Raw genomic sequence first — 101,950 nt, 5'->3', positions numbered from 1 at the left:
CGGTCATGGCGCGCTCACCTGCAGGGTTAGGCGCCATTTTACACGCAAGTTGTTGATTTACAAAGAGAAATCAAGAAAAAATGTGGTTGAACTCACGGATTCAGGTATTTTTCAAGTCAAGTTCCATACGGAATGACGAAGGGCCCTTCAGTTCTGGGCGGAGGCCACGGGCGTTCTAAAGACTGCCGAAGGTGGCGGTCACGAGCCAGGGCCGGTCGGGGTCAAACTGTTCGGCGGCAAAGAGGCCTGGGACCCGTATCTGGAATCGCTGGAATCCTTGTGGCTGATTCACTGGCAACTATGCACCGAAGGGGGCCTTGCAGCATGGAACGAAGTTTTCGGTGAAGGCAAACTCATCCGGTTCGAGCGCAAGCAACTGATCGCCGCCCTGGGTCGCCGTGGCGAGGGCGCGGCCCGCCCACTGGCTGCCAGCACGCTGGAGCAGCATTCTTCGATCTTCATCCAGTCCTACTATCAGGAAGAACGTGGCGGCGACGATACGTCCTGGTCGCCGATGCAAGACCTGGGACTGCTGAGGGCAGTCAAGGGCGAAGACGGGAGAACCATCTTCAACAGTGAAGCCTTGAGAGTTCTCAAGAGCATCGCTGTGCTCGAACTTGTTTCGGCGGGCCTGGGCGTCCCGATCACGGCAGAGACTGTCGCATTTGCGCTCGGCAACGCGACCAAAGCCTCGGTATCCAAGCACTGCGATGGCCTGGTGGAGCAAGGCTTACTCGTGCGTCGGCGAAACAAGGCGGAATATGCCTTCGCGGTATCGGAGGTCGTCAACATCGAGGCCGTCTACGAGAAAGCAGCACGAAGCGGCGAAGACGAACTTGTCATCACCGGCGTTTCGCACGCCCTGGGTGAGCAGGTACATATCTGCAGGTTCAGGCAGTGCGCCGCCTCACGCGCATCGACCAGACGCTCGCGCAGAACGTCGTTCACAGTAGGGTTCGTCATGCTGCGGCCCTCCAGCACCGGTCTTGCCACGCGCACATGCGGCACTCGAAGTGCGTCGGGTCATGGAAGCCGCGCGCCAGCAACTCGCCAGCGTCGGTTGCCGAGATGACGCGCAAGCCGCGATCGGACATGCGCGCCAGCGCGATGGCTTGTACTGGATGCCGTGCGCATCCCCGGACCTCGCTTCGCCCTGATGGTTTGCTCGTCCAAGCCGGTCGGCGAACTCAAGAAACCGACACAAGCAGAAGTCGTTGTCACGCAAGGCGATGTGCGTGTGCTACGGCGAAAAAGTTGGCGGAGATTTCCAGAGAACAGAGGGCAGAAAAGGGTCGAACCAGCCACCATGGGCACCGGTTCTGACCACCCCCTGGCACACGCAGAATGCGCGTGAACCCCGCGTACGTTGCGGGGTCTGGAAGTGAAAACGCCCAACTGAGAACAGTTGGGCGTTAAATGGTGGTGGCCTGGGGCGGAATCGAACCACCGACACGCGGATTTTCAATCCCCGCTTCCGTCGATTTCACAAGGTTCGGTTTTGTTGATTTTCAATATGTAAATCAATAGCTTACGAAAACTACAGATCAATCAGCCGTTGCGCCACGTTGATCTTTGTGCCCCTTTTTTCCAGAATTCGTCTTACATCCGCCCTTACATCGGCGCCGATGTAAGACCGGGGAACCCACATGGCGAAGATTGCATTCACGGCGGGCCGAGTGTCCGCCTTCACTTGTCCTGCCGACAAGAAACAGGCATTCCTTTGGGACGCCATCACACCCGGCTTGGGGCTGCGCGCGACACCCAAGGGCAAGTCAGCCTACATTTTCCAAGGCGAGTCCAACGGGAAGACCGTGCGGATCACCATCGGCAGCCCCGCCGCTTGGACTATTGAGCAGGCCCGCACCAAGGCACGCGAGCATCAGCGGCAAATCGACGAAGGCCGTAACCCAGCCGAGGTCAAGCGCAGCACGCTCGCGGCGGAGGAAGCCGAACGCCAGCATCGCGCGGCGGAGGCGGAAGCCCTGTTGCAGCGGCAAGCCCGCGAAGCAGTCACCGTCAGCGAAGCGTGGCAGGCGTATCTTGAGGAACGCCGCCCACACTGGGGCGCACGCAACTATGCCGACCACCTGAAACTGGCGCAGGCTGGCGGCGAAAAGCGCAAGCGCATGCCCGGTGCCGTGACTACGGCGGGGCCGCTTGCCGAACTGATGGCAATGCGCCTGCTGGACTTGACACCTGCACGGGTCGAACTGTGGGCTGCGAAAGAAGCCCAGACGCGCCCCGCTCGCCTCAGGCTCGCCATGCGGCAGTTGAAGGCTTTCCTTCGCTGGTGCTCAACCCAGCCAGACTACCGCACGACCACCGATGCCGCCGCCGCCAGCAGCAAGAAGGCCCGCGAGACCGCTGGCCGTATGAAGCCCAAGAGCGATGTGCTCCAGCGCGAGCAGTTGGCGGCTTGGTTTGCCCAAGTGCAGCAACTCCAGAACCCCGTGATTTCCGCCTACCTGCAATGCCTGCTGTTGACGGGTGCTCGACGCGAGGAACTGGGTGAACTCCGGTGGGAAGACATCAACTTCCGCTGGAAGGGCATGAGCCTTGGCGACAAGATCGAGGGGACGCGACAGGTGCCGTTCACCGCCTATGTGGAAAGCCTGATTGCTGCCCTGCCACGCCGCAATGAATGGGTGTTCAGCAGCCCAGCCAGCAAGAGCGGCCGCATGGTCGAACCCAGCATTGCGCATCGGCAAGCCTGCGCCACGGCGGGGCTGGAACTGACGCTACACGGCCTGCGGCGCAGCTTTGGAACGCTGTCCGAATGGCTGGAAATCCCCGCAGGCGTGGTTGCGCAAATTCAGGGCCACAAGCCCAGCGCCACCGCCGAAAAGCACTACCGCGTCCGCCCGCTCGACCTGCTGCGTGTTCACCACCAACGCATCGAGGCATGGATGCTGGAGCAGGCCGGGATCGAGTTCAAGCCTGCCGCAGACAGCCCCAATCTGCGCGTGGTGAGCAAATAAGCGGAACCGTCCCATTGGATTACAATCAAACCCATGCAGACGGTCGCCGAGTTGCCTGAATTCATCCGCACGGCGGACAAGTTGCTCAGCCTTGAGGAACGGCAAGACCTGATCCGGCATCTGGCCTCGCACCCCAAGGCGGGCGATCTGATGGAAGGCACGGGCGGCGTCCGCAAGCTGCGCTGGCGCAGGGGCGACCACGGCAAGAGCGGCGGCGTGCGAGTCATCTACTACTTCCATGACGAACACATGCCGCTCTATCTGCTGACCCTCTTTGCAAAAGGCGATCGCGCCAATCTGAGCAAGGCAGAGTGCAATGAACTGGCCGACCTGACCGGCGCATTGGTCAGCATTTGGAAGGCGAAAGGACGGAAGAAATGAGCACGGCATTCGACAGCATCAAGCGGGGCTTGCAGGAAGCCATTGCCCATGCCGAAGGGCGTGGCCGGGGCGTTCGCGTGCATCGTCCGCGCCCCGTGGACGTGAAGGCGCTGCGCGCCAAGGTGGACATGACGCAGGAAGAGTTTGCGGCAAAGTTCGGCTTTTCCACCGCCACGCTGCGCCACTGGGAACGCGGCGACCGCAAACCGCATGGGGCATCGCTCGTGCTGCTCAACGTGATCGAGCGCAACCCGCGTGCGGTCATTGAAGCATTGGCAGCTTGAAGGCATCGCCGATGTGGGGGACAGGCCACGGAGCCAACTTCGCCGACTGGCGAGAGCGTGACGCCATCGCCATCTGGCAACTGGCGGCGCTGATGGCTGGAATCGACCCGCGCGCGCTCGGTGATGTAGTTGGCCGAGATGGCGATGCGCTTGACCTGAGCGCCGAACAGGAAGCCGTGATCGCGGGCGTCCACGCGGGAGCTATCGAATGCGGCCAGTTCGAGCAACCGCCCATCACGCCCAAAACAATCATCAAGACGGCGAGCGCCATTGAATGGCTTCGTCAGCATAACCGCGCCCCGGTCGCAGCCGCATTGGATCGGACGCTACACGCTCCTTCGCCAGATCGAATCGTCAAGAAAGACATGCTGATCGAGCGCTACGCGAGCAAGGTCTGGCCGACGATTGCAGAAGACCTCAAGCGCGCGAAGGACAACGGCCTCAACGTAGCGCAGTCCGGCGCACATGGCCTGTGGAACGAGCCGCTGGCCCTCAACTGGGCTGGTCAGCACGGCAAGCTGGCAAGTGATGCCGACTCCACCAAGGGGCTGTCTGGCTTCCCTTGGCTTGCAGCACCTCGCTCCTAAATCCGCCGATCGGCAGTTCGGAAATTACCCGCATTCGCCCGGAATTGCCCGGCAGCCAGTATCACTGCGCCTGCCATTCTGGCCCGTTGACCCGGCCAACGCAGCGCCAAGGCCCGCATTAGGCCATTTCCGCCCACTCAAAAGAATGAGAAGCCACCTCAACTTCCGTAAGGAAAAAAGATGGCTTACTCCCGTCCTACACCGCCGCCGCTGGAGCAAGAAACTCGCTCCGCACTTCCCACCACCGAAGCGGCCTTTCACCTGAACCGCGCACAGCAGACCTTGCGTGCTTGGGCCTGCCGCGAGAACGGCCCGATCCGCCCTGTCCGCATCAATGGCCGCTTGGCTTGGCCCGTGGCTTCCATCCGCGCCGCACTGGAGGGCAAGTAATGAAACGCCTCCAGTTCAATCTTGAAGACGCGCGCGCCTTTCTCGCGGCACTCGATCCCGATGGGGTCTACACGTTCCAGACCTTTCACGATCTTGAGAAGCGCGGCGGCGGTGTGGTCTTGCACGGCACACTGGCAGAGCACCAGAGCGATTTAATGCACCTGAACCAACAGGGTCAGGGCGTGTTCGTAATGGTCAACAAGGGCGACGGCCTCGTCCACGGCAATGCGAAGACGTGCCGCACGACAGCCAACGTCATCGCGGTACGCGCCTTGTTTGCCGACTTGGATGGTGCGCCGTTGGAGCCGATTCTGCCGCACCGCCCCCACATCGTTGTCGAAAGCAGCCCCAGCCGCTGGCATGCGTATTGGCTGGCACGCGACCTGCCGCTGACTGACTTCAAGCCGCTCCAGCAGCAGCTTGCCCAAAAGTTCGATGCCGACCCCAAGGTTTGCGACCTGCCCCGCGTGATGCGCCTGCCGGGCTTCTGGCATCAGAAGGGCGCGCCGTTTCAGACCCGCATCCACAAACTGCTCAGCAAGGAAAACACCCATGCGTAAGCCTACCGTCGCGTCAATCCCCCTGACACCGATGCCCTATCAGGAACTCATTGCAGCGCTGGGGCTGGAGCTGAAGCTGCCCACAACCGCACGCTCCGCAACGAACCATGCGGCGGCGAATGATTCGACCATTCCAGAATCCAGCCGCAACAACACGCTCACCAGCCTTGCGGGCGTGATGCGTCGCAAAGGCTTCGATCAGGGCGCCATCGAAGCCGCCTTGCTGAAACACAACGCCGAGCGCTGCAATCCGCCGCTGCTCGACAACGAAGTCAAGGCCATTGCTGCCAGCGTGTCGCGCTACCCGCCAACCGGCACGGTTGATCTGCTGTCGATGACGGACGTGGGTAACGCCGAAGCCTTCGCCAACGCAATCCAAGACCGCGTGCGCTACGTCCATTCGCAGGGCTGGTATCTCTGGAACGGCTTGCACTGGGTGCGTGACGAGTCGGGCCAACTCATGGAAATTGCCAAAGATGCAGTGCGCAGCATGCCCACGCATCCCGCTTTCGCGCAAGACGAGGATGCGCAGCGCAAATGGCAGGCACACGTCAAGACCAGCCTCCAACTCTCGCGCCTCAAGGCCATGCTGGAGTTGGCCCAATCCCATCCGGCCCTTTCTGTCAGCCCCGCAGCGCTCGACAGCCATTCCATGCTGCTCGGTGTCGCCAATGGTGCCATCGAACTCAAGACTGGGCGCCTGCGCCCCGCACGCAAAGAAGACCTGTTGACGACGCACAGCCCTGTTCCGTTCGACCCGAGCGCGAAATGCCCGAAGTTTCATGCCTTCCTTTCAACCATCTTTGGCGGCGACAAGAAATTGATGGCCTACGTGCAGCGCGTTGTTGGCTACGCGCTGTCAGGGAAGACGAGTGAGCAGGTGTATTTCTTCATGCATGGCGCTGGCGCCAACGGCAAGAGCACGCTGTTGAACGTGATCGCGGAACTGCTTGGTCACGGTTTGGTCAAGACGATCCAGCCCGAGTCCTTGATGGCGAATCGCTCTGGCGCCAGCAACGACCTCGCCCGCTTGCAAGGTGCGCGTGTGGTGCTCAGCAACGAAACCGAGTCCGGCACCCGGCTGAACGAAGCACTCATCAAGCAAATGACCGGCGGCGAACGCATCACCGCGCGCTTCCTCTACAAAGAGCATTTCGAGTTCGTGCCGCAATTCAAGCTGTTCGTGGCAGGCAACCACAAACCGGCCATCGTCGGCCGTGACAACGGCATCTGGCGCCGCGTGAAGACCATTCCCTTCGAGGTCAGCATCCCGCCGAACCAGCGCAACCCGAAACTTGGCGAGGAACTGCTGGCCGAATTGCCGGGCATCCTGAACTGGGCGCTCAAGGGCTATCAGGACTGGGCCAAGAACGGGCTCCGCGAGCCCCCGGTGATCTCTCAGGCCATTGCCGACTACCGCAATGAGATGGACATCATCACCCAGTGGCTGGAAGACGACTGCGTGAAAGACCCTGCGGCGGCAATCAAGGCTCGCCCAGCCTATGACCGCTTCAAACTCTGGTGTGAACAGAACGGCTACAGCAAGCCGATGACCAGCGCCAATTTCTACCGCGAGTTCAAGGCGATGTTCACGTGCGTTAAGCGCAACGATGGCAACTACTACCTCGGTGTGAAATCGCGCTACCCGTAATGCCAGTGGAGGCGGTGGAGGCTTTGTGCCAAACTTTTTTCAGTTGGCTGTTTTCCCCACGAAGGAGGAGGTGACTGACGAGGCTCCACCCCTCCACTCTGGCCCGCGCCACCACATGCCAACCTGGTTAGCAGCATCTGATATCAGATAGTCGGCCCGTAGTACCCCATCATGCGCCCCAACTCCCGCAGCCCCAAGATCATCGCCATAGGGTCTTGCTTGGCCCGCGCGAACTCGATGGCGTCCTGTAGCTGACCGATCACCGCATCACGACTGAGAGACAACCGCTCGGCATCGGCTCGCTGAATCTGCCGAAGCGCACGCTGCACGTTAGCTTTGGTTAGCAACCGGCTGGCTGTCACCTTGGCAGAACGCGGGGAATAGCCCGCCCGTACAGCCGCCGCTGCGCCGTTGCAGTCCACGGCGTATTCGCGCACAAAGCGCGATTGTTTGGCTCGCACGGCTTCACGCGGCGACATCGACCGGCTCCTTCAATTGCATGACCAGCCCGAACCGGCCGGCGTACAGGTCTTGCCACCGCTCACGAGATTCGGCCCCGCGCGGTGATACCGATTGCCGTAATTGTCGTTGCAGCCGCCCGGATCGCAATGCGTGATGACGCCCGGCGCCCGCGCACGCCGTTCCTTGGCTCGTTCGCGCGCCTCCGCACGCGCGGCCTCGGCTTCGCGGTAGCCCACCGGACCAAGACACGCCAGATCGGCCTTGCGCTGCGCCGCCGCCATGTTCGTCAATTTTTCCGACTGGGAGGCCGTCACGCTGCCCCGCGCGATATCAATATCTCTCTGCGCCTGGCGGCACTCGAACGTGCTCGCGTAATCTCGTTGCGGCGCCTGCTCATGCCGCATCGAAGTGGCCTGCTGACCTTGGGAGGTAGGAGTCGGCACGGCATATCGCTGTCGCGCGGCTTCCGCCTGCGCGCGCTCGTCTTCCAGCTCTTGCGCCGACTTTCTGGCCTGAACCTGCTTTCCGACCTCGCCCCCATCACATCCGCTGTCCGAGTAGGTCACTTTCCCAGTTCGGGAATCGGTGCACTTCACGACTTGGGCCTGCACCGCCGCACAACCGAATAACACCGGTACCAGCAACAAACGACCCCACGCGCCCATGATGCCCCTCCCTATACGGCGGTACCGCAATGTGGGCACTGCCGGGCGCCGACCTGCACCACTTCCGCACAACCGCCGCAGCGCTTGGCAACCGTGTTTCGACAGTGCTTGCAAACCAGCGCATCAGCCTTGATCGACTCGGCGCAATAGGGGCAGGCCTTGTAGCGCCCACGCAGCTCTTGCACCGCACCCGTCGCCGTCTTCGTGGCCTTTGAGGCCACCGAAGCGACCAGCGGTGCACCTTGGCGCGCAGATCGACCAAACCACCGCAAGAGGGACACGAGCGCGCGGAAGATGCCAAACAGCACGGCAAGGCCAATGACCGTCAGAACACCCTTCACGATCGCATCGGTGCTGCCCCAGTCCCCCATCTTCAGCAACATGCCGACGAGCCATGCGATGGCGGAAACCACCATCACAACGCCCAGCGCAACCCCCATCCCCTTCATGATTCGCCCGGATTCCTGAGCCACGGCACACCCACTCTATAGATTCAATATGTTGAAAACAACATTTTGAATTCTGGCCGATTTCACCCACTAGAACAACCATTTCTGTCGTTTTTGAAGTGGACAGAAATGGTCAAGAAGAAGCGCGCCGAGAAGCCGTTAGCAGAGTTGCTGGGCGCCCGGATTGCCACGCTGCGGAAATCGCGTCAGTGGACGCAGGCACAGTTGGCAGAACGGATCGAGGTCGAGCCGGAAACCATCAGCCGCTTCGAGCGCGGCGCCACCGTGCCGTCGCTGTATACCCTCGAAAAGCTGGCCCAATCCCTCAAGGTCAGCATCGGCGACCTGCTGGTCGAAAGCTCGACCGTGCCGGACGATCAGGCCATCCGCATCAGCGCGTGGTTGTCGGAGCTGAAGCCCGCTGATCGCGCCTTCGTGCTCGACCTGCTCAAACGCACCTGCGACCACCTCCGCTAGTCTCGGGCGGCCCGGAAGCGGCTGTGTAGACTGCCGTTTTTCCCGCTCCGCGCTGCCCAATGGCCATCAAGAAATCCGATCTTTACTCTTCCCTTTGGGCTTCATGCGATGAACTGCGTGGCGGCATGGACGCCAGCCAGTACAAGGACTACGTCCTGTTCATGCTGTTCATCAAGTACATCACCGACAAGTACGGCAGTTCGGACGACTTCGAGCCCCCGGTGTCCATCCCCAAGGGCGCCAGCTTCAAGGACATGATCGCCCTCAAGGGCAAGTCCGACATCGGCGAGAAGATCAACACGCAGATCATCCAGCCACTGATTGAGAGCAACCAGAAGCTGGCACGCAGCGACTTCCCGGACTTCAATGACCCCAACAAGCTGGGCGAAGGTCAGGCGATGGTCGATCGCCTGACCAACCTGATCGGCATCTTTCAGAAGCCCGAGCTGGATTTCTCCCAGAACCGTGCCGAGCACGACGACATCCTTGGCGACGCGTATGAATACCTCATGCGCCACTTCGCCACCGAAAGCGGCAAGAGCAAGGGCCAGTTCTACACCCCGGCCGAAGTCAGCCGCGTCATGGCCAAGGCCATCGGCATTTCTCCTGCCAACAGCACGGCATCCACCACCGCCTACGACCCGACCTGCGGCTCGGGTTCGCTGCTGCTCAAGGTAGCCGCCGAGGCCGGCAAGCCCATCACGCTGGAAGGGCAAGAAAAGGATGTGACCACCGCCGGCTTGGCGCGCATGAACACCATCCTGCACGACTTCCCCACCGCCAGCATCGTCAACGGCAACACCTTGGCCGCACCCAAGTTCAAGGATGGCGAGCAGTTACGCACCTACGACTATGTGGTCGCCAACCCCCCGTTCTCCGACAAGACATGGAGCACCGGCCTCACCCTCGGCGACAGCGGCAAGGGCGACCCCTACCAGCGTTTCAGCTGGGGCGTGCCCCCTGCCAAGCAGGGCGACTACGCCTACCTGCTGCACATCATCCGCAGCATGAAGGCGGCCGGCAAAGCCGCGTGCATCCTGCCGCACGGCGTGCTGTTCCGTGGCCATGCCGAGGCGGTGATCCGCCAGCAGCTGGTGCGTTCCGGCATCCTCAAGGCCATCATCGGCTTGCCGGCCAACCTCTTCTACGGCACCGGCATCCCGGCCTGCATTTTGGTGCTCGACAAGGAGAACGCCACCGCCCGCAAGGGCATCCTCATGATCGACGCCAGCAAGGGCTTCATCAAGGACGGCAACAAGAACCGCCTGCGCGAGCAGGACATCCACAAGATCGTCGACACCTTCAACCGGCAGGCCGATATCCCGCGCTACGCCCGCATGGTGCCTTATGACGAGATCGCCAGCCCCAAGAACGACTACAACCTGAACCTGCCGCGCTACATCGACAGCAGTGATCCCGAAGACCTGCAGGACATCAACGCCCACTTGAACGGCGGCATCCCCGAGCGCGATATCGACGCCTTCGCCGCCGACTGGCAGCAAATGCCCGGTCTGCGCGCCGCCTTGTTTGAATCCGCAGGCCGTCCCGGCTACGCCCGCCTCAAGTTGCCGATAAACGATGTCCGATCGACCATCCTCGGCCACCCCCAGTTCACCGCGTTCACCGGCAAGGTCTCCACGCTGTTCAGCAAGTGGCGCGAAGCCATCACACCCCAGCTCACTGGCCTCAGTCAGAACGGCCATCCCAAGGAGCTGATTGGCACCGTGTCCGAAACCCTGCTCGCCTCCATGCAGGCCGCACCGCTGATCGACGCCTATACCGTCTATCAGCACCTGATGGACTACTGGGCCGAGACCATGCAGGACGACGCCTACCTGATCGCCGCCGATGGCTGGGCCGCCAAGCCGGCGCGCATCATCGAGACCGACAAGAAGGGCAAGAAGAAGGACAAGGGCTGGGCCTGCGACCTGCTCCCCAAGCCCTACATCGTCGCCCGCTACTTCGCCGAGGAACAGGCCGCGCTGGACGCCAAGCAGGCCGAACTGGAGGCCGCCAGCGGCCAGATCACCGAACTGGAAGAAAAGCACAGCACCGAAGACGGCGCTTTCGCCGGTTTCGACAAGATCAACGCCGCGCAGGTCAAAGACCGCGTGAAGGAAATCGGCACCGACCCCGAGGCCAAGGACGAATTGGCCGTGCTCAAGCGGTGGCTCAAGCTCAGCGAGCGGGAAAGCCAGCTCAAGAAGGCCGTCAAGGAGCTGGACGCCAAGCTCGACCAACAAGCCCACGACCACTACGCCAAGTTGAGCGTGACGGACATCAAATCGTTGGTGGTCAACGACAAATGGCTCGCCCGCCTGGCGGCCGACCTGCAAGGCGAAATCGACCGCGTGGGGCAGACCCTGACCGCCCGCATCCGTGAACTGGCCGAGCGTTATGCCACGCCGTTACCCCGATTGGTAGACGACGTGGCGGCGCTGTCGGCCAAGGTCGAGGAACACCTCAAATGTATGGGGGCGGTATGGAAGTAATGGAGGGGTACAAGCAGACCGAGGTGGGGGGTATTCCAAAGGATTGGGATGTAGTGCCGCTTGATGGACTATCTGATTTCGTCACCAGTGGCTCGCGTGGTTGGGCTCAGTTCTATTCGAAACGCGGTGCACTGTTCATTCGGAGCCAGAATGTGCGCGATGGTCGGCTCAGCTTTGAGGATCTGCAATATGTCTCTCCGCCGTCTGGAGCGGAAGGCAATCGGACCAAAGTTAGGCCAAACGATTTGTTGATCACTATCACTGGCAACAGCGTAGGCAATGTCGCTTTAGTGGAAGAGGCATTTGAGGAGGCCTACATCAGCCAGCACGTCGGACTGGTTCGTCTTAAAGAGCCGGCAAGAGGCTCATACATTTGTCGTTTCCTGTCACCCAACTCGCCCGGCAACCAGCAGATTGCAGGAAGCCAGTCAGGGCAAAGCAAGCCGGGGCTGAATCTTCGAAACCTCAAAGATTTCCTTATCGCGCTGCCTCCGAGCCTACATGAACAACGCGCCATCGCCACCGCCCTGTCGGATGTTGATGCGTTGATCGACGGACTGACCCGGCTGATCGCCAAGAAGCGCGACCTCAAACAGGCCTCCATGCAGCAACTCCTTACTGGCCAAACTCGCCTGCCGGGGTTCTCTGGCGCATGGGAAACAAAGCGGCTTGGTGATGTGGCGGAAATAGTGATGGGGCAATCGCCAAGCTCGTCGAACTACAACTCAATCGGGAAAGGGCTGCCCCTCATTCAGGGAAATGCAGATATCTTGAATCGATGGGCAATCAAACGTACCTATACCACCCAAAGCACAAAACGAGGCAAGGCAGGAGATATCTTGATGTCTGTGCGCGCTCCGGTTGGCGAAATCTCGCGCACAACGTTCGATGTGTGTCTCGGCCGGGGGGTTTGCGCAATCAGATTTCCAAATGCTTTTCTCTATCACAGCCTCGTTTTCTTTGAGCCGAATTGGACTAAACACTCAAAAGGTTCGACATTCGACTCTGTTAATTCTCCGGATGTGAATGCCGTCGAAATTTATATTCCTGTCGAAGAAGCAGAGCAAGTCGCGATCGCCACAATCTTCTCCGACATGGATGCCGAACTGGCCGCCCTCGACGCCCGCCTCACCAAAACCCGCGCCCTCAAGCAAGCCATGATGCAGGAACTGTTGACCGGAAAGACCCGCCTAGTATGAAGATTTCCACCATCCTCGACCACATCGACAGCGGCCATATGGCGCTGCCGGAGTTTCAGCGCGGCTATGTCTGGAACCGCGACCAAGTGCGGGGCCTGTTCGATTCGCTATATCGACGCCACCCTGTAGGTGGACTGCTGGTCTGGGCCACTGAGTCGAAGACGGCCACGCATCGTGGCGATGGCCCGCTGGCTGCGGGGGTGGTGAAGTTGCTGCTTGATGGCCAGCAGCGGATGACCTCTCTTTACGGTGTGGTGCGCGGCAAAGCACCGAAGTTTTTTGATGGCAATGCCCAAGCATTCACCGGTCTGCGCTTTCACTTGGATAGCGAAGTATTCGAGTTCTACCAACCCGTCAAGATGAAGGACGACCCTCTGTGGGTCGATGTGACTGAGTTGATGAAGCAAGGCACTGCAGGACTCGGGGGCTTCATCGGGCGCCTGTCCGCGCAGCCCATCCATGCACCAAAGCTTGGCGACTATGTAGGCCGACTATCCAAGCTACTGGGCATCACCGAGGTGGAACTGCACATCGAGGAAGTGACCGGCACCGACAAGACACTTGATGTGGTGGTGGACATCTTCAATCGGGTCAACAGCGGCGGCACCAAACTTTCCAAGGGCGACCTCGCCCTCGCCAAGATTTGCGCCGAATGGCCCGAGGGCCGCGACGAGATGAAGTCCAAGCTCAAGGCGTGGAAGGATGCTCACTACAACTTCACTCTTGACTGGTTGCTGCGCTCGGTGAATACCGTGCTCACTGGCGAGGCCAGATTTCAGCACCTGCACGAAAAAACCGCCGATGAGGTCAGGGAAGCCCTGAAGCGCACGTCAAAGCACATTGACACTTCCCTGAACCTGATCGCTGGGCGACTTGGCCTCGATCACGACCAAGTGTTCTTTGGCCGCTTCGCCGTGCCCGTGATGACACGCTATCTGGAGTTGCGCCAAGCCCAAAAGCTGGGTGCCATGAATGAGAAAGAGCGCGACAAGCTGCTGTTCTGGTACGTGCAGGCGGCCATGTGGGGGCGCTTCTCGGGTTCGACCGAATCGTTCATCGATCAAGACCTCGCTGCGCTGGACGGGCCAGGCGGCGGCCTCGACAAGCTGCTGGAGCAACTGCGCCTCTGGCATGGCGGACTACGCGCCGAGGCCGGGCACTTCACCGGCTGGAGCTTGGGTGCTCGTTTCTACCCCGTGCTCTACCTGCTGACGCGCATGGGGGCGGCTCGCGATTGGGGCACGGGGCTGCCGCTGAAAGCCAATTTGCTGGGCAAGATGAGCCGTCTGGAAGTACACCATATCTTTCCCAAGGCACAGCTCTACAAGCACAAGCACAAGCGGCCTGAAGTCAACGCGCTGGCCAACTTCTGCTTCCTCACCAAAGACACCAACCTCAACATCACCGACCGGCTGCCGGAAGAGTACTTTGTGGAGGTTGAGAAGGCGCATCCGGGTGCGCTTGCTTCACAGTGGATTCCCACCGATCCAGAGCTTTGGAAGATCGCGCGCTTCCGCGACTTTCTTGAGGCCCGTAAAACGCTGCTCGCCAAAGAACTCAATTCGCGCATGGAAGAGCTGCTTCACGGTGACACGGCTTGGCTGGGAACGACCGCTGCACCGACTGCGCCGCTGGCAGCAGCCGGCAGCGGAATTGCCAGCGATGTCGAAGAGAAGGCGCTCACCGACCTCAATGCGTGGATCGCTCAGCGCGGGCTGCCACCCGGTGAGTTGAACTATGACTTCGCGGATGCAAGTGGTGCGCAGGCGGCGGTGTTTGATCTTGCTTGGCCGAATGGCATCCAAGAAGAATTGAGTCAGCCCGTCGCTATTCTGCTGAACGAAGAGACGGCAACGCTCACGGTTGCCAGTCAGGCGGGGTTCCGGTGCTTCACGGATATCGACTCGTTCCGGCACTACGTGGAAAAGGAGATACTCGGCGAGGCTGTCCATGTCTGAGTCGCCGCGTTCGGAGCGAAAGACGCAGAACCGCGTAGTGGCATTGCTCCAGCATGAGCTGGGATATCGCTACCTTGGTGATTGGGCCAAACGATCCAGCAACCGCTGCATCGAAGTCGCCCTGCTGCGCGACAACCTGTTGCAACGCGGCTACTCCGAGCCGCAGATCGCACAGGCTCTCCAGAAGCTCCTGACCGCCACGGACGCGACCGGCACCACGCTCTATCAAGCCAACCTGCGCACCTACCAGCTGCTGCGCTATGGGGTGCCGGTGCAGACTCAAGCCGGCGCCGCCCACGAAACCGTGCACCTGATCGACTGGGAGCGCCCCGACTGCCACGACTTTGCGGTGGCGGAAGAGGTCACGCTCAAGGGCGGACACGAGCGCCGCCCGGACATCGTGCTGTACCTCAATGGCATCGCGGTGGGCGTGATTGAACTCAAGCGCAGCTCGGTGGAGATTGCCGATGGCGTGCGGCAACTTATCACCAATCAGGAAGAGATATTCAACCTGCCGTTCTTCAGTACCGTGCAACTGCTGATGGCGGGCAATGACTCTCAAGGCCTGCGCTATGGCACCACGGGCACGCCGGAGCTGTTCTACGTCGAATGGCGGCACCACACCGCGAATGAGCCCGTGGTTGGCGCCTTGCTCGACCAGCCCATCGCTCACCTGTGCCAGAAGGAGCGCCTGCTTGACCTGATACGCAACTTCGTGATCTTCGATGCGGGGCACAAGAAGGTGCCGCGCCTCCACCAGTACGAAGGCGTCAAGGCGGCGCAGGAGCGCCTGAAGCGGCACGAGGGCGGCGTGATCTGGCACACCCAAGGCAGCGGCAAGAGCATCCTGATGGTGCTGCTCGCCAAATGGCTGCTGGAGCACGATGCCGAGGCCCGCGTACTGGTCATCACCGACCGCGACGAACTCGACAAGCAGATCGCGGGCGTGATGAGGAACTCCGGCGTGATTGGCGAAGACTCGCCCTCCCCCCGTATCACCACGCGGCGCGAGCTGGTGGACAAGCTCGGTGAAGCACTGCCCCGCCTTCTGTGTGCGCTGATCCACAAGATCGACCCATCTGACCTCAAAGGAGAGCCGCCGCCCGTCACTGGCCGCTTTCATGTGTTCGTGGACGAATGCCACCGCACGCAGGGCGGCGCGCTGAACCAGCAGATGAAGCGCTGGCTGCCGAACGCCATCTTTGTCGGCTTCACCGGCACGCCGTTGCTGCGCAAGGACAAGCAGACCACGCGCGACGTGTTCGGCACCTACATCCACACCTACAAGTTCGACCAGGCGGTGGCCGACAAGGTGGTGCTGGATTTGAAATACGAAGCCCGCGACGTGCCGCAACGCCTGACCTCGCGGCAGGCCATCGACGACTGGTTCGAACGCAAGACGCGCGGACTGAACAACTTCCAGAAGTCGGTGCTGCGCAGGCGCTGGGCCACCATGGAAGAGCTGATGAGTGCCGGCGAGCGCAAACAGCGCATCATCGCCGACATCATTCACGACTTCGGCGTCAAGCCGCGCCTGAACGGCGACCGGGGCACGGCGCTGCTGGTGGCCGCGTCCATCTATGACGCCTGCCACTACTTCCGCCTGTTCCAGAACACCAGTTTTGGCAGCTATTGCGGGCTGATCACCTCCTACGAGCCCAACCACAACGCCATTTCGCGCGAGCCGCCCAACAGCGACGAGCGCTACAAATACGACACCTACACGAGGCACGTGCTGGCCCCCGGCCAGACCACCAAGGCCTACGAGGACGAAGCCAAGCGGCGCTTCATCGAAGAACCCGCGAATCTGAAGGTGCTGATCGTGGTCAGCAAGTTGCTGACGGGCTTCGATGCGCCGAGCTGTACCTACATCTACCTCGACAACGAGCTGCAAGACCACAACCTGTTTCAGGCCATTTGCCGCACCAACCGGCTGGACGGCGACGACAAGGACTATGGCTACATCGTCGATTACAAGGAGCTGTTCAAGAAGCTGGAAACGGCGATCGCGGTCTATACCTCGGACGAGCTGGACATCGACGACAGCGGCGACGACGGCAATGTGATCGTCAAGGACGCCTTCAAGGAAGGCAAGGCCAAGCTCGACGCGGCGCACGAGGCACTGATTTATCTGTGCGCCCCGGTGGCCGAGCCCAAGGAAATCGAGAACTACCTGCGCTATTTCTGCGGCGACGCTTCAAGCGCCACGGCGCTGGGCGATACCGAGCCGCTGCGCGTGTCGTTCTACAAGGCCGTGGCGGCTTTTATTCGCGCCTACGCAGAAATGGCGACCAGCTTGGGCGACGCTGGCTACTCTGCCGCGCAGGCCCAGCGATTGGCCGATGACGCCGAGTTTTTCAGCGAAGTGCGCGCCGCCATCAAAAAGCACTCGGGCGAAGAGCTGGACATCAAGCCCTTCGAGGCGGACATGCGCCACCTCATCAACGCCTACATACAAGCCGATCCGGCCGACCGGTTGGGCAACCTCAGCGATCTTTCGTTGACCGAGCTGATCATCCACACCGGCATCCACGACGCCATCGCGCAGAAGCTCAACGAGAAGGGCAAGCTGTCGAACAACGCCGTCGCCGAGGCGATCATCAACAACGTCCGCAAGACTATCATCCGCGACCAGCTGACCGATCCGCGCTATTACGAAGAAATGTCCAAGCTGCTGGACGACCTGATCCAGCAGAAGCGGGACGACACGGAATCCTACGAGGAATTCTTGCGGCAAGCGGAGCGGCTTGCGCAGCGACTGCATTCACGACAGCCCACGGCTGGAGCCCCGTCTGTCCTGCACGGCAATCGAGAAGCCACGGTGTTGTTCAACAACCTGCCTTCGCTGCCAGCCACCATCTTTGTCTGCCCTGCCGATGACGACGCCCGCGCGGCGCTCGCCGTACAGCTGGATTTGGCCATGAGGGATCATGCCCCGGCGGGATGGAAAGGCGACCCTGCGCGCGAAGCTCAAGTCAAGAACGCCTTGTTCCCCTTGATGAACAGGGATCGTGCCGCCACCGAAGCCTTGTTTGCGATCGTCAAGCAGCAGCCGGGTTACTGATGGACGAGTTCCTGCAATTGGGTGACGTGTCGATTCGCGTCACGCGCAAGGACGTGAAGAACGTCCACCTGAGCGTGCACCCGCCCAAAGGCCACGTCACCTTGGTGGCGCCGCGAAACACGCGCTTGGAAGTCGCCCGCGCGTTCGCCATCACCAAGCTCGACTGGATACGCCGGCAACAGACCGACATGCGGGAGCAGGCCCGTGAGGCGCCACGGCGCTACGTCACGCGGGAAACCCACCTGCTGTGGGGCCGTCACCATTTGCTGGTGGTGGAAGAGACCCAAGGGCGTACCGGCGTGCAGTTGGATCACAAGCGCATCGTGCTGCGTGTTCGGCCCGGCAGCGATGAGGGCAAACGCGCGGAAATCATGCACGCATGGCACCGATCCTTGCTGCATGTGGCCATCCCGCGCCTGATCCAGAAGTGGGAGCCCAAGCTCGGTGTTTCGGTCAACGCGTACTACCTCCAGCGCATGAAAACCAAGTGGGGCAGCTGCAACCCCGCCGCTGGAAACATTCGCCTGAACACGGAGCTGGTCAAGAAGCCGCGCGACCTGCTCGAATATGTGATCGTGCACGAGATGACCCACCTGCTGGAGCCCACTCACAACGACCGGTTTGTCGGCATCCTCGATCTTCATTCACCGGGCTGGCGCGAGGCGCGCGCCGATCTGAACGGCTTGCCGCTGGCGGCGGAAATCTGGCGCGAGTGATTTCATGCGGGGCTGGGCCATCCGGCCGAGGCCTAGTGACCCCGGTGGTGGAGCAAAAGGCCCACCCCGGTTCGGTTTCGGTTTCCTGATCCCATAAAGGAGTCTCTTGGCACCCTGCCGCAAGAGACTCCTTTTTCATTTCCATCACTCCCAAGAAAGCCGCGCGCTTCGCACGCGTGCCCGTCGGGTCGTGGGTTCATTACGAACTGCCTCGGCAACTTCGTAAGGATCGCAAGGCCACCGCGCCCGACCGATCCACTCGCCCCGCGCCAGCCCATCCGGGTTGGCATTTACTTTCCACTTCGGGAGTTCTCACCATGTTCGCAACCGGCTTTGCCATCTTTCTCGGTCTCGTCTTCATCTTCATCAAACTCGGGCGGCGCACCATGCTGCGCATGCTCGGCCACGACGTGTGGCTGGACATCGGCGTCACGATGCTCACGCTCGCCATCCACTGGGGCAGCTTCTCCGGCGTCATGGCGGCCACCTTCGCCGGTCTACTGACCAGCGCCGGCACCACCATCGCCAAGCGTTGCTTCGGCTACATCAAGCGCGGCCAGTACACGCCCGGCCTGCTTCGCCTGCATGTGTGACCCCGGCGTAGTTGATTTCCCCTTTTCCTCACCCATCGGAGCCCGCCACGTGCGGGCTTCGTCGTTTCTGGAGCATCCCCATGACCGACGTGTACCAATCCATCACCGAACGCATCATCCGCGCCCTCGAATCCGGCACCCTCCCGTGGCAGTTTCCGTGGAAGCGGGAACCGGGCGGCGCCATGCCCGCCAACCTGAGCACCGGACGCCTGTATCGCGGCATCAACACCCTGTTGCTCAACATGACCGCCATGCACGAGGGCTACCGGCGCAATCGCTGGCTGACCTACCAGCAGGCGCGCATGCTGGGTGCCCACGTGCGCCGGGGTGAAACCGGCACACCCATCGTCTTCTTCAAGATGCTGGAAGTCGATGAGGCCGGGCGATCCTGCGCCGCCAACGATGCCCCGGCGGCCAAGGTCGTGCCCATGCTGCGCTCGTTCACGGTCTTCAACGCCGATCAGATTGAGGACTTGCCGCCAGCGCTGGCGCAGCCTGAACCGGTTCCCGACTGGAGCCCGGTCGAAGAAGCCGAGCGCCTGCTGGCCGCTTCGGGCGCCGTCATTCGCCATGGTGGCGATCAGGCGTTTTACCGGCCCTCCGATGACGTGATCCAGTTGCCGCTGCGCAGCGCATTCCCGCAGGCCACCGGCTACTACGGTGTGGCCCTGCACGAGTTGACGCACTGGACGGGCCATGCCTCCCGCTGCAACCGCCCCATGCAGAGCCGCCAGCACCTCACGGCCTACGCCTTCGAGGAACTGGTCGCCGAGATGGGCGCCGCGTTTCTGTGCGGTCACTGCGGCATCGATGCCGAGCTTCAGCACGCGGGCTACATCGCCCACTGGCTGGAAGCCCTGCGCCACGACAAGCGCTTGGTCTTCACGGCGGCATCCATGGCGCAGAAGGCCGCCGACTTCGTGCTGGGCACGTCGGAAGCCGCACCCTGCCCGCAGGCCATGGCGATGGCCGCCTGAGCCGCCTTCATCCACCCCTCACGCCCGTGGTTCCCGCCGGAGCGACGGGCGTATTTGTTTACCCCATGGAGATCAACATGACCGAATCCATCAACCACTTCGCCCGCCTGGCGGCAATCAACGTATCCGAGCACATCGAGCGCAAAGGCGGCTTTGCCTATCTCAGCTGGCCCTATGCGGTGTCGCAACTGCGGAATGCCGATCCCACCGCGACGTGGGAAGTGCGCCGCTTCAACAACCTGCCCTATCTGGCAACGGAGGCCGGCGTGTTCGTGGAAGTGGCCGTCACGGTGCAAGGCGTGACCCTGAGCCAGATTCACCCGGTGCTGGATGGCCGCAATCGCCCCATTCTTGCCCCCACGGCATTCGATATCAACACCAGCTTGCAGCGCTGTCTGGTCAAGGCCATTGCCCTGCATGGCTTGGGTCTCTACATCTACGCGGGCGAAGACCTGCCGCAGCCGTCCGGCGAGGCTGCCAACGATGCGGCCAAGCCCAGTGCGACCGTGGCAACGCTCAGCCGTGGCCAGCAGGCGCAGGTGCACAAGCTGGCGATGGAGGCTGGCGTGTCACTGGATCGCGTGTGTCGCTACTTCGGGGTCGATTCCTTGGCCCAGATCGCCGTGGCCGACCTGTCGCGCGTGATCCGCTCGCTGGAGAACCGGAGGACCGCAGCATGAGCCGCATCGTTCAACTAACGCAAGGCAGCCCCGAATGGCTGGAGTACCGCCGCAGCCGCCGCAACGCCTCGGAAACGGCAGCGGTGATGGGCCTGAGCCCGTGGAGCACACCCTACCAGCTGTGGCTGGAGAAGACCGGGCGCGCCAGCGCCAAGGTGACTCAGGCCATACAGCGCGGCACCGAACTGGAGCCGAGCGCGCGAGCGGCCTATGAAGAGCAGACCGGGCTGGTGATGCAGCCACTGGTGATCGAGGATGGTGCCTACAGCGCCAGTCTGGACGGCATGACCTTGGCCGGTGACTTGGTGCTGGAAATCAAGTGCCCGATGCGCGGCACACGTTCCGACCTGTGGCAGGACGTGAGCCAAGGACAGGTGCCGGAGCACTACCGCGTTCAGGTGCAGCATCAGTTGATGGTGTCGGGCGCCGAGAAGGCCCACCTGTGGGTGTTCGACGGCGCCAAGGGCATCCTGACCGAGGTAACTCGGGACGAGGCACTGATAGCCCGCATCCGGGAGGCGTGGGAGGCGTTTCAGCCGTTTCTGGATCGAGACGTACCGCCGCCGCTGTCGGAAAGCGATACGTGGCTCCGAAGCGACGCAGCATGGTCGCAGGCCGCCGAAGCCTATGCCGGTGCCAAGCAGTACGCCGATGAGGCCGCAAAACGGCTGGAATCGGCTCGTCAGGCCTTGATCGAGCTGGCCCAGCACCCGAAGGAGCAAGGCGCCGGGGTCACTGTCACGCGGTTCTGGAAACAAGGCAGCGTGGATTACAAGAAGGTGCCCGAGTTGTCCGGCGTTGATCTTGACCAATATCGCAAGCGGGCAACCGAAGAAGCGCGCGTGACGATAGCCGCCTGATTGCGGAAATCGTCTTACATCCGCCCTTACATCGAAGGGCAAAGAAAAAAGCCCGCTACGTTATCTGTAGCGGGCTTTCCTTTGTTTACTGGTGGCCTGGGACGGAATCGAACCATCGACACGCGGATTTTCAATCCGCTGCTCTACCAACTGAGCTACCGGGCCAGAATTTAACATTCTAGCAGCAAAAAGAGTGCCGAGAGAGCTTTATTGATACGCACCTGCGCATTTCGGCGAATGTGACCGCTGATTTCGGGAGCGTGACCGATCCGAGGCTGGGTGCTGGGTTGCGCGGTTGGGATTTTAGGAATGCTGGTGAACTGGCCGATTGATGGCTTCCTTGGCGGCTGTAGACAGACTGTCAAGCCCACAATCACGGACGCCAACGAGTGTCGCCGTCAGATCGCGACCAGTTGCCGCACCCCGTTGGCCTCCATGTCCGCACCCTGGCCGCGTGCGATGAATTCCCCGCGCTCCATCACCAGGTAGTCGTCGGCCAGTTCCTGCGCGAAGTCGTAGTACTGCTCGCACAGCAGGATCGCCATGTCGCCGCGGTCGGCCAGCATGCGGATCACGCGGCCGATGTCCTTGATGATGCTGGGCTGGATGCCCTCGGTGGGTTCGTCGAGGATGAGCAGCTTCGGCCCCGGCGCCAGCGCGCGGGCGATGGCCAACTGCTGCTGCTGCCCGCCCGACAGGTCGCCGCCGCGCCGGTGCAGCATCTGCTTGAGCACGGGGAACAGTTCGTACAGTTCCGCCGGAATGGGTGTGGAGCCGCTCTTGTAGGCCAGGCCCATGCGCAGGTTCTCCTCGACCGTCAGGCGGGCGAAGATCTCCCGGCCCTGCGGCACGTAGCCCATTCCCCGGCGCGCACGCTCGTAGGGCGTGGCCTTTTCGATCGGCTTGCCGTCGAATTCGATGCTGCCGCTGCGGATCGGCACCAGCCCCATGAGCGACTTGAGCAGCGTGGTCTTGCCCACGCCGTTGCGGCCCAGCAGCACGGTGACGCGGCCCAGGCGCACCTCGAAGCTCAGGTCGCGCAGGATGTGCGAGCCGCCGTAGTACTGCTGGATGTTCTTGATGGCTAGCATCGCCCGCCCCCAGGCTGCGCTTCGCTACACCAACCCCCTGCCGGGAGCAACACCAGCGGCCAGGCGGAGCCGGTTCCGCGGTGTTTCACGAAAAGATTCTTAGCGGCCAAGATATACCTCAATGACACGTTCGTCGGCCTGCACCTCGTCGAGCGTGCCCTGCGCCAGCACCGCGCCGTCGCACAGCACGGTGACGATTTCGGAGATGGTCCTGATGAAGCTCATGTCGTGTTCCACCACCATCAGCGAATGCTTGCCCTTGAGGCTCAGGAACAGCTCCGCCGTGCGCGCGGTTTCCTCGTCCGTCATGCCGGCCACGGGCTCGTCGAGCAGCAGCAGCTTCGGGCCCTGCATCAGCAGCATGCCGATCTCCAGCCACTGCTTCTGGCCGTGGCTCAGGTTGCCGGCTTGGCGGCCCACGCTGCCGGCCAAGTGGATGGTGTGCAGCACTTCGGCCAGGCGGTCGCTCTGCGCCGAATCCAGGCGGAAGAACATCGACGACTTCACGCCCTTGTCGGTCTTGAGCGCCAGCTCCAGGTTCTGGAACACGGTGAGGTGCTCAAACACCGTGGGCTTCTGGAACTTGCGGCCGATGCCCAGTTGCGCGATCTCGGCCTCCTTGTAGCGCAGCAGGTCGATGGTGCTGCCGAAGAAGACCTGGCCGCTGTCTGGCCGGGTCTTGCCGGTGATGATGTCCATCATCGTCGTCTTGCCCGCGCCGTTGGGGCCGATGATGCAGCGCAGCTCGCCGGGCGCGATGTCCAGCGACAGGTGGTTGATGGCCTTGAAGCCGTCGAAGCTCACGTTCACGTCTTCGAGGTACAGGATGCGCCCGTGCGCCACGTCCACCTCGCCGGCCTGCGCCAGCAGCCGGCCGTAGCCTGCCGCGCGCCCACCCGATGCGGTGTTGAGCCGCAGCGCCTGCGCGCGTTCCTGGATACGCTGCGTGCCTTGTTCCAGCAGGTCGGGCGTCATGCCTGGCCTCCCCGGCGCAGCTTCTTGAGCAGCCCGGCCACGCCATCGGGCAGGAACAGCGTGACGGCGATGAACAGCGCGCCCAGGAAGTACAGCCAGAACTCGGGCGCCGTGACGGTCAGCCAGCTCTTGGCGCCGTTGACGATGAAGGCCCCGGCGATCGGCCCGGCCAGCGTGGCGCGCCCGCCCACCGCCGCCCACACTGCCATCTCGATGGAATTGGCCACGCTCATTTCGCTGGGGTTGATGATGCCCACCTGCGGCACGTACAGCGCGCCGGCCACGCCGCACATGACGGCAGAGATGATCCAGACCGTGAGCTTGTAGGGCAGCGGGTTGTAGCCCGAAAACATCACGCGGCTTTCCGCGTCGCGGATGGCCTGCAGCACGCGCCCGTACTTGCTGCCCACCAGCCAGCGCGCGAACAGGAAGAAGCCCAGCAGCGTCAGACCCGTGAGCACGAACAGCGTCATGCGCATCGAGGGCGTGGCGATGGGGATGCCGAGGATGCGCTTGAAGTCGGTGAAGCCGTTGTTGCCGCCGAAGCCCGTCTCGTTGCGGAAGAACAGCAGCATGGCCGCGAAGGTCATGGCCTGCGTGATGATGGAGAAATACACGCCCTTGATGCGCGAGCGGAACGCGAAGTAGCCGAACACGAAGGCCACCAGTCCCGGCACCAGCACGATGAGCAACAGCGTGGCGATGAAGCTGTCGGACAGCGTCCAGTGCCATGGCAGCTCCTTCCAGTCGAGGAACACCATGAAGTCGGGCAGATCGCTCTTGTAGTTGCCGTCGCGCCCGATCTGGCGCATCAGGTACATGCCCATGGCGTAGCCGCCGAGGGCGAAGTACAGGCCGTGGCCCAGGCTCAGGATGCCGGTGTAGCCCCATATCAGGTCCATTGCCAGCGCCACGATGGCGTAGCACATGATCTTGCCCACCAGCGCCACGGCATAGTCGGAAAGATGCAGCGCGCTGCCCGCGGGCACCACCAGGTTGAGCACCGGCGCCAGCGCGCCCACGGCGATCAGCGCCACCAGGAAGCCGGCCCAGCCGGGGCGGCTGAGCAGCGGCGCCGGCGCGGGCAGGGAAATGCGTTCTTGCGTCATGTGGTTCTTGGGCCTTCTCTCAGGCATCGGCGGAGCGGCCCTTCACCGCGAAGATGCCCTGGGGCCGCTTCTGGATGAAGATGATGATGAAGACCAGCACGGCGATCTTGGCCAGCACGGCGCCGGTCCAGCCTTCGAGAAACTTGTTGAGGATGCCCAGGCCCAGCGCGGCATACACCGTGCCCGCGAGCTGCCCCACGCCGCCCAGCACCACCACCATGAACGAATCGACGATGTAGCCCTGGCCCAGGTCCGGCCCGACGTTGCCGACCTGCGAAAGCGCGCAGCCCGCCAGCCCGGCGATGCCCGAGCCCAGCGCGAAGGCATAGGTATCGATGCGCGCCGTGTTCACGCCCATGCACGAGGCGATGGGGCGGTTCTGCGTGACCCCGCGCACGAACAGGCCCAGCCGCGTCCTGCCGATCAGGAAGGCCATGCCCAGCAGCACCGCCGCGGCAAAGCCGATGATGACCAGGCGGTTCCATGGCAGTTGCAGGTTGGACAGCACCTGCACGCCGCCGCTCATCCACGAGGGGTTCTCCACCCCCACGTTCTGCGCGCCGAAGATGCTGCGCACCAGTTGCATCAGCATCAGGCTGATGCCCCAGGTGGCCAGCAGCGTCTCCAGCGGGCGGCCGTAGAGGAAGCGGATCACGCTGCGCTCCAGCACCGCGCCCATCAGCGCCGAGGCCGCGAACGCCACCGGCACGGCGGCCACCAGGTACCAGTCGAAGGCGCCGGGCAGGTACTTCTGGAACAGGCCCTGCACCACGTAGGTGGCGTAGGCGCCGATCATCATCAGCTCGCCATGCGCCATGTTGATGACGCCCATGAGCCCGTAGGTGATGGCCAGGCCCAGCGCCACCAGCAGCAGGATGGAGCCCAGGCTCAGGCCCGTGAACAGCACGCCCAGCCGGTTGCCCCAGGCAAGCGCGGCGTCCACGGCGCGGATGGAATCGTGGAGGGCGGCCTTGACCTTCGGGTCCTGCTCGTCGCGCAGGCGCTCCTCCAGCATGGTCTTGGTGTTGGGGTTCTTGGCCGATGCCAGCGCGCGCGCGGCGTCCAGGCGCCTGGCGGCATCCTCGCTGCCGAGCATGATGCCGGCGCGCAGGGTTTCGAGCTGGTCTTTCAGCGCCGCGCTGTGCTCGGCGGCCAGCGCCTTGTCGATCAGCGGCAGGCGGGCCTCGTCGGTCTCGCCCTGCAGCGCGGCGATGGCCGCGGCGCGGGTTTTCTCGTCGGTGGAAAAAAGCTGCAGCGCGGCCAGCGCGGCGTCGATCTCGCCGCGCATGCGGTTGTTGCTGACCACGTCTTGCGCATCGTCGGGCACAGGCACCTCGGCGCCGGTGCTGGCGTCGTAGCCCTTGCCGTCGCGCAGCACGATGACCTTGTCGCCCGCGACCTTGACCGCATCGTCGGCCAGTGCCCGCAGGAAGGCGGCGGTGTCCGCCTCGGGCGCGGCCACGGCCTTCTGCATGGCGGCGATGCGGTCGTCCGCCTCGCCGGTTGCCAGGGCTTTTGCGGCTTCCGGGCTGATGGCATGGGCGGCGCCAGCTATCGAAAGCAGAGCAAACAAGGCCAGTTGGAAAAAATGCCGCATGAACAGTCCAAACGCGGTGTGATGGATGCAGGCACAGGCTCCGCGCCCGTCCGCCCGTGTAGCGGGCACGCCTCCTGCAAGAACCATTCCAAAGAAGGCGGGAAAGAGAAGCGGCCCGCCGGGGCCGCTTCGGGGGGCGGGCTTACTTCTTCTCGGGCTCGTCCTTCTTCTTGTCGTTGCCTTCGATGTACGGGCTCCACGGCTGGGCCTTGATCGGGCCCTTGGTCTTCCACACCACGTTGAACTGGCCGTCGGCCTTGATCTCGCCAATCAGCACCGGCTTGTGCAGGTGGTGGTTCTTCTCGTCCATCTTCACCGTGAAGCCGTCGGGCGCGGCGAAGCTCTGGCCACCCATGGCCGCGATCACCTTGTCCACGTCGGTGCTCTTGGCCTTCTCGACGGCCTGCTTCCACATGTGGATGCCGATCCAGGTGGCTTCCATCGGGTCGTTGGTCAGTGGCTTGTCCATGTGGCCGGGGATCTTCTTGTCCTTGGCGTACTCGCTCCACTGCTTGATGAAGGCGGTGTTGGTCGGGTTCTTCACGCTCATGAAATAGTTCCACGCGGCCAGGTGGCCCACCAGCGGCTTGGTGTCCACGCCGCGCAGTTCTTCCTCGCCCACGGAGAAGGCCACCACGGGCACGTCCTTGGCCTTCAGGCCGGCGTTGCCGAGCTCTTTGTAAAACGGCACGTTGGAGTCGCCGTTGATGGTGGAGATCACCGCCGTCTTGCCGCCCTGGCTGAACTTCTTGATGTCGGCCACGATGGTCTGGTAGTCGCTGTGGCCGAACGGGGTGTACTTCTCGTCGATGTCGGCTTCCTTCACGCCCTTGCTCTTCAGGAACGCGCGCAGGATCTTGTTGGTGGTGCGCGGGTACACGTAGTCGGTGCCCAGCAGCACGAAGCGCTTGGCGCTGCCGCCGTCCTTGCTCATCAGGTATTCCACGGCGGGGATGGCCTGCTGGTTGGGCGCGGCGCCGGTGTAGAACACGTTCTTGGAGAGCTCTTCGCCCTCGTACTGCACGGGGTAGAACAGCAGGCCGTTCATTTCCTCCACCACCGGCAGCACCGACTTGCGGCTCACCGAGGTCCAGCAGCCGAAGATCACCGACACCTTGTCCTGGCCCAGCAGCTGCTTGGTCTTCTCGGCGAACAGCGGCCAGTTGGAGGCCGGATCGACCACCACGGGTTCGAGCTTCTTGCCCAGCACGCCGCCGTGGGCGTTGATGTCGTCAATGGCCATGAGCACCGTGTCCTTGAGCACGGTTTCCGAGATGGCCATGGTGCCCGAGAGGCTGTGCAGCACGCCGACCTTGATGGTCTCCTCGGCGTGGGCGGGAATGGCGGCAATACCTGCCAGGGCGACGGCGGCGGTAAGCGCCTTGAGGGTGAATCGACGTTGCATGTGCTACTCCGGAAGGTGGATGGAAAAGAGTGGATTTCGCTCGTCGCGCCCCGGGCCCGGCGCTGGAGCCCGCGGAAGCGATGGGGGGATGCTATGCAGCCCCCGCCCCGCCGCAAATACGCCGGGTGGCGTACGCCCGCCGTTGCGCCGCCGGCATGGAATGGGTGCGCGGCGTGCATGACCGTTGGCGCATACATCCCTGCGGGTGGCGCATAACCCCTAGGCAGGCATGCCGGGGCGGCGTAACGTTCGGCCACCGTACTTTTTTCCCATGAGGTCGTTGTCATGAGCTCCGAACTGTCCTACGTCCATCCCACCGCCAACAGCCCCTGGGGCACCTACCTGTCGCAGGTGGACCGCGTGATGCCCTACCTGGGCCCGCTGGCGCGCTGGTCGGAAACCCTCAAGCGCCCCAAGCGCGCGCTGATCGTGGACGTGCCCATCGAAATGGACAACGGCACCATCGCCCACTTCGAGGGCTTTCGCGTGCAGCACAACATGTCACGCGGGCCCGGCAAGGGCGGCGTGCGCTTCCACCCCGACGTCACGCTCGAAGAGGTGATGGCGCTGTCGGCCTGGATGACGGTGAAGTGCGCGGCGGTCAACCTGCCCTACGGCGGCGCCAAGGGCGGCATCCGCGTGGACCCGAAGAAACTCACACTCACCGAGCTGGAGAAGATCACCCGCCGCTACACCAGCGAGATCGGCGTCATCATCGGCCCGCAGCAGGACATCCCCGCGCCCGACGTGAACACCAACGCGCAGATCATGGCGTGGATGATGGACACCTACTCGATGAACACTGGCACCACCGCCACCGGCGTGGTCACGGGCAAGCCCATCCACCTGGGCGGCTCGCTGGGCCGCGTGAAGGCCACGGGCCGCGGCGTGTTCGTGACGGGCCGCGAGGCCGCACACCGCCTGGGCCTGGAGCTCGAAGGCGCACGCGTGGCGGTGCAGGGCTTCGGCAACGTGGGCGCCATCGCCGCCGAGCTGTTCGCCGAGGCCGGCGCCAAGGTGGTGGCGGTGCAAGACTTCTCCGGCACCGTCTACAGCGACCGGGGCCTCGACGTCGCGCAGCTCGTGGCGCACGCCAAGGGCGCGGGCGTGGCCGGCTTCGCGGGCGGCGAGCGCATCGCCGACGAGGACTTCTGGGGCATCGAGGTCGACATCCTGATCCCCGCCGCGCTGGAAGGCCAGATCACCGCCGAGCGCGCGCACCGCATCACGGCCCGGCTGGTGCTGGAAGGCGCCAACGGCCCCACGGTATCGCAGGCCGACGACATCCTGGCCGAGCGCGGCATCCTGGTGGTGCCCGACGTGATCTGCAATGCCGGCGGCGTGACCGTGAGCTACTTCGAGTGGGTGCAGGACTTCTCCAGCTTCTTCTGGACCGAGGACGAGATCAACCAGCGCCTGGATCGCATCATGGTCGGCGCGCTGGAGCACATCTGGGACACCGCCGACCGCCACAAGATCACCCTGCGCACCGCCACCTTCGCCGTGGCCTGCGAGCGCATCCTGACGGCGCGCCAGGAACGTGGCCTGTACCCCTGATGCCATGCCGATTGATTGATACTCCCGGGGAGTATCAATCAAAGAACGGCGGATTATCTGCGGTAGCCGATAGCAGGTAGGGGGAGTATAATGGAGCCTAGCCCTCGAACTGCGGATGCAACTGCCGTATGCGGCTCAGCGCCATGCCGGCGGCGGCGGTGCGCGTCTCCACGCCGAGCTTGGCAAAGACGCGCTCCAGGTGCTTCTTCACCGTGGCCGGGCTGGCGCCCAGGATGTCGCCGATGTCGCGGTTGATCTTGCCCTTGACCACCCAGTACAGCACCTCGGCCTCGCGCGCGGTGAGCTTGAACGACACGCTCATGGCCTCGATGATGGCGGCGTCGCTGGCCTCCTGCATGACGATGAGCCAGTCGCCGCCGTCGCTGTCGCCCACGCGCTGGTGCAGCCGAAAGATCAGGCGCCGCGGCCCCTGCTCCAGCGACAGGCGCGGCGGCTCGATGTGGGCCTCGGCCTCGGCCTGGTGGCGGCGCAGCCATTCGAGCACCGGCGCGGGCGTGGCCGGCGCCACCGTGCCGCAGTAGCGCAGCAGCAGGTCGCGCGCCAGCGGGGTCTGCCACATCAGCCGCCCGTCGCTGGCGCGCACGGTGATGCTGGCGTAGCCGAAGGCGTCGAGCGCGTTGCGCGCCTGGCCGGCCTGGCGCGCGTCGCGCCGCGCCAGGCGCGCGCCCTGCAGGTGCACCTGCATGCGCGCCAGCACCTCGCGCGGCTTGATGGGCTTGGTCACGTAGTCCACGCCGCCCGCCTCCAGCCCCGCCACCAGGTGCTCGGTCTCGGTCAGGCCGGTCATGAAGATGATGGGAATGTGCGCGGTGCGCGCGTCGGCCTTCAGGTGCCGCGCCACCTCGAAGCCGTCCATGCCGGGCATCATGGCGTCGAGCAGCACGATGTCGGGCAGCGCCTGCGCAGCGCGCGCCAGCGCCGCCTCGCCCGAGGTGGCGACCAGCACGGTGCAGCCGGCCTCGTCGAGCGCGTCGTGCAGCAGCGACAGGTTGTCGGGCACGTCGTCGACGATCAGCACCACGTCGCTGTCGGAGCGGTCGAGGTCGAACTCAATGGGAAGGCTGCTGGTGTTCATCGCGGGGCGGGGCGGCGCCGTGGTCTCTGCCGGGGTCTGGTGCTGGCGGGGCGGCGGCCCGGGCCCCGCTCTGCCATGCCGCCAGCGTCTGGCCCATGGCTTCGAACTGGAATTGTCGCGCCATCCCGCGCAAGTCTTCCACGAAGGCCGCACATTCGGGCTGCGCGGCCTCGATCTCGGTCAACTGCGCGAGGATGCCGCGGTAGAAGCCCAGCTCCACCACGCGGGCGAGCGCCGCCAGCCGCTCGGGCTCGGGCAGCACGCGCTCGGCGCGCGGCATGGGCGGCGGCGCGGCGGCGGGCGCCGCGTCCTCGCGCCAGGACAGGTGCAGGCGGCGCTCCAGCCAATCGAGCAGCTCGCTGTGACGCACGGGCTTGACGATGAAATCGTCTTGCGGCAAGTCCACGTCGTTGTCGAGCCCCTTGTCGAAGGCGTTGGCCGATACCACCGCCACCGCCACGTCGGCATGGCCGGCGCCGCGCAGGCGGCGGATGGTCTCCCAGCCGTCGATGCCGGGCATGGCCAGGTCCATGAAGATCGCATCGGGGCGGTAGCCCGTGGCCAGCAGGTCCAGGCAGTCGTGGCCGCTGGCGGCGGTGCGCAGCGCGAAGCCCAGCGGCTCCAGCAGGTGGACGAGCAGTTCGCGGTCGGGCTCCTCGTTGTCCACCACCAGGATCTTGCGGCGCGGGCCCGCGTAGCTCCCGCGCGCGCGGCGCGGCGCGCCCGGGGCCCGCAGCCCGGCCAGGCTGTCGTGGCGCACCTGCGGCAGAAAGAGCTGCACGCGAAACACCGACCCCTCGCCCGGCGTGCTGCGCGCCGACAGCACGCCGCCCATGAGGTCGGCCAGCATCTTGGCGATGGTGAGCCCCAGCCCCGCGCCCGGCACGGCCTGGCCCGCCGAGGCGCCGCGCGCGAACGGCTCGAAGATCTGCGCCAGCTCGGCGCCGGACATGCCGGGGCCGGTGTCCTCGATGTCGATGTGCGCCATCTCGCGCGCATGGCGCACGCGGAAGGTAACCTGGCCCCGCGCGGTGAACTTGATGGCGTTGCCCAGCAGGTTGATGAGGATCTGGCGCACGCGCTTCTCATCGGCGCGCACCACCTCGGGCAGCGCGCCCTCGGCCTCGAAGCAAAAGCGCAGGCCCTTGCCCGCCGCCTGGAGCTCGAACATCGCGGCGGTCTCGTGCACCGCGTCGGCGAAGCGCATGGGTGCCACGTCGAGCCGCAGCTTGCCGGCCTCGATGCGGGCGATGTCGAGCGTGCCCTCGATGAGCGAGAGCAGGTGTTCGCCGCCGCGCTTGATGATGTGCACCGCGTGCTTGCGGTGCGGCGGTATGGCGGCGTCCTCGCCCATGAGCTGCGCATAGCCCAGGATGCTGTTGAGCGGGGTGCGCAGCTCGTGGCTGATGGCGCTGATGTAGCGGCTCTTGGCCTGGTTGGCCAGGTCGGCCTGCTCGCGCGCGGCGTCCGCCACCTGCTTGGCGCTCTGCAGGGCCAGATCGGTCTGGCGGTGCAGCGCGATCTCGCGCACCAGCAGGCCGGTCTGGCGGTTGCTCTCCTCCTGCGCCACGCGCCGGCTCTGGTGCGCCAGCACCAGCCACCAGGCCACGATGCCGGCGATGACCAGCAGCGCCATGTAGGCCTTGACGAAGCCCGAGCGCAGCGAGGCGCGCGCCTCCTGCGGCGCATTGAGCGCCTGCTCGGCGGCGTCGCCGATGGCGCGCAGCTCCTGGTGGTAGAGCAGCCCGAACACCATGGCCAGCAGCGGCACCACCACCAGCATGAGCAGCAGGAAGTGGCCCAGGCCCGTGTCCAGATAAGGCCAGATGCGCTGCGGCAGCAGGTGCCGCAGCGCGGCGGACCACTGCGCGGACAAGCTGGCGTGCGGCTTGCACAGGTCGCCGCAGCGCGCGTCGAGCGTGCAGCACAGCGAACAAATCGGGCCGCGGTAGGCAGGGCAGTGGGCCATGTCGGGCCCCTCGTATTCGCGCTCGCAGATCACACAGCGCTGCAGGCGGCGGTAGCTGCCATCCCCCGCTGCCGCAGCGGCTCCGGCGGCCCCATCGGAGGGCGGCGAAGCCACGCAATGCCGCGCGTGGGGGTCCGCGTCTTCGCGTGCGATGTAGTAGCGCCCCCGGGTCCACCACGCGATCAGCGGCGAGGCCACGAATGCCGTGCCCAGCGCGATCAGCGCCGAGAACGCCTGCGCCGTGGCCCCGTAAAGCCCCAGGTGCGCGGTGACCGAGAGCAGCGAGGCCAGCGCCATCGCGCCCACGCCCACGGGGTTGATGTCATACAGGTAGGCGCGCTTGAACTCGATGCCCGGCGGCGACAGGCCCAGCGGCTTGTTGACCACCAGATCGGCCACCACCGCCATCATCCAGGCGATGGCGATGTTGCTGTAGAGGCCCAGCACGTCGCCCAGGGCCTCGAACACGTTCATCTCCATCAGCATGAAGGCGATCAGCGTGTTGAACACCACCCACACCACACGCCCAGGGTGGCTGTGGGTGACGCGCGAGAAGAAGTTGCTCCACGCCAGCGAACCGGCGTAGGCGTTGGTGACGTTGATCTTGAGCTGCGACACCACCACGAACAGCGCCGTGGCCGCCACCGCCCAGCCGTAGCGCGGAAACACGTATTCGTAGGCCGCCAGGTACATCTGGTTCGGGTCCACCGCGCGCTCCACCGGCACCATGTGGCTGATGGCCAGGTAGGCCAGTAGCGCCCCGCCGATCATCTTCACCACCCCCAGCAGCACCCAGCCCGGCCCGCCGGCCAGCACGCCGAACCACCAGCGGCACCGGTTGGCCGGCGTGCGCGCGGGCATGAAGCGCAGGTAGTCGGCCTGCTCGCCCATCTGCGTGATGAGGGCAATGCCCACGGTGAGCGCGGCGCCGAACAGATGCATGTCGAACGCCGCAGTGGCGCCGCGCGCGCCCTCGCCGGCGTACTGCAGGATGCCGGCGAACGCGCCGGGGTCGCGCACCAGCACGTAGGCGAACGGCACCACCAGCATCACCAGCCACAGCGGCTGCGTCCACACCTGCAGCCGGCTGATGGCCGACACGCCATGCGTGACCAGCGGTATGACCACCAGCGCGCAGACCAGGTAGCCCCAGCTCGGCGGAATGCCCAGTGCGAGGTCGAGCGCGTAGGCCATCACCGCCGCCTCTAGCGCGAAGAAGATGAAGGTGAACGAAGCGTAGATCAGCGAGGTGAGGGTGGAGCCGATGTAGCCAAAGCCCGCGCCGCGCGTGAGCAAGTCCATGTCGACACCGTAGCGCGCGGCGTAGATGCTGATCGGCAGCCCCGCCAGGAAGATGATGAGGCCCGTGGCGAGGATGGCCCAGAGCGCGTTGACCGCGCCGTACTGCACCAGCAGCGTGGCGCCCACGGCCTCCAGGATCAGAAACGAGGCCGCGCCGAAGGCCGTGTTGGCCACCCGCCATTCACTCCACTTGCGGAAGCGCTGCGGCGTGAAGCGCAGCGCATAGTCTTCCATGGTCTCGCTGGCGACCCAGGAGTTGTAGTCGCGCCGCACCTTCACCACCTGCTGGGGCGCGTCGTGGAGAGCGGCAAGATCGGTATCGGTGGACACGGCCCGTCGATGCAGGTTTCATGCCGGGGGACAAGACTCACGTACGACGCACTACGCCACGCCCGCTAAAATGCGCCACCTGCGCAGAGTTGGGTGAGCGGTTTAACCTAGGTTTAAACCGGCAGTCTTGAAAAACAGTTGTAGGAAGCGTGGCAGAGTGGTCGATTGCACCGGTCTTGAAAACCGGCAACGGGCAACCGTTCGTGAGTTCGAATCTCACCGCTTCCGCCAATAACTTTCATAAGTGAGGGACTTGCAGAATTCAAAATGGCAGCAGGCCGGGGTTCGCTCAGCGCTCAAATTTTGAGCAATTTTCAACCTGGAAACGGCAGTTGAATCCCAAAAATTCGAGCAAGTGCCTGTCACGCATTGGGTTTCCATGCTTTCCAGACTCACCCATTTGGAACTGCTCTGCAGTCACGTGAAGTCTTTGGAAACCCGCATGGATATTGGGTTTCTTCAGTTTTTCGGTTGGTTCAACTGCCGTTTTTAGGATGAAAGATCAGCCGGCCGGGCTCCAATAGTCAGGCGCGGCGGCTCGAAGTCGATCTCCGCCACGCCCGGCATCGCCAGCGCGTCGGCAATGTTGCGCCGCTGCCTCGTCAACCGCTGATAGTCTTCGAAGCTCAGCAGCACGTGCGCCGGCTTGCCACGATCCGTGATGAACACCGGGCCGCTCTTGGTAGCCTTCTTTGCTCGGGTCACGTGTGGGAACAGGAAACAAGGTGAATACCGCTTCTACATCCACTTTCCCCCCGGCCAGACTTCTGGTTCAACGTCTGACCGAGATCGCGCAAAGCAGTATTCCTGTGATGAAAAATGCCTCCAGCGCTCATGGATGCTGCGGCGGCAGCTACTGAAAAAGTAGCGGCATGGCGTTGCTTCCCGTGGCCGCCCGCGTCTTCGCGCTCGCATAATCGGGCCCCATGCAGATACCTTTCACCAAGATGCAGGGCGCGGGCAACGACTTCGTCGTGCTCGACGAGACGCGCCAGCGTCTCGGCCTCGTGCCTGCGCACTACCGCATGCTGGCGGATCGGCATTTCGGCGTCGGGGCGGACCAGATACTGACCGTGCGCCCGTCGCCCGCGCCGGGCGTGGATTTCGAATACGTCATCCACAACGCCGACGGCGGCGAGGTGGAGCAGTGCGGCAACGGCGCGCGCTGCTTCGCGCGCTACGTCGTGGACCATGGCCTCACGGACAAGCGCGCCGTGCGCGTGCAGACGCTGGCCGGCGTGATCGAGCCGCACATCGGCGACGACGGCCGCGTCACCGTGGACATGGGCGCGCCCGTATTCGACCTGCCCCGGGTGCCGTTCGACGCCCAGGGGATCGAGCCCGTTGCGGCGGGCACGTGGCTGCAGTGGCCGCTGGCGCTGGGCGATGGGCAATCCGTGTTGGTCGCCGTGCTTTCCATGGGCAACCCGCACGCGGTGCAGGTGGTGCCCGATGCCCAGGCCGCGTCGGTGGCGCAGCAGGGTCCGCTGGTCGAGCGGCACGGGCGCTTCCCGAACCGCGTGAACGCGGGCTTCATGGAGGTGGCGGCGCGCGGCCATATCCGCCTGCGCGTCTACGAGCGCGGTGCGGGCGAGACGCTGGCCTGCGGCACCGGCGCCTGCGCCGCCGTGGTGGCGGGCATCCGCATGGGGCTGCTCGACGCGCGGGTGGACGTGGATACCCACGGCGGGCGCCTCACCATCGCCTGGGCCGGCGCAGACGCGCATGTCATGATGACGGGGCCGGCCACCACCGTTTTCGAGGGCCGCATCGAACTACCCGACACGCCATGACGACGCAAAGCTCCTCCTCTTCCGCCATCCCGCCCATCACCGAGGACGACATCGCCAACTACCTGGCGAACACCCCCGATTTCTTCGAGCGCCATGCCGACGTGCTGACCAGCGTGCAACTGCCCAGCCCGCACGGCGGGCGGGCCGTCAGCCTGCAGGAGCGTCAGGCCGAGATGCTGCGCGACAAGATCCGCGCGCTGGAGCAGCGCACCATGGAGATGATCCGCCACAGCGGCGAGAACACGGGCATAGTGGACAAGATGCTCCTGTGGGTCGCCGACCTGCTGCGCGCCCGCGACGCTGCGGCGCTGCCGCGCCGCATCGTGGACGAGATCCAGACCCGCTTCAACGTACCGCAGGCCGCCATCCGCGTCTGGGACGTGGCCGAAGGCTACCGCGCCGAGCCTTTCGCGCAGGATGCGGGAGACAACGCCCGCGCCTTCGCCGCCTCGCTCACCGCGCCGTTTTGCGGCGCCAACCTGGGCTTCGAGCCCGCCGCCTGGCTCGGCGATGCCGCTGCCGCCAAGTCGCTGGCGCTGCTGCCGCTGCGCGACGGCCCCATCGAGGCCGCCGGTACGGCGTTCGGCATGCTGGTGCTCGGCTCGCCCGATCCGCAGCGCTTCGAGGCCGGCATGGGCACCGATTTTCTGGAGCGCATCGCGGAACTCGCCAGCGCCGCGCTGTCGCGCCTGCGCTGATCCACGGGGCCTGCGGCGAAACCTGCCATGAACGCCGCCCCGGGCCACCCTCGGCAAGCGAACGACCCATCGGGGGACAGCGCAGCGCACGAAGCAGCCAGCGCGGACGCCTTGATCGAGGGGTACCTCGAACACGTGCGCGTGGAAAAGCGGCTGGCGCCGCGCACGCTCGACCTGTACGCGCGCCACCTGGCCGAACTGGCCGGCTTTGCGTCGGCGGCGGGCGTGCCGCTGCTGCGCCTGCGCAACGCCCATGTGCGTCGCTTCGTGGTGCAGTTGCATGCGGCGGGGCGCCAGGGGCGCGGCATCGCGCTCGTGCTGTCGTGCTGGCGCGGCTTCTACCGCTGGCTGGGGCGCGAGGGCCAGGTCGCCGCCAATCCCGTGCAGGACGTGCGCGCGCCGCGCGCGGGCAAGCCGCTGCCCAAGGCCCTGGGCGTGGACGACGCGGTGCAACTGGCGGCCTACCGCGCGGGCGATGCCGACCCGTGGCTGGAAGCGCGCGACGCCGCCATGGCCGAGCTGCTCTACGGCTGCGGCCTGCGCGTGGGCGAACTGGCGGGCCTGGACCTGCTGCCCAGCGCCGATACCGAGCGCCTGGGCCGCGGCTGGCTGGACCTGGAGGCCGGCGAGGCGCACGTGTTCGGCAAGGGCGGCAAGCGCCGCAGCGTGCCGATGGGCGCCCCGGCCTGCGAGGCCGTGCGCCAGTGGCTGGCGCAGCGCGCCGCTGCTGCCGCCGCGCAGGCGCAGCCCGCGCTGTTCATGGGGCGCCACGGCACGCGGCTCACGCCGCAGTCCATCTGGCAGCGCCTGCGCCAGCGCGGGGTGCGGGCGGGTTTGGCCACGCCCGTGCATCCGCACATGCTGCGCCACTCGTTCGCCAGCCACCTGCTGCAGTCCAGCAGCGACCTGCGCGCCGTGCAGGAGCTGCTGGGCCACGCCAACATCACCACCACGCAGGTCTATACGCGGCTCGACTACCAGCACCTCGCGCGCGTGTACGACGCGGCGCATCCGCGCGCCAAGCGCAACCCCTCCGGCTCCTGACGCGGTACGCGCGGCAGGGCCGGCTGCACCTGGTTGGTGCGGAACGGTGTTCCGTGCGCGGCCTGCAAATTGCTATGTGTTGCTATTGAAACAATTTGAAAGATATTGGAGCCATGGAGCTTCTGCTCAAGTACGAAGGCCACTACCTGCCTCCCGCGTGGGAGCGGCTGGGCGCAAGCCGGGTCGGGCCCAAGGTCTGGCAGTTCGCGGACATTCCCGAAGCCTCCCTCGGCGAACTGCTGGAACGTCTGGAGCAGTCCACCGACGGCCAGACCCTGGCCGAGACCCTGGCGGTGCCGCTGTATGACGCCGCCTCCAGTTCATCCACCTTCCTGCTCGATGCGGCCATCCCGTTCAACGCGCTGATCACCCGCCTGCGCTACCCCTGGGTGCTGCAGGACATCGGCCAGCGCATCGAGATCCACTTCCAGCCCATCGTGGACATCGGCAACAACGGCATGGTGTTCGCGCACGAGGCGCTGTGCCGCCTGCGCTCGCCCGAGAAGCGGTTGCTCTCGGGCTTCGAGGCGTTCAGCCTGGCCCAGCGGCTGGGCCGCCAGGACGACCTCGATCTCGCCTGCCAGCAGCAGGCGCTGGCGCGCAAGGCGCGCGACATCACGCCGGGCATCCCGCTGTTCCTCAACGTCATGCCCACGACCCTGCTGCACGAGGACTGGCTGTCGCAACTGCTGGCCTGGATGCGCGAGCAGGGCGTGGAGCGGCGCGACCTCGTGATCGAGGTAGTGGAGAGCGAGCGCGTGGACGCCACCCGGCTCGCCGAGCGCTGCGACGCGCTGCGCGCCCAGGGCCTGCGCATCGCGCTCGACGACATGGGCGCGGGTTTCAACGGCCTGGCCACGCTGGCCATGGTGCGGGCCGACTTCATCAAGATCGACCGCGCTCTGGTGCATGAGGCGCAGGGCAGCCGCGTGCGCTCGGTGCTGCTGGAGGCCATCGTCTCCATGGCCGACCGGCTGGGCGCCACCGTCATCGCCGAGGGGCTGGAGCGGCCCGAGGACCTGGCCTTCTGCCAGGGCCTGGGCATCCGCTTCGCGCAGGGCTACCTGTTCGCGCGGCCCGCCGCGCCGCCCCAGGTGGACCCGGTGGCCCTGCCCGAGACCGACGACGCCTGGCGCATCCAGCCGCAGGACCGCTTCAAGCTCACCGACGTGATCGACCCCGGCGTGGCGGTCGAGCTGCACACGCCCATCGAGGCGGTGCGCAGGCATTTCCGCGAGTCGCCCTCGCTGCCCTGGGTGGTGGTGACCGACGCCGGCAGCCCCGTGGGCCTGGCCGCGCGCGGGCGCGTGCTGGCGCGCGCCACGCGCTCGCTGGCAGCGGTGTGCCAACCGCTGCGCCGCGCGCTGCCGCACGACATCACGCTGCCGGCGCTGGCGCGCTCGCTCTACCTCGACCGCGGCGAGGCCGACCCGTGGACCGTCATCAGCCCCGAGGGAGAGTTCATGGGCGTGGTCGAGCCCATGATGCTCGTGGCCCACATCCTGTCGCGGCAGGAGCACGGCACCAGCCTGCATCCGCTGTCGCAGCTACCCACCGGCCCGTCGCTGCGCCAGGCCATCGAGATGCGGCTGGGCCGGCGCCACGGCAGCGTCAACCTGGTCTACATCGACCTGGACCACTTCAAGTCGTTCAACGACCGCTACGGCTTCATCCGCGGCGACGCCATGATCCGCACGCTGGCCGAGATCCTGCGCCATGTGTTCGTGGGCCGGCCCGACCGGCTGCTGGGTCACATTGGCGGCGACGACTTCATCCTGCTGCTCGACCGCGAGGAGCCCACGCTGCTGGAGCAGATCCAGCGTGCCATCGGCCAGTTCCATGCGCTGGCCAGCCACCTGTACGACCCGGCGGACGTCGCGCGCGGCTACTTCACCACCGACGACGGTGCCCGCCATCCCATTGCCAGCATCTCCGTCGCCTGCGTCAACGGCTCCTCCGGGCCCCTGCGGGACAGCGTGGCCGCCGCCGAGCGCGCGGCCTACCTCAAGAAGGTGGGCAAGGCGCAGTGGGGCAGCGTGGTCGTGATCGAGGGCACGCCACCCACCATGCACGCGCACGCCGAGATGCCGGACCTCCACGGCTGGGAGTCGCACGCGCTGCGGACGCTCGAACACCTGCTCACGCAGCCGCGCAGCCGCGACCCGCACGCCATGGACCACGTGTTCAAGGCCTATCCGTTCTTCGAAATGCTGTTCGAGCTCGACGCCGAGGGCCGCCAGCGCTACCCGAACTGGATCAACCCCAACATGTACGGGCGCATCCGGGCCGGCGGCGCGGGCACCGACCGCAGCGGGCAGCCGTACTTCACCGCGCCGCACGGGAGCTGCAAGCCCTACGTGTCGGCCATCTACCTGTCCACCGCGTCCGAGGACTTCTGCCTGACCATCTCCGTGCCCATCACGGACGATCAGGGCGGTTTCGTGGGCGTGCTGGTGGGCGACCTGAACCTGGCCTCCATGGCCTCGCTGCTGGACCGCCGCGAGGATTAGCCCACCCCCGAAGCGGTTCACGCTGCCGCGTGTAACCGCCTCTCCCCTCAAGGGGGCGCCGCCAGCGGCCGGGCAAAGCCCGTTCCGCGGCGGCTGCTGGCCTGGGGTGCGGCGACAATTCCCGCCATGAAAACCATCCGTCTGCGCGAAGGCCGGGAGCGCTCGCTCCTGCGCCGCCATCCCTGGATCTTCGAATCGGCCATCGCCCGCGGCGGTGCCGACAGCGGCGAGACGGTGCGCGTGGAGGCGCACGATGGCCGCTTCCTGGCCTGGGCCGCGTACAGCCCGGCCTCGCACATCCGCGCGCGGGCCTGGAGTTTCGACGAGGCGCAGCGCATGGATGCTTCTTTTTTCATAGCTGCCATCGCCCGTTCTATAAGCGCTAGAGCCCGATTTGACATACAAAGCGACGGCCTGCGGCTGGTACACGGCGAATCCGACGGCCTGCCTGGATTGATCGTCGACCGCTATGGCGACACGCTGGTCGCGCAGTTCACGTCCGCCGGCGTGGAGCGCTGGAAGCCCGTGATCGCCGACGCGCTGCTGCAGGCCACGGGCCTGGCGCGGCTGTACGAGCGCTCGGACGCCAGTGCCCGCGGCCTCGAAGGGCTGGCGCCGGCCACGGGCTGGCTGCGGGGGGAGGGCGCGACCGAACTCGCCATCTGCGAACACGGCTGGCGCCTCACCCTCGACATCGCCGCCGGCCACAAGACCGGCTTCTACCTGGACCAGCGCGACAGCCGCAAGCGCTTTGCCGACGCCACGCGGCGCCTGGGCTTCGCGCGCGTGCTCAACTGCTACTGCTATACCGGCGGCTTCACCGTGGCTGCGCTGGCGGGCGGCGCGGGGCACGTCACCTCCATCGATTCCTCGGCCCCGGCGCTTGCGCGCGCGGCCGCGCATGTGGCGCTCAACGGCTTCGATGCGGGCCGCGCCACCTTCCTGGATGCCGACGTGAACGCCAGCCTGCGCCGCTTTGGCCAGGAGGGCGCGGTGTTCGACGCCATCGTGCTCGATCCGCCCAAGCTCGCGCCCACGGCGGCGCATCCCGAGCGCGCCGCGCGCGCCTACAAGGACATCAACCGGCTCGCCTTCAAGCTGCTGGCGCCCGGCGGCCTGCTGTTCACGTATTCGTGCTCGGGCGGCATCGGCGCCGACCTGTTCCACAAGATCGTGGCCGGCGCGGCCATCGACGCGGGCGTGGACGGCTACATCACCGAGCGCATGGGCGGCGCGCCCGACCACCCGATGACCATCACCTTTCCAGAGGGCGAGTACCTCAAGGGGCTGGCGGTGATGCGCAAGCCTTCATGACGCCGGGTGCCGCTCGACCCGCCCACGCCCCTTGCGCTTGGCCGCGTAGCAGGCGGCGTCGGCATCGCGCATGAGGTCCTCGGCGCTCGTGCTCGCGCCGTCGAAGATGCGCACACCGATGCTGGCGCCGACATGGAACACCTGGCCGGAGAAGGGGAACTCCCGCGCGGCAAGGATGCGGGTGATCTTGGCGCCGACCGCCATCGCCTGTGCCGCATCGCAGTGGTGCAGCACCACCACGAATTCGTCGCCGCCCAGGCGCGCCACCGTGTCGCCCGAGCGCACGGCCTGGCGCAGCAGCTCGGCGATCTCGCGCAGCACCTCGTCGCCGGCGGCGTGGCCGGCCACGTCGTTGACGTCCTTGAAGCCGTCGAGGTCGATGAACAGCAGGCCGTGCGTACCGGCGCGGGTCGTGAGGTCGCGCAGCTCGGCCTCCAGGCTGCGCCGGTTGCGCAGGCCGGTGAGGCCGTCGTGCAGCGCCTCCTGCCGCAGCGTCTGCATGACGCGGGCATGCGCCTTCTCGGCGGACTTGCGCTGGGTGATGTCGAGCAGGTGGCCGACCACGTGCTGGCAGCGCCCAGCCGCATCGCGCACCGGCGCGCAGAAGAACTGGCCGGCTCCGCTGCTGCCGTCCCGGCGGATGAAGGACACCTCGGTGTCGAAGAAGCGCGGCGCCTGCGCGGGGGCGTCCTGGGCGAAGGTGCCGGCCAGCGCGGCGGCGTCGGCGGACATCACGTCGGCCAGGCCCAGCCGCAGCAGGTCATCGCGCGGATAGCCCAGCAGCGCGCACAGCGCGTCGTTCACGTCGATGAGGCCGCCCTGTGGCAGCGCCACCAGCGAGGGGATGCCCGACTGCGTGAAGGTGGTGCGCAGGCGCTGTTCGCTCTCCTCGAGGCGGCGGGTCTCCAGGCGCAGCCGGTTGGCCAGCTCGCGCGCGTGCTTCTCGGCGGCGCGCAGCTCCAACTCGTGCTGTTTGCTGGCGCTGATGTCGGCGTGGATGGCATAGCTCTGGCCGCCCGCCGTGTGGTTCATGGTCACGCGCACCCAGCGCGGACCCGGCAGCGGCACTTCGAACGGCGCGCCGGCGAAGCTGGCGCCGTCGAGCAGCGCCGCAGTCAGATCCTGCTCGTACAGCGCACGCTGCTCCAGCATGCCGGTTTCGTCCCACAGCCCGTACACCAGTTCGGCGTAGGTCATGCCAATCACGGTCTCCTTGGTCGCGGCGCCGTACATCTGCACGAAGCGGTCGTTGGCGGCCAGGATGTGCTGGTCCGCGTCGAGCACCACCGCGCCCTCGCCGATGTTCTCCAGCATCGCCATCGCGTCGTGCGACTGCAGGTCGCGCAGCACCGTCTCGGGCGTGCGCGTGTCGTACTGCCAGGCTTCGGCCGTCGAGAGGCTGATCCAGATGCGCAGCCGCCCGCCGCCCGGCTCGGGCACCGACGACACCCGGAACCAGCGGCCGCGGTGCTGGAACACGAAGGGCCGGGTCTGCGTGCGGTTGCGCTGCACGCCATCGGCCACGTAGCGCTCGATGTTCACCAGCTCCTCGGGCGGCAGCCGGCTGCGGTAGAAGCGGCGCAGGTTCTCGCCGTAGGGCTCGCCCGCGTACACGTGGCCGTCGTGCTCGGGGAAGAAGCGCAGGAACGACTGGTTCCACAGCACGGAGCAGTCCTGCGCATCGAACACGCACATCGCGATGCCCAGCGTGTCCAGCAGCGTGGCGGTCAGACGGTATTCTTCCATTGCCATGGGCGGAGCGTCGTGGGGAAAAACGGGGACAAGGAGACGAGAATGGGGCCGACCGGCCCAATGCAATGTAGCGCATGCGCATGACACTGCGGGTGGGCCCGTTTCCCGTGGCCGGCAGGAGCTTGATTTCGCCGCTAGACTCCCCACCTTCCGGGGGGCTCTGCTTACCCCTTTCGCCAGAGCCCGCGTATGCGGGCCTGGCCGCACCTGCCGAGGCCTTTTTCCCCATGTCCCTCATCCCCGTCACCATCCTCACCGGCTTCCTGGGCTCGGGCAAGACCACGCTGCTCAAGCGCGTGCTCACCGAGTCGCACGGCCAGAAGATCGCCGTCATCGAAAACGAGTTCGGCGAGGAGAACATCGACAACGACATCCTGGTCACCGAGTCGAAGGAGCAGATCCTGCAGATGAGCAACGGCTGCATCTGCTGCACCATCCGCGAGGATCTGCGCGAGGCGCTGCAACTGCTCGCGGCCAAGAAGCGCCGGGGTCTGCTCGACTTCGACCGCGTGGTGATCGAGACCACCGGCCTGGCCGACCCCGGCCCCGTGGCCCAGACCTTCTTCATGGACGACGAGATCGCCGAGAGCTACCTGATCGATTCCGTCATCACCCTGGTGGACGCCAAGCACGCGCCCCAGCAACTGAACGACCGCGTGGAGGCCCAGCGCCAGGTGGGTTTCGCCGACCAGATATTCCTCTCCAAGACCGACCTGGTGGCGCCCGCGGAGACCGAGGCGCTGATCCACCGCCTGAAGCACATGAACCCGCGCGCGCCGATCAAGGCCGTGCACTTCGGCGCGGTGCCGCTGTCGGAGGTGCTGGACCTGCGCGGCTTCAACCTCAATGCCAAGCTCGACATCGACCCCGACTTCCTGGCCGAGGACGAGCATGCACACCATGACCACGCGCATGGCGAGGGCGAGCACTGCGACCACCCCTCGCACCAGCATGGCCACGAACACGGCCATCACCATCACCACGACGACGACGTGAAGAGCTTCGTGTTCAAGTCCGTGCGCCCGTTCGACCCGGCCAAGCTCGAGGACTTCCTCGGCGCCATCGTCAACATCTACGGCCCGCGCATGCTGCGCTACAAGGGCGTACTGAACATGCAGGGCACCGAGCGCAAGGTGATCTTCCAGGGCGTGCACCAGCTCATGGGCAGCGACCTGGGCCCGCAGTGGGGCGCGGACGAGCCGCGCCTGAGCAAGATGGTGTTCATCGGCATCGACCTGCCCAAGGACATCTTCCTGCAGGGTTTGGAACAATGCCTGGTCTGAGTTAGCCCGCCGGTTGCCGCGAGAAGGGAATCCGATGAATGTCTCGATTCTGCAACGCATGGGGGCGCTCTGGCCCGAACCTATACAATCGCGCGCCGATAAAGCACCCGGCCCCGGTGCCCGCATCCGCCCACGCACGGCTGCAACCCCGCCCGTGCAGGCGCCTGTTCTGCGAGGAGACAGCACGTGAAAGCACCGTCCGGCAAAGCGCCCGCCGCCCACAAGACCGCCCTCTCGGCTGCCGTGCGCAGCGCCCCCGCAGTCAAAGGAAAGAATCCCCAGCCCTCGACCCCGCCGGCTGCCGCCGCGAAACCCGCAGCCCACAAGGCCGGCGCGGCAACCAAGGCCCCTCCTGCGAGCGCATTCGCTTCACGCGGCGGGCAAATCCCCGTACCATCAACAGCACCAACGGCAGCGATTGCCGCCAAGGCCATCACCATACCCACCATGACCTCGATACTCTCCGCGCCGCCCCCCGTGGCCCCGAAGAAAGACCCCAAGCTGGCGAACAACTGGAAGACCAAGTCCGCCGATCAGCTCACCGAAGCCGAAGTCCTGGCCATGCCGGACACCGAGTACATGGGCGACAAGCAGCTCGCCTTCTTCCGCCACCGGCTGGTGCAGCTCAAGCAGGACATGCTCAACAACGCCGGCGAAACCACCGAACACCTGCGCGAGGACACCGTCGTGGTGCCCGACCCGGCAGACCGCGCCACTATCGAGGAAGAGCATGCGCTGGAGCTGCGCACGCGCGACCGCGAGCGCAAGCTGCTCAAGAAGATCGAGCAGTCCATCGCCCGCATCGACGCCGGCGACTACGGCTACTGCGACGAAACCGGCGAACCCATCGGCGTCGGCCGCCTGCTGGCGCGGCCCACGGCCACACTCTCGCTCGAAGCACAGCAGCGCCGCGAGCTGAAGCAGAAGATGTTCGGCGACTGATAGCCCGGCTTTGCCCATCCCGCTTTTTGACGCGTTTGCACCAGAGAGGACACGCCGCAGCCCATGAGCAAGGATTCCACCCCCGGCTTGTTGTCCAAGGTTGTCAAGTTCGTGCGCAACCCCACCGTCCACTGGGCCGACCTGGAACAGTCGGACATGGAGCACGACAGCAACTACAGCAAGCAGATGCTCAAGGAGATGATCGAGCGCAAGCGGCGCAACGACTTCGTGCGCCGCCGCGAGTTCGACCACCTGCGCAAGCTGCGCCGCCGCGAGGCGCTGGTGGGCCAGGGGCCCGCCGAGGGCGCCAACCAGGATCCGGGCCGCCCCTCGTTCTTCCAGAGCAGCATGGCCTCGCGTCCAGACGACCGGGCTGGCACGCTCAAGAAGATCGACGAGATCGAGGCGCAGATGTCCATGCAGTGGTGGAAGACCAAACAGGGCGCGCCTGCGGTGCTGCCCGCCGATGGGCCGCCCTCCATCGCGCCGTCTTCCAACATTCCCCTTGAAAGCGCGCCCGGCGCGCCACTCACGGCGCCACTGTCGGACCTGGGCGCCTATGCCACCACGCTGCCGGCGTCGGTATCCCCGACCCTGGATGCGCGCGCGCTCGCGCCGCTGCTGGCACCGCTGGAGCCCGATTTCACGCCGCCGCCGGCAGCCGCGGCGCCTGTCCCCGCCGCCGAGCCCGTGGTGGTAGAGGCCCCATCCTTCGTCCACGACCCCGAGCTGGAAGAGGCGGCAATCCGCTTCGCCAACGGCGACATCGCGGGCGCCGAGGCCAGCCTGCTCGAAGTGCTGGCGGCCCAGCCGGCGCCGGGCAGCGAAGAAGTGTGGATGACCTTGTTCGATCTCTACCGCGCCACCGGCCAGCATGAGCGCTTCGAGGGCAAGGCGATCGAATTCGCCCAGCATTTCGGGCGCTCGGCGCCGCTGTGGTTCTCGCTGCCCGAAATGCTGGGCGACCCGGCGTTGCTGGCGGCGGCGAACGGCGCACCTGCCGCACCGGGCGTGGCGCGCGCATTCACTTGGCGCGCGCCGTCGGCGGTCAGTATCTCCACGGTCGCGGCGCTGCAGGCGGCGCTGGCGCGCGCCGTGCCGCCGTGGACCCTGACGTGGAGCGCGCTGACCGCGATCGAGCCTCCTGCCGTCGCGCCGCTGGCCAGCCTGGCGGCGTCCTGGGCCGAGCAGCCGGTGCAACTGCGCTTCATCGGCACGGACGCGCTGTTGGGGCAACTGGAGGCGCACACGCCCTCGGGCGACGCGACCGTGTCGCAGGACTGGTGGCGGCTGCGGCTGGAGATACTGCGGCTGCTCGGGCGCGCCGACGACTTCGACCTCGTGGCGCTCGACTACTGCGTGACCTACGAGGTCTCGCCGCCCTCGTGGCAGCCGGTGCGCTGCGAATGCGTGGCGCTGGTCGAGGGCGTCGAGGGTCAGATGGCCGAGCAGTCCCTGGTGGCAGGCGGGCCCGAATCGGTGCCCGGCAGCGATGCGCCGCTCTCCTCGCTGTTCGACACGCAGGAGCCACCCGCGCTCGAACTCAGCGGGCTGGTGCTGGGCGACGCGAGCGAAACCCTGGCGCGGTTCGACGGCCAGGCCCAGCAGCGCCGCGTGCTGGTGGTGGCCTGCGACGGGCTGGCACGCGTGGACTTTTCCGCCGCAGGCTCGGTACTCAACTGGGTGGCCGCGCGCCAGGCCGAGGGCGCGCGCGTGCATTTCCGCAACATGCACCGGCTGGTGGCGATCTTCTTCAACGTGCTCGGCATCAACGAGCACGCGCTGGTCATTCCGCGCCGCAACTGACCCGCAACTGGCGGCGGGCCCTCGAGCCACCCGCGCATTCGCCCCGGCATGGCCGGCGCTTGCAATCGCGCCGACCGGCGCCACATGGAACAGCTATGGAATCTTTTCACGGTACAACCATCGTCTGCGTGCGCCGGCAGACCGCTGGCGGCGCGCAGGTGGCCATCGGCGGCGACGGCCAGGTGACACTGGGCAACATCGTCGTCAAGGGTACCGCCCGCAAGGTGCGCAAGCTGCACCACGGCCAGGTGCTGGCGGGCTTTGCCGGCGCCACCGCCGACGCCTTCACGCTGTTCGAGCGCTTCGAAGCCAAGCTGGAGAAGCACCAGGGCCAACTGGTGCGCGCGGCCATCGAGCTGACCCGCGACTGGCGCACCGACCGGGTGCTGCGCCGGCTCGAAGCCATGCTGGCCGTGGCCGACAGGGAGGCATCGCTCATCATCACCGGCAACGGCGACGTGCTGGAGCCCGAGCACGGCATCGTCGCCATCGGCTCGGGTGGCGCCTATGCCCAGGCTGCGGCCAAGGCACTGCTGGACCACACCGACATGCCCGCCTGCGAGGTCGTCGAGCGGTCGCTCGGTATCGCGGGCGAGCTGTGCATCTACACCAACATGCACCACACGATCGAGACGCTCGACTGAGCGCCGTGGTTTTCAATAAGAAAATCCGGCCTCGGCGCTTGATGTAACTGCGCTGGCAGCTATTAAAAGAATAGCTGAAACTTTCTTTCCATCCTCTCTTCGCGCCACCCCTATGTCCTTCTCCATGACCCCGCAGGAGATCGTCTCCGAACTCGACCGCCACATCGTCGGGCAGGCCGAGGCCAAGCGCGCCGTGGCCATCGCGCTGCGCAACCGCTGGCGCCGCCAGCAGGTCGACGAGAAGCTGCGCCCCGAGATCACGCCCAAGAACATCCTCATGATCGGCCCCACCGGCGTCGGCAAGACCGAGATCGCGCGGCGCCTGGCGCGGCTGGCCGACGCGCCGTTCATCAAGGTCGAGGCCACCAAGTTCACCGAGGTGGGCTACGTGGGCAAGGACGTCGATACCATCATCCGCGACCTGGCCGAAGTGGCGGTCAAGCAGGTGCGCCAGGCGGAAAGCGCCAAGGTCCGCGTGCGCGCCGAGGATGCCGCGGAGGATCGCATCCTCGACGTGCTGATCCCGCCCGCGCGCACCGGCGAGCCCGCGCCCGACGGTGCCGCGCGGCAGGCATTCCGCAAGAAACTGCGCGAGGGCCAGTTGGACGACAAGGACATCGAAATCGACCTGGCGGCGCCCGCGCCGCAGTTCGAGATCATGGGCCCCGTGGGCATGGAGGAGATGGCCGAGCAGTTGCGCGGCATGTTCGGCCAGATGGGCAGTGCCAAGCGCAAGACGCGCAAGCTGCGCATCGCCGAGGCGTTCAAGCTGCTGGTGGACGAAGAGGCAGCCAAGCTGGTCAACGAGGACGAGATCAAGACCCAGGCCATCACCGCGCTGGAGCAGAACGGCATCGTCTTCATCGACGAGATCGACAAGGTGGCCGCGCGCCAGGAAACCAGCGGCGCCGACGTCTCGCGCCAGGGCGTGCAGCGTGACCTGCTGCCGCTGGTGGAAGGCACGACGGTTTCCACCAAGTACGGCATGGTTCGCACCGACCACATCCTGTTCATCGCCTCGGGCGCGTTCCACCTGAGCAAGCCCAGCGACCTGATTCCCGAGCTGCAGGGGCGCTTCCCGATCCGCGTGGAGCTGCAGTCGCTCTCGGTGCAGGACTTCGAGGCCATCCTCACGCAGACCCATGCGTCGCTGGTCAAGCAGTACCAGGCGCTGCTGGCCACCGAGGGCGTCACGCTGGCCTTCACGCCCGAGGGCATCACCCGCCTGGCCCGCATCGCCTTCGACGTCAACGAGCGCACCGAGAACATCGGCGCGCGCCGCCTCTCGACCGTGATGGAGCGCCTGCTCGACGAGGTGAGCTTCGACGCCGTGCGCCTGGCCGGCCAGACCGTGGCGATCGACGCGGCCTACGTGAACGCGCGGCTCGAAGCGCTGAGCCAGAACGAGGACTGGTCGCGCTACATCCTCTAGTGCAGTGTTCGATGCTTGGCGGCACCAATAAAAGCGATGCGTTTTGGCGCAGGGCAAGGCGCAAACCACAGCGATAGCCGTCGCTATCGCGAGGATTTGCAACGCCGCCATGCGGCAAAAGGCGCGGTTTCATGTGCTGCTTAGCGTTGAACACTGCACTAGGGCATCCGAAAGGGGTCGCGGCTTGCGCGGCATGCCCCAGAGCGCGTACCTTGCAGAAATAGGCGCTGCCGGTGGCTCCGCATGACGATGCAGGCGATCCTGCGTGGCAGTGATCGCGCAGCGTGCAAGAGCAGGGGGGCGCGTACCCGGCCTTCGATTGCGGCTCCTGCCACGCCCTTTCCAGAGGCGTGGGCGGCGGAGGGATTCCTTCAGGAATCACTTTCACTCGATTCCCTAAGTGCTTCATGCGCATAGACTTTTGCTGGATTGCCTGTGGCAGGGCAACTTCCTAAGTCCTTGATTTCATTGCAAAAATTTGTTGCGGGCCCCCTTGCCGGATCGACTTTTCCTGCTACAGTGCAAAAAAGTGCAATTTAGTGGTGAAAAGTGCCTTGGAAATCCGCTTTCGCGGACTTCCCAGGCGATCAACAAAGGTCAATGAAGCGTGTTCCAAGGTGCGTCATCGCTCAGTCTGGATGCCAAGGGGCGGCTTTCCGTCCCCACCCGGCATCGCGACGTACTCAGCGCCACCGCAGGCGGCTCGCTGACCATCACCAAGCACCCGCACGGCTGCCTCATGGTCTTCCCGCGCCCGGAGTGGGAGAAGTTCCGCGAGCGCATCGCCCAACTCCCCATGTCGGCCCAGTGGTGGAAGCGCATCTTCCTGGGCAATGCCATGGATGTGGACATGGACGGCACGGGCCGCGTGCTGGTCTCGCCTGAGCTGCGCGAGGCCGCGGGCATCGCCCGGGACGCCATCCTGCTCGGCATGGGCAACTACTTCGAGCTGTGGGACAAGGCGGCCTACGAGGCGCAGGAAGCGCAGGCGATGCAGGGCGAGATGCCCGACGTCTTCAAGGACTTCTCTTTTTGAAAGCAGACGGTGGATAACCAGTGGCAACACACCACCGTCTTGTTGAACGAAGCGGTCGCGTCTCTTCTGGGCGCTGCGGACCTCGGCAATGCGGATGCGGCAGCGGGCACCTATGTGGATGCCACGTTCGGCCGCGGCGGCCATTCGCGCCTGCTCCTCTCGCGCCTGGCGCAGGCCGGGCGGCTGGTCGCGTTCGACAAGGACCCCGAGGCCATCGCCTGCGCGCAGGCCATCGCGGATCCGCGCTTCTCGATCCGCCACGAAGGCTTCGCCCACCTGGGCCAGATGGCGCCGGCCAGCGTGGCCGGCGTGCTGATGGACCTGGGGGTCAGCTCGCCCCAGATCGACAACCCCGGGCGCGGCTTCAGCTTCCGATTCGACGGCCCGCTGGACATGCGCATGGACACCACGCGCGGTGAAAGCGTGGCGCAGTGGTTGGCCGGTGCGGACGTGCAACAGATCGCGGAGGTGATACGTGACTACGGTGAAGAACGGTTTGCTGGCCCCATTGCAAAGGCGATTGTTGCGCGCCGACAGGAGCGGGGTGCAATTTCAAGCACCGCCGAACTGGCCGAGCTCGTGGCTGGTGCGGTCAAAACCCGCGAGCCGGGCCAGAACCCTGCAACGCGCACATTTCAGGCTTTTCGGATTTTCATCAACGCCGAGCTTGAAGAGCTGCAACAGGCGCTAGACGCGAGCCTGCGCGTGCTGCAGCCTGGAGGGCGCCTCGTGGTCATCAGCTTCCATTCGCTCGAAGACCGCATCGTCAAGACCTTCATCGCGCACAACGCGCGCGAGGCGTTCGACCGCCGCGCGCCGTTCGCGCCGCCCAAGCCCATGCGGCTGCGCGCCATCGCGCGCATCAAGCCCGGCGCAAACGAGATCGCCGCCAACCCGCGCGCGCGCAGCGCCGTGATGCGCGTGGCCGAGCGCACGGAGGCCGCATGACGAACCGGATCAGCGCCGTTTTGCTGCTGGCGCTCATCGCCAGCGCGCTGTGGCTGGTGCGCACGCAGTACGAGTGGCGCCGGCTCTACACCGAGCTGGACCGCGCGCATGTCCAGGCGCGCCAGCTCGAAGTGGACAACGAGCGCCTGCAGGTCGAGAAGCGGGCCCAGGCCACGCCGCTGCGCGTGGAAAGCCTGGCGCGCACGCAACTGCAGATGCGCAACGCCACGCCGGCCATCACGCAGTACGTGCATGCGTCGCAGGCGCAGGACGGGGGGCGGCCATGAGAAGCCGCAGCGTCCAGTACGCATCGAGCCCGCTGCTGGCCAGCAAGACGCCGGTGTGGCGCAGCAAGTTCATCGTGGCCGCGCTGGCGCTGGGCTTCTTCGGGCTGGCCGGCCGTGCCGCCTACGTGCAGGTGATCGACAACGATTTCTTCCTGCGCCAGGGCGAGGTGCGGCTCGAGCGCACGCTGGAGCTGCCGGCCAACCGGGGGCGCATTCTCGACCGCAACGGCTTCATCCTGGCCTCCAGCGTGCCGGCGGCCAGCGTCTGGGCCATTCCCGAGGACGTGGAGCGCGACGCCGCCAAGCTGGGGCAGCTCGCGCGCCTGCTCGACATGCCGCAGGCCGAGCTGGACAGGAAGCTCGCCAACGAGGACAAGACCTTCGTCTGGATCAAGCGCCAGGTCGACGAAGAGGTGTGGAAGAAGATCGCCGCGCTCGACATCAAGGGCATCTACCAGCGCAAGGAATACAAGCGCCAGTACCCCGAGGGTGAGGCGGTCGCGCACATGGTGGGCTTCACCAACGTGGAAGACAAGGGCCAGGAAGGCGTGGAACTGGCGTTCGAGCGCGACCTGGCCGGCAAGGCCGGCTCGCGCCGCGTCATCAAGGACCGACTGGGCCGCGTGGTCGAGGGCGTGGGCGAGGACGTGCCGCCCATTGATGGCCGGGACCTGCAACTCTCCATCGACAGCAAGGTGCAGTTCTTCGCCTACCAGAAGCTGCGCGACGCGGTGGTCGCCAACAAGGCTCGGGCCGGCAGCGTGGTGGTGCTCGACACCGCCACGGGCGAGGTGCTGGCGCTGGCCAACTACCCGAGCTACGACCCCAACCGCCGCCAGAACCTCAGCGGCGAGCAACTGCGCAACCGCGCGCTCACCGACACCTTCGAGCCCGGCTCGACCATGAAGCCCATCACCATCGCCACTGCGCTGGAGCTGGGCCGCGTCAAGCCTTCCACCATCATCGACACCACGCCGGGGCGCTACACCGTCACCGGCGCCACCATCACCGACACCCACAACTACGGCGTGCTCACGGTGGAAGGTGTGATTCAGAAGTCCAGCAACATCGGCGCCACCAAGATCTCGCAGCGCCTGTCGGCGCAGGAGATGTGGAACAGCTTCACCGCGCTGGGGTTCGGCCAGAAGCCGCAGCTCCAGTTCCCCGGCGCCGTGACCGGGCGCGTGCGGCCCTGGAAGAGCTGGCGGCCCATCGAGCAGGCCACCATGTCCTACGGCTACGGCCTGTCGGCCTCGCTGTTCCAGATGGCGCGTTCGTACACCGCGTTCGCGCACGAGGGCAGCGTCATCCCCGCCACCATCCTCAAGAGCGCCGGGCCGGCGATCGGCACGCCCGTGTTCACGCCCGACAACGCCGCCGAGGTGCGGCACATGCTGTGGCTGGCCGCAGGCCCCGGCGGCACGGGGCAGAGGGCCCAGACCGTGGGCTATTCCATCGGCGGCAAGTCGGGCACCGCGCGCAAGCAGGCCGGCAAGGGCTATGCCAGCGGCAAGTACCGCGCGTGGTTCACCGGCATGGCGCCGATCGACAAGCCGCGCATCATCGTCGCGGTGATGATCGACGAGCCGGGCGCCGGCGCCTACTACGGCGGCGCCGTTGCCGGTCCGGTGTTCGGCGAGGTGGTGCAGCAGACGCTGCGCATGATGGGCGTGCCGCCCGACCTCAGCGTGCAGCCGCAGATCGTCGCCAACCCGGTGGAGGAGTCGTTCTGATGCTGCAGCTCGACACTCCAGAAAAAGCCGTGGCGTGGCTGCGTGGGCGCGTCACCGGCACGCTGCAGACCGACAGCCGCAAAGTGCGGGCCGGCGACGGCTTCATTGCCTGGCCCGGCTATGCCGTGGATGGTCGCCGCTTCGTGCCCGCCGCGCTGGCGCAGGGCGCCGGCGCCTGCCTGGTCGAAGCCGAGGGCGCAGAATCATGGGGCCTGGGGGGCGATGTGGTGGCCGCCTATGCCGGGCTCAAGCAGGCCACGGGCGTGATCGCCGCGGAGTGGTTCGGCCACCCCGCGCGCCAGCTCGCGATGCTGGCCATCACCGGCACCAACGGCAAGACCTCCACGGCCTGGTGGCTGGCGCAGATGCTATCGAAACTGGAGCTGCCCGCGCAGATTCCATGCGCGGTGGTGGGCACTTTGGGCATGGGGATTGCGCCCCGCGTCACGCCCACGGGCCTGACCACCCCCGACCCGGTGGCACTGCAGCGCCAACTGGCCGACTTCGTGCGCCAGGGCGTGGCGGCCTGCGCCATCGAGGCCTCGTCCATCGGCATCGCCGAAGGACGGCTGGCCGGCACGCCGGTGCGCGTGGCGATCTTCACCAACTTCACGCAGGACCACCTGGACTACCACGGCGACATGCACGCCTACTGGGTCGCCAAGCGCGCGCTGTTCGACGACCCCGCGCTGCGCGCCGCCTGCATCAACATCGATGACCCGCGTGGCGCGGCGCTGGCCGGCGAACTGGCGGGCCGCGCGCTCGATGTGTGGACCGTCTCGTGCGAACGCGATGCCCGCTTGCGCGCCGTCGGCATCCGCTATGCCGCCCAGGGCCTGGAATTCACCGTCGCCGAGGGCGGCGAGCGCCATGCGCTGTGCACGCAGTTGATCGGCAACTACAACGTCAGCAACCTGCTCGGCGTGATCGCCGCCGCCCGCGCGCTCGGCGTGCCCCTGGCCGCCGCCGTGGCCGCCTGCGCCACGCTGCTGCCGGTGCCGGGCCGCATGGAATGCGCCGCGCCGCCGGGCCAGCCGCTGGTGGCCGTGGACTATGCCCACACGCCCGACGCGCTGGACAAGGCCCTCGGCGCCCTGCGTCCGCTGGCGCGGCAGCGCGGCGGGCGGCTGTGGTGCGTGTTCGGCTGCGGCGGCGACCGCGACGCCACCAAGCGGCCGCTGATGGCCGCCGTGGCCGAGAAGGGCGCCGACATGGTGGTCGTCACCAGCGACAACCCGCGCAGCGAGAAGCCCAAGGCCATCATCAGCCAGATCCTGCTCGGCCTGGGCCACGAAGCCTGCGTGCAGGTGCAGGCCGACCGCGCCCGCGCGATCAGCGAAACACTGGCCCAGGCCGCGCCCGCCGACGTGGTGCTGGTGGCCGGCAAGGGCCATGAGGACTACCAGGAGATCGACGGCGTGCGCCATCCGTTTTCCGACATGCGGCAGGTGCAGGCCGCTCTGCTGTCGCGCCAGACAGGGGGCGCGGCATGAGCGCAGTGATGGCCACCCTGCAGCAGGCCCAGGCCTGGATACCCGGCGCGCAACGGGTGGGTGACGGCGCCACCGCCTTCACCCGCGTGCACACCGACACGCGCAGCCTGCGGGCCGGCGACCTGTTCGTGGCGCTGCGTGGCGAGCGCTTCGATGCGCACGACTTCCTGGCCGCCGCGCGCGAGGCCGGCGCCGTGGCCGCCATTGCCGAGCGCGGCCTGGCCACAGCGGGCCTGCCGGGTCTGACCGTGCCCGACAGCCGGCTGGCGCTCGGCGCGCTGGCCGCGGCGTGGCGCGCCCGCTTCACGCTGCCGCTGATCGCCGTGACCGGCAGCAACGGCAAGACCACGGTGACGCAGATGGTCGCCTCCATCCTGCGCGCCTGGCTCGGCGACGCGGCCTTCGCCACCCAGGGCAATTTGAACAACGACGTGGGCGTGCCGCTCACGCTGCTGCGCCTGCGCGCCGGCCACCGGGCCGGCGTGGTCGAACTGGGCATGAACCACCCCGGCGAGATCGCCTACCTCGCCCCCATCGCCCGGCCCACCGTGGCGCTGGTCAACAACGCCCAGCGCGAGCACCAGGAGTTCATGGGCACGGTGGAGGCCGTGGCGCGCGAGAACGGCCAGGCCATCGCCGCGCTGCCGGCCGATGGCGTGGCCGTTTTTCCGGCGGACGACGCCTACACGGCCCCCTGGCAGGCGCTGGCCGGCGCGCGCCGCTGCATCACCTTTGCCGACGCCGCCGGCGTGCCGGCCCAGGTGCGCACCGTGGCCGCGCGCTGGCTTGGCGACGGCTGGGCGCTGGAGGCCGCCACGCCTGCCGGCCCGCTGGTGCTGCGCCTGGGAATCGCCGGGCGCCACAACGTGAAGAACGCGCTGGCCGCCACCGCCTGCGCGCTGGCCGCTGGCGCGCCGCTGGTCGCCGTCATGGCGGGGCTGGCGGCGTTCGAGCCGGTCAAGGGCCGCTCGCGCGCCTTCCAGGCCACCATCGGCGGGAGCCCCGTCACCGTGGTGGACGACACCTACAACGCCAACCCCGACTCCATGCGCGCCGCGGTGGACGTGCTGGCCGCGCTGCCCGGCCCGCAACTGCTGGTGGTGGGCGACATGGGCGAGGTGGGCAGCGACGGCCCGGCCTTCCATGCCGAGCTGGGCGCCTACGCGCGCGAGCGCGGCATCCCCGCGCTGTACGCGCTGGGTGCGCAGAGCGCCGCCACCGTGGCGGCGTTCGGCGGCGCGGGCCGGCATTTCGGCGACATGGCCGCGCTGCAGGCCGCCGTGGCGCAGGCGCTGGGGCAGCCGTCCGGCGCCGCCAGCGTGCTCGTGAAGGGCTCGCGCTTCATGCGCATGGAGCGGGTGGTCGAGGCCATCGCCGCCGCCGCAACACCACACCACGACGGGGAGAAGCCTCCATGCTGCTGAGCCTGGTGAAAAGGAGTTCGCAATGCTGTTGAGCCTCGCTCAGTGGCTGCAGGGCGTGTCGCCCGATTTCGGCTACCTGCGCGTCTTCCAGTACCTGACGCTGCGCGCCGTGCTGGCGGCCATGACGGCGCTGCTGATCGGCCTGCTGGCCGGGCCGTTCGTGATCCGCCGGCTGACGGAGCTGAAGATCGGCCAGCCCATCCGTGGCTACGCCATGCAGTCGCACCTGTCCAAGAGCGGCACGCCGACCATGGGCGGGGTGCTGATCCTGCTGGCCATCGGCGTGTCCACGCTGCTGTGGTCCGATCTGTCCAACCGCTTCGTCTGGATCGTGCTGCTGGTCACGCTGGGCTTCGGCGCCATCGGCTGGGCCGACGACTGGCGCAAGGTGGTCAACAAGGACCCGGAGGGCATGCGCTCGCGCGAGAAGTACATCTGGCAGTCGGTGATCGGCCTCACGGCGGCGCTCTACCTCGTGTTCAGCATCTCCGAGATCTCCAACGGGCGGGTGGTCGAGCTGTTCTTCAACTGGGTGCGCTCGGGCTTCGATGTGAGCCTGCCGCCCAAGGCCGGACTGCTGGTGCCCTTCTTCAAGGAGGTGAGCTACCCGCTGGGCGTGTTCGGTTTCGTGATCCTGACCTACCTCGTCATCGTCGGGTCGAGCAACGCCGTCAACCTGACCGACGGCCTGGACGGCCTGGCCATCATGCCCGTGGTGATGGTCGGCGCGTCGCTGGGCGTTTTCGCCTACGTGACGGGCAGCGCGGTGTATTCCAAATACCTGCTGTTCCCGCACATCCCGGGCTCGGGCGAACTGCTGGTGTTCTGCTCGGCGATGGCGGGCGCGGGGCTGGCCTTTTTGTGGTTCAACACGCACCCGGCGCAGGTGTTCATGGGCGACGTTGGCGCGCTCGCGCTCGGCGGCGCGCTGGGCACGGTGGCCATCATCGTGCGCCAGGAGATCGTGCTGGCCATCATGGGCGGCGTGTTCGTGGTGGAGGCACTCTCGGTCATGCTGCAGGTCGTGTACTTCAAGTACACCAGGAAGCGCTATGGCGAAGGCCGGCGCATCCTCAGGATGGCGCCGCTGCACCACCACTTCGAGAAATGCGGCTGGAAGGAAACGCAGGTCGTGGTGCGGTTCTGGATCATCACCATGCTGCTGTGCCTGGTCGGCCTGAGCACCCTGAAACTGAGATGAGCACGGCGGACGGCACCCTTCCCCCCGGCGCGACGCCAGCCCCGCCCCCCGCGGCCGGGCCGGTGGCGGCGCCCACGGTCTCGGCGGCCCAGGCCGCGGCGGAGTTCGTCGCGCGCATCTTCGCCGACGTGGCCGCCCCCGAGGCCGAGGCCGCACCTGCCGATGCCCCCATGGCCGCACCCGCCGACAGCGCGCCGCTGCCCGCCACCGCAGCGCCGGAGGCCGCCGCGCACCCAGGCGAGGGCATGGCCCCGCTGCTGCGGGGCCGGCACGTCCTCGTGTTGGGCCTGGGCGCGTCGGGCCTGGCGATGGCGCGCTGGTGCGTGCGCTGCGGCGCACGCGTCACCGTGGCCGACACGCGCGCGCAGCCGCCACAGCTCGCCGCGCTGCGGGCCGACTGCCCGCAGGCAGAGTTCGTCGCCGGGCCGTTGACGGCGGCGCTGGTCGAAGGCCGCGGACTGCACGCCGTGTACCGCTCCCCGGGTTTGAGTCCTGCCATGATTGCTCCTGTATTGATAGCTGCTACCGCAGGTGGAATAAGCGCTGGAGGCGAATTGTGCTTGTTTTCCGCGGCGCTGGCGGAGCTGCGCGCAGCGCAGGGCTACGCGCCCGCCGTGCTGGCCGTGACGGGCACCAACGGCAAGACCACGGTCACCTCGCTCACGGGCCTGCTGGTCGAATGCGCCGGCAAAACCGTGGCCGTGGCCGGCAACATCGGCCCCACGCTGCTCGACACGCTGGCCGCACGCATCGACGCTGGCACGCTGCCCGATGTCTGGGTGCTGGAGCTGTCCAGCTTCCAGCTCGACGGCGCCGAAGGCTTCGAGCCCACGGCGGCCGCCGTGCTCAACGTCACGCAGGACCATCTCGACTGGCATGGCTTGAGCGTCGCAGGGCCGCCCCAAGACGCGAGTGCCTCCTCGGGGGGAGGCGAAGCACGCGCAGCAACGAGCGTGGGGGCTGCGATGCAGGCTTATGTGGCGGCCAAGGCCCGCATCTTTGGCGCGCATGCGCTGATGGTGCTCAACCGCGACGACGAGGCCGTCATGGGCATGCTGCCGCAGCCCGTCAAGGCCAGGCTGCACAAGCCGCGGCAACGCGCCCACGTCACGTTCGGCGCCGACATGCCGCAACGGCCAGGCGACTTCGGTATCGAGGCGGTATCCGGCATGGCCTGGCTGGTGCGTGCCATGGATGCGGACGAAACACGCCGGCGAGGCCAGGACGGCGACCTGCACATCCAGCGCCTGATGCCCGCCGACGCGCTGCGCATCCGGGGCCGGCACAACGCCGTCAACGCGCTGGCCGCGCTGGCGCTGGCGCAGGCCGCGGGCTGCCCGCTCGCGCCCATGCTCTACGGCCTGCGCGAATACCGCGGCGAGCCGCACCGCGTGCAGCCCATTGGCGTCGTGAACGGCGTCGAGTTCTTCGACGACAGCAAGGGCACCAACGTGGGCGCCACCGTGGCCGCGCTGCTGGGCCTGGGCGCCGAGCGGCGCGTCGTGGTGATCCTGGGCGGCGACGGCAAGGGGCAGGATTTCGCGCCGCTCGCGGCACCCGTGGCGCGTTACGCGCGCGCGGCGGTGTTCATCGGGCGCGACGCGCCGCAGGTCAAGGCCGCGCTGGCCGATTGCGGCGTGCCGCTCGTCGATGCGCCGGACCTGCAGCAGGCCGTGCGGCTTGCCGCGCAGCGCGCCCATGCGGGCGACGCGGTGCTCATGTCGCCGGCCTGCGCGAGCCTGGATATGTTCCGCAACTACGAGCACCGCGCCGACGTGTTCCGCGCCGCGGTGCAGGCGCTGGCCGACGATGCGGGCCAGGCGCTGGAAGGCGACGCATGAGTGCCGCCGCCGCCGCCACGTTCAGGCAGCGCGTCGCCGCCTGGTTCGGCGGCTTCGCCCGCCCGCAGGCGGAAGTGCTGCCAGTGCGCATCGGCGGCACCGACTACGCCCCGCCCGGCAGCGCCGCCGCCGCGGTGCGCGGCTTCGACCAGACCCTGGTCTGGGTCGCGGTGGCGCTGCTCGCCTGGGGGCTGGTCATGGTGTATTCGGCCTCCATCGCCATGCCCGACAACCCGCGCTTCGAGCGCTATGCATCCACCCACTTTCTCACGCGCCACATGTTTTCGGTGGCGGTCGGCTTCGTGGCCGCGCTCGCGGTCAGCCAGGTTCCCTTGCGTACCTGGGAGAAAGCCGCGCCCTGGCTGTTCGTGGTGTCGCTGCTGCTGCTCGTCGCGGTGCTGATCCCGCACATCGGCAAGGGGGTGAACGGGGCGCGGCGCTGGATCGTGCTGGGCGTCATGAACTTCCAGCCCTCCGAACTCGCCAAACTGGCCGTGCTGATCTACGCCGCCGACTACATGGTGCGCAAGATGGAGGTCAAGGAGCGCTTCTTTCGCGCCGTGCTGCCCATGGCCGTGGCCGTGGCCATGGTGGGCGGCCTGCTGCTGGCCGAGCCCGACATGGGCGCCTTCATGGTCATCGCCGTGATCGCCATGGGCATCCTGTTCCTGGGAGGCGTGAACGCGCGCATGTTCTTCCTCATCGCCACCGTGATGGTGCTGGCCTTCAGCCTCATGGTCATGCTGTCGGACTGGCGGCGCGAGCGCATCTTCGCCTACCTCGACCCCTGGAGCGAGAAGCACGCGCTGGGCAAGGGCTACCAGCTTTCGCACGCGCTGATCGCCATCGGGCGCGGCGAGGTCTTCGGCGTGGGCCTGGGCGGCAGCGTGGAGAAACTGCACTGGCTGCCCGAGGCGCACACCGATTTCCTGCTGGCCGTGATCGGCGAGGAGTTCGGCCTGGCCGGCGTGGTCTGCGTGCTGGCACTGTTCTTCTGGCTCACGCGGCGCATCATGCACATCGGGCGCCAGGCCATCGTGCTCGACCGCGTTTTCGCGGGGCTGGTGGCGCAGGGCGTGGGCATCTGGATGGGCTTCCAGGCGTTCATCAACATCGGCGTCAACTTGGGCGCGCTGCCCACCAAGGGCCTGACGCTGCCGCTCATGAGCTACGGCGGCTCGGCCATCCTGATGAACATGGTGGCGCTGGCGATCGTGCTGCGGATCGACTACGAAAACAGGGTTCTCATGCGCGGAGGCCGCGTATGAGAACCCTGTTTCGTCAAAACCGGGTGCGCCGCGCAGCGGTGCGAGGCGCGAATGCGCCGCTCATGCGCGGAGGCCGCGTATGAGAACCCTGTTTCGTCAAAACCGGGTGCGCCGCGCAGCGGTGCGAGGCGCGAATGCGCCGCTCATGCGCGGAGGCCGCGTATGAGCAAGACGGCCCTTGTCATGGCAGGCGGTACTGGCGGCCACATCTTTCCGGGGCTGGCCGTGGCCGAGGCGCTGCGCGCGCGCGGCTGGCGCGTGCACTGGCTCGGCGTGCCCGGCGGCATGGAAAGCCGCATCGTGCCGCCGCAGGGCTTCGCCTTCGAGGGCGTGGATTTCGGGGGCGTGCGCGGCAAGGGGCTGAAGACGCTGGCCCTGCTGCCGCTGCGGCTGCTGCGCGCGTTCTGGCAGAGCCTGCGCGTGGTGCGGCGCGTCAAGCCCGACGTGCTCGTGGGCCTGGGCGGCTACATCACCTTCCCTGGCGCGCTGATGGGCCTGCTGTGCGGCAAGCGCCTGGTGCTGCACGAGCAGAACTCCGTGGCCGGCATGGCCAACCGGCTGCTCGCGCGCGTGGCCGACCGCGTATTCACCGCCTTCCCCGGCGCGCTGCCCCGCGCCCAGTGGGTCGGCAACCCGCTGCGCGCGGCGTTCCTGGCGCAGCCCGCGCCCGCCGAGCGCTTCGCCGGGCGCAGCGGGCCGCTGCGCCTGCTGGTCGTGGGCGGCAGCCTGGGCGCGCGCGCGCTCAACGAGATCGTGCCGCAGGCGCTGGCGCTGATCCCGCCCGCCGAACGCCCCGTCGCCACGCACCAGAGCGGCGCCAAGCAGATCGACGAGTTGCGCGCGCACTACGCGCAAGCCGGCGTGCAGGCGGCGCTGACGCCCTTCATCGACGATACGGCCAGCGCCTATGCGCAGGCCGACGTGATCGTCTGCCGCGCCGGCGCCAGCACGGTGACCGAGATCGCCGCCGTGGGTGCGGCGGCGGTCTACGTGCCGTTTCCGGCGGCGGTGGACGACCACCAGACCGCCAACGCCCGCTTCCTGGTGGATCAGGGCGCGGGCTGGCTCGTGCAGCAGCGCGACCTGACGCCCGCCCTGCTGGCCGGCATGTTGAGATGCATGACGCGCGCCGACCTGCTCGCGCGTGCCGAGAAAGCCAAGACCATGGAAAAGACCACGGCCACCCACGCGATGGTCACGGCGTGTGAAGAGTTGATCGCATGAAGCACGCCATCCGCCACATCCATTTCGTCGAGAGCGTCACGAACGCCGACGAATCCGCTTGGCACGGAGGGCAGCGATGAAACATGCCATCCACCACATCCATTTCGTCGGGTTGGGCGGCGCCGGCATGAGCGGCATCGCCGAGGTGCTGTTCAACCTGGGCTATGCCATCTCGGGCTCCGACTTGGCCGACAGCGCCACGCTGCGCCGGCTCGCGGGCCTGGGCATCCGCACCTGCGTGGGCCACGCGGCGACGCACATCGACGGGGCCGACGCGGTGGTCATCTCCACGGCGGTGCAGGCCGACAACCCGGAGGTGCTGGCCGCGCGCGAGAAGAAAATCCCCGTGGTGCCGCGCGCCCTCATGCTGGCCGAGCTGATGCGGCTGCGCCGCGGCATCGCCATCGCCGGCACCCACGGCAAGACCACCACGACCAGCCTGGTCGCCAGCGTGCTGGCCGAGGCCGGGCTGGACCCGACCTTCGTCATTGGCGGGCGCCTCAACAGCGCCGGCGCCAACGCCAAGCTCGGGCAGGGCGAGTACATCGTGGTCGAGGCCGACGAATCCGACGCCTCGTTCCTCAACCTGCTGCCCGTGATGGCCGTCGTCACCAACATCGACGCCGACCACATGGAAACCTACGGCCACGATTTCGCCCGCCTGCAGGGCGCGTTCGTCGATTTCCTGCACCGCATGCCGTTCTACGGCACGGCGGTGCTCTGCGTGGACGACCCGGCGGTGCGCGAGATCGTGACCCGCGTGACCTGCCCGGTCACGAGCTACGGTCTGGCCGAGGATGCGCAGGTGCGCGCGCTGGGCGTGCGCGCCGACGGCGGCCAAATGCGCTTCACCGTGCAGCGCCGCAACGGCGTGGTACTGCCGGACCTCGACATCGTGCTCAACCTCGCGGGCGAACACAACGTGCGCAACGCGCTCGCGGCCATCGCCGTCGCCGTGGAGCTTGGCGTGCCCGACGAGGCCGTGGTGCGCGCGCTGGCGGGCTTCAAGGGCGTGGGCCGGCGCTTCCAGCGCTACGGCGAACAGCCCGTCGGCGGCGGCACCTTCATGCTCATCGAGGACTACGGCCACCACCCGGTGGAGCTGGCCGCCACCCTGGCCGCCGCGCGCGGCGCCTACCCGGGGCGGCGCATCGTGCTGGCGTTCCAGCCGCACCGCTACACGCGCACGCGCGACTGCTTCGAGGACTTCGTGAAGGTCATCGGCAACGGCGCCGACGCGGTGCTGCTGACCGAGGTGTACGCGGCGGGCGAGGCACCCATCGTCGCCGCCGACAGCCGCTCGCTGGCGCGCGCGCTGCGCGTGGCCGGCAAGCTCGAGCCGGTGTTCGTGGACGCGGTGGCCGACATGCCGCAAGCCCTGCTGGCCAACGTGCACGCGGGCGACGTGGTGCTCTGCATGGGCGCGGGCTCGATCGGTGCCGTGCCCGGGAAAGTGATCGAATTGCTACAGAAAAGTGAGCTGCCATCGCAGGAGGTGAAAGCGCTGTGAGCCAATTTGATGTGAAATCCTTTGGCAAGGTCGCGGTCCTCATGGGCGGCACCTCGGCGGAGCGCAAGATATCGCTGATGTCCGGCGGCGGCGTGCTGGCCGCGCTGCGGTCGCGCGGCGTGGACGCCCATGCGTTCGACCCGGCGGAGCGCGACCTGGGCGACCTGAGGCGCGAGGGTTTCGCGCGCTGCTTCATCGCGCTGCACGGCCGCCACGGCGAGGACGGCACGGTGCAGGGCGCGCTGGAACTGCTGGGCATCCCCTACACGGGGCCGGGCGTGATGGCGTCCTCCATCGCCATGGACAAGGTGATGACCAAGCGCGTCTGGATCGCCGAGAACCTGCCCACGCCGCGCTTCGTGCGCCTGGCCGCGGACCAGCAGCAGCGCGAGCAGGTGCGCGCCGTACCCGACGTGCTGGGCCTGCCGCTGATCGTCAAGCCCCCGCGCGAGGGCTCGTCCATCGGCGTGACCAAGGTGCAGGGCTATTCCGACATGCAGGACGCGGTGGCGCTGTCGGTGCGCTACGACCCCGACGTGCTGTGCGAGGAGTTCATCGACGGCGACGAGGTCACCTGCCCGGTGCTCGGCGAGGGCCGGCACGCGCAGGCGCTGCCGGTGATCCGCATCCTGGCGCCCGAGGGTGCCTACGACTACCAGAACAAGTACTTCACCGACGACGTGAAATACCAGTGCCCGAGCGGCCTGCCCGAAGCGGAGGAGCGCGAGATCCAGCGCATCGTGCTGGCCGCCTACCGCACGCTGGGCTGCCGCGGCTGGGGCCGCGCCGACCTGATGATCCGCGCCAGCGACCGCAAGCCGTTCCTGCTGGAGATGAACACCTCGCCGGGCATGACCACGCATTCGCTGGTGCCCATGTCGGCGCGCGCCGTGGGCATCGCCTACGAAGACCTGTGCCTGCGCGTGCTGGCATCCGCGGCGCTCGATACTCCTGCCGCAAACGGGGCGCCATCATGATGGCCGAAGCCTTGCAGCCGCCCATCGATGTCCGCCTCATGAACATGGCGGCCACCGCCCTGTTCCTGTGCTGTGGCGCGCTGGTGCTGGCTGCGGGCGTGTGGTGGGCGCTGCGCTACCCGGGCTTCGCCATCGGGCGCATCGTGGTCGAAGGCGATCTGGCGCACACCAACGCCATCACGCTGCGCGCCAACGTGGCGCCCAAGCTCGACAGCAACTTCTTCACCGTGGATCTGGCGCGCACGCGCGACGCCTTCCAGGCCGTGCCCTGGGTGCGCCGGGCGCTGGTGCGGCGCGAGTTCCCGCGCACGCTGCGCGTGGCGCTGCAGGAGCACGAGGCCGTGGCCTACTGGGGCGACGACGACGATTCGACCCTGCTCAACCGCCAGGGCGAGGTGTTCGAGGCCAACGTGGACGAGGTCGGCGACGCCGCGCTGCCGCGCCTGCGCGGGCCCGAGGGCCAGTCCGCCGAGGTGCTGCAGATGTTCCACACCCTCGCGCCGGCGTTCGCGCCGCTCGGCCTGGACGTGGAAGATCTGTCGCTGAGCCCGCGCGGAAGCTGGCGCGCACGGCTCGACGGCGGCGCCGCCATCGAACTGGGCAGCGGCGCGCCCGCCGAGGTGCTGGCGCGCGTGCGGCGCTTCGCCGGCACGCTCACGCAGGTCGCCGCGCGCTACGGGCGCCGCCCCGACGCGCTGGAATCGGCGGACCTGCGCCACCAGGACGGCTACGCCCTGCGGCTGCAGGGCGTGACCACGGTAGTAGAGACGCACCCGAAGCCGGCGACGCAGCAGGGGCCCCGCTGACGCGGCAAGGCAAGAGAACCACACACACAACACACGCACAGGCACAGGCACGCATATGGCAAAGGAATACAAGGATCTGGTGATAGGGCTGGACATCGGCACCGCCAAGGTCATGGCCGTGGTCGCCGAGGTGCTGCCCGGCGGCGAGCTCAAGCTCGCCGGCCTGGGCGTGGCGCCGAGCACGGGTCTCAAGCGCGGCGTGGTGGTCAACATCGACGCCACGGTGCACAGCATCCAGCAGGCGCTCAAGGAAGCCGAGCTGATGGCCGACTGCAAGATCGCGCACGTCTACACCGGCATCACGGGCAGCCACATCCGCGGGCTGAACTCCAGCGGCATGGTGGCCGTGAAGGACAAGGAGGTCACCGCCGCCGATGTGGCGCGCGTGGTGGAGACAGCCAAGGCCATCAACATCTCCACCGACCAGCGGCTGCTGCTGGTGGCGCCGCAGGAGTTCGTGATCGACGGGCAGGACGTGAAGGAGCCCATCGGCATGAGCGGCATCAGGCTGGAGGCCAAGATCCACATCGTCACCGGCGCGCAGAGCGCGGCGGAGAACATCATCAAGTGCGTGCGCCGCTGCGGGCTGGAGGTGGACCAGCTCATGCTGAACCCCCTGGCGTCGAGCCAGGCGGTGCTGACCGACGACGAGCGCGAGCTGGGCGTGGCGGTGGTCGACATCGGTGCGGGCACCACCGACGTGGCCATCTTCACCGGCGGTGCGATCCGCCACACGGCGGTGATCCCGATCGCGGGCGACCTCATCACCAGCGACATCGCCATGGCGCTGCGCACGCCGACCAAGGACGCCGAGGACATCAAGGTCGACAGCGGCTTCGCCAAGCAGTTGCTGGCCGACCCCGACACGCAGGTGGAGGTGCCGGGCCTGGGCGACCGCGCTCCGCGCATGCTGAGCCGCCAGGCGCTGGCCGGCGTGATCGAGCCGCGCGTGGAGGAGATATTCGCACTGGTGCAGCAGGTGATCCGCGAGTCGGGGTTCGAGGAGGTGCTGTCCTCGGGCATCGTGCTCACCGGCGGCAGCGCCGTGATGCCCGGCATGGTGGATCTGGGCGAGGACATCTTCCTCAAGCCCGTGCGCCGCGGCATGCCCAAGTACGTGGGCGCGCTGTCGGACATGGTGGCCCAGCCGCGCGCGGCCACTGTCATGGGGCTGCTGGAGGAGGCGCGGCTGGCGCGCCTGCGCGGCTTCAAGGTGGCGCAGAAGAACGGCTCGGTGAAGACCGCGTTCGGGCGCATCAGGGACTTCATCGTGGGGAATTTTTGATGATCCCCCGGTCTTCGCGCACTGTGTGTCGCCGCGCCTTCCCTCCTTGCAGGGAGGCGACACCAGCAGCCCGGCGAAGCCGGTTCCGCGGTGTTCCTGGAATGGGTGTGCAGGGGTTTCGCGGGTCGTGGCTGTCGCGCGCGAGTCCGCAGGGGCCGCCCCGGCCACGATGGCGACGCCATCCGACACGATGAACCGAACAACATTCAATACGACCCAACTTGGCAACTGCAGGAAACTAGGAGTACGACATGGCTATCGAAATGATTGAAGTCGAGGAATTCAACCAGGGCACGCAGATCAAGGTGATCGGCGTGGGCGGCGGCGGCGGCAACGCCGTGGCGCACATGATCGAGCGCAGCGTGCAGGGCGTGGAGTTCATCTGCGCCAACACCGATGCGCAGGCCCTCACGCGCAGCGCCGCGCACAAGACCATCCAGCTCGGCCAGAGCGGCCTGGGCGCGGGCGGCAAGCCCGACAAGGGCCGCGAGGCCGCCGAGGCCGCGGCGGACGACATCCGCGCGGCCATCGACGGCGCGCACATGCTGTTCATCACCGCCGGCATGGGCGGCGGCACCGGCACCGGCGCAGCGCCGGTGATCGCCCGCGTGGCCAAGGAGATGGGCATCCTCACCGTGGGCGTGGTGACCAAGCCGTTCGAGTTCGAGGCCGCCAAGCGCATGGCCAACGCCGAGGCCGGGCTGCAGGAACTGGAGGCCAACGTCGATTCGCTGATCGTGGTGCTCAACGACAAGCTGATCGAGGTGCTGGGCGACGACATCACCCAGGACGAGGCATTCGCCCACGCCAACGACGTGCTGAAGAACGCCGTCGGCGGCATCGCCGAGATCATCAACGAATACGGCCACGTCAACGTCGACTTCGAGGACGTGCGCACCGTCATGGGCGAGCCCGGCAAGGCCATGATGGGCACGGCGGTGGCCAGTGGTCCCGACCGCGCCCGCATCGCCGCCGAACAGGCCGTGGCCTGCCCGCTGCTCGAAGGCATCGACCTCTCGGGCGCCAAGGGCGTGCTGGTGCTGGTGACGGCGGCCAAGGGCGGGCTGAAGCTCTCCGAGTCGCGCCAGGCCATGAACACCATCCGCGCCTACGCCTCGCCGGACGCGCACGTCATCTACGGCGCCGCCTACGACGACACGCTGGGCGACGACATCCGCGTCACCGTGGTGGCCACCGGCCTGTCGCGCCAGGGCACGCGCCGCACTGCGCCGCCGCTGCAGGTGCTGCGCACCGGCACCGACAACGTGGCCTTCGGCGCGCCCGGCGCCGCCATGCCCGGCGTGGCGCCCAACGCCGCGGGCGGCAACCTGCATTCCGCCGACTACGGCAACATGGCCGTGCCCAGCGTCTGGCGCACCAACCGCACCCAGGCTGCGGCGCGCGTGGATGCGCTGTCCTCGGGCGGCATGGACGACCTGGAAATCCCCGCGTTCCTGCGCAGGCAGGCCGATTGAGCAGGGAACGCCACCCTGAGGCGCTGCCCGCCTGCCCCCCTCTCCTGCGGGAGAGGGGACGCCGCCGGTGGCCTGGCAGCGCCAGTTCCACGGCGGCTGCCGGGTTGGGATGCGCCCAGTAAAATCCAGCGATGCTCCAGCAACGCACCATCAAGACCCTGACCCGTGCCGTCGGCGTGGGGCTGCACAGCGGTCAGAGGGTCGAGCTGACGCTGCGTCCGGCGGCGCCGGACACGGGCATCGTGTTTCGCCGCGTCGATCTGCCCGAGCCGGTGGACATCCCCGTGTCGGCGCAGGCCGTGACCGACACGCGCATGGCCTCCACCATCGGCAAGGACGGCGCCAAGGTGCACACGGTGGAACATCTGATGTCGGCGTGCGCGGGGCTGGGCATCGACAACCTCTACATCGACATCACGGCGCAAGAGGTGCCCATCCTCGACGGCTCCTCGGCCTCGTTCGTGTTCCTGTTGCAGAGCGCGGGCATCGCGCTGCAGGGCGCGCCGCGGCGCTTCATCGAGCTGCTGCGGCCCGTGGAGGTGCGCGAGGGCGAGGGCGCGACGCTCAAGTGGGCGCGCCTCGCGCCCTACCATGGCTTCAGGCTCAGCTTCGAGATCCATTTCGACCACCCTGCGGTCGATTCCACGGGCCAGCGCGTCGAGTTCGACCTGGGCACCGGCAGCTACACGCGCGACATCGCCCGCGCCCGCACCTTCGGCTTCACCAAGGACGTGGAGATGATGCGAGCCAACGGCCTGGCGCTGGGCGGCGGGCTCGACAACGCCATCGTCATGGACGACTACAAGGTGCTCAACAGCGACGGCCTGCGCTACGACGACGAGTTCGTCAAGCACAAGATACTCGACGCCATGGGCGACCTCTACCTCGTCGGCCACCCGCTGCTGGCCGCGTACAGCGCGTTCCGCTCGGGCCACGCGCTCAACAACAAGCTGCTGCGCGCGCTGCTGGCGCGGCAGGATGCGTGGCGCACCGTCACCTTCGACGACGAGCACCGGGCGCCGCAGGGTTTCACGCAGCCCGCGCGGGCCTGGTAGCGCCGCATGCTCGTCTTCCGCTGGCTCGTCATGCTGCTGCTGTTCGCGGCGGCGGTGTGCTTCGCGTTCTACGTGGGCACGGGGCGGGCGCGCTACCGGCGCTGGGGCTCGATGGTGCTCAAGTGGACGCTGGTGGCGGCTTTCGCCTTCTTCGCCGTGCTGATCCTCGAACGCCTGGCTTGATACGGCTTCGCATTCAAGTGCAGAAGAACAAGGCACCCCAACGCGGTTGTGCGATCGGGGGCAGGGGCAAGGCCGCATGAGTTCTCTAGTGCGGTGTTCGATGCTTGGCGGCACCAATAAACCTGGAAATGGCAGTTGACCGCTTTGTATCCCTTGCCAGGCCGCGTCAAATCGAGCGTTGCCGGCTTCGATGGGGTTCACCTCGTGGGTGAGCGCGCTATGCACCTGCCAGCACCGCGCTCGGGGCGCCATGCGGCGTTGCTCCTCCTTGCGGGCATGAGCCCGCCGCGTCGTCGCGTCTTGCCTGGCACCCCGATCACGGCACTGGCAGACGCATCCAACTGCCGTTTCCAGGATAAAAGCGATGCGTTTTGGCGCAGGGCAAGGCGCAAACCACAGCGATAGCCGTCGCTATCGCGAGGATTTGCAACGCCGCCATGCGGCAAAAGGCGCGGTTTCATGTGCTGCTGGGCGTTGAACACTGCTCTAGCTCTATACTCGCGGCTGCTCCGGGGTGCACCATGTGCTGAGATGCGGGTGGCCTGTCTTCACGACAGGTTCGCCGCGAACCCGACGAACTTGATCCGGTTCATACCGGCGTAAGAAGAGCCGACCTCGCACGCCTGCCCGCCGCCCGCGCGGCCATGGCGGCCCATCCGGGCGCAGGGGCCCTCCGGAGCGCACCACCCCCGCCACCCGGACAAGGACGCCCCGATGCATGCCCCCGAAGCCCTCGCGCACCAGAAGTTCGCCGAACTGCTTGCGCTGACCCGCCAGCCGTTTCCCGCCTCCCGCAAGGCCTACCTCGAAGGCGCGCTGCACCCCGGCCTGCGGGTGCCCGTGCGCGACATCGCGCTCACCAATGGCGAGGTGGTGAGCGTGTACGACACTTCCGGCCCCTACACCGACCCGGCGGTGGCCATCGACGTGCGGCGTGGCCTGCCGGGCCTGCGCGACGCCTGGATCGCCCAGCGCGGCGACACCGCGTTCTATGCGGGCCGCGAACACGCGGCGCCGGACGACGGCGGCGGCGCCGACGCGCGCATCGCCCAACTGCGCCTGGAGGCCGCGGCGCTGCAGCGCCAGCCGCGCCGCGCGAAACGGACGAATGGTGCCGGCGGCAATGTGACGCAGATGCACTATGCCCGCCAGGGCATCGTCACGCCCGAGATGGAATACGTGGCCATCCGCGAGAACGGGCGCCGCGCGTGGATGGCCCGGTACCAGGCCGATGCGGCGCGCGAACAGCGCCTGGCCGGCAACCCCATGGGCGCAAGCATCCCGCGCGCCATCACGCCCGAATTCGTGCGCGACGAGGTGGCGCGCGGGCGCGCCATCATCCCGGCCAACATCAACCACCCCGAGGTCGAGCCCATGGCCATCGGGCGCAACTTCCGCGTGAAGATCAACGCCAACATCGGCAACTCTGCCGTCACGTCGAGCATCGAGGAAGAGGTGGAAAAGCTGGTCTGGGCCATCCGCTGGGGCGCCGACAACGTGATGGACCTCTCCACGGGCCGCAACATCCACACCACGCGCGACTGGATCGTGCGCAACTCGCCCGTGCCCATCGGCACCGTGCCCATCTACCAGGCGCTCGAAAAAGTGGGCGGCGTGGCCGAGGACCTGACGTGGGAGATCTTCCGCGACACCCTCGTCGAGCAGGCCGAGCAGGGCGTGGACTATTTCACCATCCACGCCGGGGTGCGGCTGCCGTTCATCCCGATGACGGTGAACCGCGTCACCGGCATCGTCTCGCGCGGCGGCTCCATCATGGCCAAGTGGTGCATCGCCCACCACCGCGAAAGCTTCATCTACGAGCATTTCGAGGACATTTGCGACATCATGAAGGCATATGACGTGAGCTTCAGCCTCGGCGACGGGCTGCGCCCCGGCTCGGGCGCCGATGCCAACGACGAGGCCCAGTTCGCCGAGCTGCGCACGCTCGGCGAGCTGACGCAGGTGGCCTGGAAGCATGACGTGCAGACCATGATCGAAGGCCCCGGCCACGTGCCCATGCACATGGTCCAGGCCAACATGGACGAGCAGTTGAAGCACTGCCACGAGGCGCCGTTCTACACCCTGGGGCCGCTCACCATCGACATCGCGCCCGGCTACGACCACATCGCCAGCGCCATCGGCGCGGCCATGATCGGCTGGTTCGGCACCGCCATGCTCTGCTACGTGACGCCCAAGGAGCATCTGGGCCTGCCCGACCGCGACGACGTGAAGCAGGGCATCATCGCCTACAAGATCGCGGCGCACGCCGCCGACATTGCCAAGGGCCACCCCGGCGCCCGCGCGCGCGACGACGCCATCAGCCAGGCGCGCTTCGACTTCCGCTGGGAGGACCAGTTCAACCTCGGCCTCGACCCCGATACGGCGCGCGCCTTCCACGACGAGACGCTGCCCAAGGATGCGGCCAAGGTGGCGCATTTCTGCTCCATGTGCGGCCCGAAGTTCTGCTCGATGAAGATTACGCAGGAGGTGCGCGACTACGCCGCGCAGCAGGGGATGCCGGGCGGCGCCGAGGCGGCTTTGCAGGCGGGCATGCGGGAAAAGTCCGTGGAGTTCCGCCGCCGCGGCGGTGCGCTGTACGTGCCACTCACGCCCGAGCCGTAGGCGCCGCAATGGGGGAGCACCGAGCCCCATAAGGATTGGGAATGAGCTCTGGTAAAAGATAATCCTTGCTCGTGCAAGGGTTGCGCAGCGCTGCTGCTGGCGCAGCCCTTGCTTGAAACCGGTATCGAACTCTTACAAGGATGCGCCATGGACTTGCTCGGCCGTCTCTCCATCAAAATCCGGCTCTACTTCGGGACCATCTTTTCGCTCGTCCTGCTGGTGGTCATCGGCGCGCTGGGCTACGTGGCGCTCGACCGCACCAAGGGCACGCTCCAGGTGCTGTTCGAGCAGCGCGTGCAGACGCTGACCGACATGTCGGACCTGCGCACCATCCTCGGCGACCTGCGGCGCGGCGAGAAGGACATCCTGCTCAACTTCGTCAACAGCATCGAAGTGGCCTCGCTGCGCGAGGCGTGGACCAAGACGCTGGCCGCGCTGCGCCAGCGCCTGGGCGACGTGCGCACGGTGCAGAAGGCGGACGCGCAATTCGTCGGCGCCATCGACAAGGCGCTGGCCCAGATCAAGGAGTACGAAACCGGCATCGTGCCGGTGTTCGAGCAGATCGAGCGCGCGCAGATCGACGGCGCCGTCGGCCTGGCCTATGCCAACAAGGTCAGGGCCCACGCGGACGGCGCCGACAAGCTGCTCGTGGGCCTGGCCGCCTCGGCGCGCGGCCAGATGGACGAGGCGCGCAAGGACGTGGAGGCGCACACGGCCACGATGGCGGGCCTGATCGGCGGACTGCTGGTGCTGGCGCTGGTGGTGCTGCTGCCGCTCACGCTGTTCACCGTGCGCTCCATCACGCGCTCCCTCGGGCAGGCGCGCGACCTGGCCGAGCGCATCGCCGCGGGCGACCTGTCGCACGACGTGCATGCGCACAACCAGGACGAGGTGGGCCAGCTCGTCGCCGCCATGGGCCGCATGCAGGAAGCGCTGCGCAAGCTGGTGTACCAGGTGCAGGCCGCGGCCGAGAGCATCTCCACGGCCAGCCACGAGATCGCCTCGGGCAACCAGGACCTGAGCACGCGCACCGAGCAGACGGCGGCCAACCTCCAGGAAGCGGCGTCGTCCATGCAACTGCTCACGGGCATGGTGCAGCAGAGCGAGCAGTCGTCGCGCCAGGCCAGCCAGTTCGCCTCCACCGCCGCCGAGGTGGCGGCGCGCGGCGGCAAGGTGGTGTCCAACGTGGTGACCACCATGGACCAGATCAGCGCCAGCTCGCGCAAGATCGCCGACATCATCGGCGTCATCGACGGCATCGCGTTCCAGACCAACATCCTGGCGCTCAACGCGGCGGTGGAGGCCGCGCGCGCGGGCGAGCAGGGCCGCGGCTTCGCCGTGGTGGCCGGCGAGGTGCGCAGCCTGGCCGGGCGCAGCGCCGAGGCGGCCAAGGAGATCAAGGCGCTGATCGGCGGCTCGGTGGAGAAGGTGGAGGACGGCTCGCGGTTCGTGCGGGAGGCCGGCGGCACGATGACCGAGATCGTCTCCAGCGTGCAGCGCGTGAACGACATCATCGGCGAGATCACCGCCGCCGCCGCCGAGCAGAACGACGGCATCCAGCAGATGAGCCAGTCGGTGCAGCAGCTCGACCGCATGACGCAGCAGAACGCGGCGCTGGTGGAGCAATCCGCCGCCGCATCGCAATCGCTGCGCGACCAGGCGCAGCAGCTCACGCGGGCGGTCAGCCAGTTCAAGCTGCGCGACGGGCTGGCGCTGGGCGGCGCAATGCCCATGGTGGCCATGCCGCCGCGGGCGGCGCCGCAGGCCAGCGTGGCCAACGCGGCGTCCGCGCTGCGGATTCGCTGAAGCCGAAAGGATACTCCCCCCCCTGCCTATCTGCCGCCGCAGTATTTCCGGGCGGTAGGAATTGATACTCCCCGGGAGTATCTGTTTTCGTGGGCCGTGGCCGGGTTCAGCGTATCCCTGTCAGCTTGTGCGTCTGCAGGCTCAGGCGCCATGCGGGGCGCTGCATGCAGGCGGCGATGCACAGCGCGGTATTTGCGGCCTGCGCCGGCCCGTCCATGGGCTGGAGGAAGCGGTGGGTGAACTGCCCCTGCGTTTCCAGGACATCGAGGTCCAGCCCTTCCTGCGGCCAGACGAGCTTGAGCTCCTGCCCCGCGCGCTGCACCCAGGGCGCGCCGGCCTTGGGGCTCACGCACAGCCAGTCGATGCCGGGCGGCGCGGCCACGGTGCCGTTGGTCTCCACCGCGACACGAAAACCCTGCGCGTGCAGCGCGTCCACCAGCGGCGCGTCCACCTGCAGCAGCGGCTCGCCGCCGGTCAGTACCACCAGGCGGTGGGCACCGTCGCCCGCGGGCCACTGCGCGGCGATGCGCGCGGCCAGTTCCTGCGCCGAGGCGAACTTGCCGCCCAGCGTGCCGTCGGTGCCCACGAAGTCGGTGTCGCAGAAGCGGCAGACGGCGCTGGCGCGGTCCTGCTCGCGCCCGCTCCAGAGGTTGCAGCCCGCGAAGCGGCAGAACACCGCCGGCATGCCGGCCTGCCCGCCCTCGCCCTGCAGGGTGTAGAAGATTTCCTTGACGCTGTAGGCCATCTCAGTTGCTCCACCGCGCGCCCCATGAACCACGAGCGGCACGAGGGGCCGCGCAGCAGGCCATGCCAGCAAGCACCGCGGAGCCGCTCGGCGGAGGTGTCAGAGCTTTTCCTGCACGTAGGAGTCGCGGTCCATGTCCGCCACCTCCACGCTCAGTTGCACCAGCACGCCCGCGGGGCGCGGCGCGAGCCGGCGCAGCACGCCCGCGACGCGGCCCGCCAGGTCGCGCTTGGCCTCGGGGGAGCGGCCCGCGAGCAGGCGCAGTTGGGCGTGGATGAAGGCGCGCGGCTCCGTGGAGGTGCCGACCTGGAAGCCGGCCATGGGCACGAGGCGGGTCTTGAGGCCAGCCTCGTTGGGCACCTCGGGGCTGGACGTGACGGCGGCGTTCAGTTCCCGCAGCACCGGCGTGTCGGCCAGGGCGGCGAGGTTGGCGGAATATTCGATGGTCAGGTGGGGCATGGTGGTTGTCGCGCTTCAGGGGGTGGTTGGGATTTCCAGATTGTCGATCAGGCGCGTATTGCCCAGCCGCGCGGCGCCCAATACCACCAGCGCGTCGCCGGGCTTGGGCGGCTGCAGGTCGGCGGCGCGGCGCAGCGCCATGTAGTCGGGCTTCCAGCCGCGCGCGGTGAGCGCCTCCATGGCGCGCGTCTCGATGGCCGCCAGGTTGCGCTCGCCGCTGCGCACGGCGGCGGCCATGGCCTGCAGGGTCTGCGAGAGCTGCACGGCCTCGGCGCGCTCCTCGGTGCTCAGGTAGCCGTTGCGCGAGGACAGCGCCAGGCCGTCGCCGGCGCGCTGCGTCTCGCCGGCCACCACCTCGACGGGCAGGGCGAACTGCCGCGCCATCTGGCGCAGCACCAGCAGTTGCTGGTAGTCCTTCCTGCCGAAGATCGCCACGCGCGGCTGCACGCAGGAGAGCATCTTCATCACCACCGTGCACACGCCGGTGAAGAAGCCGGGGCGAAACTGGCCTTCGAGGATGTCGGCCAGCGCCGGGTCGGGCAGCACCTTGAAGGTCTGCGGCTCGGGGTAGAGCACCTCCTCGGCGGGCGCGAACAGCACGTTGCAGCCGGCGGCCTGGAGCCGGGCGCAGTCGGCCTCCAGCGTGCGCGGGTAGGTGGCGAAGTCCTCGTGCGGCAGGAACTGCAGGCGGTTGACGAAGATGCTGGCCACGCTCACGTCGCCCAGGGCGCGGGCCTGGCGCACCAGCGCCAGGTGGCCGTCGTGCAGGTTGCCCATGGTGGCCACGAAGGCCGGGCGCAGGTAGCCGGCCAGGGCGGCGCGCAGTTCGGGGATGGTGCGGGTGATCTGCATGGGCGGTGTGTCGGTGCGGTGTCCGGGCGAAAAGGGAAGATCGGGGGAAAGAGGGGAGAAGGAAGATCGGGGGAAGACGCGCGCGCCGGCTTACCAGGCGTGCAGCGCGTCGTCGGGGAAGCTGCCGTCCTTCACGGCGCGCACGTAGGCGGCCATGGCGGCGCTGACGCCGTCGGCGTCCTGCATGAAGTTGCGCACGAAGCGCGCCATCCGGCCCAGGTTCATGCCGAGCATGTCGTGCATCACCAGCACCTGGCCCGCGGTGCCGCGGCCCGCGCCGATGCCGATGGTGGCGCAGTGCGGCAGCTCGGCGGTGAGTGCGGCGGCGAGCTGCGCCGGCACCATCTCCAGCACCAGCAGCGCCGCGCCGGCGTCGGCCAGCGCGTGGGCGTCGGCGCGCATGCGCGTGGCGGCCTCGTCGCCGCGGCCCTGCACGCGGTAGCCGCCCAGGGCGTGCACGGTCTGCGGCGTCAGCCCCAGGTGGGCGCAGACGGGGATGCCGCGCTCCACCAGGAAGCGCACCGTATCCGTGGTCCAGCCGCCGCCTTCGAGCTTGACCATGTGCGCGCCCGCTTCCATGAGCACGGCGGCGCTGCGCAGCGCCTGCTCGCGCGACTCCTGGTAGCTGCCGAACGGCAGGTCGCTGACCACCCAGGCCGTGCCCTGCACGCGGCGCACGCCGTGGGCCACGCATTCGGTGTGGTAGCGCATGGCTTCGAGCGTCACGCCCACGGTGCTGTGGCGGCCCTGGCAGACCATGCCCAGCGAGTCGCCGATGAGGATGCAATCGACCCCCGCGCCGTCGGCCAGCGCAGCGAAGGTGGCGTCGTAGGCCGTGAGCATGGCGATCTTCTCGCCGCGCGCGCGCATCTCGCCCAGGCGCGGCAGGCTCACGGGCTTGCGCGTGGCGGGCGTGGCGGCGGGGGGCAGTGTCCCGTAGGGGGTGGCGGGGGTGGCGGTGTCGGCCATGGCGTCATGTCTCCTGCTTGAAATCCGCGCGCATTATCCTGGAACCGGCAGTTGGATGCGCCTGCCGGTGCCGTGATCGGGGTGCCATGCGGCGTTGCAAGGGATACGAAGCGGTCAACTGCCGTTTCCAGGATTATCGTTGGTCGCTCAGCCGCACGTAGGTGTCGAGCAGCGCGCTCTTGTACACCACGCCGATCAGCACCGGGTGCGCGGCGCTCTCCACCACCGGCAGGCGTTCGCCGCGGTGGTCCAGGAAGCGCTGCAGCGCGGGGCCGAGCGCCATGTCGGCGGTGAGGGGGGCGATCTCCTGCGTCAGCAGGTCGGCGGCGCGCAGGGCGGGTGCGGCGCCGCCCGCGGCCTGCGCGCCCAGCGCCTTGAGCGGCACCACGCCCAGGTAGCGCTGCGCGGCGTCGACCACGTAGAGGTACTTCACCGGGTACTGCAGGAACAGCCGGCTCATCGCCTGCACACCGGCGTCGGGGCCCACCACCGTCTCGGCGGGCTGCACCAGGTCGCGCATGTGCTGCGCGCGCAGGCGCAGGCGCTGATCCTCCTGCGCACGGCGCATCGCGGTGATGCCGAACATCGAGGGCGCGCGCATCGAGCGCGCAATGAAGTACGCCACTACGCTGGTCGCCATGAGCGGCAGCATCACCTCGTAGCTCAGCGTCATCTCGAAGATCATCAGCACCGCCATCAGCGGCGCCTGCGTGGCCGCGGCCAGGAACGCGCCCATGCCCACGATGCCGTAGGCGAACGGCGCGGACGCCGCGCCGGGCCACAGCGCCTGCGCCGCCTGGCCGAACAGCGTGCCGATGGCGCAGCCGAAGAACAGCGCGGGCGTGAACATGCCGCCCACCGCGCCCGAGCCCACGGTGGCCAGCGTGGCGGCGGCCTTGGCCGCCAGCAGCGCCACCAGCAGCAGCCAGGCCATGGGCTGGTGCAGCATGCCGTTGACCACGCTGTAGCCGTTGCCCCAGACCTCGGGCACCGCCGCCGAAATCAGCCCCACGACGAGCCCGCCGAGCGCCAGCCGCCACGGCAGCGCCAGCGGCACGCGCGCGAACGCCGCGCGCGCCGCGTGCAGGCCGCGGAAGGTGAGCGCCGCCGCCGGCCCCACGAGCAGGCCCAGCAGGGCGAACAGCAGCACCTCGGGCCCGGTCACCACGGGGAAGGCCGGCATCTCGTAGGCCGGCGCGTAGCCCGGCAGCGCCCGCATCACGATGTTGGCGACGACGGCGGCCACCATGATCGGCCCCAGGCTTTCCATGGCGATGGAGCCGAGCACGATCTCCGCGATGAAGAAGGCACCCGCGATCGGCGCGTTGTACGCCGCCGTGATGCCCGCCGCCCCGCCGCAGGCCACCAGCAGCCGCAGCCGTTCGGTGGGCAGGCGCAGCGCGCGCCCGAGCAGCGATGCGCCGAGCGCGGCGAGCTGCACCATCGGGCCCTCGCGCCCGATCGAGCCGCCGCTGGCGATGCTGGCCAGCGACGATGCGCTGCGCGCGAGCGTCTGCGCCACCGGGATGCGCCCGTCGCCCACCACGATGGCTTCCATGTAGTCGGCGCTTTCCGGCTGCCGCGCGCCGCGGTGCGCCCATGCCAGCAGCAGGCCGGCGGCCAGGCCGCCCGCCGTGGGCACGAGGATGCGCGCCCACACGGGCAGGCTGCGGGCGATCGCCACCAGGCTGCCGCCCCGGCCCAGCGCCAGCCGGTCCAGCCCGTCGAGCGCCAGCCGGAAGCCCTCGGTGGCCAGCGCCCCCAGCACGCCCGCCGCGATGGCCCAGAGGAGCGTGACCTGCCAGTCGGTGATGCGCAGCAGTTGCTGCAGCCGCAGGCGCCACGCGAGCAGCCGTTGCGCGAGCCCTGCCTGCATGGTTTCAGGCTGGCGTGAACGCCAGCCGCACATAAATGGGCGCGAACGCCTCGGCCTGGGTGATCTCGATCAGCGTTTCCTTGGCCAGCTCCAGCAGCGCGATGAAGGTGACCACCAGCACCGTGGTGCCCTTGGCCGGGTCGAACAGGTCCTCGAACCCGACGAAGCGGCGGCCCTGCAGGGCTTTCAGCACCTGGCTCATGTACTCGCGCACGCTGAGTTCCTCGCGCGTGATCTTGTGGTGCTGCACGAGCCTGGCGCGGCGCAGGATGTCGCGCCACGCCTCGCGCAGATCGGCCACGTGCACGTCGGGAAAGCGCGGCCGCAGGCTCTGCTCGATATGGACCTGCGCGCGCAGGAAGTCGCGCCCGAACTGCGGCAGCGTGCCCAGCCGCTGCGCCGCCAGCTTCATCTGCTCGTATTCGAGCAGGCGGCGCACCAGTTCGGCGCGCGGGTCTTCCGCCTCCTCGCCCTCGGCGCTCTTCTTGGGCGGCAGCAGCATGCGCGACTTGATCTCGATGAGCATCGCCGCCATCAGCAGGTACTCGGCGGCCAGCTCCAGGTTGCGGCTGCGGATCTCGTCCACGTAGCGCAGGTACTGGCGCGTGAGCGCCGCCATCGGGATGTCGAGGATGTTGAAGTTCTGCCGGCGGATCAGGTAGAGCAGCAGATCGAGCGGGCCCTCGAAGGCTTCGAGGAACACCTCCAGCGCGTCGGGCGGGATGTACAGGTCGCTCGGCAGCGCGAACAGCGGCTCGCCGTACAGGCGCGCCAGCGCCACCTGGTCCACCACCTCGGGCATGGCGAGCGCCGCGGGCGCGGCAGCATCGTCGGCGGCAAGGGCCTCGGAGGTCATGGTTGCTATATTATCAATAGCTTCCGCCGCAGGATTTTCCTGCGCTGCGGGCCGATTTCGTATGAAACCGGCGGCAATGGCGGTGGCGCCTCAGTCGTTGCCGCTGCCCGCCTCGGTCTGGTAGACGTAGGCTTTCTGCGGCACCCGCGCCTGGCGGTACTCGGCCCAGGCCGCGCGGTCCACCTTCTTGTCCCACAACAGGGCGCGGCCCGCGCGCTGCTGCGCCTCCAACTCGGGGCGGTCGGCCTTGATCTGTTCGATGAACCGGGTGGCGTCGGAGGTGTAGTGGGGGCGGTTGAAGATGGACATAGACTCTCAAGCCTTATGGAAGCACATGATTTTACCGGGCGCGGCGCGCGCCGCCGTGCCGTGGGGGCACTGGCGCTTGGCGTGCTGGCCATGCTGGCCGCGGGCTGCGACGAGCAGCGCATCCGCGAGCTGGAGGAGGGCACCTCCACCGAGGCCGACGTGCGCGCCCGCTTCGGCCAGCCCGAGAACGTGTGGGACGAGCCCGGCGGCGCCCGCACCCTGGAATACAACCGCCAGCCCGAAGGCCACCAGAACTATATGGTCACCATCGGCCCGGACGGCCGGATGAGCGCGCTGCGCCAGGTGCTGGCGCCGCACAACTTCGCCAAGGTGGTGCCCGGCATGCCGATGGAGCAGGTGCGCAGGATGCTGGGCAAGCCGGCGCGGAAGATGAGCTTCGCGCTCAAGCAGGAAACCGCGTGGGACTGGCGCTACATCGATCCGCCGAACACGCCCATGGTCTTCACGGTGACTTTCGACAGCGGCTACCACGTGCTGCGCTCGGACAGCGCGCTGGAGCTGCGCGACGGTCGGTAGTGACGGTGGCTCCGGACCATCGTGCTCGGCGTGGCCGGCCCGTTCCTGGCCAACTGCGTGGGCCAGGCCATGGGCAGGCTCTTGTTCAGGTTTTCAGCGCACCCGCATGCCGGGCTGCGCGCCGGGCCAGGGCTCCAGCACGTAGATGCCGGGCCGGGCCTTTTCGTCGCCGTGGCTGGCGGCCAGCACCATGCCTTCGCTGACGCCGAACTTCATCTTGCGCGGCGCGAGGTTCGCGACCATCACGGTGAGCTTGCCTTCGAGCTGCGCGGGCCGGTAGGCGCTGGCGATGCCGCTGAAGACGTTGCGGGGTTCTTCCTCGCCCACGTCGAGTGTCAGGCGCAGCAGCTTGGAGGAGCCTTCCACGGCCTCGCACTTCATGATCCTGGCAATGCGCAGATCCACCTTGGCGAAGTCGTCGATGGTGATGGGCCCGGCAATGGCCTCGCCCCCTGGTGCTATTGTTTCGGTAGCTGTTGGCGCTTGTTCCGCGGGCGCTGGAGGCTCGAACAATGCCTCGATCTGCTGCACGTCCACGCGCTGCATCAGGTGCTGGTAGGCGCCGATGACGTGGCCCGCGCCCAGCGGCGCCTGCGCGTGGGCGAACCGCAGCGGCACCACGTCCAGGAAAGCCTCCACGTTCGCGGCCAGCGCGGGCAGCACGGGCTTGAGGTAGATGCCCAGCACGCGGAACGCCTCGATGCAGGTGCTGCACACCTCCTGCAGGCGCGCATCCTGGCCTTCCTGCCTGGCGAGTTCCCAGGGCTTGTTGGCATCGACGTATTCGTTCACGCGGTCGGCCAGCAGCATGGCTTCGCGCACCGCGCGGGCCGTGTCGCGCCGCTCGTAGGCGTCGGCGATCACGTCGGCCTGTGCGCGCAGCGCGGCCAGCAGCGCCTGGCCCGGGCCGCCCAGGGCGCCCAGCCGCCCGCCGAAGCGCTTGCCCAGGAAGCCCGCCGCGCGGCTGGCGATGTTGACGAACTTGCCCACCAGGTCGCTGTTGACGCGGGCCATGAAGTCTTCGGGGTTGAAGTCGATGTCCTCGTTGCGCCCGTTGAGCTTGGCGGCCAGGTAGTAGCGCAGCCATTCGGGGTTCATGCCCAGGCGCAGGTACTTCAGCGGGTCCAGGCCGGTGCCGCGGCTCTTGCTCATCTTCTCGCCGTTGTTCACGGTCAGGAAGCCGTGCACGCAGATCCTGTCGGGCGTCTTGCGGCCGCTGAACTTGAGCATCGCGGGCCAGAACAGCGTGTGGAAGGTCACGATGTCCTTGCCGATGAAGTGGTACTGCTCCAGTTGCGGGTCCGCCATGTAGGCGTCGTAATCCTGGCCGCGCTTTTCCAGCAGGTTCTTCAGCGACGCAAGGTAGCCCACGGGCGCGTCGAGCCAGACGTAGAAGTACTTGCCCGGCGCGTCCGGGATCTCGATGCCGAAGTAGGGCGCGTCGCGGCTGATGTCCCAGTCGCCCAGGCCCTCGCTGGTGCTGCCGTCGGGGTTGGTGCGCACGCTGAACCATTCGCGCACCTTGTTGGCCACCTCGGGCTGCACGTGCTCGCCGTTCTGCGTCCAATCCTCCAGGAACGCCACGCAGCGCGGGTCGGAGAGCTTGAAGAAGAAGTGCTCCGAGCTTTTGAGCACCGGCTTGGCGCCCGACAGCGCCGAATAGGGGTTGATGAGGTCGGTGGGCGCGTAGACGGCGCCGCAGACCTCGCAGTTGTCGCCGTACTGGTCCCGGGCGTGGCAGCGCGGGCATTCGCCCTTGATGAAGCGGTCGGGCAGGAACATGTTCTTCTCGGGGTCGAAGAACTGCTCGATGGCGCGGGTCTCGATCAGGCCGGCGGCCTTCAGGTCGAGGTAGATGGCCTGCGCCAGCGCGGTGTTTTCCGGGCTGTCGGTGGAATGCCAGTTGTCGTGCTGGATGTGGAAGCCGTCCAGGTACTGCTTGCGCCCGGCGGCGATGTCGGCCACGAACTGCTGCGGCGTCTTGCCGGCTTTTTCCGCCGCGATCATGATCGGCGCGCCGTGCGCGTCGTCAGCGCCCACGAAGTCCACCGCATGGCCCATCATGCGCTGGAAGCGCACCCAGATGTCGGCCTGGATGTATTCCATGATGTGGCCGATGTGGAAGTTGCCGTTGGCGTACGGCAGGGCGGTGGTGGCGAAGATTTTGCGGCGGGTGGTGGTCATCGGTAGCGTCTTTGGGACTGCTGCGGGGAGTCCATGATTTTATGAGGGTGTCGGCGCTGTCTACGCATGCGTTTGCGGCTTGTTTTGCTCCAGGCTCCAGCCGAAGAAGCGGCATACCGCCTCGCGCTGGCGCATGGTGTCGGCGCGGCCCAGGGCCATCAGTTCGCGCGTGTAGCCGGGCTCGAACAGCAGGTAGCTGGCCAGCGCGGCGCCGCGCGCATCGCTGTTCTGGATGGAGACGCCCAGCACGCCGAGCAGTGCGCGCACCGTGGCGGGCAGCGCGCCCAGGTGCCGCGCTGCCAGCGCGTCGAGCCGCTGCGAGGGCGCGATCACCAGCAGTTCCACGGGCCGCAGCGCGCTGCGCGTGCGCACCTCTTCGGGAATCAGCGAGAGCGTCTGGTTGATGCGCCGCGCACGCTCCACGTCCAGCGAGAGCGTGTCGAGGAAGATGCTGGACAGCGCATGCCCCGCGATCTGCGCCAGCGTCGGGTAGCTGGCCTGGGCCTGCAGGGCCCCGGCCTCGTGCGGCTCGTGCATGCGGCCCGCGCCGATCACCAGCACGCGCTCGGCGCCCAGGTGGATGGCCGGTGCGATGGGTGCCACCTGCCGCATGGAGCCGTCGCCGAAGTACGCAGGCCGTCCCTGTAGGTCCAGCGCCACGGCGGGAAACAGGAACGGAATGGCCGACGAGGCCATCAGGTGGTCGGCTGTGATGCGGGTGTGCACCGCGTGGCGCTGCGAGCGCACCCAGGGCTCCAGCCGCTCGCCGGCCTCGAAGAAGGTCACGTGCTCGCCCGAGGTGTAGCTCGACGCCGTGACCGCCAGCGCCCGCAGGTGGCCTTGGCGGATCAGCGCGGGCAGGCGCGCCAGCGGCACCATGCGGGCCAGCAGTTGCTCCAGCGGCGCGTTGTCGAGCAGCGAGCGCGGGCGCAGCCGGCTCCAGCGTGCCAGCGCCCAGCCCAGCGACAGCAGCGTGATCCAGCGTGCGCCGCTGCGCAGCGCGCTCAGCGAGTCGGCGCGGTAGACATGCTGGACGTGGAAGTTGCGCCACACGCGTGCGATACGCCGCACCGCATGCTCGAAATCGTCGGCGCCGCAGGCCAGCGCCGCCGCGTTGATGGCGCCCGCCGATGTGCCGGCGATGATCGGAAACGGGTTGCCCGCGCCCTGCGCGGCGCATTCGCGCCGCAGCGTGCTCAGGGCTTCGAGCACGCCGACCTGGTAGGCCGCGCGGGCACCGCCGCCCGTCAGCAGCAGTCCGGTCTGGGGCGGGGCGGGCGGCGGCTGCTGGAGGCTGCCCATGCCCGGCGTCATGCCCGCAGCAGGCGCGCCAGCTCGCCCGCCTGCACGAGTGCGATGCCGTGTTCGCCGGCAAAGCTGCGCGCGTTGTCGCTCAAGGCGCCGGCGGCGGCCACGTACATCGCGCCCTGGGCATCCAGCGCGGCCTGCGCGTCGCGCAGCTCGCGCAGCGGCTCCACGCCATGGCTGGCGGCCTTCCAGCGCCTGCAGCCCACCACCGTGGCGCGGCCTGCCTTGTCCAGCAGGAAGTCGGCCTGCGGGCCCGGCAGTCGGCGCACGACGTAGCCGTCGCGGCGCAAGCCCGCTTCGAGCGCGGCGGCGAACTCGCGCCAGGCCATGCCCTGCACCGCGCGCAGCGTGGCGTCCACGCGGCGCGCGCTCGGCGCATGCCGCTGGCGCCATGCCGCCACCGCGCCCACCACCGCCATGGGCAGGGCCCCCAGCGCGCCGAAGACGGCGTAGGCGGCGGGCAGCGCCGCGAACGCCGCCAGCACGATGGCCGCCGCCAGCGCGAAGCTGATCCACCACGGCGAGCGCAGCAGGATCGCGAACAGGGAGTTGGGGGCCATCTGGAATTTCAAGCGGATACCTCTTCAACCGTGCCGGGGCAGGCCCGGGCAAAAGCCGCCATTGTCGCGGCAGAGCAGCGCGGGCCAACAAGGCTAAGGGTATGCACTGTTCTATAGACTACGAACCCTTGCGCCCGCCTGCGTTCCGCGGTGCCTGCGGGCGGTACCGGAGCAACTTTCCATGGCAGTCACTGAACAATCGGTCCTCGATGCGCTCGCCGGCGTGCAGGACCCGCTTACCCAGCGCGATTTCGTATCCACGCGTGCCGTGCGCAACCTCGGCATCGCCGGCGGCGACGTGGCTTTCGACGTGGAGCTGGGCTACCCGGCCAAGAGCCTCGTGCCCGGGCTGCGCCGCGCGCTGGTGGCTGCCGTGCGACAGGTGCCGGGCGTGGACAACGTGTCGGTCAACATCACCACCAGCGTCGTCGCCCACGCCGTGCAGCGCGGTGTGCAGTTGATGCCGCAGGTGAAGAACATCATCGCCGTGGCCTCGGGCAAGGGCGGCGTGGGCAAGAGCACCACCGCCGTCAACATCGCGCTGGCCCTGGCCGCCGAGGGTGCCGCCGTGGGCCTGCTCGATGCCGATATCTACGGCCCGAGCCAGCCCATGATGCTGGGCGTGGCGGGCAAGCCCGAAAGCACCGACGGCAAGACCATGGAGCCGCTCTCCGCCCACGGCGTGCAGGTGATGTCCATCGGCTTCCTCGTGGAGCCCGACCAGGCCATGATCTGGCGCGGCCCCATGGCCACGCAGGCGCTGGAGCAGATGCTGCGCCAGACCAACTGGAAGGGCCTGGACTACCTCATCGTCGACATGCCGCCGGGCACGGGCGACATCCAGCTCACGCTGGCGCAGCGCGTGCCGCTGACGGGCGCGGTGATCGTCACCACGCCGCAGGACATCGCCCTGCTCGACGCGAAGAAGGGCATCAAGATGTTCGAGAAGGTGGGCGTGCCCATCCTCGGCATCGTCGAGAACATGGCCGTGCACGTGTGCTCGCAGTGTGGGCACGTGGAGCACATCTTCGGCGCCGGCGGCGGCCAGCGCATGGCGGCGGAATACGGCATCGACTACCTGGGCGCGCTGCCGCTGGACATCCGCATCCGCGAGCAGGCCGACGGCGGCGCGCCCACCGTGGCGGCCGATCCCGAAGGCGAGATCGCCCGCACCTACAAAGAGGTTGCCCGCGCGGTGGCCGTGAAGGTGGCGGTGAAGGCAAAGGACTTCTCCGCGAAGTTCCCGAGCATCACCATCAGCAAGGACACCTGAGGCGCGGGCCCGCAGGGCGTGACGGTGGAAGACTCGATGAGCATGGCGCACATCTCCATGGGCATCGACCCGCCCGCGTCGAAGAAGGCCGGCTTCTTCGCCCACCCGGTGCCGCAGGACACGCCCGTGCACCAGGCCCGCGCGCGCATGCGCGACACCACCGTCTTCGCGCTGTTCACCACGCGCTCGCACGACCAGTACAACACCACCATCTACGGCATGGACGACCGCTACCGCGGCGTGTTCGGCCAGCGCCGCGTGCTGTTCATCCATGCCGAGGACATCCGCGCCATGGGCTTGAAGGATGGCGACTGGGTGGACATCAGGACCGTCTGGACCGACGGCCAGGAGCGCCGCGCCGACGGCTTCAAGCTCGTGGCCTACGACATCCCGCGCGGCAACCTCGCGGCCTACTACCCCGAGACCAACCCGCTCGTGCCGCTCGAATCGGTGGCCCTCAACCCGGGCACGCCCACGTCCAAGTCCATTCCCGTGGTGCTGGTGCCGCACGCCATGGCCACCGCAGAGCAGGCAGACGAAACCGCCGCCACGGCATGACGCCGCTCGCCCACGCCATCCTGCGGGAGCTGGCCGGCGAACCGGGCGGCGCGCTCTCGCTGCCGCGCCTGGGCAAGCGGCTGGGGCAGGGTGCGAGCGTGCTCATGCGCGCGCTCTCGGGGATGGGCACCGCCGCGATGGGCGGCGTGGCCGGTCCAGGCTGGGTGCGCGTCGAGATGGAAGAGGGTGAGGGCCGCTGGCGCGCCGTATTGACCGACGCCGGGCGCGCGTATTGCGTCGAGTTGGGCGCGCAGGACGGCGGCGCGGCATGATGGCGGGCATGCCGCCCCCCGACGACTCCGCGCCCACCGGCTTCGCCTTGCCGCCCGCGCTCGAAACCCGCCGCGTCGCCGTGCACGGCGGCGCGCACCCGGGCGCGCGCGCGGATACCGTGGCCGCGGAAACGCCCGTGGCCCTGGTATTCAACGGCATCTCGCACGCGGTGATGATGGCCACGCCGCTGGACCTGGAAGACTTCGCGCTCGGCTTCGCGCTCAGCGAGGGCATCCTCGACGGCGTGGACGACTGCCGCGGCATCGAGGTGCGCGCCAGCGCGGCCTGCGCCGATGGCCTGCAAGGCGGCCTGTCTGCTTGCGAGGTGCACCTCGACATCTCCAGCCGCAGCTTCGCGCGCCTGAAGGACCGCCGGCGCAGCCTGGCCGGGCGCACGGGCTGCGGCGTCTGCGGCATCGACAGCCTGGGCGCGCTCGACCTCGTGCCCGAGCGCGTGCGGCCCCGCGCCTGGCTCGCGCAGGTGGACCGCGCCGCAGTACTGCGCGCCTTCGCCGCGCTGCCCGCGCTGCAGCCGCTCAACGCCCGGGCCGGTGCCGTCCACGCCGCCGGCTGGGCTGCGCCGGACGGGGCGCTGTCCGAGGTGCGCGAAGACGTGGGCCGGCACAACGCGCTCGACAAACTGCTCGGGCACCTGGCGCGCGAGGGCCGGCTGGGCGAACCCGGCTTCGCCGCCATGAGCAGCCGCGCCAGCTACGAACTGGTGCGCAAGTGCGCGCGGCTCGACGTGGCCGCGCTCGCCACCATCTCCGCGCCCACGGGGCTGGCCATCCGCATCGCGGAGCAGGCCGGTATGCGCCTGTGGGGCCTGTGCCGCGACCCGCGCGCGGTGCTGTACGTGGAAGGCGCTTCGGTCCCGTAACGTAAGGGGCAATCTCGGTTGAAACTAAGCGGCCAAGTCAGTCTTTTCCAATTCAGGCATGAGCCTGGAGCGACCTGAGATCGACGACGCGAGGGGCCAATTGAGGAAAATAGCACGATGAGCACATGGCCTATCATTTCGCCGATTTCATCCATTTCACCAGGGAAGCGGGAATGACGGGAATGACGGGAATGAGAAGTTTTGCAGCGGCTGCGGCCCTCCTGTGTGCTTGTGCTCCATCGATTGCCGCTTACACCTTGCAGTTTACGCAGACGGGTGCGGATGTGGTTGCCACCGGCAGTGGGTCTTTGAACACCACTGCGTTGGCGCTCTACAACAGCGGTGGTGGCTACAACGCGATGGTTCAAGGCAATGCCGGCGTTGTGCACGCAGGTCCAGCCGGAGGCACCGCCACGGATCTCTACACCTCGATCACTGGACCATTTAGCGTAGGGCCAGGAACTTCTGTCTTCTACGCTGATTCAGGTAGCGGGGACAAAGTCGGAGTTCAGGTCTCTTACGTGCTGGTCGTACCCCAAGGCTATGCGTCAGGAGCGCCACTGTCTTCGACTTCGACCTGGAACGTAGCCACCTTTGCAAGCTTGGGCCTGACGCCGGGAGAGTATGTCTGGAGCTGGGGTTCAGGCGCCACGGCCGATTCCTTCACGCTGCGCATCGGGCTGCCCCAGGCGATCACCTTCACTTCCACTCCTCCTGCGGGCGCGATGGTGGGGGACGCCCCCTACACCGTGACTGCGACCGGCGGCGGGTCTGGCAATCCCGTGATCTTCTCCATCGACCCAGCGGCAGCGGGCGTGTGCGCCATCGCTGGCACGTCCGTGAGTTTCATCGGCGCTGGAACCTGTGTCGTCAATGCCAACCAGGAAGGTGGAAGTGGATACGCGCCAGCGCCTCTGGCGCAGCAAAATTTCAGTGTGGCGGCCCGCCCATTGCCCATAACAGCGGCGGACTCGTATGTCACGCCCTCTGGCGCGACCCTGAGCATTCCCGCTCCCGGCGTTTTGGCCAACGACAGTTCCCCACTTGCGCTTGCCCTCACGGCCTCGTTGGTCACCGCCCCAGCGAACGGCACGCTCGTCCTGAATCCAAATGGTGGATTCGTCTACACGCCCAATGGGGGTTTCAGCGGTACGGACACGTTTACCTATAGCGCCTTCGACGGAATGGGCACACCTCCACAAACAGTGACGATTGTGGTCGTCGCGGCCGAGTCTCCTGCCAGCATCCCGACGCTCGGCGAATGGGGGCTGATTTTGATGTCGTCCATGCTGGCGATGCTGGGCTTTGGCCGGCTGCGGCGCCGTGTGCCACGCTAGTGCAGTGTTCAACGCTAAGCAGCACAAAACCGCGCCTTTTGACGCATGGCGGCGTTGCAAATCCTCGCGATAGCGACGGGGCTATCGCTGTGGTTTGCGCCTTGCCCTGCGCCAAAACGCATCGCTTTTATTTGTGCCGCCAAGCATCGAACACTGCACTAGCCCGCATATTTCACGCTACCCCGCTGCATGGCCCATTGCAGGTCAATTTCGGACTGGATTCAGGCGAAGCTGGGCGGAGGTGTTGTGCCCTTGAATGCACCGACAAGGGACTCAAAGATATTGGTCTGCAGCAGGAACGGACAGGCCATCCATCGCGGGAGACCTGCAGCCAGATGCTGATGGCGCGCACCGTGCGGACATGGCACTGTAGTGCATCATCCTCGTCGCGGGCGATGAGGTGAAGCGGCTTGGGTTGAACCTGGAAACAGCAGTTGACCGCTTTGCATCCCTTGCCAGGCCGCATGAAATCGAGCGTCGACGGCTTCGATGGCGTTCACCTCATGGGTGAGAGCGCTATGCACCTGCCAGCACCGCGCTCGGGGCGCCATGCGGCGTTGCTCCTCCTTGCGGGCAGTAGCCCGCCGCGTCGTCGCGTCTTGCCTGGCACCCCGATCACGGCACCGGCAGGCGCATCCAACTGCCGTTTCCAGGTTGAACCTTCCAGCGCCGGCAAGACCCCGTGCGCGGATTCCCCATTGCGGCACCACTCCGGTCTTTGCGCTAAGGTGCCAAGCCTATGGACACCTCTTTCCTGCGCCTGGGCTGGCGCACCCTCTGGCGCGACCTGCGCGCGGGCGAGCTGCGCCTGCTGATCGTCGCCGTCACGCTGGCCGTGGCCGCGCTCACCGCCGTGAGCTTCTTCTCCGACCGGCTGCAGGGCGGCCTGCAGCGCGACGCGCGCCAACTGCTGGGCGGCGACGCGGTGGTGGTCAGCGACAACCCCGTGCCCGCCGTGTTCGCCGAACAGGCCGCGCGCCTGGGCCTGCGCGGCGTGACCACGCTCGCCTTCCCCACCATGGGCCGCGCCAGCGACGCGCAGGGCGGCGCCAGCCGGCTCGTGGCGCTGAAGGCCGTGGAGCCCGGCTACCCGCTGCGCGGCAGCCTGCGCGTGGCCGACGCGCCCGGCGCGCCGGAGCAGGCGGCGCAGGGCGTGCCCGCGCCCGGCACGGCGTGGGTCGACGCGCAACTGCTCGACGCCCTGGGTCTGAAGGTGGGCGACGCGCTGCTGCTGGGCGACGCGCAGTTGCGCATCGCGCGCACCATCGTGCTGGAGCCCGACCGCGGCAGCGGCTTCATGAACTTCGCGCCGCGCGTCATGGTCCACCGCGCCGACCTCGACGCCACCCACCTCGTGCAGCCTGCGAGCCGCATCACCTGGCGCTATGCCGTCGCGGGCGACGCGCCCGCCGCCGTGCGCCAGTTCACCCAATGGGCCATGCAGGAGGCCGACCGGCCCGGGGTGCGCGGCGTGCGCGTGGAGTCGCTCGACAGCGGCCGCCCCGAGATGCGCCAGACGCTGGAGCGCGCGCAGAAGTTCCTCAACCTCGTGGCGCTGCTGGCCGCGCTGCTCTCCGCCGTGGCCGTGGCGCTGGCCGCGCGCGGCTTCGCGGCCCGGCACCTCGACGACTGCGCCATGCTGCGCGTGCTGGGCCAGAGCCAGGGCGCCATCGCCCGGAGCTACGCCTTCGAGTTCGTGCTGGTCGGCCTGTTCGCCAGCGCGCTCGGCGTGGCCGTGGGCTACGCCGTGCACTATGGCTTCGTGCTGCTGCTCGCAGGGTTGGTGGAGGTGGCGCTGCCCGCCGCCAGCGGCTGGCCCGTGGCGTTCGGCCTGGGCCTGGGCTTTACGCTGCTGCTGGCCTTCGGCCTGCCGCCAGTGCTGCAACTGGCCCAGGTGCCGCCGCTGCGCGTGATGCGCCGCGACCTGGGCGCGCTCAAGCCCGCGTCGGCGGCGGTGCTCGGCCTGGGCGTGGCGGGCTTCGCGGCGCTGCTGCTGGCCATGAGCAGCGACCTGAAGCTCGGCGCCATCGCGGTCGGCGGCTTCGCCGGCGCGGTGCTGGTGTTCGCCGCGCTGGCCTGGCTGGCCGTGCGCGCGCTGCGCGCCGTGGTCAACGAGGCCACGGCCCCGCGCTGGCTGGTGCTGGCCACTCGGCAGATCGCCGCGCGCCCGGCCTACGCGGTGGTGCAGGTCAGCGCGCTGGCCGTGGGGCTGCTGGCGCTGGTGCTGCTGGTGCTGCTGCGCACCGACCTCATCGCTAGCTGGCGCCAGGCCACGCCGCCGGACGCGCCCAACCGCTTCGTCATCAACGTCATGCCCGAGCAGGGCGATGCGTTCCAGCAGGTACTGCGCACCGCCGGCGTGCGCCAGTACGACTGGTACCCGATGATCCGCGGCCGCCTGGTGGCCGTGAACGGCCAGCCCGTGTCGCCCGACGACTATGCCGACGACAAGGCCCGGCGCCTGGTGGACCGCGAGTTCAACCTCTCCAACGCCGCCGAGATGCCCGCGCACAATGAGATCGTCGCCGGCCGCTGGAGCGCGGGCGACCCGCGCAGTGTGAGCGTGGAAACCGGCATCGCCGAGACCCTCGGCCTGAAGCTCGGCGACACGCTGCGCTTCGACATCGGCGGCATCCAGAGCGAGGCGGTCATCACCTCGCTGCGCAAGGTCGACTGGGGCTCGATGCGCGCCAACTTCTTCGTCATGTACCCGGTGGCGCATCTCGACGGCGTGCCGACCACCTACCTCAGCGCCTTCCACGCGCCCGCCGCGCCGGGCTTCGACAACGCGCTGGTGCGCGAATTCCCCAACATCACCAGCGTGGACCTGGGCAGCACGCTGCTGCAGGTGCAGCGGGTGCTGGACCAGGTGATCGCCGCGGTGCAGTTCCTGTTCGCCTTCACGCTCGCCGCCGGGCTGGTGGTACTGTTCGCGGCGGTGACCGCCACGCGCGAGGAGCGGGCGCGCGAATACGCCATCATGCGCGCCGTGGGCGCCAGCCAGGGCCTGCTGCGCCAGGTGCAGCGCGCCGAGTTGGTGGGCGTGGGCCTGCTCGCGGGCTTCCTGGCCAGCGTGGTGGCCATGGCCGTGGGCTGGGCGCTGGCGCGCTATGCGTTCGACTTTGCCTGGACCGCCCAACCCTGGGTGCCGCTGGCCGGCGCCGCCGCGGGCGCCGTGCTGGCCTGGGCTGCGGGCTGGTGGGGCCTGCGCGAAGTGCTGCGCCGCCCGGTGATGGAGACGCTGCGCCAAGCGTCGCTATGAAATGTGTAGCTTGCTGCGCAGGCAGAGCAAGCGCTGGAGCCTGTTTTGACCATAAGGAACGGAACTGAACTGGCCGAGGCCCTGCGCCGCCGGCTGGCCGCCGACACCGGGGCACCGGTGCAGCGCATCGACACGCACATCTCGCACATCCTGCTGACCCGCGACGCGGCCTACAAGCTCAAGCGCCCGGTGCGCCTGCCCTTCGTCGATTTCACGGCGCCCGCCGCGCGGCGGCATTTCTGCGAAGAGGAGCTGCGCCTCAACCAGCGACTCGCCCCGGCGCTCTACGTCGGCGTGCTGCCCGTGTGCGGCACGGCAGGCGACCCGCGACTGGGCGGCCCTGGCGAAGAAAACCAGGCCATCGACTGGGTGCTGCACATGCGCCGCTTCCCCGCCGGCTGCGAGCTGGACGCATTGGCCCGGCAAGGTGCACTGGCGGCGGCGGACATCGACCGCTTTGCCCATCGGCTCGCGCGCTTCCATGCCGGCGCGCCGCCCGCGCCACCCGCGGGCGCCTGGGGCACGCCGCAGTGTGTGGCGCGCAGCATCGCGGGCGTGCTGGATGCGCTGGCCCCCCACGTCCCGCCCGCGCGCCTGGAGCCGCTGCGCCGCTGGTTCGCCGGCCAGCAGGCCGCGCTGCAATCCCGGTGGGCCGCGCGCCTGGGCGCGGGCTGGGTGCGCGAATGCCATGGCGACCTGCACCTGGCCAATGTGGTGCGGCTGGGTGACGACGTGACGGCCTTCGACTGCATCGAGTTCGACCCGGCGCTGCGCTGGATCGACGTGATGGCCGACATCGCCTTCTTCACCATGGATCTGAAGGCCCACGGCCTCGACGGGCTGGCGTGGCGCTTCCTGGACGGCTATCTGGCCGATACCGGCGACTACGCGGGCCTGCCGCTGCTGCCCTGCTACGAGGTGTACCGTGCCCTGGTGCGCGAACTGGCGGGCCGGCTGCGCGGCGGCGCGCCCGACCCGGCACGGCCGGACTACCTCGCCCACGCCGAGGCGCTCGCCCACCCCGCCGACAGCCGGCCCCGGCTGCTCATCACGCACGGCCTGTCGGGCGCAGGCAAGTCCACCGCGGCGGCGGCGCTGCTGCAGACCGCGGGTGCCGTGCGCCTGCGCTCGGACGTGGAGCGCAAGCGCCTGTTCGGCCTGCCCGCGCAGGCGGATTCGCGCGGGCAGGGGCAGGACATCTATACCCCCGAGGCCACCGCGCGCACCTTCGCCCAACTGCGCCAGGGCGCCCACGCCGCGCTGGCGGCCGGCTACCCGGTGATCGTCGACGCCGCCTTCCTGCGGCGCCAGGAGCGCGACGATTTCCGCGCGCTGGCGCGGGAACTGGGCGTGCCCTTTGCCATCCTGCACTGCCACGCCGACGGCGACACGCTGCGCCAGCGCATCGCACGGCGGCAGGCGGCGGGCAACGACCCGTCCGAGGCCAGCGTTGAGGTGCTGGCCGACCAGGAGCGCCACGCCGAGCCGCTGGAGCTCGACGAACTGCCATGCACGCTCGACCTGCCGACCGGCGCGCCCTGGAGCGCGCAGACCCTTGGAACGTGTTTACGCTCTGTATGGGATCCCCATGCAGAGCGTAGACACGTTCCTACGCGACGCTGGCTATTGACGGATGTCAAATCGCGCGCCGGCGATGGTGGCATCCTGGGGGCCATGAACACCACCACCCTCACCGACGCGCAGCGGCTGCAACTGCGCACCGCGCTGGAGCAGCGCAAGGCCCAGCTCCTCGTGGAACTGGGCGACGACCAGCGCGACGTGCTGCAAGCCCTGGGCGGCCTGGAAGACCAGGCCGAGCCCGCCGAACGCACCACGGTGCGCGATGCCGAGGCCACGCGCGACCACGACGAACTGGTGGCGGTGCGCGCCGCGCTGGCGCGCATGGCCGACGGCAGCTATGGCGACTGCACCGCATGCGGCGGGTTCATCGGCCTGCAGCGCCTGCTGGCGCAGCCGGCGGCGGCGCGCTGCATAGCCTGCCAGTCCAAGGCCGAGGCCGCCGTGGGGCATTGAGCACCCATGGACCACGCCAGCCGATGCAGATAGAAGACAAACCCCCGTTCGACACGCCCTTCGCCTGGATCGGCGGGGAGGGCAAGGTGCGCGCGCTGGCCGAGCGCTTCTACGACCTGATGGGCCTGGAGCCCGGCTACCGGGCGCTGCGCGCCGCGCACGGCCCCTCGCTGGAGGACGCGCGGCAAAAGCTGTTCTGGTTTCTCTGCGGCTGGCTCGGCGGCCCGCAGTACTACACCGAGCGCTTCGGCCATCCGCGCCTGCGCGCGCGCCACCTGCCGTTTTCGATCGGCATCCTGGAGCGCGACCAGTGGCTGGCCTGCATGGACCAGGCCATGGGGGAGACGGGCGTGCCCGACGATCTGCGCGCGCGGCTGCGCAACAGTTTCATGCAAACGGCGGACTGGATGCGCAACAAGGGCGGGTGAGTATGCCGCCCACCGTTAAGATGGCCCGGCCGGCAACTATCGCAGGGGGTGGGACATGACGACGACAGCATGGGTTTTCCTGGCCATGGCCGCAGCGGTGCTCGCCTGGGCCATCGCCGTCTACAACGGCCTGGTGCAGCGGCGCAACCGCATCGCCAACGCTTTCGGGCAGATCGACGTGCAGCTCAAGCGCCGCTACGACCTGGTGCCCAACCTGGTGGAAGTGGCGCGCGGCTACCTCGCCCACGAGGCGGCCACGCTCGAAGCCGTGATCCGTGCGCGCGGCGATGCCGTGGGTGCCGCCGCGCAGGCGCGCGCGCACCCGGCCAGCGCGGGCGCCATCGGCGCGCTGGCGGTGGCCGAGCAGGCGCTGGGCGGCAGCCTCGGGCGGCTGCTGGCGGTGGCCGAGTCGTACCCTGAACTCAAGGCCGACGCCACCATGCGCGCGCTGGGCGAGGAGCTGACCAGCACCGAGAACCGCATCGGCTTCGCGCGCCAGGCCTATAACGACGAGGTGCTCGCCTTCAACGACGCGGCCACGCAGTTCCCGGCGCTGGTCGTGGCGCGGCTGCTGGGCTTCGCGCCCGCGGGCATGCTGCAGTCCACCCAGAACGCCGGGGAGCGCGCGGCGCCGCGCGTGGCGTTCTGAGCGCCAAGTTCTGAGCCGGGCGCGCATGCGCTTCTTCGAGCACCAGGACACCGCGCGCGGCGAGACGCGGCGGCTGCTTTTCTTCTTCGCGCTCGCGGTGGCCGCCACCGTGCTGGGCGTGCATGCCGCGCTGGCCGCCGCGTGGGTGGCGCTGGCATGGCTGCTGCCGGGGCGCCTGCCGTTTCCGGCGGCCTTCTTCGCCGTGAACGTGGGCGTCACGCTGCTGCTGGTGCTGGGCGGCTGGTGGATCGAGACCTCCAACCTGCGCATGCCCGGCGGCATCGAGCGGCTGGCGCGGCGCATGGGCGCGCGCGAGGCGCGGCCCGGCACGTCCTATGCCGAGCAGCGCCTGTGCAACGTGGTGGACGAGGTCTGCATCGCCGCCCACATGCCGCGCCCGCAGGCCATGGTGGCACCGCGCGCCGAGGCGATCAACGCCTTCGCCATGGGCTGGAGCGAGGACGACGCCATCGTCGCCGTGACCGAGGGCGCGCTCGACTGGCTCACGCGCGAGGAGCTGCAGGGCATGGTGGCGCACGAATGCAGCCACATCCACGAGGGCGACACGCACCTGCACATGCAGCTCGCGGGCATGGTGCTGGGGCTGGAGCTGGTGCACCACTTCGGCCAGACCGTGCGCGAGCGCGGCGGCCTGGGCTGGGTGTTCGGCATGGCCATCACGGTGATGGGCCTGTTCGGCTGGCTGGCCGGGCGGGCGCTGCAGGCGGCGGTGTCGCGCCAGCGCGAGTACCTGGCCGACGCGCGCGCCGTGCAGTGGACGCGCAGCCGCGACGGCATCGGCGGCGTGCTGCGCAAGGCCTGGGCCCAGCAGCGGGCGGCGCGCGAGCAGGGCGCGCCGCACCGCTCGCCCTGGCACCCGGCGCTGCACCACATGCTGCTGGTAGACGGCGGGGCGCGCGGCGGCGCCTGGCTCGACGCGCATCCGCCGATCGCCGAGCGCGTACGCCGCATCCATGGCCGCGCCATGGGCCCGCTGCCGCTGCATCCCGTGGCCCACACGCCGCAAAGGGAGGGTGCGCGGGTGTCCGAGGCCACCGCACCGGCGGTGGAAGGGCCTTTCACGCCGGCGTAGATGGCGCTCCTTTTTTAATAGCTTCTACCGCAGGTAAATCAAGCGCCATGGGCCGATTTCCCTTATAAAAATCCGCTACCGCAGCCCCGGCCTGAGCAGCACCACCAGCGCCCCCGCGCCGCCTTCTGCCGGGCGGGCCTGCACGAAGGCCAGCACCTCGTTCTTCTGCACCAGCCAGCGCTGCACGCGGGTCTTGAGCACGGGCGTGCGGCCGGGCGAGCCCAGGCCCTTGCCGTGCACCACGCGCACGCAGCGCAGGCCGGTGCGGCGCGCGTCGCGCAAGAAGGCGCCGAGCGCCTCGCGCGCCTCGTCGGTGCGCAGGCCGTGCAGGTCCAACTGGCGCTGGATGCTCCAGTGCCCGGCGCGCAGCTTGCGCGTCACGTCCGGGCCCACGCCGGGGCGGCGGAAGCTCAACGTGTCGTCGGTGTCGAGCAGGGTGCTGACGTCGAACTCGTCGCTCATCGACTCCTGCAGCGCGCGCTGCTCGTCGCGCTGCTGCTGCACCGGGATGGGCGCGGGCAGGCTGGGCTGCTGGCGCGCGGGGTTGCGCGGCGCCAGCGGCGTGACGGGGCCGACGGCCTGCGCGAACAGGTGGCGCTCGGCCTGCACGCGCGCGACGGCTTCGCGGCGGGCCCGTTCCTCGGCCTGGGCCTGCGCGCGCCGTTCGGTCAGGCGCCGCGCGATCGGGCCCAGGTCCTGCAGGCTGCGCACGCTGCCGCACTGCTCGTCGCTCATACCAACCCTTCCTCGGCCATGGAGAAGGCCATGCCGGGCGCGACGATCACGTGGTCGAGCACGCGCACGTCGATCAGCCCGAGCGCGGCCTTCAGGGTTTGCGTGATGGCCTCGTCGGCGCGGCTGGGCTGCACGCTGCCGCTCGGGTGGTTGTGCGCCAGCACCACGGCGGCGGCCTGGTGGTGCAGGGCGCGCAGCACCACTTCGCGCGGGTAGACGCTGGTCTGCGCGAGGGTGCCGTGGAACAGCTCCTCCAGCGCCAGCAGCCGGTGCCGGATGTCGAGGAACAGCACGGCGAACACCTCGTGCCCGCGCGCGGCCAGGTGCAACTGCAGGTAGTGGCGCAGGGCGGCGGGCGTGTCGAGCGCCTCGCGCTCGCGCAACTGCTCGGCCAGCACGCGGCGCGCCAGCTCCAGCACGGCGATGATCTCGGCGCGCTTGGCGGTTCCGCCCAGGCCCTTGATGCGCTTCAGATCCTCGGCCCGCGCGTGCAGCAGGCCCGACAGGCCGCCGAAATGGTCGAGCAGCTCCTGCGCCAGCGCCAGCACGCCCTTGCCGGCCAGGCCGGTGCGCAGCAGCAGGGCGAGCAGTTCGGCGTCCGACAGCGCGCCGGCGCCGCGTGCGAGCAGCTTCTCGCGCGGGCGAGCGTCAGGGGGCAGGTGGTGCAATGCCATGGAGCGTGCAAGGATGCCCGGGAAAATGCCCAGTTTCCTACAATGGCGGCCAGTTTATCGGGACTTCCATGCCTTCTTCCGCAAGCACTGCGCCGGTCGTCGAGCCGGGCTCTTTCCTCACGCTGCACTACCGCCTGGGTGGCCCGGCGGGCGATGTCATCAACACCTTCGGCGGCAAGCCCGCCACGCTGTCGCTGGGCACGGGCGAGCTGTCGCCCGCGGTGGAGCAGCGCCTGCTGGGCCTGGCCGAAGGCGCCCGCGCCACGTTCGGGATTCCTGCGGGCGAGGCGTTCGGCGAGCGCAACCCCGAGATGCAGCAATGGGTGGCGCGCACGCTGCTGGCCGAACTGGGCGACCCCGACGAGGACTACCGCGTGGGCGACGTGGTGCAGTTCCCCACGCCCGACGGCGGCGGCCAGTACGCGGGCGCCGTGATCGACCTGGGCGAGCGCGCCGTGCGGTTCGACTTCAACCACCCGCTCGCGGGTCAGCCCGTGACCTTCGAGGTGCACGTGATCGGAATACTGTGAACCACACCCGAAGCGCCTGCGGCGCCGTGGAGCATTGACGTGCCGCCCGGGGAAATCGACATCGTCCTGGCCGAGCCGCGCGGCTTCTGCGCCGGCGTGGACCGCGCCATCGAGATCGTCGAGCGTGCGTTGCAAAAATTTGGCCGACCTATCTACGTGCGCCATGAAATCGTGCACAACACCTATGTGGTCAACGACCTCAAGGCCAAGGGCGCGATTTTTATCGAAGAGTTGTCCGACGTGCCGCCCGGCGCCACGCTGGTGTTCAGCGCCCACGGCGTGAGCCGCGCGGTGCAGCAGGAGGCCCAGGCGCGCGGCTTCAGCATCTTCGACGCCACCTGCCCGCTGGTGACCAAGGTGCATGTCGAGGTGGCCAAGCTCGCCAAAGAGGGCTACGAGTTCATCATGATCGGCCACAAGGGCCACCCCGAGGTGGAGGGCACCATGGGCCAGCTCGACCACGGCATCCACCTGGTGGAAGACGTGGCCGACGTGGCCCGCGTGCGGCCCGCGCAGACCGCGCGGCTGGCCGTGGTGACGCAGACCACGCTGTCGGTGGACGACGCCGCGGCCATCACCGCCGCCGTGCGCGCGCGCTTCCCCCAGGTGCGCGAGCCCAAGCAGCAGGACATCTGCTACGCCACGCAGAACCGGCAGGACGCGGTGAAGCTGCTCTCCCCGCAGGTGGACGTGGTGATCGTCGTGGGCAGCCCCACCAGCAGCAACAGCAACCGCCTGCGCGAACTGGCGGCCCGGCTGGGCGCGGAGGCCTACATGGTGGACAACGCCGACGAACTGCACCCCGAGTGGCTGGCCGGCAAGTCGCGCGTGGGCATCACGGCGGGCGCTTCCGCGCCCGAGGTGCTGGTGCGCGCGGTGATCGACCGCGTGAAGGCGCTGGGGGCGGTGTCGGTGCGCACGCTAGACGGCATCCGCGAGACCACCAAGTTCCCGCTGCCCAAGGGGCTCAGGATCGACGCGGCCACGGGGCTGGAGCTTACCGAGCGCGTGCCCGAGACGGGGTCGCGCGGCGCGCATTGAGGATGCTCATTTTTTGATAGCTTTCTGCGCAGGTAAATAGGGCGCTGAAGGCACTTTTCTTATGGAAAATCAGCCCCACAGATCGAGCGGCGGATCGGCCACCACGGCGCGCAGGATGTCGGCGCGCGCGATGAAGCCCGCGAGGCTGCCGTGGTCGTCCGTCACCGGCAGGCCGGGCAGTTGCAGGTCGAGCAGCACACGCGCCACGTGGCGCAGGTCGGTATCGGCGGCCACGGCAGGCACGGGGCTCAGCATCAGCGCCGAGACGCGGCGCGCGGCCAGCGTGGCGGCATCGGCGGCGGCCTGCGCGCCCGGCGCAGGCAGCAGTTCCGCGGGCATCAGGTCGGCGCGCGTGAGCAGCCCCACCAGGCGCCGCCGCGCGTCCAGCACCGGCGCCTGGCTCACGCGCTGGGCGGCCAGCAATTGCCAGGCCTCGGCGGCGGTGGCGTCCTCGTTGACGGACACCACGTCGAGCGTCATCACATCGGCCACGCGCGTGAGCGGCTGGCGCTCCGCAGGGCCTTGGCTGGCCTGCTGGTAGGCGTTCAGCGCCTCGTGCACGACCTGCTTGAGCACGCTGCCGGGCGCGTCCGCGGCGGGCGGCTCCACGGCCACGGGGCCCAGCGCCTGCACGCGCGGGCTGCGGCGCACGCGCGCCACCCGCGGCAGATCCTCCATGCCGCCACGGTACATCTGCCCCGCGGGGCCGTAGACGAAGAACATGAGGGCTCCTGCTCCGGTGTGGGGTGGAAGAGGCTGTCGCCGGCCATTATCCGGGCAACGCGGCGCGCGGGCGTAGACTCTGGCGCCTTGCCCGCAGCCCCATCCCCATGACGATCGACCGCGCCGCCATCGAAGCCGCCAGCCAGCGCCTGGCCCCGCACGCATTCCTGCGCCGCACGCCGCTCTGGCGCGTGCCGGGCGCGGCCCTGGGCATCGCCTGCGCCGAACTGTGGTTCAAACTCGAACACCTGCAGGCCGGCGGCAGCTTCAAGGCGCGCGGCATGCTCAACCGGCTGCTCGCGCAGCCCATTCCTGCCAGCGGCGTGGTGGTGGCATCGGGCGGCAACGCGGGCATCGCCACGGCGGTGGCGGCGCGCGCGCTGGGCGTGCGCTGCGAGGTGTTCGTGCCCTCCGTCTCGCCCGATGCCAAGCGCGCGCGCCTGCGCGCCCTGGGCGCCGACGTGGTGGTGGGCGGCGCGGCCTATGCCGACGCGCTGGCCGCCTGCCTGGAGCGCCAGCGCGAAACCGGCGCCTTGCTCACGCATGCCTACGACCAGCCCGAAGTGGTGGCTGGCGCCGGCACGCTGGCGCGCGAGATCGAGGAGCAGGGCGGCGGCCTGCCCGACAGCCTGCTGGTCAGCGTGGGCGGCGGCGGGCTGATGGGCGGCGTGGCCGCATGGTGCGAAGGCCGCGCGCAGGTGGTGGCGCTGGAGCCCGGGCTGGCGCCCACGCTGTACCGCGCCCGCGAGGCCGGCCGCCCGGTGGACGTGGAAGTGGGCGGCGTGGCCGCCGATTCGCTGGGCGCGCGGCGCGTGGGCGATATCGCCTGGGTCATCGCGCAGCGCCACGTGCGGCAGGCGCTGCTGCTGCCCGACGACGCCATCCGCGAAGCGCAGCAATGGCTGTGGCGCGAACTGCGCCTGGCCGTGGAGCCCGCCGCGGCGCTGGGCATGGCGGCATTGCGCACCGGCGCCTACCGCCCGCGCGCGGACGAGCGCGTGGGCATCGTGCTCTGCGGCGCCAACATGGATCCGGGAGCGCTCGCGTAGGCGGCCTCACGGGGGCGGAATGTGGAGCGGCACGCCCTAGAATCGCCGGATGCTCGACATCAACTCGCTTCGCAAAGACCTGGCCGGCACCATCGCCCGCCTGGAAACGCGCAAAACCCCCCAGCCCTTCCTGGACGTGCCCGCGTTCTCCGCGCTGGAGGCCGAGCGCAAGACCATCCAGACCCGCACCGAAGAACTGCAGGCGCGCCGCAACGCGCTCAGCAAGCAGATCGGCCAGTTGAAGGCGAAGGGCGAGAGTGTCGATGCCGTGATGGCCGACGTGAACGCCATCAAGGCTGACCTAGACGCAGCCGCGGCGCGGCTCGAACAGATTCAACCGGAGTTGCAGGCGCTGCTGCTGGCCGTGCCCAACCTGCCGCACGCCAGCGTGCCCGTGGGGGCGGACGAGCACGGCAACGTCGAGGTGCGCCGCTGGAGCCCGGGCGGCGCGGGGCCGCGTGCGTTCGACTTTCCCGTGCGCGACCACGTGGACCTGGGCATGCCGCTGGGGCTGGATTTCGAGACCGGGGTCAAGCTTGCAGGCGCGCGCTTCACCGTCATGCACGGGCCCATCGCGCGCCTGCACCGGGCGCTCAGCGCGTTCATGCTCGACGTGCAGACCGGCGAGCACGGCTACACCGAGTGCTACGTGCCCTACATCGTCAATGCCGAGACGCTGCGCGGCACCGGCCAGCTACCCAAGTTCGAGGGCGACCTGTTCGCGGCCAAAAAGGGCGGGCAGGAGGGCGAGCCCGTGCCCGACAACGCGGCGCTCTACCTCATCCCCACGAGCGAGGTGCCGCTGACCAACTTCGTGCGCGACGAGGTCGTGGCCGAATCGGATCTGCCGATCCGCCTCACGGCCCACACGCCGTGCTTCCGCTCCGAAGCCGGCAGCGCCGGGCGCGATACGCGCGGCATGATCCGCCAGCACCAGTTCGACAAGGTGGAGATGGTGCAGATCGTACATCCCGACAAGAGCTACGAAGCGCTGGAGCAGATGACCGGCCACGCCGAGGCCATCCTGCGCAAGCTCGGCCTGCCGTACCGCGTGGTGTGCCTGTGCACGGGCGACATGGGCTTTGGCGCCGCCAAGACCTATGACCTGGAAGTGTGGCTGCCTGCGCAGAACACCTACCGCGAGATCAGTTCGGTGAGCAACTGCGAGGCTTTCCAGGCCCGCCGCCTGCAGGCCCGGTTCAAGAACGCCCAGGGCAAGAATGAGCTGGTGCATACCCTCAACGGCTCCGGCCTGGCCGTGGGCCGCACGCTGGTGGCGGTGCTGGAGAACTACCAGCAGGCCGACGGCAGCGTGACGGTGCCCGAGGCGCTGCGCCCCTACATGGGCGGCACGCAAACCCTGCGCGCATCCTGAGATGGAACACTCCCCCAGGCTTGCCCACTGCGTGTGGCCACCAACCCCTCGCCGGGGGCGATACCAGCGGCCCGGCAAAGCCGGTTGCGCGGTATCCCTGGCATTGGGCTGCGCCAGTTTCATGCGTCGCGGGTG

Annotated in this window: 85 protein-coding genes, 2 tRNA genes, 2 pseudogenes and 1 riboswitch; of the genes and pseudogenes, 63 read left to right on the top strand and 26 right to left on the bottom strand. The window is 68.0% G+C overall.

The features are described from left to right. Positions 1 to 151: 151 nt before the first annotated feature. The 7 genes and pseudogenes from PY257_RS05880 to PY257_RS05845 all read left to right on the top strand — a co-directional run. A pseudogene (locus PY257_RS05880) lies at positions 152 to 562 on the top strand (DUF4007 family protein); the annotation flags it as partial. Positions 563 to 1,646: 1,084 nt separating this feature from the next. Then, on the top strand, positions 1,647 to 2,978 hold the full coding sequence (locus tag PY257_RS05875) for a tyrosine-type recombinase/integrase (protein WP_275739852.1): 1,332 nt from the start codon (positions 1,647 to 1,649) through the stop codon (positions 2,976 to 2,978). A gap of 33 nt (positions 2,979 to 3,011) precedes the next feature. Beyond that, complete coding sequence (locus tag PY257_RS05870) at positions 3,012 to 3,359, top strand: type II toxin-antitoxin system RelE/ParE family toxin (protein ID WP_275739850.1); 348 nt, start codon at positions 3,012 to 3,014, stop codon at positions 3,357 to 3,359. Next, a complete protein-coding gene (locus PY257_RS05865; RefSeq protein ID WP_275739848.1) occupies positions 3,356 to 3,643 on the top strand; it encodes a helix-turn-helix domain-containing protein in 288 nt (95 codons plus the stop codon). The genes PY257_RS05870 and PY257_RS05865 overlap by 4 nt, the downstream gene beginning before the upstream one ends. Next, entirely contained in the window at positions 3,640 to 4,230 is a 591-nt protein-coding gene (locus tag PY257_RS05860; protein ID WP_275739846.1) for a hypothetical protein, read from the top strand. The genes PY257_RS05865 and PY257_RS05860 overlap by 4 nt, the downstream gene beginning before the upstream one ends. A gap of 389 nt (positions 4,231 to 4,619) precedes the next feature. Continuing rightward, positions 4,620 to 5,180, top strand: coding sequence for a DNA-primase RepB domain-containing protein (locus tag PY257_RS05850; RefSeq protein WP_275739841.1), 561 nt, complete (start codon positions 4,620 to 4,622; stop codon positions 5,178 to 5,180). Next, complete coding sequence (locus PY257_RS05845; RefSeq protein ID WP_275739839.1) at positions 5,173 to 6,831, top strand: phage/plasmid primase, P4 family; 1,659 nt, start codon at positions 5,173 to 5,175, stop codon at positions 6,829 to 6,831. Before PY257_RS05850 ends, PY257_RS05845 begins: the two co-directional genes overlap by 8 nt. A 143-nt stretch (positions 6,832 to 6,974) precedes the next feature. On the opposite strand, the gene PY257_RS05840 is transcribed toward PY257_RS05845, so the two are convergent. The 3 genes from PY257_RS05840 to PY257_RS05830 are packed head-to-tail and all read right to left on the bottom strand — an operon-like array spanning position 6,975 to position 8,431. Continuing rightward, positions 6,975 to 7,310, bottom strand: coding sequence for a terminase small subunit (locus tag PY257_RS05840; protein ID WP_275739837.1), 336 nt, complete (start codon positions 7,308 to 7,310; stop codon positions 6,975 to 6,977). 12 nt (positions 7,311 to 7,322) lie between these two features. Beyond that, a complete protein-coding gene (locus PY257_RS05835) occupies positions 7,323 to 7,958 on the bottom strand; it encodes a DUF4124 domain-containing protein (protein ID WP_275739835.1) in 636 nt (211 codons plus the stop codon). An 11-nt stretch (positions 7,959 to 7,969) separates the two neighbouring features. Beyond that, positions 7,970 to 8,431: a zinc ribbon domain-containing protein gene (locus tag PY257_RS05830; protein ID WP_275739834.1), complete on the bottom strand. Its 462-nt coding sequence runs from the start codon at positions 8,429 to 8,431 to the stop codon at positions 7,970 to 7,972. A gap of 105 nt (positions 8,432 to 8,536) precedes the next feature. Between PY257_RS05830 and PY257_RS05825 the strand changes: the two genes are divergently transcribed. The 10 genes from PY257_RS05825 to PY257_RS05780 all read left to right on the top strand — a co-directional run bounded on the left by PY257_RS05825 (position 8,537) and on the right by PY257_RS05780 (position 21,423). Then, complete coding sequence (locus PY257_RS05825) at positions 8,537 to 8,884, top strand: helix-turn-helix domain-containing protein (RefSeq protein WP_275739832.1); 348 nt, start codon at positions 8,537 to 8,539, stop codon at positions 8,882 to 8,884. 59 nt (positions 8,885 to 8,943) lie between these two features. Next, on the top strand, positions 8,944 to 11,376 hold the full coding sequence (locus tag PY257_RS05820; protein WP_275739830.1) for a type I restriction-modification system subunit M: 2,433 nt from the start codon (positions 8,944 to 8,946) through the stop codon (positions 11,374 to 11,376). Then, positions 11,367 to 12,575, top strand: coding sequence for a restriction endonuclease subunit S (locus tag PY257_RS05815; RefSeq protein WP_275739828.1), 1,209 nt, complete (start codon positions 11,367 to 11,369; stop codon positions 12,573 to 12,575). Before PY257_RS05820 ends, PY257_RS05815 begins: the two co-directional genes overlap by 10 nt. Next, a complete protein-coding gene (locus PY257_RS05810; protein ID WP_275739826.1) occupies positions 12,572 to 14,533 on the top strand; it encodes a GmrSD restriction endonuclease domain-containing protein in 1,962 nt (653 codons plus the stop codon). Before PY257_RS05815 ends, PY257_RS05810 begins: the two co-directional genes overlap by 4 nt. Beyond that, positions 14,439 to 17,597 carry a type I restriction endonuclease subunit R gene (locus PY257_RS05805; protein ID WP_275739824.1) on the top strand — a complete coding sequence of 1,053 codons (3,159 nt, stop codon included), beginning with the start codon at positions 14,439 to 14,441 and terminating at the stop codon, positions 17,595 to 17,597. Before PY257_RS05810 ends, PY257_RS05805 begins: the two co-directional genes overlap by 95 nt. Continuing rightward, positions 17,597 to 18,313 (top strand): M48 family metallopeptidase, encoded by a 717-nt coding sequence (locus tag PY257_RS05800; protein WP_275739822.1) that lies wholly within the window; start codon positions 17,597 to 17,599, stop codon positions 18,311 to 18,313. Before PY257_RS05805 ends, PY257_RS05800 begins: the two co-directional genes overlap by 1 nt. 317 nt (positions 18,314 to 18,630) lie before the next feature. Beyond that, on the top strand, positions 18,631 to 18,906 hold the full coding sequence (locus PY257_RS05795; RefSeq protein WP_013722731.1) for a hypothetical protein: 276 nt from the start codon (positions 18,631 to 18,633) through the stop codon (positions 18,904 to 18,906). Between the two features lie 80 nt (positions 18,907 to 18,986). Then, positions 18,987 to 19,883, top strand: coding sequence for an ArdC family protein (locus PY257_RS05790; RefSeq protein ID WP_275739818.1), 897 nt, complete (start codon positions 18,987 to 18,989; stop codon positions 19,881 to 19,883). Positions 19,884 to 19,960: 77 nt separating this feature from the next. Beyond that, entirely contained in the window at positions 19,961 to 20,563 is a 603-nt protein-coding gene (locus tag PY257_RS05785; RefSeq protein WP_275739816.1) for a Sak single strand annealing protein, read from the top strand. Continuing rightward, positions 20,560 to 21,423, top strand: a complete 864-nt coding sequence (locus tag PY257_RS05780) for a YqaJ viral recombinase family nuclease (protein WP_275739814.1) — start codon at positions 20,560 to 20,562, stop codon at positions 21,421 to 21,423. Before PY257_RS05785 ends, PY257_RS05780 begins: the two co-directional genes overlap by 4 nt. Positions 21,424 to 21,512: 89 nt before the next feature. Here PY257_RS05780 and PY257_RS05775 read toward each other — a convergent pair. The 6 genes from PY257_RS05775 to urtA all read right to left on the bottom strand — a co-directional run bounded on the left by PY257_RS05775 (position 21,513) and on the right by urtA (position 27,600). After that, positions 21,513 to 21,588, bottom strand: a tRNA-Phe gene (locus PY257_RS05775). Between the two features lie 233 nt (positions 21,589 to 21,821). After that, on the bottom strand, positions 21,822 to 22,514 hold the full coding sequence (urtE, locus tag PY257_RS05770) for an urea ABC transporter ATP-binding subunit UrtE (RefSeq protein ID WP_275739812.1): 693 nt from the start codon (positions 22,512 to 22,514) through the stop codon (positions 21,822 to 21,824). 99 nt (positions 22,515 to 22,613) lie between these two features. Then, positions 22,614 to 23,489: an urea ABC transporter ATP-binding protein UrtD gene (gene urtD, locus PY257_RS05765; RefSeq protein ID WP_275739810.1), complete on the bottom strand. Its 876-nt coding sequence runs from the start codon at positions 23,487 to 23,489 to the stop codon at positions 22,614 to 22,616. Then, a complete protein-coding gene (gene urtC / locus PY257_RS05760; protein WP_275739808.1) occupies positions 23,486 to 24,598 on the bottom strand; it encodes an urea ABC transporter permease subunit UrtC in 1,113 nt (370 codons plus the stop codon). Before urtC ends, urtD begins: the two co-directional genes overlap by 4 nt. A gap of 19 nt (positions 24,599 to 24,617) precedes the next feature. Beyond that, positions 24,618 to 26,195 carry an urea ABC transporter permease subunit UrtB gene (urtB, locus tag PY257_RS05755; protein WP_275739806.1) on the bottom strand — a complete coding sequence of 526 codons (1,578 nt, stop codon included), beginning with the start codon at positions 26,193 to 26,195 and terminating at the stop codon, positions 24,618 to 24,620. 142 nt (positions 26,196 to 26,337) lie between these two features. Further along, the gene (gene urtA, locus PY257_RS05750) at positions 26,338 to 27,600 is read right to left on the bottom strand and encodes an urea ABC transporter substrate-binding protein (protein ID WP_275739803.1); all 1,263 of its coding nucleotides are present in this window, start codon (positions 27,598 to 27,600) and stop codon (positions 26,338 to 26,340) included. Between the two features lie 285 nt (positions 27,601 to 27,885). On the opposite strand from urtA, the gene PY257_RS05745 reads away from it, so the two are divergent. Next, positions 27,886 to 29,157 (top strand): Glu/Leu/Phe/Val family dehydrogenase, encoded by a 1,272-nt coding sequence (locus tag PY257_RS05745; RefSeq protein ID WP_275739801.1) that lies wholly within the window; start codon positions 27,886 to 27,888, stop codon positions 29,155 to 29,157. Positions 29,158 to 29,254: 97 nt separating this feature from the next. Here the strand turns inward: PY257_RS05745 and PY257_RS05740 are convergent, their stop codons facing one another. Both PY257_RS05740 and PY257_RS05735 read right to left on the bottom strand, forming a co-directional pair. Continuing rightward, positions 29,255 to 30,253, bottom strand: coding sequence for a response regulator (locus PY257_RS05740; protein ID WP_275739799.1), 999 nt, complete (start codon positions 30,251 to 30,253; stop codon positions 29,255 to 29,257). Beyond that, positions 30,228 to 33,758, bottom strand: coding sequence for a hybrid sensor histidine kinase/response regulator (locus PY257_RS05735; protein WP_275739860.1), 3,531 nt, complete (start codon positions 33,756 to 33,758; stop codon positions 30,228 to 30,230). Before PY257_RS05735 ends, PY257_RS05740 begins: the two co-directional genes overlap by 26 nt. A gap of 239 nt (positions 33,759 to 33,997) precedes the next feature. Here PY257_RS05735 and PY257_RS05730 point away from each other — a divergent pair. After that, positions 33,998 to 34,085 (top strand) — tRNA-Ser (locus tag PY257_RS05730). 258 nt (positions 34,086 to 34,343) lie between these two features. Here the strand turns inward: PY257_RS05730 and PY257_RS05725 are convergent. Next, on the bottom strand, positions 34,344 to 34,571 hold the full coding sequence (locus tag PY257_RS05725) for a type II toxin-antitoxin system Phd/YefM family antitoxin (RefSeq protein ID WP_275739858.1): 228 nt from the start codon (positions 34,569 to 34,571) through the stop codon (positions 34,344 to 34,346). Positions 34,572 to 34,780: 209 nt separating this feature from the next. Here PY257_RS05725 and dapF point away from each other — a divergent pair, with 209 nt between their 5' ends. From dapF to PY257_RS05700, 5 genes are all read left to right on the top strand, one after another. After that, positions 34,781 to 35,647: a diaminopimelate epimerase gene (gene dapF, locus PY257_RS05720; protein ID WP_275739797.1), complete on the top strand. Its 867-nt coding sequence runs from the start codon at positions 34,781 to 34,783 to the stop codon at positions 35,645 to 35,647. Beyond that, entirely contained in the window at positions 35,644 to 36,345 is a 702-nt protein-coding gene (locus PY257_RS05715) for a DUF484 family protein (RefSeq protein ID WP_275739795.1), read from the top strand. The genes dapF and PY257_RS05715 overlap by 4 nt, the downstream gene beginning before the upstream one ends. A 27-nt stretch (positions 36,346 to 36,372) precedes the next feature. Continuing rightward, positions 36,373 to 37,389 (top strand): tyrosine recombinase XerC, encoded by a 1,017-nt coding sequence (locus PY257_RS05710; protein ID WP_275739792.1) that lies wholly within the window; start codon positions 36,373 to 36,375, stop codon positions 37,387 to 37,389. A gap of 113 nt (positions 37,390 to 37,502) precedes the next feature. Then, the gene (locus PY257_RS05705) at positions 37,503 to 39,899 is read left to right on the top strand and encodes an EAL domain-containing protein (protein ID WP_275739790.1); all 2,397 of its coding nucleotides are present in this window, start codon (positions 37,503 to 37,505) and stop codon (positions 39,897 to 39,899) included. Positions 39,900 to 40,025: 126 nt separating this feature from the next. Next, complete coding sequence (locus PY257_RS05700) at positions 40,026 to 41,213, top strand: class I SAM-dependent rRNA methyltransferase (protein WP_275739788.1); 1,188 nt, start codon at positions 40,026 to 40,028, stop codon at positions 41,211 to 41,213. Here the strand turns inward: PY257_RS05700 and PY257_RS05695 are convergent. Further along, positions 41,208 to 42,965 (bottom strand): sensor domain-containing diguanylate cyclase, encoded by a 1,758-nt coding sequence (locus PY257_RS05695; protein ID WP_275739786.1) that lies wholly within the window; start codon positions 42,963 to 42,965, stop codon positions 41,208 to 41,210. The genes PY257_RS05700 and PY257_RS05695 overlap by 6 nt on opposite strands. Positions 42,966 to 43,192: 227 nt before the next feature. Here PY257_RS05695 and PY257_RS05690 point away from each other — a divergent pair, with 227 nt between their 5' ends. From PY257_RS05690 to PY257_RS05575, 24 genes are all read left to right on the top strand, one after another. After that, entirely contained in the window at positions 43,193 to 44,248 is a 1,056-nt protein-coding gene (locus PY257_RS05690) for a CobW family GTP-binding protein (RefSeq protein ID WP_275739784.1), read from the top strand. 447 nt (positions 44,249 to 44,695) lie between these two features. Beyond that, on the top strand, positions 44,696 to 45,190 hold the full coding sequence (gene dksA / locus PY257_RS05685) for an RNA polymerase-binding protein DksA (RefSeq protein WP_419095659.1): 495 nt from the start codon (positions 44,696 to 44,698) through the stop codon (positions 45,188 to 45,190). 63 nt (positions 45,191 to 45,253) lie between these two features. Next, positions 45,254 to 46,996, top strand: a complete 1,743-nt coding sequence (locus tag PY257_RS05680) for an STAS domain-containing protein (protein ID WP_275739782.1) — start codon at positions 45,254 to 45,256, stop codon at positions 46,994 to 46,996. A gap of 95 nt (positions 46,997 to 47,091) precedes the next feature. Beyond that, positions 47,092 to 47,640: an ATP-dependent protease subunit HslV gene (gene hslV / locus PY257_RS05675; protein ID WP_275739780.1), complete on the top strand. Its 549-nt coding sequence runs from the start codon at positions 47,092 to 47,094 to the stop codon at positions 47,638 to 47,640. A 112-nt stretch (positions 47,641 to 47,752) separates the two neighbouring features. Next, on the top strand, positions 47,753 to 49,072 hold the full coding sequence (hslU, locus tag PY257_RS05670; RefSeq protein WP_275739778.1) for an ATP-dependent protease ATPase subunit HslU: 1,320 nt from the start codon (positions 47,753 to 47,755) through the stop codon (positions 49,070 to 49,072). A gap of 607 nt (positions 49,073 to 49,679) precedes the next feature. After that, positions 49,680 to 50,108 (top strand): division/cell wall cluster transcriptional repressor MraZ, encoded by a 429-nt coding sequence (gene mraZ / locus PY257_RS05665; protein ID WP_275739776.1) that lies wholly within the window; start codon positions 49,680 to 49,682, stop codon positions 50,106 to 50,108. A 9-nt stretch (positions 50,109 to 50,117) separates the two neighbouring features. Next, positions 50,118 to 51,056: a 16S rRNA (cytosine(1402)-N(4))-methyltransferase RsmH gene (gene rsmH, locus PY257_RS05660; protein ID WP_275739774.1), complete on the top strand. Its 939-nt coding sequence runs from the start codon at positions 50,118 to 50,120 to the stop codon at positions 51,054 to 51,056. After that, positions 51,053 to 51,343 carry a cell division protein FtsL gene (gene ftsL / locus PY257_RS05655; RefSeq protein WP_275739771.1) on the top strand — a complete coding sequence of 97 codons (291 nt, stop codon included), beginning with the start codon at positions 51,053 to 51,055 and terminating at the stop codon, positions 51,341 to 51,343. Before rsmH ends, ftsL begins: the two co-directional genes overlap by 4 nt. Further along, entirely contained in the window at positions 51,340 to 53,076 is a 1,737-nt protein-coding gene (locus PY257_RS05650; RefSeq protein ID WP_275739769.1) for a peptidoglycan D,D-transpeptidase FtsI family protein, read from the top strand. The genes ftsL and PY257_RS05650 overlap by 4 nt, the downstream gene beginning before the upstream one ends. Then, on the top strand, positions 53,076 to 54,569 hold the full coding sequence (locus PY257_RS05645) for a UDP-N-acetylmuramoyl-L-alanyl-D-glutamate--2,6-diaminopimelate ligase (protein WP_275739767.1): 1,494 nt from the start codon (positions 53,076 to 53,078) through the stop codon (positions 54,567 to 54,569). Before PY257_RS05650 ends, PY257_RS05645 begins: the two co-directional genes overlap by 1 nt. After that, on the top strand, positions 54,566 to 55,993 hold the full coding sequence (locus tag PY257_RS05640; RefSeq protein WP_275739764.1) for a UDP-N-acetylmuramoyl-tripeptide--D-alanyl-D-alanine ligase: 1,428 nt from the start codon (positions 54,566 to 54,568) through the stop codon (positions 55,991 to 55,993). The genes PY257_RS05645 and PY257_RS05640 overlap by 4 nt, the downstream gene beginning before the upstream one ends. 22 nt (positions 55,994 to 56,015) lie before the next feature. Beyond that, on the top strand, positions 56,016 to 57,194 hold the full coding sequence (gene mraY, locus PY257_RS05635; RefSeq protein WP_275739763.1) for a phospho-N-acetylmuramoyl-pentapeptide-transferase: 1,179 nt from the start codon (positions 56,016 to 56,018) through the stop codon (positions 57,192 to 57,194). Continuing rightward, a complete protein-coding gene (locus PY257_RS05630; RefSeq protein ID WP_275739761.1) occupies positions 57,191 to 59,035 on the top strand; it encodes a Mur ligase family protein in 1,845 nt (614 codons plus the stop codon). The genes mraY and PY257_RS05630 overlap by 4 nt, the downstream gene beginning before the upstream one ends. Next, a complete protein-coding gene (ftsW, locus tag PY257_RS05625; protein WP_275739759.1) occupies positions 59,032 to 60,303 on the top strand; it encodes a putative lipid II flippase FtsW in 1,272 nt (423 codons plus the stop codon). Before PY257_RS05630 ends, ftsW begins: the two co-directional genes overlap by 4 nt. Before the next feature lie 162 nt (positions 60,304 to 60,465). After that, the gene (gene murG, locus PY257_RS05620) at positions 60,466 to 61,527 is read left to right on the top strand and encodes an undecaprenyldiphospho-muramoylpentapeptide beta-N-acetylglucosaminyltransferase (protein WP_275739757.1); all 1,062 of its coding nucleotides are present in this window, start codon (positions 60,466 to 60,468) and stop codon (positions 61,525 to 61,527) included. A gap of 76 nt (positions 61,528 to 61,603) precedes the next feature. Then, complete coding sequence (murC, locus tag PY257_RS05615; protein ID WP_275739755.1) at positions 61,604 to 63,037, top strand: UDP-N-acetylmuramate--L-alanine ligase; 1,434 nt, start codon at positions 61,604 to 61,606, stop codon at positions 63,035 to 63,037. Then, complete coding sequence (locus PY257_RS05610; protein ID WP_275739753.1) at positions 63,034 to 64,014, top strand: D-alanine--D-alanine ligase; 981 nt, start codon at positions 63,034 to 63,036, stop codon at positions 64,012 to 64,014. The genes murC and PY257_RS05610 overlap by 4 nt, the downstream gene beginning before the upstream one ends. Then, the gene (locus PY257_RS05605; protein WP_275739854.1) at positions 64,014 to 64,820 is read left to right on the top strand and encodes a cell division protein FtsQ/DivIB; all 807 of its coding nucleotides are present in this window, start codon (positions 64,014 to 64,016) and stop codon (positions 64,818 to 64,820) included. The genes PY257_RS05610 and PY257_RS05605 overlap by 1 nt, the downstream gene beginning before the upstream one ends. A gap of 55 nt (positions 64,821 to 64,875) precedes the next feature. Continuing rightward, on the top strand, positions 64,876 to 66,105 hold the full coding sequence (gene ftsA / locus PY257_RS05600) for a cell division protein FtsA (protein WP_275739750.1): 1,230 nt from the start codon (positions 64,876 to 64,878) through the stop codon (positions 66,103 to 66,105). 251 nt (positions 66,106 to 66,356) lie between these two features. Continuing rightward, on the top strand, positions 66,357 to 67,580 hold the full coding sequence (gene ftsZ / locus PY257_RS05595) for a cell division protein FtsZ (protein WP_275739748.1): 1,224 nt from the start codon (positions 66,357 to 66,359) through the stop codon (positions 67,578 to 67,580). Between the two features lie 131 nt (positions 67,581 to 67,711). Then, positions 67,712 to 68,635 carry a UDP-3-O-acyl-N-acetylglucosamine deacetylase gene (gene lpxC, locus PY257_RS05590; RefSeq protein ID WP_275739746.1) on the top strand — a complete coding sequence of 308 codons (924 nt, stop codon included), beginning with the start codon at positions 67,712 to 67,714 and terminating at the stop codon, positions 68,633 to 68,635. Positions 68,636 to 68,641: 6 nt separating this feature from the next. Then, a complete protein-coding gene (locus tag PY257_RS05585) occupies positions 68,642 to 68,818 on the top strand; it encodes a hypothetical protein (RefSeq protein WP_275739744.1) in 177 nt (58 codons plus the stop codon). A gap of 500 nt (positions 68,819 to 69,318) precedes the next feature. After that, a riboswitch (TPP riboswitch) is annotated at positions 69,319 to 69,441 on the top strand. A 91-nt stretch (positions 69,442 to 69,532) separates the two neighbouring features. Continuing rightward, the gene (gene thiC / locus PY257_RS05580; protein ID WP_275739742.1) at positions 69,533 to 71,440 is read left to right on the top strand and encodes a phosphomethylpyrimidine synthase ThiC; all 1,908 of its coding nucleotides are present in this window, start codon (positions 69,533 to 69,535) and stop codon (positions 71,438 to 71,440) included. A 147-nt stretch (positions 71,441 to 71,587) separates the two neighbouring features. Further along, the gene (locus tag PY257_RS05575; RefSeq protein ID WP_275739740.1) at positions 71,588 to 73,246 is read left to right on the top strand and encodes a methyl-accepting chemotaxis protein; all 1,659 of its coding nucleotides are present in this window, start codon (positions 71,588 to 71,590) and stop codon (positions 73,244 to 73,246) included. A 106-nt stretch (positions 73,247 to 73,352) separates the two neighbouring features. Here the strand turns inward: PY257_RS05575 and queE are convergent, their stop codons facing one another. From queE to PY257_RS05540, 7 genes are all read right to left on the bottom strand, one after another. After that, positions 73,353 to 73,991, bottom strand: a complete 639-nt coding sequence (gene queE, locus PY257_RS05570; RefSeq protein ID WP_275739738.1) for a 7-carboxy-7-deazaguanine synthase — start codon at positions 73,989 to 73,991, stop codon at positions 73,353 to 73,355. A 99-nt stretch (positions 73,992 to 74,090) separates the two neighbouring features. Next, positions 74,091 to 74,450 carry a 5-carboxymethyl-2-hydroxymuconate Delta-isomerase gene (locus PY257_RS05565; protein WP_275739735.1) on the bottom strand — a complete coding sequence of 120 codons (360 nt, stop codon included), beginning with the start codon at positions 74,448 to 74,450 and terminating at the stop codon, positions 74,091 to 74,093. 15 nt (positions 74,451 to 74,465) lie between these two features. Beyond that, complete coding sequence (gene panC / locus PY257_RS05560) at positions 74,466 to 75,302, bottom strand: pantoate--beta-alanine ligase (protein WP_275739733.1); 837 nt, start codon at positions 75,300 to 75,302, stop codon at positions 74,466 to 74,468. A 90-nt stretch (positions 75,303 to 75,392) separates the two neighbouring features. Then, positions 75,393 to 76,271 (bottom strand): 3-methyl-2-oxobutanoate hydroxymethyltransferase, encoded by an 879-nt coding sequence (gene panB / locus PY257_RS05555; protein WP_275739731.1) that lies wholly within the window; start codon positions 76,269 to 76,271, stop codon positions 75,393 to 75,395. 133 nt (positions 76,272 to 76,404) lie between these two features. Then, entirely contained in the window at positions 76,405 to 78,147 is a 1,743-nt protein-coding gene (locus PY257_RS05550) for a ClcB-like voltage-gated chloride channel protein (protein ID WP_275739729.1), read from the bottom strand. A 4-nt stretch (positions 78,148 to 78,151) separates the two neighbouring features. Continuing rightward, positions 78,152 to 79,003 carry a segregation and condensation protein A gene (locus tag PY257_RS05545; RefSeq protein WP_275739728.1) on the bottom strand — a complete coding sequence of 284 codons (852 nt, stop codon included), beginning with the start codon at positions 79,001 to 79,003 and terminating at the stop codon, positions 78,152 to 78,154. A 90-nt stretch (positions 79,004 to 79,093) separates the two neighbouring features. Next, positions 79,094 to 79,312, bottom strand: a complete 219-nt coding sequence (locus PY257_RS05540; RefSeq protein ID WP_275739725.1) for a DUF3460 family protein — start codon at positions 79,310 to 79,312, stop codon at positions 79,094 to 79,096. Positions 79,313 to 79,327: 15 nt separating this feature from the next. Here PY257_RS05540 and PY257_RS05535 point away from each other — a divergent pair, with 15 nt between their 5' ends. Further along, entirely contained in the window at positions 79,328 to 79,849 is a 522-nt protein-coding gene (locus tag PY257_RS05535; protein ID WP_275739723.1) for an outer membrane protein assembly factor BamE, read from the top strand. Positions 79,850 to 79,942: 93 nt separating this feature from the next. On the opposite strand, the gene metG is transcribed toward PY257_RS05535, so the two are convergent. Genes metG through PY257_RS05520 form a run of 3 tightly spaced genes read right to left on the bottom strand, consistent with a single transcriptional unit; the run spans position 79,943 to position 83,901 of the window. Then, positions 79,943 to 82,033, bottom strand: a complete 2,091-nt coding sequence (gene metG / locus PY257_RS05530; protein ID WP_275739721.1) for a methionine--tRNA ligase — start codon at positions 82,031 to 82,033, stop codon at positions 79,943 to 79,945. A gap of 60 nt (positions 82,034 to 82,093) precedes the next feature. Continuing rightward, the gene (locus tag PY257_RS05525; protein WP_275739719.1) at positions 82,094 to 83,347 is read right to left on the bottom strand and encodes a patatin-like phospholipase family protein; all 1,254 of its coding nucleotides are present in this window, start codon (positions 83,345 to 83,347) and stop codon (positions 82,094 to 82,096) included. Continuing rightward, a complete protein-coding gene (locus PY257_RS05520; RefSeq protein ID WP_275739717.1) occupies positions 83,344 to 83,901 on the bottom strand; it encodes a restriction endonuclease in 558 nt (185 codons plus the stop codon). Before PY257_RS05520 ends, PY257_RS05525 begins: the two co-directional genes overlap by 4 nt. A 181-nt stretch (positions 83,902 to 84,082) precedes the next feature. Between PY257_RS05520 and apbC the strand changes: the two genes are divergently transcribed. The 10 genes and pseudogenes from apbC to PY257_RS05470 all read left to right on the top strand — a co-directional run bounded on the left by apbC (position 84,083) and on the right by PY257_RS05470 (position 95,688). Further along, the gene (gene apbC, locus PY257_RS05515; protein ID WP_275739715.1) at positions 84,083 to 85,174 is read left to right on the top strand and encodes an iron-sulfur cluster carrier protein ApbC; all 1,092 of its coding nucleotides are present in this window, start codon (positions 84,083 to 84,085) and stop codon (positions 85,172 to 85,174) included. 6 nt (positions 85,175 to 85,180) lie between these two features. Continuing rightward, positions 85,181 to 85,732 (top strand): annotated as a pseudogene (locus PY257_RS05510) (molybdopterin dinucleotide binding domain-containing protein); the annotation flags it as partial. Next, complete coding sequence (locus tag PY257_RS05505; RefSeq protein ID WP_275739710.1) at positions 85,729 to 86,004, top strand: hypothetical protein; 276 nt, start codon at positions 85,729 to 85,731, stop codon at positions 86,002 to 86,004. The pseudogene PY257_RS05510 and the gene PY257_RS05505, both read left to right, overlap by 4 nt. A gap of 8 nt (positions 86,005 to 86,012) precedes the next feature. Continuing rightward, positions 86,013 to 86,885, top strand: coding sequence for a formate dehydrogenase accessory sulfurtransferase FdhD (gene fdhD / locus PY257_RS05500; RefSeq protein ID WP_275739708.1), 873 nt, complete (start codon positions 86,013 to 86,015; stop codon positions 86,883 to 86,885). A 125-nt stretch (positions 86,886 to 87,010) separates the two neighbouring features. Continuing rightward, positions 87,011 to 88,222, top strand: coding sequence for an IPTL-CTERM sorting domain-containing protein (locus PY257_RS05495; RefSeq protein ID WP_275739706.1), 1,212 nt, complete (start codon positions 87,011 to 87,013; stop codon positions 88,220 to 88,222). 739 nt (positions 88,223 to 88,961) lie between these two features. Then, on the top strand, positions 88,962 to 91,484 hold the full coding sequence (locus PY257_RS05490) for an ABC transporter permease (protein ID WP_275739704.1): 2,523 nt from the start codon (positions 88,962 to 88,964) through the stop codon (positions 91,482 to 91,484). Between the two features lie 45 nt (positions 91,485 to 91,529). Continuing rightward, on the top strand, positions 91,530 to 93,518 hold the full coding sequence (locus PY257_RS05485; protein WP_275739702.1) for an AAA family ATPase: 1,989 nt from the start codon (positions 91,530 to 91,532) through the stop codon (positions 93,516 to 93,518). Between the two features lie 23 nt (positions 93,519 to 93,541). Continuing rightward, entirely contained in the window at positions 93,542 to 93,946 is a 405-nt protein-coding gene (locus PY257_RS05480; protein WP_275739700.1) for a group II truncated hemoglobin, read from the top strand. Positions 93,947 to 94,001: 55 nt separating this feature from the next. After that, entirely contained in the window at positions 94,002 to 94,595 is a 594-nt protein-coding gene (locus PY257_RS05475; protein ID WP_275739698.1) for a LemA family protein, read from the top strand. Between the two features lie 25 nt (positions 94,596 to 94,620). Beyond that, the gene (locus PY257_RS05470; RefSeq protein WP_275739696.1) at positions 94,621 to 95,688 is read left to right on the top strand and encodes a M48 family metalloprotease; all 1,068 of its coding nucleotides are present in this window, start codon (positions 94,621 to 94,623) and stop codon (positions 95,686 to 95,688) included. Between the two features lie 75 nt (positions 95,689 to 95,763). On the opposite strand, the gene PY257_RS05465 is transcribed toward PY257_RS05470, so the two are convergent. Together PY257_RS05465 and radC are read right to left on the bottom strand one after the other, a co-directional pair. After that, complete coding sequence (locus PY257_RS05465; protein WP_275739694.1) at positions 95,764 to 96,423, bottom strand: Smr/MutS family protein; 660 nt, start codon at positions 96,421 to 96,423, stop codon at positions 95,764 to 95,766. After that, a complete protein-coding gene (gene radC, locus PY257_RS05460) occupies positions 96,420 to 97,097 on the bottom strand; it encodes a RadC family protein (RefSeq protein ID WP_275739692.1) in 678 nt (225 codons plus the stop codon). The genes PY257_RS05465 and radC overlap by 4 nt, the downstream gene beginning before the upstream one ends. 68 nt (positions 97,098 to 97,165) lie before the next feature. On the opposite strand from radC, the gene PY257_RS05455 reads away from it, so the two are divergent. Then, positions 97,166 to 97,627 (top strand): FKBP-type peptidyl-prolyl cis-trans isomerase, encoded by a 462-nt coding sequence (locus PY257_RS05455; protein ID WP_275739690.1) that lies wholly within the window; start codon positions 97,166 to 97,168, stop codon positions 97,625 to 97,627. Positions 97,628 to 97,666: 39 nt separating this feature from the next. Then, complete coding sequence (gene ispH / locus PY257_RS05450; RefSeq protein WP_275739688.1) at positions 97,667 to 98,668, top strand: 4-hydroxy-3-methylbut-2-enyl diphosphate reductase; 1,002 nt, start codon at positions 97,667 to 97,669, stop codon at positions 98,666 to 98,668. Between the two features lie 69 nt (positions 98,669 to 98,737). On the opposite strand, the gene PY257_RS05445 is transcribed toward ispH, so the two are convergent. Then, on the bottom strand, positions 98,738 to 99,391 hold the full coding sequence (locus PY257_RS05445) for a CBS domain-containing protein (protein ID WP_275739685.1): 654 nt from the start codon (positions 99,389 to 99,391) through the stop codon (positions 98,738 to 98,740). A 107-nt stretch (positions 99,392 to 99,498) separates the two neighbouring features. Between PY257_RS05445 and PY257_RS05440 the strand changes: the two genes are divergently transcribed. Both PY257_RS05440 and serS read left to right on the top strand, forming a co-directional pair. Then, positions 99,499 to 100,440 carry a threonine/serine dehydratase gene (locus tag PY257_RS05440; protein WP_275739683.1) on the top strand — a complete coding sequence of 314 codons (942 nt, stop codon included), beginning with the start codon at positions 99,499 to 99,501 and terminating at the stop codon, positions 100,438 to 100,440. 49 nt (positions 100,441 to 100,489) lie between these two features. Beyond that, positions 100,490 to 101,815, top strand: coding sequence for a serine--tRNA ligase (gene serS / locus PY257_RS05435; RefSeq protein WP_275739681.1), 1,326 nt, complete (start codon positions 100,490 to 100,492; stop codon positions 101,813 to 101,815). The last annotated feature ends 135 nt before the right edge of the window (positions 101,816 to 101,950 follow it).

This window comes from Curvibacter soli (genome assembly GCF_029211125.1).
GTDB classification, from domain to species: domain Bacteria; phylum Pseudomonadota; class Gammaproteobacteria; order Burkholderiales; family Burkholderiaceae_C; genus Curvibacter_A; species Curvibacter_A soli.
This window is presented reverse-complemented; position numbering and strand designations above follow the sequence as displayed.

Excerpts from the sequence above, each read along its gene's own strand:
- PY257_RS05495 (WP_275739706.1), top strand. The coding sequence starts at position 87,011 with ATGGCCTATCATTTCGCCGATTTCATCCATTTCACCAGGGAAGCGGGA.
- panC (WP_275739733.1), bottom strand. The coding sequence starts at position 75,302 with ATGCAGATCACCCGCACCATCCCCGAACTGCGCGCCGCCCTGGCCGGC.
- PY257_RS05875 (WP_275739852.1), top strand. The coding sequence starts at position 1,647 with ATGGCGAAGATTGCATTCACGGCGGGCCGAGTGTCCGCCTTCACTTGT.
- PY257_RS05545 (WP_275739728.1), bottom strand. The coding sequence starts at position 79,003 with ATGACCTCCGAGGCCCTTGCCGCCGACGATGCTGCCGCGCCCGCGGCG.
- urtB (WP_275739806.1), bottom strand. The coding sequence starts at position 26,195 with ATGCGGCATTTTTTCCAACTGGCCTTGTTTGCTCTGCTTTCGATAGCT.
- thiC (WP_275739742.1), top strand. The coding sequence starts at position 69,533 with ATGCATGCCCCCGAAGCCCTCGCGCACCAGAAGTTCGCCGAACTGCTT.
- PY257_RS05465 (WP_275739694.1), bottom strand. The coding sequence starts at position 96,423 with ATGAGCGACGAGCAGTGCGGCAGCGTGCGCAGCCTGCAGGACCTGGGC.
- PY257_RS05705 (WP_275739790.1), top strand. The coding sequence starts at position 37,503 with ATGGAGCTTCTGCTCAAGTACGAAGGCCACTACCTGCCTCCCGCGTGG.
- PY257_RS05740 (WP_275739799.1), bottom strand. The coding sequence starts at position 30,253 with ATGAACACCAGCAGCCTTCCCATTGAGTTCGACCTCGACCGCTCCGAC.
- PY257_RS05865 (WP_275739848.1), top strand. The coding sequence starts at position 3,356 with ATGAGCACGGCATTCGACAGCATCAAGCGGGGCTTGCAGGAAGCCATT.
- dapF (WP_275739797.1), top strand. The coding sequence starts at position 34,781 with ATGCAGATACCTTTCACCAAGATGCAGGGCGCGGGCAACGACTTCGTC.
- PY257_RS05525 (WP_275739719.1), bottom strand. The coding sequence starts at position 83,347 with ATGACGCCGGGCATGGGCAGCCTCCAGCAGCCGCCGCCCGCCCCGCCC.
- queE (WP_275739738.1), bottom strand. The coding sequence starts at position 73,991 with ATGGCCTACAGCGTCAAGGAAATCTTCTACACCCTGCAGGGCGAGGGC.
- urtA (WP_275739803.1), bottom strand. The coding sequence starts at position 27,600 with ATGCAACGTCGATTCACCCTCAAGGCGCTTACCGCCGCCGTCGCCCTG.
- PY257_RS05605 (WP_275739854.1), top strand. The coding sequence starts at position 64,014 with ATGGCCGAAGCCTTGCAGCCGCCCATCGATGTCCGCCTCATGAACATG.
- PY257_RS05535 (WP_275739723.1), top strand. The coding sequence starts at position 79,328 with ATGGAAGCACATGATTTTACCGGGCGCGGCGCGCGCCGCCGTGCCGTG.
- PY257_RS05650 (WP_275739769.1), top strand. The coding sequence starts at position 51,340 with ATGAGAAGCCGCAGCGTCCAGTACGCATCGAGCCCGCTGCTGGCCAGC.
- murG (WP_275739757.1), top strand. The coding sequence starts at position 60,466 with ATGAGCAAGACGGCCCTTGTCATGGCAGGCGGTACTGGCGGCCACATC.
- PY257_RS05870 (WP_275739850.1), top strand. The coding sequence starts at position 3,012 with ATGCAGACGGTCGCCGAGTTGCCTGAATTCATCCGCACGGCGGACAAG.
- PY257_RS05835 (WP_275739835.1), bottom strand. The coding sequence starts at position 7,958 with ATGGGCGCGTGGGGTCGTTTGTTGCTGGTACCGGTGTTATTCGGTTGT.
- PY257_RS05810 (WP_275739826.1), top strand. The coding sequence starts at position 12,572 with ATGAAGATTTCCACCATCCTCGACCACATCGACAGCGGCCATATGGCG.
- panB (WP_275739731.1), bottom strand. The coding sequence starts at position 76,271 with ATGGCCGACACCGCCACCCCCGCCACCCCCTACGGGACACTGCCCCCC.
- PY257_RS05825 (WP_275739832.1), top strand. The coding sequence starts at position 8,537 with ATGGTCAAGAAGAAGCGCGCCGAGAAGCCGTTAGCAGAGTTGCTGGGC.
- PY257_RS05735 (WP_275739860.1), bottom strand. The coding sequence starts at position 33,758 with ATGGAAGACTATGCGCTGCGCTTCACGCCGCAGCGCTTCCGCAAGTGG.
- murC (WP_275739755.1), top strand. The coding sequence starts at position 61,604 with ATGAAACATGCCATCCACCACATCCATTTCGTCGGGTTGGGCGGCGCC.
- PY257_RS05780 (WP_275739814.1), top strand. The coding sequence starts at position 20,560 with ATGAGCCGCATCGTTCAACTAACGCAAGGCAGCCCCGAATGGCTGGAG.
- ftsA (WP_275739750.1), top strand. The coding sequence starts at position 64,876 with ATGGCAAAGGAATACAAGGATCTGGTGATAGGGCTGGACATCGGCACC.
- PY257_RS05715 (WP_275739795.1), top strand. The coding sequence starts at position 35,644 with ATGACGACGCAAAGCTCCTCCTCTTCCGCCATCCCGCCCATCACCGAG.
- PY257_RS05630 (WP_275739761.1), top strand. The coding sequence starts at position 57,191 with ATGAGCACGGCGGACGGCACCCTTCCCCCCGGCGCGACGCCAGCCCCG.
- PY257_RS05480 (WP_275739700.1), top strand. The coding sequence starts at position 93,542 with ATGCAGATAGAAGACAAACCCCCGTTCGACACGCCCTTCGCCTGGATC.
- mraY (WP_275739763.1), top strand. The coding sequence starts at position 56,016 with ATGCTGTTGAGCCTCGCTCAGTGGCTGCAGGGCGTGTCGCCCGATTTC.
- PY257_RS05445 (WP_275739685.1), bottom strand. The coding sequence starts at position 99,391 with ATGTTCTTCGTCTACGGCCCCGCGGGGCAGATGTACCGTGGCGGCATG.
- PY257_RS05645 (WP_275739767.1), top strand. The coding sequence starts at position 53,076 with ATGCTGCAGCTCGACACTCCAGAAAAAGCCGTGGCGTGGCTGCGTGGG.
- PY257_RS05475 (WP_275739698.1), top strand. The coding sequence starts at position 94,002 with ATGACGACGACAGCATGGGTTTTCCTGGCCATGGCCGCAGCGGTGCTC.
- PY257_RS05845 (WP_275739839.1), top strand. The coding sequence starts at position 5,173 with ATGCGTAAGCCTACCGTCGCGTCAATCCCCCTGACACCGATGCCCTAT.
- PY257_RS05540 (WP_275739725.1), bottom strand. The coding sequence starts at position 79,312 with ATGTCCATCTTCAACCGCCCCCACTACACCTCCGACGCCACCCGGTTC.
- PY257_RS05455 (WP_275739690.1), top strand. The coding sequence starts at position 97,166 with ATGCCTTCTTCCGCAAGCACTGCGCCGGTCGTCGAGCCGGGCTCTTTC.
- PY257_RS05795 (WP_013722731.1), top strand. The coding sequence starts at position 18,631 with ATGTTCGCAACCGGCTTTGCCATCTTTCTCGGTCTCGTCTTCATCTTC.
- fdhD (WP_275739708.1), top strand. The coding sequence starts at position 86,013 with ATGCCGCCCCCCGACGACTCCGCGCCCACCGGCTTCGCCTTGCCGCCC.
- ftsW (WP_275739759.1), top strand. The coding sequence starts at position 59,032 with ATGAGTGCCGCCGCCGCCGCCACGTTCAGGCAGCGCGTCGCCGCCTGG.
- urtE (WP_275739812.1), bottom strand. The coding sequence starts at position 22,514 with ATGCTAGCCATCAAGAACATCCAGCAGTACTACGGCGGCTCGCACATC.
- apbC (WP_275739715.1), top strand. The coding sequence starts at position 84,083 with ATGGCAGTCACTGAACAATCGGTCCTCGATGCGCTCGCCGGCGTGCAG.
- PY257_RS05690 (WP_275739784.1), top strand. The coding sequence starts at position 43,193 with ATGTCCCTCATCCCCGTCACCATCCTCACCGGCTTCCTGGGCTCGGGC.
- radC (WP_275739692.1), bottom strand. The coding sequence starts at position 97,097 with ATGGCATTGCACCACCTGCCCCCTGACGCTCGCCCGCGCGAGAAGCTG.
- lpxC (WP_275739746.1), top strand. The coding sequence starts at position 67,712 with ATGCTCCAGCAACGCACCATCAAGACCCTGACCCGTGCCGTCGGCGTG.
- PY257_RS05815 (WP_275739828.1), top strand. The coding sequence starts at position 11,367 with ATGGAAGTAATGGAGGGGTACAAGCAGACCGAGGTGGGGGGTATTCCA.
- PY257_RS05820 (WP_275739830.1), top strand. The coding sequence starts at position 8,944 with ATGGCCATCAAGAAATCCGATCTTTACTCTTCCCTTTGGGCTTCATGC.
- ftsL (WP_275739771.1), top strand. The coding sequence starts at position 51,053 with ATGACGAACCGGATCAGCGCCGTTTTGCTGCTGGCGCTCATCGCCAGC.
- PY257_RS05745 (WP_275739801.1), top strand. The coding sequence starts at position 27,886 with ATGAGCTCCGAACTGTCCTACGTCCATCCCACCGCCAACAGCCCCTGG.
- PY257_RS05695 (WP_275739786.1), bottom strand. The coding sequence starts at position 42,965 with ATGGCAATGGAAGAATACCGTCTGACCGCCACGCTGCTGGACACGCTG.
- PY257_RS05575 (WP_275739740.1), top strand. The coding sequence starts at position 71,588 with ATGGACTTGCTCGGCCGTCTCTCCATCAAAATCCGGCTCTACTTCGGG.
- PY257_RS05565 (WP_275739735.1), bottom strand. The coding sequence starts at position 74,450 with ATGCCCCACCTGACCATCGAATATTCCGCCAACCTCGCCGCCCTGGCC.
- PY257_RS05470 (WP_275739696.1), top strand. The coding sequence starts at position 94,621 with ATGCGCTTCTTCGAGCACCAGGACACCGCGCGCGGCGAGACGCGGCGG.
- PY257_RS05710 (WP_275739792.1), top strand. The coding sequence starts at position 36,373 with ATGAACGCCGCCCCGGGCCACCCTCGGCAAGCGAACGACCCATCGGGG.
- dksA (WP_419095659.1), top strand. The coding sequence starts at position 44,696 with ATGACCTCGATACTCTCCGCGCCGCCCCCCGTGGCCCCGAAGAAAGAC.
- hslU (WP_275739778.1), top strand. The coding sequence starts at position 47,753 with ATGTCCTTCTCCATGACCCCGCAGGAGATCGTCTCCGAACTCGACCGC.
- PY257_RS05490 (WP_275739704.1), top strand. The coding sequence starts at position 88,962 with ATGGACACCTCTTTCCTGCGCCTGGGCTGGCGCACCCTCTGGCGCGAC.
- PY257_RS05785 (WP_275739816.1), top strand. The coding sequence starts at position 19,961 with ATGACCGAATCCATCAACCACTTCGCCCGCCTGGCGGCAATCAACGTA.
- PY257_RS05840 (WP_275739837.1), bottom strand. The coding sequence starts at position 7,310 with ATGTCGCCGCGTGAAGCCGTGCGAGCCAAACAATCGCGCTTTGTGCGC.
- ftsZ (WP_275739748.1), top strand. The coding sequence starts at position 66,357 with ATGGCTATCGAAATGATTGAAGTCGAGGAATTCAACCAGGGCACGCAG.
- PY257_RS05520 (WP_275739717.1), bottom strand. The coding sequence starts at position 83,901 with ATGGCCCCCAACTCCCTGTTCGCGATCCTGCTGCGCTCGCCGTGGTGG.
- PY257_RS05700 (WP_275739788.1), top strand. The coding sequence starts at position 40,026 with ATGAAAACCATCCGTCTGCGCGAAGGCCGGGAGCGCTCGCTCCTGCGC.
- urtD (WP_275739810.1), bottom strand. The coding sequence starts at position 23,489 with ATGACGCCCGACCTGCTGGAACAAGGCACGCAGCGTATCCAGGAACGC.
- PY257_RS05680 (WP_275739782.1), top strand. The coding sequence starts at position 45,254 with ATGAGCAAGGATTCCACCCCCGGCTTGTTGTCCAAGGTTGTCAAGTTC.
- PY257_RS05640 (WP_275739764.1), top strand. The coding sequence starts at position 54,566 with ATGAGCGCAGTGATGGCCACCCTGCAGCAGGCCCAGGCCTGGATACCC.
- urtC (WP_275739808.1), bottom strand. The coding sequence starts at position 24,598 with ATGACGCAAGAACGCATTTCCCTGCCCGCGCCGGCGCCGCTGCTCAGC.
- PY257_RS05585 (WP_275739744.1), top strand. The coding sequence starts at position 68,642 with ATGCTCGTCTTCCGCTGGCTCGTCATGCTGCTGCTGTTCGCGGCGGCG.
- PY257_RS05790 (WP_275739818.1), top strand. The coding sequence starts at position 18,987 with ATGACCGACGTGTACCAATCCATCACCGAACGCATCATCCGCGCCCTC.
- serS (WP_275739681.1), top strand. The coding sequence starts at position 100,490 with ATGCTCGACATCAACTCGCTTCGCAAAGACCTGGCCGGCACCATCGCC.
- metG (WP_275739721.1), bottom strand. The coding sequence starts at position 82,033 with ATGACCACCACCCGCCGCAAAATCTTCGCCACCACCGCCCTGCCGTAC.
- hslV (WP_275739780.1), top strand. The coding sequence starts at position 47,092 with ATGGAATCTTTTCACGGTACAACCATCGTCTGCGTGCGCCGGCAGACC.
- PY257_RS05505 (WP_275739710.1), top strand. The coding sequence starts at position 85,729 with ATGACGCCGCTCGCCCACGCCATCCTGCGGGAGCTGGCCGGCGAACCG.
- PY257_RS05440 (WP_275739683.1), top strand. The coding sequence starts at position 99,499 with ATGACGATCGACCGCGCCGCCATCGAAGCCGCCAGCCAGCGCCTGGCC.
- PY257_RS05800 (WP_275739822.1), top strand. The coding sequence starts at position 17,597 with ATGGACGAGTTCCTGCAATTGGGTGACGTGTCGATTCGCGTCACGCGC.
- PY257_RS05550 (WP_275739729.1), bottom strand. The coding sequence starts at position 78,147 with ATGCAGGCAGGGCTCGCGCAACGGCTGCTCGCGTGGCGCCTGCGGCTG.
- PY257_RS05850 (WP_275739841.1), top strand. The coding sequence starts at position 4,620 with ATGAAACGCCTCCAGTTCAATCTTGAAGACGCGCGCGCCTTTCTCGCG.